At 34.9% G+C, this 89397-nt stretch carries 89 protein-coding genes, 3 tRNA genes and 1 riboswitch; of the genes, 26 read left to right on the plus strand and 66 right to left on the minus strand.

The window, feature by feature from the left end; all coding sequences use genetic code 11:
- Positions 1–240 precede the first annotated feature (240 nt).
- Positions 241–708 carry a hypothetical protein gene (locus DW114_RS14190; RefSeq protein ID WP_117454399.1) on the plus strand — a complete coding sequence of 156 codons (468 nt, stop codon included), beginning with the start codon at positions 241–243 and terminating at the stop codon, positions 706–708.
- 62 nt (positions 709–770) lie between these two features.
- Positions 771–1400: an HAD family hydrolase gene (locus DW114_RS14195; protein WP_117454400.1), complete on the plus strand. Its 630-nt coding sequence runs from the start codon at positions 771–773 to the stop codon at positions 1398–1400.
- 62 nt (positions 1401–1462) lie between these two features.
- On the opposite strand, the gene DW114_RS14200 is transcribed toward DW114_RS14195, so the two are convergent.
- Both DW114_RS14200 and DW114_RS14205 read right to left on the minus strand, forming a co-directional pair.
- Positions 1463–1798 (minus strand): type II toxin-antitoxin system PemK/MazF family toxin, encoded by a 336-nt coding sequence (locus DW114_RS14200; protein ID WP_178695199.1) that lies wholly within the window; start codon positions 1796–1798, stop codon positions 1463–1465.
- Positions 1795–2781 (minus strand): LolA family protein, encoded by a 987-nt coding sequence (locus tag DW114_RS14205; protein WP_117454402.1) that lies wholly within the window; start codon positions 2779–2781, stop codon positions 1795–1797. Before DW114_RS14205 ends, DW114_RS14200 begins: the two co-directional genes overlap by 4 nt.
- Positions 2782–2874: 93 nt before the next feature.
- Between DW114_RS14205 and DW114_RS14210 the strand changes: the two genes are divergently transcribed.
- A complete protein-coding gene (locus DW114_RS14210) occupies positions 2875–3066 on the plus strand; it encodes a hypothetical protein (protein ID WP_117454403.1) in 192 nt (63 codons plus the stop codon).
- Between the two features lie 38 nt (positions 3067–3104).
- On the opposite strand, the gene DW114_RS14215 is transcribed toward DW114_RS14210, so the two are convergent.
- From DW114_RS14215 to ftsX, 7 genes are all read right to left on the minus strand, one after another.
- On the minus strand, positions 3105–3515 hold the full coding sequence (locus DW114_RS14215; protein ID WP_117454404.1) for a GNAT family N-acetyltransferase: 411 nt from the start codon (positions 3513–3515) through the stop codon (positions 3105–3107).
- A 10-nt stretch (positions 3516–3525) separates the two neighbouring features.
- The gene (locus tag DW114_RS14220; RefSeq protein WP_117454405.1) at positions 3526–3717 is read right to left on the minus strand and encodes a hypothetical protein; all 192 of its coding nucleotides are present in this window, start codon (positions 3715–3717) and stop codon (positions 3526–3528) included.
- 66 nt (positions 3718–3783) lie between these two features.
- On the minus strand, positions 3784–4506 hold the full coding sequence (locus DW114_RS14225; protein ID WP_117454406.1) for an aspartate kinase: 723 nt from the start codon (positions 4504–4506) through the stop codon (positions 3784–3786).
- A gap of 88 nt (positions 4507–4594) precedes the next feature.
- Complete coding sequence (locus tag DW114_RS14230; RefSeq protein WP_117454407.1) at positions 4595–5185, minus strand: NUDIX hydrolase; 591 nt, start codon at positions 5183–5185, stop codon at positions 4595–4597.
- A complete protein-coding gene (gene mutY / locus DW114_RS14235) occupies positions 5167–6210 on the minus strand; it encodes an A/G-specific adenine glycosylase (protein ID WP_117454408.1) in 1044 nt (347 codons plus the stop codon). The genes DW114_RS14230 and mutY overlap by 19 nt, the downstream gene beginning before the upstream one ends.
- Positions 6211–6292: 82 nt before the next feature.
- A complete protein-coding gene (locus DW114_RS14240; protein WP_117454409.1) occupies positions 6293–7909 on the minus strand; it encodes a murein hydrolase activator EnvC family protein in 1617 nt (538 codons plus the stop codon).
- Between the two features lie 12 nt (positions 7910–7921).
- The gene (gene ftsX / locus DW114_RS14245) at positions 7922–8830 is read right to left on the minus strand and encodes a permease-like cell division protein FtsX (protein ID WP_117454410.1); all 909 of its coding nucleotides are present in this window, start codon (positions 8828–8830) and stop codon (positions 7922–7924) included.
- A 159-nt stretch (positions 8831–8989) separates the two neighbouring features.
- Here ftsX and DW114_RS14250 point away from each other — a divergent pair, with 159 nt between their 5' ends.
- From DW114_RS14250 to DW114_RS14265, 4 genes are all read left to right on the plus strand, one after another.
- Positions 8990–9364: a DUF4064 domain-containing protein gene (locus DW114_RS14250; RefSeq protein WP_117454411.1), complete on the plus strand. Its 375-nt coding sequence runs from the start codon at positions 8990–8992 to the stop codon at positions 9362–9364.
- A gap of 101 nt (positions 9365–9465) precedes the next feature.
- Positions 9466–10419, plus strand: coding sequence for an L-lactate dehydrogenase (locus tag DW114_RS14255; protein WP_117454412.1), 954 nt, complete (start codon positions 9466–9468; stop codon positions 10417–10419).
- A 67-nt stretch (positions 10420–10486) separates the two neighbouring features.
- The gene (locus DW114_RS14260) at positions 10487–11005 is read left to right on the plus strand and encodes a hypothetical protein (RefSeq protein WP_117454413.1); all 519 of its coding nucleotides are present in this window, start codon (positions 10487–10489) and stop codon (positions 11003–11005) included.
- Positions 10992–11651, plus strand: a complete 660-nt coding sequence (locus DW114_RS14265; protein WP_117454414.1) for a hypothetical protein — start codon at positions 10992–10994, stop codon at positions 11649–11651. Before DW114_RS14260 ends, DW114_RS14265 begins: the two co-directional genes overlap by 14 nt.
- 112 nt (positions 11652–11763) lie before the next feature.
- Here DW114_RS14265 and DW114_RS14270 read toward each other — a convergent pair.
- The 4 genes from DW114_RS14270 to DW114_RS14285 all read right to left on the minus strand — a co-directional run bounded on the left by DW114_RS14270 (position 11764) and on the right by DW114_RS14285 (position 13501).
- A tRNA-Leu gene (locus DW114_RS14270) sits at positions 11764–11849 on the minus strand.
- A gap of 105 nt (positions 11850–11954) precedes the next feature.
- Complete coding sequence (locus tag DW114_RS14275; protein WP_117454415.1) at positions 11955–12497, minus strand: GNAT family N-acetyltransferase; 543 nt, start codon at positions 12495–12497, stop codon at positions 11955–11957.
- Positions 12498–12576: 79 nt separating this feature from the next.
- Positions 12577–13335, minus strand: a complete 759-nt coding sequence (locus DW114_RS14280; RefSeq protein ID WP_117454416.1) for a hypothetical protein — start codon at positions 13333–13335, stop codon at positions 12577–12579.
- A gap of 80 nt (positions 13336–13415) precedes the next feature.
- Positions 13416–13501, minus strand: a tRNA-Leu gene (locus tag DW114_RS14285).
- A 155-nt stretch (positions 13502–13656) separates the two neighbouring features.
- Between DW114_RS14285 and DW114_RS14290 the strand changes: the two genes are divergently transcribed.
- The gene (locus DW114_RS14290) at positions 13657–14040 is read left to right on the plus strand and encodes a hypothetical protein (protein ID WP_117454417.1); all 384 of its coding nucleotides are present in this window, start codon (positions 13657–13659) and stop codon (positions 14038–14040) included.
- Positions 14041–14083: 43 nt separating this feature from the next.
- Here DW114_RS14290 and DW114_RS14295 read toward each other — a convergent pair whose 3' ends face one another.
- Genes DW114_RS14295 through DW114_RS14305 form a run of 3 tightly spaced genes read right to left on the minus strand, consistent with a single transcriptional unit; the run spans position 14084 to position 17605 of the window.
- Complete coding sequence (locus tag DW114_RS14295; RefSeq protein ID WP_117454418.1) at positions 14084–15094, minus strand: aspartate-semialdehyde dehydrogenase; 1011 nt, start codon at positions 15092–15094, stop codon at positions 14084–14086.
- 25 nt (positions 15095–15119) lie between these two features.
- The gene (locus tag DW114_RS14300; RefSeq protein ID WP_117454419.1) at positions 15120–16433 is read right to left on the minus strand and encodes an aspartate kinase; all 1314 of its coding nucleotides are present in this window, start codon (positions 16431–16433) and stop codon (positions 15120–15122) included.
- A complete protein-coding gene (locus DW114_RS14305; RefSeq protein WP_117454420.1) occupies positions 16430–17605 on the minus strand; it encodes a homoserine dehydrogenase in 1176 nt (391 codons plus the stop codon). The genes DW114_RS14300 and DW114_RS14305 overlap by 4 nt, the downstream gene beginning before the upstream one ends.
- A 120-nt stretch (positions 17606–17725) precedes the next feature.
- Between DW114_RS14305 and thrC the strand changes: the two genes are divergently transcribed.
- The 6 genes from thrC to DW114_RS14335 all read left to right on the plus strand — a co-directional run bounded on the left by thrC (position 17726) and on the right by DW114_RS14335 (position 22043).
- Complete coding sequence (thrC, locus tag DW114_RS14310; protein WP_117454421.1) at positions 17726–19219, plus strand: threonine synthase; 1494 nt, start codon at positions 17726–17728, stop codon at positions 19217–19219.
- Positions 19212–20093 (plus strand): homoserine kinase, encoded by an 882-nt coding sequence (gene thrB / locus DW114_RS14315; RefSeq protein WP_117454422.1) that lies wholly within the window; start codon positions 19212–19214, stop codon positions 20091–20093. Before thrC ends, thrB begins: the two co-directional genes overlap by 8 nt.
- A complete protein-coding gene (locus tag DW114_RS14320) occupies positions 20093–20527 on the plus strand; it encodes an ACT domain-containing protein (protein WP_117454423.1) in 435 nt (144 codons plus the stop codon). The genes thrB and DW114_RS14320 overlap by 1 nt, the downstream gene beginning before the upstream one ends.
- An 82-nt stretch (positions 20528–20609) precedes the next feature.
- On the plus strand, positions 20610–21362 hold the full coding sequence (locus DW114_RS14325) for a TIGR01906 family membrane protein (RefSeq protein WP_117454424.1): 753 nt from the start codon (positions 20610–20612) through the stop codon (positions 21360–21362).
- Complete coding sequence (locus tag DW114_RS14330; protein WP_117454483.1) at positions 21331–21903, plus strand: Maf family protein; 573 nt, start codon at positions 21331–21333, stop codon at positions 21901–21903. The genes DW114_RS14325 and DW114_RS14330 overlap by 32 nt, the downstream gene beginning before the upstream one ends.
- 66 nt (positions 21904–21969) lie before the next feature.
- Positions 21970–22043 (plus strand) — tRNA-Thr (locus tag DW114_RS14335).
- A 57-nt stretch (positions 22044–22100) separates the two neighbouring features.
- On the opposite strand, the gene DW114_RS14340 is transcribed toward DW114_RS14335, so the two are convergent.
- From DW114_RS14340 to DW114_RS14395, 13 genes are all read right to left on the minus strand, one after another.
- Positions 22101–24341, minus strand: coding sequence for an EAL domain-containing protein (locus tag DW114_RS14340; protein WP_117454425.1), 2241 nt, complete (start codon positions 24339–24341; stop codon positions 22101–22103).
- Positions 24342–24461: 120 nt separating this feature from the next.
- Entirely contained in the window at positions 24462–25277 is an 816-nt protein-coding gene (amrS, locus tag DW114_RS14345) for an AmmeMemoRadiSam system radical SAM enzyme (RefSeq protein ID WP_117454426.1), read from the minus strand.
- Positions 25267–26571: an AmmeMemoRadiSam system protein A gene (gene amrA, locus DW114_RS14350; protein ID WP_117454427.1), complete on the minus strand. Its 1305-nt coding sequence runs from the start codon at positions 26569–26571 to the stop codon at positions 25267–25269. Before amrA ends, amrS begins: the two co-directional genes overlap by 11 nt.
- Positions 26572–26809: 238 nt before the next feature.
- Entirely contained in the window at positions 26810–27781 is a 972-nt protein-coding gene (locus DW114_RS14355) for a rod shape-determining protein (RefSeq protein ID WP_117454428.1), read from the minus strand.
- 102 nt (positions 27782–27883) lie between these two features.
- Positions 27884–28195 carry a YbjQ family protein gene (locus DW114_RS14360; protein ID WP_117454429.1) on the minus strand — a complete coding sequence of 104 codons (312 nt, stop codon included), beginning with the start codon at positions 28193–28195 and terminating at the stop codon, positions 27884–27886.
- Positions 28176–28394 carry a hypothetical protein gene (locus DW114_RS14365; protein WP_117454430.1) on the minus strand — a complete coding sequence of 73 codons (219 nt, stop codon included), beginning with the start codon at positions 28392–28394 and terminating at the stop codon, positions 28176–28178. Before DW114_RS14365 ends, DW114_RS14360 begins: the two co-directional genes overlap by 20 nt.
- A 198-nt stretch (positions 28395–28592) precedes the next feature.
- Positions 28593–29594 carry a GGGtGRT protein gene (locus DW114_RS14370; protein ID WP_117454431.1) on the minus strand — a complete coding sequence of 334 codons (1002 nt, stop codon included), beginning with the start codon at positions 29592–29594 and terminating at the stop codon, positions 28593–28595.
- Positions 29595–29605: 11 nt separating this feature from the next.
- Entirely contained in the window at positions 29606–30298 is a 693-nt protein-coding gene (locus tag DW114_RS14375; protein ID WP_117454432.1) for an iron-sulfur cluster assembly scaffold protein, read from the minus strand.
- A 256-nt stretch (positions 30299–30554) separates the two neighbouring features.
- Positions 30555–31103 (minus strand): histidine phosphatase family protein, encoded by a 549-nt coding sequence (locus DW114_RS14380; RefSeq protein WP_117454433.1) that lies wholly within the window; start codon positions 31101–31103, stop codon positions 30555–30557.
- A complete protein-coding gene (locus DW114_RS14385; protein ID WP_117454434.1) occupies positions 31103–31873 on the minus strand; it encodes a histidinol-phosphatase HisJ family protein in 771 nt (256 codons plus the stop codon). Before DW114_RS14385 ends, DW114_RS14380 begins: the two co-directional genes overlap by 1 nt.
- A 166-nt stretch (positions 31874–32039) precedes the next feature.
- Positions 32040–32198, minus strand: coding sequence for a hypothetical protein (locus DW114_RS21305; RefSeq protein WP_158552327.1), 159 nt, complete (start codon positions 32196–32198; stop codon positions 32040–32042).
- 275 nt (positions 32199–32473) lie between these two features.
- Positions 32474–32848, minus strand: a complete 375-nt coding sequence (locus tag DW114_RS14390) for a hypothetical protein (protein ID WP_117454435.1) — start codon at positions 32846–32848, stop codon at positions 32474–32476.
- Between the two features lie 250 nt (positions 32849–33098).
- Entirely contained in the window at positions 33099–34157 is a 1059-nt protein-coding gene (locus tag DW114_RS14395; protein ID WP_158552326.1) for an Rpn family recombination-promoting nuclease/putative transposase, read from the minus strand.
- 267 nt (positions 34158–34424) lie between these two features.
- Between DW114_RS14395 and DW114_RS14400 the strand changes: the two genes are divergently transcribed.
- From DW114_RS14400 to DW114_RS14415, 4 genes are read left to right on the plus strand one after another with little or no spacing between them, the layout of a single operon-like run.
- Positions 34425–35588 carry a galactokinase gene (locus tag DW114_RS14400; RefSeq protein WP_117454437.1) on the plus strand — a complete coding sequence of 388 codons (1164 nt, stop codon included), beginning with the start codon at positions 34425–34427 and terminating at the stop codon, positions 35586–35588.
- Positions 35589–35614: 26 nt separating this feature from the next.
- Positions 35615–37108, plus strand: coding sequence for a UDP-glucose--hexose-1-phosphate uridylyltransferase (galT, locus tag DW114_RS14405; RefSeq protein ID WP_117454438.1), 1494 nt, complete (start codon positions 35615–35617; stop codon positions 37106–37108).
- Positions 37108–38115 (plus strand): aldose epimerase, encoded by a 1008-nt coding sequence (locus tag DW114_RS14410; protein ID WP_117454439.1) that lies wholly within the window; start codon positions 37108–37110, stop codon positions 38113–38115. Before galT ends, DW114_RS14410 begins: the two co-directional genes overlap by 1 nt.
- Before the next feature lie 15 nt (positions 38116–38130).
- Positions 38131–39123: a LacI family DNA-binding transcriptional regulator gene (locus DW114_RS14415; RefSeq protein ID WP_117454440.1), complete on the plus strand. Its 993-nt coding sequence runs from the start codon at positions 38131–38133 to the stop codon at positions 39121–39123.
- A gap of 37 nt (positions 39124–39160) precedes the next feature.
- Here DW114_RS14415 and DW114_RS14420 read toward each other — a convergent pair whose 3' ends face one another.
- From DW114_RS14420 to DW114_RS14455, 8 genes are all read right to left on the minus strand, one after another.
- Positions 39161–39622 (minus strand): thioredoxin family protein, encoded by a 462-nt coding sequence (locus DW114_RS14420; protein WP_117454441.1) that lies wholly within the window; start codon positions 39620–39622, stop codon positions 39161–39163.
- 86 nt (positions 39623–39708) lie between these two features.
- Positions 39709–40128 (minus strand): C-GCAxxG-C-C family protein, encoded by a 420-nt coding sequence (locus DW114_RS14425; protein WP_117454442.1) that lies wholly within the window; start codon positions 40126–40128, stop codon positions 39709–39711.
- Between the two features lie 2 nt (positions 40129–40130).
- A complete protein-coding gene (locus tag DW114_RS14430) occupies positions 40131–40553 on the minus strand; it encodes a C-GCAxxG-C-C family protein (RefSeq protein WP_158552325.1) in 423 nt (140 codons plus the stop codon).
- A gap of 164 nt (positions 40554–40717) precedes the next feature.
- On the minus strand, positions 40718–41362 hold the full coding sequence (locus DW114_RS14435) for a DUF2812 domain-containing protein (RefSeq protein ID WP_117454444.1): 645 nt from the start codon (positions 41360–41362) through the stop codon (positions 40718–40720).
- 73 nt (positions 41363–41435) lie between these two features.
- Positions 41436–42593 (minus strand): GHKL domain-containing protein, encoded by a 1158-nt coding sequence (locus DW114_RS14440; RefSeq protein ID WP_117454445.1) that lies wholly within the window; start codon positions 42591–42593, stop codon positions 41436–41438.
- Positions 42590–43249 (minus strand): LytR/AlgR family response regulator transcription factor, encoded by a 660-nt coding sequence (locus DW114_RS14445; RefSeq protein ID WP_158552324.1) that lies wholly within the window; start codon positions 43247–43249, stop codon positions 42590–42592. The genes DW114_RS14440 and DW114_RS14445 overlap by 4 nt, the downstream gene beginning before the upstream one ends.
- A gap of 155 nt (positions 43250–43404) precedes the next feature.
- A complete protein-coding gene (locus DW114_RS14450) occupies positions 43405–44043 on the minus strand; it encodes an SGNH/GDSL hydrolase family protein (RefSeq protein WP_158552323.1) in 639 nt (212 codons plus the stop codon).
- Positions 44044–44150: 107 nt separating this feature from the next.
- The gene (locus DW114_RS14455; RefSeq protein WP_117454448.1) at positions 44151–45581 is read right to left on the minus strand and encodes an aspartate ammonia-lyase; all 1431 of its coding nucleotides are present in this window, start codon (positions 45579–45581) and stop codon (positions 44151–44153) included.
- Positions 45582–46064: 483 nt separating this feature from the next.
- Here DW114_RS14455 and DW114_RS14460 point away from each other — a divergent pair, with 483 nt between their 5' ends.
- Genes DW114_RS14460 through DW114_RS14475 form a run of 4 tightly spaced genes read left to right on the plus strand, consistent with a single transcriptional unit; the run spans position 46065 to position 51660 of the window.
- Positions 46065–46415 carry an Hpt domain-containing protein gene (locus tag DW114_RS14460; RefSeq protein ID WP_117454449.1) on the plus strand — a complete coding sequence of 117 codons (351 nt, stop codon included), beginning with the start codon at positions 46065–46067 and terminating at the stop codon, positions 46413–46415.
- Positions 46416–46419: 4 nt separating this feature from the next.
- The gene (locus tag DW114_RS14465; protein WP_117454450.1) at positions 46420–47508 is read left to right on the plus strand and encodes an HD-GYP domain-containing protein; all 1089 of its coding nucleotides are present in this window, start codon (positions 46420–46422) and stop codon (positions 47506–47508) included.
- Positions 47495–50407 carry a response regulator gene (locus DW114_RS14470; RefSeq protein ID WP_117454451.1) on the plus strand — a complete coding sequence of 971 codons (2913 nt, stop codon included), beginning with the start codon at positions 47495–47497 and terminating at the stop codon, positions 50405–50407. Before DW114_RS14465 ends, DW114_RS14470 begins: the two co-directional genes overlap by 14 nt.
- Entirely contained in the window at positions 50404–51660 is a 1257-nt protein-coding gene (locus DW114_RS14475; protein ID WP_117454452.1) for an ABC transporter substrate-binding protein, read from the plus strand. The genes DW114_RS14470 and DW114_RS14475 overlap by 4 nt, the downstream gene beginning before the upstream one ends.
- A gap of 29 nt (positions 51661–51689) precedes the next feature.
- Here the strand turns inward: DW114_RS14475 and DW114_RS14480 are convergent, their stop codons facing one another.
- A complete protein-coding gene (locus DW114_RS14480) occupies positions 51690–53363 on the minus strand; it encodes a hypothetical protein (RefSeq protein ID WP_117454453.1) in 1674 nt (557 codons plus the stop codon).
- Positions 53364–53543: 180 nt separating this feature from the next.
- Here DW114_RS14480 and DW114_RS14485 point away from each other — a divergent pair, with 180 nt between their 5' ends.
- The gene (locus DW114_RS14485) at positions 53544–54419 is read left to right on the plus strand and encodes a GGDEF domain-containing protein (RefSeq protein WP_158552322.1); all 876 of its coding nucleotides are present in this window, start codon (positions 53544–53546) and stop codon (positions 54417–54419) included.
- Positions 54420–54499: 80 nt separating this feature from the next.
- On the opposite strand, the gene DW114_RS14490 is transcribed toward DW114_RS14485, so the two are convergent.
- The 16 genes from DW114_RS14490 to DW114_RS14565 all read right to left on the minus strand — a co-directional run bounded on the left by DW114_RS14490 (position 54500) and on the right by DW114_RS14565 (position 69985).
- On the minus strand, positions 54500–54775 hold the full coding sequence (locus DW114_RS14490; RefSeq protein WP_147322647.1) for a hypothetical protein: 276 nt from the start codon (positions 54773–54775) through the stop codon (positions 54500–54502).
- Positions 54776–54825: 50 nt separating this feature from the next.
- Positions 54826–56385: an AAA family ATPase gene (locus DW114_RS14495; protein WP_147323138.1), complete on the minus strand. Its 1560-nt coding sequence runs from the start codon at positions 56383–56385 to the stop codon at positions 54826–54828.
- A gap of 251 nt (positions 56386–56636) precedes the next feature.
- The gene (locus DW114_RS14500) at positions 56637–57074 is read right to left on the minus strand and encodes a hypothetical protein (protein ID WP_117454457.1); all 438 of its coding nucleotides are present in this window, start codon (positions 57072–57074) and stop codon (positions 56637–56639) included.
- 4 nt (positions 57075–57078) lie between these two features.
- Positions 57079–58287, minus strand: a complete 1209-nt coding sequence (locus DW114_RS14505; RefSeq protein ID WP_158552351.1) for a BTAD domain-containing putative transcriptional regulator — start codon at positions 58285–58287, stop codon at positions 57079–57081.
- A gap of 387 nt (positions 58288–58674) precedes the next feature.
- Positions 58675–59181 carry a signal peptidase I gene (locus tag DW114_RS14510; protein WP_233509542.1) on the minus strand — a complete coding sequence of 169 codons (507 nt, stop codon included), beginning with the start codon at positions 59179–59181 and terminating at the stop codon, positions 58675–58677.
- Entirely contained in the window at positions 59165–59353 is a 189-nt protein-coding gene (locus DW114_RS14515; RefSeq protein ID WP_117454459.1) for a hypothetical protein, read from the minus strand. The genes DW114_RS14510 and DW114_RS14515 overlap by 17 nt, the downstream gene beginning before the upstream one ends.
- Positions 59354–59550: 197 nt before the next feature.
- Complete coding sequence (locus tag DW114_RS14520; protein ID WP_117454460.1) at positions 59551–60171, minus strand: TasA family protein; 621 nt, start codon at positions 60169–60171, stop codon at positions 59551–59553.
- Between the two features lie 17 nt (positions 60172–60188).
- Complete coding sequence (locus tag DW114_RS14525) at positions 60189–60911, minus strand: SipW-dependent-type signal peptide-containing protein (RefSeq protein ID WP_117454461.1); 723 nt, start codon at positions 60909–60911, stop codon at positions 60189–60191.
- 24 nt (positions 60912–60935) lie between these two features.
- Positions 60936–61724, minus strand: a complete 789-nt coding sequence (locus tag DW114_RS14530; RefSeq protein WP_117454462.1) for a hypothetical protein — start codon at positions 61722–61724, stop codon at positions 60936–60938.
- 27 nt (positions 61725–61751) lie between these two features.
- Entirely contained in the window at positions 61752–62444 is a 693-nt protein-coding gene (locus DW114_RS14535) for a hypothetical protein (protein ID WP_117454463.1), read from the minus strand.
- 190 nt (positions 62445–62634) lie between these two features.
- Positions 62635–63132: a signal peptidase I gene (locus tag DW114_RS14540; protein WP_117454464.1), complete on the minus strand. Its 498-nt coding sequence runs from the start codon at positions 63130–63132 to the stop codon at positions 62635–62637.
- A gap of 115 nt (positions 63133–63247) precedes the next feature.
- The gene (locus DW114_RS14545; RefSeq protein WP_117454465.1) at positions 63248–63886 is read right to left on the minus strand and encodes a hypothetical protein; all 639 of its coding nucleotides are present in this window, start codon (positions 63884–63886) and stop codon (positions 63248–63250) included.
- A gap of 105 nt (positions 63887–63991) precedes the next feature.
- On the minus strand, positions 63992–67582 hold the full coding sequence (locus DW114_RS14550) for a VWA domain-containing protein (RefSeq protein ID WP_117454466.1): 3591 nt from the start codon (positions 67580–67582) through the stop codon (positions 63992–63994).
- 170 nt (positions 67583–67752) lie between these two features.
- Positions 67753–68628 (minus strand): MucBP domain-containing protein, encoded by an 876-nt coding sequence (locus DW114_RS14555; RefSeq protein WP_117454467.1) that lies wholly within the window; start codon positions 68626–68628, stop codon positions 67753–67755.
- A complete protein-coding gene (locus DW114_RS14560) occupies positions 68615–69322 on the minus strand; it encodes a hypothetical protein (protein ID WP_233509543.1) in 708 nt (235 codons plus the stop codon). The genes DW114_RS14555 and DW114_RS14560 overlap by 14 nt, the downstream gene beginning before the upstream one ends.
- A 24-nt stretch (positions 69323–69346) precedes the next feature.
- Complete coding sequence (locus tag DW114_RS14565) at positions 69347–69985, minus strand: hypothetical protein (RefSeq protein WP_117454468.1); 639 nt, start codon at positions 69983–69985, stop codon at positions 69347–69349.
- 141 nt (positions 69986–70126) lie between these two features.
- On the opposite strand from DW114_RS14565, the gene DW114_RS14570 reads away from it, so the two are divergent.
- On the plus strand, positions 70127–70462 hold the full coding sequence (locus DW114_RS14570; protein ID WP_233511384.1) for a PD-(D/E)XK nuclease domain-containing protein: 336 nt from the start codon (positions 70127–70129) through the stop codon (positions 70460–70462).
- Positions 70463–70503: 41 nt separating this feature from the next.
- Here the strand turns inward: DW114_RS14570 and DW114_RS14575 are convergent, their stop codons facing one another.
- The 11 genes from DW114_RS14575 to DW114_RS14625 form a co-directional block, all read right to left on the minus strand.
- Positions 70504–71517, minus strand: a complete 1014-nt coding sequence (locus tag DW114_RS14575) for a LacI family DNA-binding transcriptional regulator (protein ID WP_117454470.1) — start codon at positions 71515–71517, stop codon at positions 70504–70506.
- 116 nt (positions 71518–71633) lie between these two features.
- On the minus strand, positions 71634–72551 hold the full coding sequence (locus DW114_RS14580) for a transketolase family protein (protein WP_117454471.1): 918 nt from the start codon (positions 72549–72551) through the stop codon (positions 71634–71636).
- Positions 72548–73369, minus strand: coding sequence for a transketolase (locus DW114_RS14585; protein WP_117454472.1), 822 nt, complete (start codon positions 73367–73369; stop codon positions 72548–72550). The genes DW114_RS14580 and DW114_RS14585 overlap by 4 nt, the downstream gene beginning before the upstream one ends.
- Positions 73370–73385: 16 nt before the next feature.
- Positions 73386–74801, minus strand: coding sequence for a C4-dicarboxylate transporter DcuC (gene dcuC / locus DW114_RS14590; protein WP_117454473.1), 1416 nt, complete (start codon positions 74799–74801; stop codon positions 73386–73388).
- Between the two features lie 65 nt (positions 74802–74866).
- Positions 74867–76225 carry a C4-dicarboxylate transporter DcuC gene (gene dcuC / locus DW114_RS14595; RefSeq protein WP_117454474.1) on the minus strand — a complete coding sequence of 453 codons (1359 nt, stop codon included), beginning with the start codon at positions 76223–76225 and terminating at the stop codon, positions 74867–74869.
- Between the two features lie 21 nt (positions 76226–76246).
- Positions 76247–77167 carry a ribonucleoside hydrolase RihC gene (gene rihC / locus DW114_RS14600; RefSeq protein ID WP_117454475.1) on the minus strand — a complete coding sequence of 307 codons (921 nt, stop codon included), beginning with the start codon at positions 77165–77167 and terminating at the stop codon, positions 76247–76249.
- Complete coding sequence (rbsK, locus tag DW114_RS14605; RefSeq protein ID WP_117454476.1) at positions 77160–78086, minus strand: ribokinase; 927 nt, start codon at positions 78084–78086, stop codon at positions 77160–77162. The genes rihC and rbsK overlap by 8 nt, the downstream gene beginning before the upstream one ends.
- Positions 78083–78514 (minus strand): GNAT family N-acetyltransferase, encoded by a 432-nt coding sequence (locus DW114_RS14610; RefSeq protein WP_117454477.1) that lies wholly within the window; start codon positions 78512–78514, stop codon positions 78083–78085. The genes rbsK and DW114_RS14610 overlap by 4 nt, the downstream gene beginning before the upstream one ends.
- Before the next feature lie 182 nt (positions 78515–78696).
- Positions 78697–80199 (minus strand): RNA-binding domain-containing protein, encoded by a 1503-nt coding sequence (locus tag DW114_RS14615; RefSeq protein ID WP_117454478.1) that lies wholly within the window; start codon positions 80197–80199, stop codon positions 78697–78699.
- Between the two features lie 348 nt (positions 80200–80547).
- Positions 80548–81858 carry a phosphomethylpyrimidine synthase ThiC gene (thiC, locus tag DW114_RS14620; RefSeq protein WP_117454479.1) on the minus strand — a complete coding sequence of 437 codons (1311 nt, stop codon included), beginning with the start codon at positions 81856–81858 and terminating at the stop codon, positions 80548–80550.
- A 76-nt stretch (positions 81859–81934) separates the two neighbouring features.
- Positions 81935–82042, minus strand: a riboswitch (TPP riboswitch).
- Positions 82043–82095: 53 nt separating this feature from the next.
- Complete coding sequence (locus tag DW114_RS14625) at positions 82096–87057, minus strand: diguanylate cyclase domain-containing protein (protein ID WP_117454480.1); 4962 nt, start codon at positions 87055–87057, stop codon at positions 82096–82098.
- 297 nt (positions 87058–87354) lie between these two features.
- Between DW114_RS14625 and DW114_RS14630 the strand changes: the two genes are divergently transcribed.
- Entirely contained in the window at positions 87355–88725 is a 1371-nt protein-coding gene (locus tag DW114_RS14630) for a BclA C-terminal domain-containing protein (protein ID WP_117454481.1), read from the plus strand.
- Positions 88726–88762: 37 nt separating this feature from the next.
- On the opposite strand, the gene DW114_RS14635 is transcribed toward DW114_RS14630, so the two are convergent.
- Positions 88763–88987: a hypothetical protein gene (locus DW114_RS14635; protein ID WP_117454482.1), complete on the minus strand. Its 225-nt coding sequence runs from the start codon at positions 88985–88987 to the stop codon at positions 88763–88765.
- Between the two features lie 189 nt (positions 88988–89176).
- Between DW114_RS14635 and DW114_RS21310 the strand changes: the two genes are divergently transcribed.
- Positions 89177–89350 (plus strand): hypothetical protein, encoded by a 174-nt coding sequence (locus DW114_RS21310; RefSeq protein WP_158552350.1) that lies wholly within the window; start codon positions 89177–89179, stop codon positions 89348–89350.
- The last annotated feature ends 47 nt before the right edge of the window (positions 89351–89397 follow it).

Below are 89397 nucleotides of genomic sequence, written 5' to 3' on the forward strand. Positions count from 1 at the left end.
AAGTATTTTATTCCTATAACGAAATCTGGTAGTAAAGCATATCTGAAAAAAGGGATGAATGTGATGGTGATCGAAGCATTTGATGGAAAGCTATAATCCGGTACTAATGTTTAATTATTTTTAAGACATTTCCATTTTTGTTTGACAGCTTAATTTTCAATAAATCGCAAAAAAATTGTCCAAAATTTGTTAAAAAAACGAATATTTATGAATTCATGAAAAAGAAAGAAGATGACCACTATGTATTACACTGTACAAATAAAACTAAGGACTGATGAAGAACAACACGAAATTCTTCAACAATATGAATACATATATTTATCTGAATTACAACGTCTAATCACAAAAATGGTGAACCTAAAAAAGAAACAACGCTTCTCCAGTTTCCAATATTCTCCATGCATTGAAAAATCATGTCGCTGGATGCTTTATACAGTTGCCACAAAAATAGCCACTGCCAAAATAGAAAACAGAACTGGTACTTACAACAAAAGCGGCACATGGTCCACCAACGCCTTTAAAATCATACATAACGATTTATTCCTATCCTGTGGCGAAGGCTTCCCATGCAAAGAAATCATTATCCCACTTGCCATGAACAGTAAAATTGAACGCCGCCTAAACAAAGGCAAAAAAATGCGTTTAGATCTGGTACATGACGAAAATCTCTGGTACTGTAATATTTTAATGCAAGCAGAAGATCAATAGAAAATATCCTCAAAATATGATACCATAATAGCGCATAAACAAAAAGAAAACAGGAGAAGGATATGATTTCAAAAAATTTAATATTTGATATTGATGGTACGCTATGGGATGCGACACATCAGATTTGTGAAGCTTACAACGAAATTATCACAAAAGAAAACAAAAACTACCCACTCATTACAGACGATATGATGGCAGGTGTAATGGGACTACTGATTCCTGATATTGCTGATCAGTTTTTTCCATACCTATCAAAAAGTGAACGTCTGACATTTATTCAAAAATGCTGCGACAACGAAAACAATCACTTAAAAACACATGGCGGTATTTTATATCCAAACGTAAAAGAAGTGTTATCACAACTATCTAAAACATACAATCTATTTATCGTCAGCAACTGTCAAGATGGCTATATCGATGCCTTATTTACTGCCCATCCAATTGGCCAGTATTTCAAAGATAGCGAATGCAGTGGCCGCACCAGTCTACCAAAAGGAAAAAACATACGCCTTTTAATGGAACGAAACAATCTAAAAGATGCTATTTATATTGGAGATACTCAAAAAGACAAAGAAGCCTGCGAAGACGCACAAATTCCATTCATATACGCCACTTATGGATTTGGCACTGTTGATTCATATGACGCAAAAATCGATTCCTTTGATGAACTTTTAACCTTATTTTCCAACTAAACGCCCAAAAAGGATGCCTTTTTACATTTTTTTCAAAAAGACATCCTTTTTATATACGCAAATTATATATTCAAGCTCACTCGAATTGCCTGATCTATTTTATCAATTGTTTTATCATCCAGCGTACATATCCATTGTCCCAAACGTTTCTTATCAATTGTTCGTAACTGCTCACATAAAATCATGGATACATAACTCAAAGACGAATCAGAAAAAATCACATGTGTCGGAATTGGCGGTTTACTCATTTTCTTTGAAATTGGCGCTATAATGATCGTTTTACTATATTTATTGCCCTTGTCATTTTGTACCACAACAACAGGACGCACACCTCCCTGCTCACTTCCTACAACCGGAGAAAGATCTGCATAATAAACATCTCCTCGTCTTACCATTATTTCATCACAGCCACCTGCATACTGTTGATCACCTGCATCATTTCCTCAGGACCCAATTCCTCAGAATATACACTGTATTCCACCCCATTATGAATCACACTCATATGATTGCCATCATAAAACCCCACCACATCTAGACTATCTACCATTTCCCCTGGCATCAACACCGTCTGGGTTTCTGGCACTGCCTTGCGCATTGACTCTACAACTGTGAAATTCTTTTCTCCTGCATATTCTAACACATGTTTCATCTGTGCTCCGGTATTCATTTTAGATACTTTCTGTAAATCAGCGTCAAATACCTGCACAGGATATAGTGGTAAATCTTCCTCACTGATTCCATTTGTACTCGTCTTACTATCTAATGCTTCTGGTGTCTTAAAATAATCTTTTTTCATTTTTGAATCATACGTACATTTATTGAATACAATTTTTAACTGTACTGCATGATCTGAATTATAGATTTGTATCCATTTCAAATTGGCATCTTTATCAAACATGATTTCTTCTTGATTAAAATTCTTATTATTTGGATATGTGACCTTACTGCTTACCAAATAACCATCATCTTTCTTCGTGATTTCTGCTTTATCGGATTTCACGATTTCTGCGATACTCTGCAACAGATATGGCTTTGGAGAATTTAATGGCCAGTCACCTTCAAACTTGAAAACCTGATTCAGACTTGGCGTTACCACAAACACCCCGCCATCATTCCTCAATATCACCTGTTCCTGATTTAACTCCTTGTCAACTAAGGATACCTTAAATAAATCTTTTTCATCTTTCTGATATCCCACTTCTAAAGCGTATGTTTTTACGTCCTCACCTTTGGTGATTTCCATATCGCCACTTAAGATGTACGAATCCATATCGTTCATTTTACTTTCAAATTGTTCATCAAACGGCTTTGGCTTCATAGAGAATGCCAATGCAGCGACAAGCACAACGATTCCGATACCCGCTATGATTTTTGCTTTCATTTCTTTTCCTCCCTGACATTCTACTTTATGCCCACCTTTGGAAAATCATTCATAAATCCAATGAACTTTCATAGAATAAAACAGGTGAAAAAAATGAGTAAAATACAAAAAACTGCACTTGTGTGCAGTATTGCTTTTTGTTTACATTATGCTTTATATAAACTATTAAACTTCACATTCTTTATGTCATTCTTTGCGAACCATCTGTGGCTTGATAAATTACTGGCCTTTTTGATAGGAGCTGCTGCTTTTCTTGATATTTTGATATTCAAGAAAGATGAATGATATATTTTTACTTATTTCCAAGTAAAAGTCTTTGTCATTTAAAGAACCTTTTTCATCAATACATGGGGAACATGTTCATCTAAATGTTGTTCTCCACATATTACATATCCTTGTTTTTCATAAAATCCAGCCACCCTGCATTGGGCATCTAGATATACTTCCCGATAATCACTTTTTCTGATTTCACGCTCTGCAAGTTCTAACAGATATGCACCTAGATGTTTTTTTCTCGCCTGTTTTAACACTGCCAGACGACCAATACGCATTTTGTCATTTTCTACATAAAAGCGAACACAGCCAAGTGCTTTTCCATCTTCATATATACAGATATGCGTTGCGAAATCATCGATGTCATCAAATTCATTTTGAAATCCCTGTTCTTTCACAAAGACTTCTTCCCTGATCATATGCCAATCGTTTTGATTTTGATCTTTCTTCCACGTCAACATTTTTCATACCTTAAATAATCATAAATCCATGATCAGAAACAACTTTTCTGGCAATTGCCACCATATCGCTGTTGCCTTCCACAATCACACATTTTTTATCCAAATTGATATCAAAATCAACTCTTGTTTCACTTAATGCTTTTCTTAAAGTTTCTACCTGATCATTGTCATTCAGGTTTTTTACTAAAATGATATTTTTCATAGAATTCACCTCACAAAGCTATTATATCATAAATCCATGTACGTGTTATGTGAAATTATGTCACTTTTATTGAGAAATAATTGTTCCTGCACTGCAGGAAAATGTTCCCTTTAAATGAATGGTGATTTGATGTTCTTTAGCATATGTGACGCAGCGATCATGTAGAACTCTTGATTTCATATTCAACATTTCATCATAACTTAACTGATCATATTTCATCGCATACGTATGCATTTTGGGATCCATCGTATATACACCATCCACATCTGTATAAATTTCCACTTCATTTAGTCCCAGCATATCCGCAAATAACACTGCACTATAATCACTACCGCCTCTGCCAAGGGTTGTGACCTTTCCTTCATCATTGATACCAATAAAGCCGCCACTCACCACTACATCGTAATCTCGTAAACGACGTTTTACCATATGATCATCTAAATCCAACACTCTTGCGTAATCATACGTATCATCTGTGATAATTCCTGCATCGCAAAAGGGAATAGAATAGGAATCAATGCCCATTTCCTGTAATTCTGAACTAATGGTAAGGGCAGACAGCTGCTCTCCAATTGACACAAGTCTTGCGCTCTCTTCTTTACTGATATGATCATTGCCAAGTGATAGCAGTGTATCTGTTGCATAGGCATCCGGATATCTTCCCATTGCGGAAACTACCATCAACACTTTGCTTGTTTTACTGGCTTCTATTACATGCCGGTACACATAGGTTCTTGTCTTTCGATTACGTAAAGATGTACCGCCAAATTTCATCACACGTATTTTCATCATATACCCCCATACTCTCTATACCATATGTGAAAACATACCGGTTTGTGAAAGAAATCGTCCTTCAAATAAAAAAGACATATTCATTTTAGAACATGTCCTCATAGTATTTCGCTTTCTTTAACAGCTTTTCATATACCGGTTTCATATCTTCTTCACTTACATAAGTGTTAATTTTATCTATTGGTATCCACGCCACACCACTATTTTCATCCGGTTTTATGGTGATGGCTTCCCCTTCATCTGCACTGCATAAATATGTGACATTTAAATGCACATGGGCACTGACAAATTTTCCACGCTTTGTATGTGGTGGTACAGGCAATATATCAATTGCCAGAATATCTTTACTGACAAGTTTTAGATGTTGTAATCCTGTTTCTTCTTTTCCCTCTTTTAATGCCACATGAATACTATCATGATCTCCATCACAATGACCACCGCACCATCCCCATGATCGATAAATATTATGATAAATCATCAACACTTTATCTTTTGTATGATTCATGATCCAGGGACTGCTTGTCATATGAGCAAAGACGTTTTCCCGATTATAGATATCAGGGAATTGTTCCATATATGCAAGCATGACACGTTGATCAGCCGCTTCTTGTTCATTCCATGGCTGAAATGTCTTTAATTTCTGATATAATGCATCATTTACATATGTTTCATCCATTCTATCAATCCCTCCTTATACGCTTTGTATGCTGAAGGTATCGCATAATGCTCTTCCAAATCCTGCATACTGACTAAGTTGCCTTTTATCTTTTTCCGTATGAATACAAGTTTTCCACTCATATGCCATTCTTTATGTGTAAAAATATGTTTACTATCTTTTAAAGGTACGATTTTTTCGATATCCAGCGTGGATAAGAACAGTTCTTCCTCCTGGGGATAATCAAAGGTATTAAATTCATATAGTCCCGCCAGCAATCCATCTTTTTCTCTTTGTTGAAGCAATATTTTGTCTTCATATACAACCACATCGATATACTTCTTTTCAATCGTACGTTTTTTCTTTCCCGCTTTCACTGGCAGTTTGTGTGTAACACCTGTTTGATATCCTTTGCAATGAGGGGCAAGTGGACAAATATGGCATTTGGGTGCAGCATTTGGTACACATACCATTGCTCCGATTTCCATTACCGCCTGATTGAATGCATCCGGACGCTCTTTTGGAATTACCTCCATTAACAGCTTCTGGAATTTCTTTTTTGTGCTTTCCTTTAAGATATCATCTTCGATTACCCATACACGACTAAATACACGCAATACATTTCCATCAACTGCTGGTACCGGTTGATGAAACGCAATACTAGCGATTGCACCTGCGCTATATGCGCCAATACCAGATAAGCTTAACAATTCATCATATGTAGATGGTAATTGCCCATTAAATCGTTCCATACATTGAATGGCTGCTTTTTTCATATTGCTTACTCGATGGTAGTAGCCCAATCCTTCCCATAACTTTCTTAATGTATCTTCACTTGCATGTGCCAGCGCTGAAATATCAGGCAATGCATGGATAAAACGCTCAAAATATGGTTTTACTGCTTCCACACGGGTTTGCTGCAGCATAATTTCAGATACCCATACACGATAAGGTGTTGCTTCTTCTCTCCATGGCAATATTCTTGCATTGGCGTCATACCATGCCAATAAATCTTCTACGAGTTGTTTGTTATTTATCTTTTCCATGGGGTTATTTTACCACATTCTGTTTGATTACACACATAAATTGCTTAAAAAAAAACGACCATATTTCATGATCGTTTTCAGCTTATATGCCTAATAAACTTTCCGGACGGACTGCACAAGGTTCTCCTGTCACATCACATCTTGCGGAACTTACATAATATTTTCCATAGAAATAATCTTTGCCATAATTATAGAACATCTGTACGCCTTCTTTCATAGACATTTTGCCTAATCGCATTACCTCAAAATGTAAATGTGGTCCCCAGCTGTTTCCTGCATTGCCACTTCGTGCAATCATAGTACCCTGTGTTACGATATCGCCTTCTTTGACGGTAAATGAACCAGTTGTTAAATGATAAAATGATAAGCCATAACATATGCCATTCACGTTGACAATCATATGCATGCCATTTCCTGCACCATATGGATATCCTGCCATCTGTTCCGCTTCGGATGGGGCTGCATCCCAAGGATGATTTGCCACACCACCATCATTTACTGCCACAACAATACCAGTTGCTGGCGCAATGATTGGCAACCCCGTATTCTGATAGGTTCCAAAATCAATTCCTCTGTGTGGAGAACCATCGGTATATGCCCATGTTCCCTGAGAATAATAGAAATTCCCCTGTATTGGATATACCCAGCCAGAGCTTAAATCCGGTCCTGAACTTCCACCAGAGCTGTTTCCACCACTATGATTTCCATCAGCGTTACCATTGTTAGAGCTACCGCCATTGTTTTGATTAGAACCACTCTGATTACTTGAACCATTATCGCCTTTGCCATCATTCGTATTTGATCCTTGATTGTTGTTATTTCCCTGATTCTTATCACCATTATCTGATGGAGTTTCTTCTTTTCCTGTATCACTACCCCAGTTATCTGGTATGATACTTAAATCAATATTTGGAATACTGGAAGCATATTGCCCACTGGAAACCTGCGCCGCTACCTTTTGTGCAGTGATGCTTTCTTGTTGTTTACGATAAACTGACATCAGCTTTTCATTCGCCTCTTTGATTGCGGATACTTCTTCCTTTTGTGCTTTCGCATCTTTTTTCTGTGCCTCTAATAATTCTTTTTTTAAAGTCACATCATCCTGTTTCAATTTCAGCTCTTTCTTTTCTTTATTTAATAATTCAATCTGTTCCTGTTCATAACTGTTTAATTCGCCAACTATGCTTGTTCTTCTTAAAAGATCCGTAAAGCTTGAGGCGCCCATAAGGAAATCAATAAAGTTATTACTGCCGACATATGGCTGCATTTCTACTAAACGTGCCTTCATTAACTGGTCACGCTCTTTGATACTATCCTCTTTTTCTTTGATCTGTACCTTTAATTTCTCAATGGATGCATTGGTCTGTTGCACAGAGCTTTCAATACTGTCCAATACTTTTTGCGCAGATGCTAATTCTGCATTATTTTGTTCAATCACAGAACCTAATTTTGTGATATCCCCTTCAACTGCCGCAATTTGTTTTGACAGTTCTTTAACACGCTTATCCGCATCACTCTTTTTATTCACCAGATAATCTTTATATGCCGAACATTCGCTTTGGGTTTTTTCATCATAGATTGCAGAACATCGCTTATTCATTTCATCTTCTTTGCCCTCAAAGCTTTCCGCCTGTAATGGGTATGATTGTGATAATATCATCGCCAACGCTACACATGAAATCATGACACTTTTTCTCATACAACAACCCTCCTAACGTTTCCAACGTAGATATTTTGTTGTGGATAAAAAACTTCCCACAAGTCCAACGACCATACCTATGCCTATCAATATCAAAGATATCTGAATTGTCATAGGATATACCGCCTGTAATTGAAACATATCGCTTAAAAATACACCATGGAACACCTGATATAAATATTGATATCCAAATATCGTTAATACGACAGGTATGATAGAACCAAAAAATCCAATCAACATACCTTCCAGCATCATTGGTGCTTTGATAAACCAGTTGCTGGCACCCACATTACGCATCACGGCAATTTCTTCTCTTCTTGTATAAATACTCATTTTGATCTTATTGCCAATTAGTAAAGCCGCAATCAATACCAAAAATACGATAAAAATCATACTACCAGATCGAATAGAAGCAAATACAGAAATCATCTCATCTGTATGATCTCCTCCATAATCCGCTGAAATTACATTCTTCTTTGTGGATATTTCTTTACATGCGGCATCGATTTGATTGGCATTTTCCATATCTACAATAAGTGCATCACGAATAGGACTGCTTTTCCCATCATACATATCAAACAAATGATTGGAATCTTTATATTCTTTCTTATACTCTTCCAATTCTTTTTTTCCACTGCTAAAGGTAACTTTTTTTACACCATCCATCTTTTTGATATCTGCCATTAAGGCCTCTTTTTCTTTTTGGGTCGCAACATTATCAATACTGACACGAATCGTTAATTGCTTTTCAATGTGATAGGTAAATGTTTTTAAATTATCCCCAATCAGCATAAACATCGAAATCAAAATCAGTGTAATAGAAACTGCCATGGCAGCTGATAAAGTCATGCCAATATGACGGCGTATGCTTTTTAAGGATGTTTTGATATAAAATTTTACATGTCGATATATTTTCTTCATAGCATCATCTCTTTATTTCCAGCTATTTTCAGCTTTTGTTGTCTTTTCCCTCTTATTGTAACACGATTTTATCCCATTGAAAATAATGATAAAAAATAACGATTGGCAATTCTTTCAAAATAGCGTATAATTTGTTCATATGGATTGAGGAGTGATGGCATGTTCAACAGAAAAAAAGAAAGGATTTTAGGCCTGATTGGTGCCCTGCTTGCGGCAGCATTGATAGGTTTTACTTTGTATTTATGCATTCAGATCACATTGGAGCCTGGTAAATATGATGAAATCGGTATCCATTTCACAAGCAGCGATATTCAAGCGATGTATATGATGTATATTCCTGCCTTTATCGCATCAATTATTTCAGCTTTCGCAGCACTGAATACAGATAAAAACCCTAAAATCTGCGGCATTATCATGATTGTAACGGCAATTATCATTATATTTTCCAACATCATCAATATCATCAGCTTTATCTTATTGATGTGTGCAGGCGTCATGTGTCTTGTTCGCAAAGAAAAGAAATCATTTATTTAGAAAGTAGGGAAACCTACTTTTTTTCTTTACAGAAAACCATATCTACTGCTATACTTGTAAAGGTTTTAGGCCATACTAGGAAGTATAAGGAGTGTATATTAATGAATATCAAGAAAAGTAAAGTTGTGATCATCGGTGCTGGCAACGTTGGTGTCAGTACTGCATTCTGCCTTGTAAATCAGGGAATCTGTGATGAAATCGCATTAATCGATTTAAATGAAGAAAAAGTTGTAGGAGAAGTATTAGACTTAACACATTGCATGGAATACATGCATCGTAATGTAAGTGTACATGCTGGTACATATGATGATTGTAAAGATGCAAACATTATCGTCATTACAGCCAGTGCACCTATGCCAAAAGATAAAAATGATCGTTTGATTATGTTGGATTCTTCAAAGAAAATCATGAAATCTATTGTAGGAAGTATTATGAAAACCGGATTTGATGGGCATTTGATCGTTGTCAGCAATCCTGTGGATATCATGAGTTATTATGCTTATAAATTAAGTGGGCTGCCAGCTAATCAAGTAATTGGAAGTGGTACTACATTAGATACTGCACGTTTAAAATGTAATATCGCTAAACGTATTGATGTAGATCCTAGAAGTGTGAATGCCCTTGTAATTGGAGAACATGGAGATAGTGAAATGATTCCATGGAGTACGATAACCATTGGCGGTAAGGATATTTATAGTGTTGTGCATGACAATGAAGATCGTATTGGAAAACATCCTTATGATGAAATTAAAGAAGCAACCATCAAAGGTGGGTGGGAAATCTTTAATCGTAAAGGCAATACATGTTATGGCATTGCGGCATCAACGGTTGGTATTATCAAAACCATTTTATATAATGAAAACAAGATTCTGCCTGTATCCACATTATTGAATGGAGAATATGGAGAAACTGATTTATATATCAGCGTTCCTACCATCATGGATCGCAGTGGCGCAAAAGAAATTGTGGAATTACGTTTGAATGAACAGGAAATGACTGAATTTAAGGCATCTTGTGCACATCTTCGCTCTTTCTATAAAGATTTAGATATCTAGGCTGACTTCATTGTCAGCTTTTTTTCTTTTCCAAAACATGCTATCATGTAAAAAAAGGTGTGATAAAATGTATCCAGCATTAGAACTAGATTTATTAGAAGCATTAGATTTATCCATAAGACAACCTGTGTTATATTTTCAATTGCGTATACAACCATGCATATGTATCAACAAATTATCACAGGCTGTTTCACAATGTATTGATTTCATGCCACAATGGGCATGCCGATATGATGAATCATCACATGCATGGCTTCCCTTAACATCTTATACCATCATTGATGAAGTAGACGACTTCGATTTTTCTTCATGGGATATTACCAAACACCCCCAGTTACAGATTCAGATTCAACATGCGCAAGGTTATGATGATTTGCGTATAGGATGCAGTCATGTTTTATGTGATGGAAATGGTGCTATGCAGCTCTTATATCTTTTATGTCACTTTTACAATAAGGATTCTATTACGGTTCAAAATGAGCGAAATCTATCCTCACTTTCTTTCATAAAGACCAAAAAGCCTATACATAAAAAGCCAAAGGCTGTGCCGATAAAACTAAATATCATAGATAATGAATACACATGAGCGTATTCTTACTCAAAAAATTCCAATCGCAGAAATTCAACATATCGTAAACAATCATCAGGTCACAATTAATGATGTCTGCATGTGTGCCTATCTGCTAGCACTTTATGATTTATATCATCAATCATCTATTACGATACCATGCCCTGTCAATCTACGACCTTTTTTATTACATTGTCCTGATACAAGTATCACGAATTTTACTGGTGATTATGCAATTACCATTCATGATATTGCGCATAAAAACTGGATGGAGATCCTTCAGGAAATACACATCCAAATGAAAGAAGAACGTTTGCGAAACAGCAGTTTAAAAGAAATCAAATGGTATCATACCTTTTATCACCTTTTGCCACTATCCTGGATACGACTTCTTGCGTGTAAAGTTTTCCACAATCCCACGATATCCTACACCAATCTTGGTATATTAGATGATACGCAAATGCGCCTTGATGATTGTAAAATCATGGATGCATATGTGATTACTGCGCTGCGTACCTATCCATCTTTTCAATTATCCATTTCAACATATAAAGATATTTGTACTTTCACTGCCCATGTACAAGCAGATCAAAACGCCTTATCCAAAGCACAAATGCTATTATGCAATATCATCAACAAATTAAAAAGCTTTATAGATGCATAAAGACCTTGAAATCAAGGTCTTTGTTTTATATTCATGCAGTGGGAACGCATCTCTTCTTCTGCCCTCTTTCACATAAAAAAAAGCGCTGATATAGAGCGCTCAACACGTAACCTGGTGCAGAAGAAGAGATTTGAACTCTCACGGGATTGCTCCCACTGCCGCCTGAAGACAGCGTGTCTGCCGTTCCACCACTTCTGCAAGTTTTTGTGCTTTATAATAATACAACATTTTTTGATGTTCGTCTAGTCCCTTTTCCAAAAATATAATAAACCTATATTTTTTTGATAAGAAAAGAGCTTAAAATTAAGCTCTTTTCAACCAGTCTTCTTTACGTAAGCACATCACATGCTCAGTTCTTACCTCATGAATCAATGGACAAGAAACATTCTCCACGCTGTGGTGATATGTAAATCCACATTTTTCCATAACCCGTCGTGATTTTTCATTTCCATCATAATAAGCACACCACAGTGTATGCATATGAACTTCTTCAAACGCATATTCCTGCATTTTTCTAACGGCTTCCGGTATCAGCCCCATTCCCCAATAAGGAACACCAATCCAATAACCAATTTCGCCTTCATGATCCTCAATGCTCAAATTACTGTTTTCTTTTCTCATCAAACCGATGCTTCCAACTGCTTTTCCACTTTCTTTCAAGACAACGGCATACGTATCTGGCGCAGATAGTGCCGTTTTTATGATTTCTCTACTGTTTTCCACACTCGTATGCACCGGCCATCCTGCCGCAGGACCAACTTTTGGATCTTTTGCGTATTGATATAAATCCTGTGCGTCACTTTCTTCCCATGGCCGTAATATTAAACGTTTTGTTTCTAATATCATCTATCTCACTCCCTTTCTCATGATATTGTTTACTATGATACCATAATTCATAATCATAAGATAGAAAAAGTATATGATTTTAAGACAATCCAATAATTACAGGTTCCCATGTGTATCCTAACCCAAAACTTTTTCTTACATATACAACAAGATCATTATTATCATTTACATACATTGCAGTATCCGGCATATGTTCATCATTTCTAAAAATTTCAGGTTCATAATAGCATTCTGCCATTTCTGTACCACAGATTTCATAATTATTTTCTTCATAGATAGCTTTTAATTTATTCACAACATCCTCATCACTTAAATGCAATTCCTTCAGCATATCCTCTTGAGATATTAACGTTCCATCATCTTTTTTAAATACATACACCTGATAGGTTGGAGAAACGCCTTCTGACTGCCATATGAAAGGCTGACGTTTTACCAGAATAGAAATATATGAATCACTTACCATTGCGCCTCCACTTAATGAAGTAAAACGAGCTACATAGCCATCATCCCCAATGCTCATTTCCTCCTGTAAAGATTTTGCGCTTTTTTCTAGTTCCTGACTCACCTTTTTAGCATCCTCACTATTGATATTTACCACCAGCGTATCGATTGCTTTATCGCGCTTTTCAAAGTAAGGCTTTTGTTCATCTGATAATTTTGCCTCTACAGATGATGCAACATACACATAGTCCTTGGCTTCATCCAGCTTCAAGGAAGTATTCTCCTTTGGAGCTGTTGTATCCGTAGTTGGCGTTTCTTTTTCCACTTTCTTTTCTTCAGTTTTCTGACAGCCACATACAAGCAGTAATAAACAACACAGCATTATGATTTTTTTCATACCTTTCACCTTTGCTTTCCTAACTTCATTATACTCGTAAAAAAGAAAAAAGTCCCTAAAATGGGACGAAATTTTTCTATTGGTGCAGCCGGCGGGACTTGAACCCGCACGAGATTACTCTCACTACCCCCTCAAAGTAGCGTGTCTGCCATTCCACCACGACTGCATGGCACATTTGCCCTACTATCATACAATATTTTTAAGAAATATTCTAGCTTTCTTTAGCTCTTCTTATAAAATTCTTCAATTTTTCACACACAACACATCTTTATCACACATTTTTATATGATAATTAACCCCGTGCAAAGAAAGGTTGGACTTATGAAGAATAAAACGAAGAAAATCTCAAAGGCTAGTATACTATTTTATGTATTAGCGGTATTATTTCTATTAGCGACATTATTATTTGCGAAGCTGACTCATGATTATATTTCCGCAAGTGCAGAAAACTCTGGCACGATCACACTGGAAACAACAATCAGTATCTATTTATCAAATTGCGGTTCTTATCTTGCTTATTCCTTTATCTTCTATGGCATTGGAATGATTTTAAGCAAATTCTCATTTATGACGCACACCCTTGCGGACTGCATGGTAGAAGAAGTAGAAGAAAAAGAATCTGAAAATGAAACAGATACAGAAGATGATTATTTCTCTATTGACGCAAAGGATAAAACAGAAGAACCTGCAGAAACAAAAGACTAATAAAAAGCTCATTCTCTCCATTATAGAAAGAATGAGTTTTTTTCTACATATTCTGAATCACTAATTCCGCAATCTGTACAGCGTTTGTCGCAGCACCTTTACGAACCTGATCACCACAGCACCAGAAACTCAATGCATTTTCATGACCACTCATATCCTTACGGATACGTCCAACATATACCAAATCTTGATCTGTAGTATCTAATGGCATTGGATATACTTTATTCACAGGATCATCTACCAGTTTTACACCAGCTGCGTCTTTTAATAATACTTTTGCTTTTTCTACATCAATCGGTTTTTCAAATTCTACCATGATAGATTCTGAATGTGAGCGGAATACTGGAACACGTACACATGTACAGTTGACACTTAATTCAGGATTACTCTGAATTTTTCTGCCTTCAAACTGCATTTTCATTTCTTCACTGGAATATCCTTCTTCATTAAATCCACCAATTTGAGGAATCAGGTTATATGCAATCTGATACTGGAAGTTTTTCACTTCTACTGGTTTATTATCATGAATTGCTTCTACCTGTTGCTGCAGCTCACGGATACCGCCAACACCAGCACCACTGACTGCCTGATACGTAGATACGACCATACGTTTCGCATGTGCATATGCATGTAATGGCTGTAAAGCTACAAGTGCAATAATTGTAGCACAGTTAGGATTTGCGATAATACCTTTATGTTTTTTCACATCATTAGGATTTACTTCAGGAATAACCAAAGGTACATTGTCATCTAAACGATATGCACTACTATTATCCACAACTACTGCGCCTTTTTCCACAGCGATGGGCAGGTATTTCTTCGCAATATCATTTTCTGCGGCACCTAATACAATATCGATACCATCAAAGCTGTTTTCTGTTGTTTCTTCTACTGTATATTCTTTTTCATTGACCCACATTTTTTTACCAGCACTTCTTGCGCTTGCAAGCAGATGCAGTTCTTTGATAGGAAAATTACGCTCCATCAGGATTTTAATCATTTCCTGACCAACGGCTCCTGTTGCCCCTAAGATTGCTACGTTATATGTCTTCATTTTCGTTTCCTCCCTGTTTATAGTATTAGTCTTTCACAAAGCTGTGATAAATCGCATCAATTGTCTTTTCAAAGTCTTTATCTTCTACACCGACAACAATGTTGATTTCATCACTACCCTGTGCAATCATACGAATATTAATATCATTTTCTCCAAGTACTGAGAAGATTTTTCCACTCATACCTGGTTTATACATCATCTTACGACCAACTGTCGCAATTAATGCGATATGATCGATTACCTTGATACTGTCTGGATTACATGCACGTTTGATATCCGATACGATATCATAAATTACATCATTTACTTCATCACCACTAACAACGATACTGAAAGAATCAATACCACTTGGAATATGTTCGATATTCACACGATAGTTTTCAAATACTTCAAGCGCACGGCGGATAATACCAACTTCATCTGACATATGGTTCTTGTAAATTGCCACAACGGTAAAGTTTTTCTTACCAGCGATACCGGTAATCATTTCACCACTTTCCCCATCATCTTCTTCTACGATGATGGTTCCACCTTCTTCTGGATGGTTGGTATTTAAGATATTAATAGGAATATTCTTTTCTTTTACAGGAAAGATTGCTTCTTCATGAAGTACACTTGCGCCCATATAAGACAATTCTCTTAATTCACTGTATGTGATTTTATCAATACGTTTTGGATGATGTACGATTCTTGGGTCAGCCATTAAAATACCAGAAACATCTGTCCAGTTTTCATACATATCCGCATTTAAGATACGTGCCAAAATAGAACCAGTAATATCACTGCCACCACGTGACATCGTCTTGATCATACCATCAGGAAGTGCTCCATAGAAGCCTGGCATAACGAAACGATCATGGTTTTTCATAAAGCCATCTAAGCGATATTTTGTCGCATCAAAATCAATTTTTCCATCATAATGGAATGTGATAATATCCTTTGCGTCCACAAATGGAAATCCTAAATATTCTGCCATCAGCTTCGCAGTTAAATATTCTCCACGTGATACTAAATAATCAGTAGACATGGACTTGCTTAACTGTCCTTTTAATTCTTCCAGATCTTTTTCAATTGGATATTGCAGGTTTAAATCCTTCTTAATGGTTAGAAAACGTTCTTCAATCAATTGAAACAAAGATAAATAATCAACACTGTATTTCAAATGTGCTTCAATCAAATATAATAAATCTGTAACTTTATTGTCGTCCTTATGTTCACGACCGCTTGCGGAAACTACAACAAACTTTCTGGCAGGGTCTGCTTCTATAATGTTTTTAACTTTTGTGAATTGTTGTGCATTTGCGACACTAGAGCCGCCAAATTTTGTTATTTTAATCATAAGTCCTCCCTTTCGTAGATACTTGCCATAAAGGCTGTAGGATCTACTTCTAATACTTTTTTCATTAATTCATGCATTTTCATAACTTCGATATCCTTGATCAGCATATACTTATCAAAGGTACTTGTTTCATACTTAATGCCTTTGAAGTACACACGACATGCTTTATCTGCACGCAAGACATAATCACGACGACAAATCGTTGTATCGTATTTCATCTTGTTTTCATATTTACGCTCCATGTGTTCTTTGCCTTCCAGAATATCTAAAATATCCTGAACAACCGCATTGGCTGTCGCAAGTTTTCCTGCACCCTGTCCATAGAATTTTAAATCCCCAATGGTTTTTCCATGCATACTGATCAAATTGTAGTTATCCTGTGTATTTGCTTCCAGATCACTTTCTTTGAAAAGAATAGGTTCTACTACACAGCTATAACGATCGCCGTCACGTTTGGTTTTCGCAATAAAACGAACAGAACGATTCATGCTTTTGAAATACATAACATCTTCTTTGGTAATGTTACGGATACCAAAGACCGGGAAGTTATCAGGTACATGATAGTCATATGCAATACTTGCAGAAATTCTCAGTTTGTTACATACATCATATCCATCGATATCAGCGCTAGGATCAGCTTCTGCATAACCTAAACGTTGTGCTTCTTTTAATACTTCTTCAAAGCTTGTGCCATAACGCTGCATGTGATCTAAGATAAAATTGCTGGTTCCATTGAAAATCCCATGTATTTCATCCACTTCATCAATACGAAGTGCTTTTTCCAGTCCGGCGATACAAGGAATCCCGCCACCAGTACTAGCTTCATAATAAAATTTTACATTGTTTTCTTTGGCACACTCATTAAAATCTTTTAAGTAAGCTGCCACAACTGCTTTGTTGGCAGTCACAACATGTTTGCCATGTTCTAATGCTTTTAATATATACGTGTGGGCTGGCTCAATGCCTCCCATTGTTTCAACGACTAAATCCACTGCAGGATCATTTACAATGTCGTCTATATCATCACACATATAAGGAAGCGTTTTTTCTTTCCCCTTACGAATCAATATACGTGTTACATGTAAGCTCTTGGTCAAAAGTGTAGCTCCTTCTTCAACGATCTGGTGTACACCACTTCCAATCGTTCCATATCCAAGTATCGCAATATTCATGTTTTTCCTCCTTTTCATAAAAAATGTGTCTTTTCAACAAAAACACTTGTTTTTAGATTGCGAACATTGTATCATAGTATACAAAGAATTGCAAGATAGAAAAAAAGGAGAATGAAAAAAATGAAAGAAATATATACAAGCACGAGAAACTCAAGCAAAGCATTTACACCAAAACAAGCAATTTTGAAAGGAATTGCAGACGATGGAGGCCTATATGTATATGATGGCTTAGACAACCTGCGCCTTCCTTTAGAGGATATGATGCAGATGGATTACATGCAGATGGCAGAAACGATATTACATATGCTGCTTCCTGATTTCAGCGATGAAGAAGTGAAACGTTGTGTAAACGATGCCTATGCAGGAAAATTCCGCAATGAAGACATTACCCCATTACACATGGTAGACGATGAAGCAATTCTTGAATTATTCCATGGTCCAACATGTGCATTTAAAGATGTAGGATTGCGTATGCTGCCTCAGTTGATGCGCGTATCTTTAGAAACCCACACAGATGAAAATGTCATGATTTTGACTGCAACAAGTGGGGATACAGGAAAAGCGGCACTGGAAGGATTTAAAGATGTGCCACGTACTGGTATTACTGTATTCTATCCAGATGCTGGGGTATCCAATATCCAAAAGCTTCAAATGGTCACTACAACAGGAAATAACACCTGCGTATGTGCTATTAAAGGAAACTTTGATGATGCACAATCCAATGTGAAAAAGATTTTCAACAATCAGGCACTATCTGATGAATTAGCAAAACAACATGTAACATTGTCCAGTGCCAATTCCATCAATATCGGCCGTTTGATTCCACAGATCGTATATTATATCTTTGCATATAAGGAAATGGTAAAAAACAATAAGATCAAATTCGGTGAGGAAATCAACTATTGTGTTCCTACAGGAAACTATGGCAATGTACTAGCTGGTTATTATGCGAAATGTATGGGGCTGCCTGTTCATAAATTCATTGTTGCAAGCAACGCCAACAACGTCTTATTTGATTTCTTAAAAGATGGTGTATATGATCGTAATCGTCCATTCTATAAGACCATCTCCCCTAGTATGGATATCCTGATTAGTTCAAATCTGGAGCGTTTATTATATTATAAGAGTGGTAAAGATGCTGCTTATATTGCGTCTTTGATGAAAGACTTAGAAACAAAAGGAAGTTATCAGGTCAAGGAAGAAATATTTGAAAGTGTAAAAGCTGATTTTACTGGCGGTTATTGTGATGATGAAGCTTGTGCACAAGCAATCAAAGAAATGTATGAACAGCATGGATATGTAATGGATCCACATACAGCAGTAGCCTATAAAGTAATGAAAGATTATGAAAAAGAAGACAGTGAACATAAATGTGTATTATTATCTACAGCATCTCCTTACAAATTTGCGCCAGCCGTATATGAAGCTATCTTTGGCAAAGGTGATGAAGATGAATTTGCATGTATGAAGCAGCTGGAAGAAAAAACCGGTGCACAGATTCCTGCGCCTTTAAAAGAACTTTCCACAATGGAAATCCGTCACAATGCATTGGTTGATAAAGATGATATGGAAGCCTTCGTTCAAAAAACTGTGGAGGAAATGTTCCATGATTAAGGTACAGGTACCAGCTACCTCTGCCAATTTAGGGCCAGGATATGACTGCCTTGGAATCGCACTGGATGAATACTGTACAGTAAGTTTTGAAGTAATTGAAGAAGGCTTAGAAATCACAGGCTGTGAAGCTGCATATTGTAACGAAGACAATCTGATTTATCAGGCCTTTTTAAAGGGATTAGAATATTTAAACGAGAAAGTCAGTGGTTTACGTATGCATGTGGAAACCAATATTCCTTATGCCCGTGGTATGGGAAGCAGTGCTACGTGTATCGTCGCAGGATTAACAGGTGCCAACGCCCTGTTTCACCATAAAATGAATAAATATGAAATATTTGATTTAGCTACCCAGATGGAAGGACACCCAGATAATGTTGCTCCTGCTATTTTTGGTGGATTGACTGTTTCTTTTATGGATCAGGGAAAACCAAATATGATTCGTTATGGTGTAAAAAAGGATTTAATTTTTGTAACAATGATTCCCGATTTTGAAGTCAGCACAAAAAAAGCCCGTGAAGTGTTGCCAAATCAAATGAGCTATGCCCAGGCTGTTTATCAAATGGGGCGTACCGCAGCCCTTGCCAAAGCAATAGAAATTGGTAACGGACTCATTATTTCAAAGGCTTGTAACGATCAGATGCAAGAGCCATATCGTAAAAAACTGATACCTGCATATGATGAAGTAAAAACATTATCAAAGGATTGTGGTGCCCTGACGATGTTTATATCTGGCAGTGGTTCAACAATGATGGCTTTAACACAGCAGGAAGAAGTCGCTGATGATTTGATAGCACAGCTAAAACAGCGTTATCCTTCATGGGATTATCGTAAATTACATGCCACCTATGATGGCAGCAGTGATGAGGTGATGTAATGGAAAAATATTATATTGTAGATAGCACCATCCTTCCAGATGTTCTGGATAAAGTAATAGAAGCAAGAACACTCTTACAGAATGGTGAAGTTAAACAAGTGAGTGAAGCTGTAAAAAAAGTGGGTATTTCACGAGGTACTTATTATAAATACAAAGATTACGTATTCCTTCCTGCACAGGGCATGAGTGCTAGAAAAGCAGTCATCTCATTGATGTTGCATCATGATAAAGGAATCTTAAGTGAAGTACTAAATACCATGTCTAAAGTAAATGCGAATATTTTAACCATTAACCAGAATATCCCTATTCATGACTGGGCCAGTGTGGTAATTTCCTTTGACTTATGTGAGATGATGGTATCCATAGACCAGCTGCTTGAACAGTTAAACACTTGCCGTGGTGTGAGTAATTTACATTTGATTGCGGTAGAATAAATGTATAACTTTACATGCAACATTTCTTTTTTCGTAAATTTATGATACGATATACAATGCCTTTCAGAAAAGGAGTAATTGTATGAAACAAATATTTGAAAAACTTAATGCAATCGCAGCATATGCAATTGCCATCAGTGCAGTTTTGATTATGCTCATCACCAGTATTGACTATAACTGCTTTGATAAAGGCTTCTATGCGAAAGAATATAAAGATTTAAATACAGCCCAGTCCCTTGGGATGACAGAAAAAGATTTAAACAAAGCCACTTATACTTTGTTAGATTATCTTAAAAATGAACGGGACGATATTCAAGTGGAAATTTCATTAAAAGGCACCAAAACAGAAGCCTTTAATGAAAAAGAAGCTAGTCATATGGTTGATGTAAGAAATCTTTATCATTTTGCATTGATCTTACGTAAGGGATGTATCGTCGCCTTACTTGTATCTTTGGTATATTTAATATTCCAATATCGTGGTGGTATTTATACACATTTAAGTATCGCTTATATGAAAACGGCGATTTTATTCTTTGTCTTTTTTGCTCTGGTAGGATTCTGGGCTTATGCTGATTTTGATGCTTTTTGGACTGCTTTTCATCGTTTAGCATTTAGAAACGATCTCTGGCTGCTGGATCCATCAACGGATTTGATGATCAACTTGTTCCCTAGTGATTTCTTCTTTAAACTGGTATTTAAGATTATTACCTGGTTTGCGGCAGGATTTGCAGGTTTATTCGCTGTTAGCTATGTTTATTTAAGACATCAGCTACATAAAGTACATAAGGAGTTGATGGGGAATGATGAATTACCACAATCTGATACTGGCAAGTAAGTCCCCTCGAAGAAAAGAACTTATGCAGGACTGTGGTTTTGCTTTTCGTTCTATCTCATGTGATTGTGATGAAGTATTTGATAAAGATATACCAGTAGAAAAAGCAATTGAAAAAATAGCATATCAGAAAGCCAAAACGGTATGGGATGCGTTTCCTGATCAATTGGTGTTAGGCTGTGATACGATGGTCATTTTAGATGGTGAACCACTTGGCAAACCAAAAAATCGCGAGGATGCAAGTCGAATGTTAAAACAGCTGTCTGGTAGCACACATCGTGTAATTAGTGGTGTAGCAATTCTTGGTAAGGATGTCCACATTGTATTTCATGATATCACAGAAGTTACATTCTATAATATTGAGGAGGATGATTTACAACAATATCTGGATAGTGATGAGCCTTATGACAAGGCTGGTGCTTATGGCATCCAGGGAAAAGGTAAATTGTTTGTGAAGGAAATTCATGGTGATTATTATAATGTGATGGGTCTTCCAATTGCGAAAGTCTACCGTGAATTGAAAAAGCTCTTAAAAAATCAATAAACTTTGCGAAAGCTGTTGAAAAAATATAGAAATATATTATAATATAATAGCTTTCCAAAGAAAGCTGCCGACATAGTATAGTGGTAATACAGAGCAATGGTAATGCTCAGCGCGCAGTTCAATTCTGCGTGTCGGCACCATCTGAAAATGAAAGTCTTCCAAGTGGAAGGCTTTTTTTATATAGAAAAACAAGGAAACTATTCATTTCCTTGTTCTTTTTCTAATAGCTTATCAAATTCATTTTTTGGCAATGGTTTAGAGAAATAATATCCCTGAGCGATATCACAACCAATGCCCCTTAAAAACTCTAATTGTGCTTTTGTTTCTACGCCTTCCGCAACTGTACGGACATTTAATGATTTATTCAATTCTATAATGTATTGAATAATCTTTTTTTGTTTCTCATGATCTACACCCATATCCTTAACGAAGAAACGATCTAATTTCAGTTCATCAAATGGCAGTGCCTGTAAAACATTCAAAGATGAATAGCCACTTCCAAAATCATCCATCGACACTTCAAAGCCTAATTGATGAACACTTTGAATTGTTTCCTTTAAGATCTCCATATCTTCCAACGCAACACTTTCAGTTACCTCCAGCACGATTGCGGAAGTATCAACATGATGTCGTTTTATGATTTTCTTTATATCTTCCATATAATTACTGCGATACATCAACATTCTTGACTGATTTACATTTATCTGTTTTATACAATATCCTTTAGACTGCCATTCTTCCATGTATGAGAATGCATGATCTAATACATACATATCCAGTTTTGTGATAAATCCATTTTCTTCAAATAAAGGAATGAATTCATCCGGCATAATGATTTTACCATCCATATTCCAACGGACAAGCGCTTCTGCGCCAACAATCTTTTCAGTCACAATATCATGTTTGGGTTGAAGATATACTTCAAATTCATGATTCTGTAGTGCTGTTTCCATTCTTGATTCTATTAAACTTTGATGTTGGGAAGCATTATATAATTTATCATCATAAATATAGATATCACTATTGCTATGCTTTTTACATTCTTTTAATGCCATCATAGCCCGATTGATCACAAGATCAATCGCCTGATTTTGTTCACGTTCATCAAAAATCTTTATTCCACAGGAGCATTGGATATAATAATGCTGTTGCGGATGTAGTTCATAACTGCATATCTTCGCTTTTAGTTTTTCCATGCGTTTTATCAGTGTTTGTTTATCTTGTTCATGCAGCATCAGACCAAAACAATCCGCATGATGACGATAATATAATTCATCTGTCTGGATTTCCTCTTTCAAACATTTTGCGAAATATTTCAAAAAAGCATCTCCAGCCTGATATCCAAATAATTCGTTAATCATCTTAAAGTTTAAAATATCAAGCTCAACGATACTATAATATCGACTTTTCTCTAATAACGCATTTGCCTCCAGTAAAAATTTACTCTTGGTATAAGAATTGGTAAGTTCATCAAAATATGCGATATTTTCTAATATTTTTCGACTACCTAAAATGATTTTATTGATATATTTTAATAAGGCGCTTAATAGAATAATAATTGCGATAATCGCCATGATAGATAATTTGGAAACCATACGTAAATTAGAGGTCAGTACAGAGTTAGGTACCATACTTACAATTAACCAGTCATTAATTCCCAAAGAAGTAAAATGCGCCAGATATGTATTGCCTTGCTGATGATACATGAAAGATCCATCTTCTTTATTTTTCAACGCCTGTTTTGCTTCTTCTAATTCATCCTGACGATCAAAACTTAATTGATATATATTATCATAAGTCTGATTGGGGTCTTCTTTACTTCGTATAACAAGTGCGCCATCACTTTTCACAATTCCCGCAAAACCATTACCTAATGAAGGCAGATCAACAATACTGCGATATATTTCTGAATCATTTACTGCACATAATGCCCCAATAATTTTACCTTTATGATAAATTGGCACTGCATAAATATTAATATATCCATCACCAAAAGAATCTTTAATTGTATCTGTGATGACTTCTTCACCATGTAATGCCTTTTTTACATAATCCATTTGACTTAAATCAACATTTTCTATTCTCTGTCCGCTAATATCCACCATTGTGGTCATACCATCGGTTCTAATAAACCCCATACGCATAAAACGATTCGCATTATTTATTTCTTCAAGAATTCGATACAGATGTTCTGTTTCCACAGCTTCTTCTTCCCCTAAAATTGTGGCCATCCCATCTAAAGTTTCTATATCTCCATGTATTTGACGAAGGATAGAAGCTTTATATTGTGTGGTCATCTGAGCTAAAAATTCATTTGTTTTTGCATTTTGCTGGTCATTGATAAACCACAAACCACTTAAACATAAAGAAATAAGTACAAACGTAATCGTTGCCACCACAAGAATGGAATGTCTGATTTGATTGTCTACCCGTTTCATTTTCTTCCTCCATGTACCTCCCTATTATACCATTTAATTTATCTGAAATGTAGAAAAAAAATATCCTTTTCTATGAATAAAACACATAGAAAAAGGAAAAAGTGAAAATATTCCATATCCTCAACAATTTCCTTTATACACGTAATTTAAATTCATTCTCGCAATATGACATAAATGTTCTATTTGATCAACATCAGTAGGTGGAATATGACAATGATATCGTGGAAAATATCGACTGATATGTAATGGTATATCTTTACTGATTGACGCAATCCATTTTGTCATTTGTTGCATTTCTTCTTCTCCATCATTTCTTCCGGGAATGATCAGCGTTGTTAGTTCTACATGTGTATACGCACTACAAAGTATGATATTTTCTTTGACCAGTTCAAGATTTCCACCTATTTTCTCATAGAATCCAGAAGTAAATGCTTTTAGATCAATATTCATCGCATCAATGTATGGCAATAAATCCATTAGATATTTTGATGTAATCGCACCATTTGTTACCAATACATTTTTAAGACCATGCGCATGTGCAAGTTTTGCACAGTCATAGATAAATTCATAGCCAATAAGTGGTTCATTATATGTATAGGCAATCCCAATATTTCCTTGTTCATCTGCTAAACGCAAAGCTAGATTTACGACTTCTTCTGGTGTCAGTTTTTCATATTCTACATGATTTTCTTGTGAAATGATTGCATTTTGACAAAAATCACAATGAAAGTTACAACCAAAACTACCAATGGATAAAATACTAGAGCCTGAATGAAATTGTGCAAGTGGCTTCTTCTCAATAGGATCTAATGCAAGTGATGTCATACAACCATAATTTAAAGATACAATTTTCCCATCTCTCATACCTCTGGCTTTACAAAATCCTGTTTTTCCTTCTGTTAATTCACATTGATGAAAACACAAATCACATTTCATGATGGCGAATCACCTCAAATCTTTGAATCCTGAAATCATCAGCTTCATCGATACCTGCTTTTGACAAAGCAATGCGTAATTGCTGATCAAATGTATCTACACCTTCTAAATCAGGCAACAATACTCCTCGACGTAATCCATCATCCACAATCACACCATATCGTTTCACATCTAAATCATCATCACAACTTGCTGGTTCAGGATCACCAAGTATGTCCACACTATATTCTATCAAATGCAGTTCTTCTTTTCTGACCGCATGAAAACGCGGATCTCTTGTTCCTGCAGAGATTGCATTTGCGATAATCTCTTCTCCAACATTCTTTTTCATTGGTGCCAAAGTTCCAATACAGCCTCTAAGACGATTATTTATATGTAGAGATACAAATACTGCCTTCGGCATATTCATCTTTTCTGGAATAAAAGCAGATGATAATACCGTATGATAACGAACATAGTGTTCTAAAGACATTTTCGCAAGCGCCACAAAGGGGTCTTTTTCTATATCGATTGCGCAAATACCATATCCCACACCAAAGGTTCCCTCATATGATAAAAACCTTGTACGATAAGCATATTGAGATAAAATACCCGTTAGCATCAGAAAAGAAGGAAGCCCACATTGTGCACATTCTTTTAATACGGATTGATTGATTGTCTGTAATGCATCAAAATCATTTTCTTTCATAATTCGAACGATTTCTTTATCAAACACTGGACCTTCTTCACAATATCCATAAGGACCATCTGCTTTTAATCGATGAGATAAATCCCCACTTGCGATTACAACGATTTTTTGATTCATTTCTTTTATCGCTTTTGCGATGCATTTCCCAAAAGTGACTTGTATATCGATATCCAAATCGCTGACTCCAATTCGTACGATTTCAAAATCATGATATTCTTTTTCAATGAAATACAGAGGTACCATCGTACCATGATCCAGCAGCTGTGCATCATCACCCAATGTTCCCGCTGGTATCTTTGCTATTTGTGCCTCTTTTTCTATTTTCTCAATCAATTTTTTATCATATCTTTCATGAAAACTTACTTGTGATGCATGAAACTGTGAGAAATCTCCTTTTGCTTCATCACCAGATGATATCGCGATATAATTACGGTAACTTGGCGCATGTGGAGAAAATATCAATATAGTATCTGGTCGCAGTTTTGCGATTTCTTTTGCGATTTGTTCATATGCTTGTTTTGTTTTATTAATCTTTTGTTCCTCGCCTTTTCCTATTTCATTTAAAAGAATTGGTGGATGGGGAACCATATATGCAGCTAGTAGCATTGTGATCACCTCTACGCTCATTATAACACTTTCACACAAGTGAAACAGACAAGTTGAAGTTTTATGTCATAAGTTAAGGAGAAATTTTAAGAAAGTAGATATGAAGCACTTGCCTGTTTCATTGCAAAGGATAACATATTTTTTCCCATATGTCATAAAAGTGAAAAATAATTGTTTTTTTTGCGAAAATATTAAAAAAAACTTTAAGAATCTATTAAAAAAAGGTACAAATCGTACCTTATAAATTCTCTAACATAATCTGGCAGCCATCAACTACACAACTCAGTGCATTTTCAGCTACATACACTGGAATTTTTAATTCATCACGCATCAACTGATCCAGGTTCTTTAATAAAGCGCCTCCTCCAGTCAATACCAAACCATGCTGTACAATATCAGAAGCAAGTTCTGGAGGTGTTACTTCCAAAATCGTTTTTGTCGCATGTACGATTTCTCTTAAACTCTGGTGAATATAAGATTCAACCTCATTAGAGTTGATTTCAATTGCATGTGGTAATCCTGTTTCCACATCACGTCCACTGATACTAATTGTTTCCACATTATCACCAGGAATAGCTGTCGCAATCTGTTTTTTGATTTCTTCTGCTGTCTGTTCACCAATATACATTTTCTTCTGTACACGAACATTTTCAATAATATCATGTGTTAAATGATTTCCAGCTGTTTTAATTGATGTAGAACATACAATATCACCTAAAGACAATACTGCGATATCACTGGTACCACCACCAATATCTAAGACCATATGTCCACTGGCTTTGCCAATATCAAGTCCGGCTCCTAATGCCGCAACCTTTGGTTCTTCTTCCATGAACACTTTTTTTGCGCCTGCTCGATATGCACAATCACGAATTGCGTTCTTTTCCACAGATGTAATTTTGGTTGGATGACAAATTAATATCACGTTCTTTTGAAACATTCCTTTTAAATCACATTTCTTAAGGAAATAATTCAACATCATATCTGTTGCTTCAAAATCTGCAACAACCCCGTCCTTCAATGGACGTAAACAAATCATGTTTTTTGGTGTACGTCCTAGCATATCTTTCGCATCAAGTCCTGCGGCAATACATTTCTTTGATTGCGCATCTACTGTAATAATTGATGGTTCATTCACAACAACACCTTTGTTATCTACACAGATCAACAGGTTCGTCGTACCTAAGTCGATTCCGATTTTTCTTGCCATTACTCATCCTTCTTTCTGCTGTTTCCTAAAATTTGCCAATATAAATATACCACAGAAAAAGGGATAAAACTATTACTATTTACTTTTTTGGCATATTCATCCTTATATAAACTTCACAGCTGTACCATATGCAATGACTTCTGCGGCACCACCCATAATAGCACTGGAAGCATAACGGATATTCACAACAGCATCCGCACCCATCGCTTCTGCCTCTTCTACCATACGTTTCGTCGCAAGTGCTCTTGCCTCATTCATCATTTCATTATAAGCTTTTAATTCTCCACCCACTAAAGTCTTAAACCCCTGTGAAATATCTTTTCCGATATTCTTTGTTTGAATGGTACTTCCTTTCACCAAACCTAACATTTCCAACTCTTTTCCTGTAATGTAATCAGTATTTACTAAGATCATCTTCTTCTCCACTCCTTATCTCGTCAATACGTTCTCTCACGATATATACCCAAAGAAACAATAACGCAATCAAAGGCAACCCAATGATAGACGCTACAAATAAGTTGACTTCAATACAAAACACCATGGCGATCCACATCAAAAAGTACCCCGATACAATCACCCCTATCACAATTGGTGCTATCATTTTCTTATTCATAATCGTTTCTCCTCGTCTATATCTTTATGCTTTTATTATGACATGAGTTATTAGAGGAACACAAGCATTATTTGAAAAAGATAGTTACTTTCATCCCTGTTTGTTTATCACCTGTTACTATGGTAGCATATTCTATCAAAAATGCAAAAAAAAGATGACTCCCAAAGGAATCATCTATCTTTATAATTATAAATATAATTATTTGTTCATTGCTTCAGCGATAGCTACAGCAACTGCAACAGAAGCACCAACCATAGGGTTGTTACCCATACCGATTAGACCCATCATTTCTACGTGAGCAGGAACTGATGAAGAACCAGCGAACTGAGCATCTGAGTGCATACGTCCCATAGTATCAGTCATACCATAAGAAGCAGGACCAGCAGCCATGTTATCTGGGTGTAATGTACGTCCAGTACCACCACCAGAAGCTACTGAGAAGTATTTCTTACCTTGTTCGATACATTCTTTCTTGTATGTACCTGCAACTGGGTGCTGGAAACGAGTTGGGTTAGTAGAGTTACCAGTAATAGAAACGTCTACACCTTCGTGATGCATGATTGCAACACCTTCACGTACGTCATCTGCACCATAGCAGTTAACTGCTGCTCTTTCTCCCTGAGAATAAGCAGTTCTTGAAACTTCTTTTAATTCACCTGTGAAATAATCAAACTGAGTTTCTACATAAGTAAATCCGTTGATACGAGAAATAATTTTCGCAGCATCTTTACCTAAACCGTTTAAGATTACACGTAATGGTTCTTTACGAGCTTTGTTAGCGTTACGAGCGATACCGATTGCACCTTCAGCAGCAGCGAAAGATTCGTGTCCTGCTAAGAATGCGAAACATTTTGTATCATTGTCAAGTAACATAGCAGCTAAATTACCATGACCTAAACCAACTTTACGATCATCAGCAACAGATCCAGGAATACAGAATGCCTGTAAACCTTCACCTAAAGATTTAGCTACTTCATATGCAGTTTTTTCACCTTTTTTGATTGCGATAGCTGCACCAGCAATATATGCCCAGCATGCGTTTTCAAAACAGATTGGCTGAATGCCTTTTACGATGTTGTAAACATCAACACCTTTTTCATCACATAGTTTTTTTGCTTCTTCGATGGAAGAAATACCATATGAATTTAATACTTCATTGATTTTATCAATACGTCTTTCGTATCCTTCAAATAATGCCATGATTTTTCCTCCTATTCGTGTCTTGGGTCGATATATTTAACAGCATCTGCATAACGACCGTAAGTTTTCTTAGCGTTGTTTAATGCTTCTTCAGGGTTAGTACCTTTCTTAACAGCATCCATGAAAACACCCATGTTTACATATTCGTAACCAATGATTTCGTTGTTTTCATCTAATCCCATCTGAGTGATATAACCTTCAGCAAGTTCAAGGTAACGAGGACCTTTTAATTTTGTTGAATAAACTGTACCAACCTGAGAACGAGTACCTTTACCTAAGTCTTCAAGACCAGCACCTACAGGTAAACCGTTTTCAGAGAATGCAGACTGTGTACGACCATAAACGATCTGTAAGAACAATTCACGCATTGCAGTGTTGATAGCATCACAAACCAAGTCTGTGTTTACAGCTTCTAATAAAGTCTTACCAACGATAGCTTCACTAGCCATTGCAGCTGAGTGAGTCATACCTGAACAACCTAATGTTTCGATTAATGCTTCCTCGATAATACCTTCTTTAACGTTTAATGTCAGTTTGCAGGCACCCTGCTGTGGAGCACACCATCCGATACCGTGTGTCAAACCAGAGATGTCTTTGATTTCTCTTGAGTAAACCCATTTTCCTTCTTCAGGAATAGGAGCACATCCGTGACTAGCGCCACATTTTACTGTGCACATGTTTTCAACTTCTTTTGAATAAATCATGTCATTTCTCCTTTCTCGTGTCATCCATGATTTTACCAATGTATGCTACTTTCTAAGAAAAAGTTGTAGCCTTGGTCATGCGTATATCTCTACCCTCTATAAATAGAAATATCAGTTTGGGAACTTTTTCACAAGTATTGTAAAATAAGAGTTTTCCCACTTCTTAATTTTAAATCTTTTCCTAGTTCCTGTCAATGCTAAAGGTGTCTTTTATTCCTACAAAAAGCCCAAATGAAAAGGGATTTTCATCCCTTTCCTACTTTACTTTTACCTTACTTTCCCTTTGAGCGACCTCACAATTTTTCAGAATCAGGGAAATCAAGTCTTTCTTTCGGTTTTCTTCATCAAAATAACATTGAAATGGAATGCTCACACCACCATGTGCTACCACTAATATATTTTGATGCATTGCTTCCTCCATAATATCATCGAGAAAGTCATAAACTCTGTGAAAAACCTCATCAATACTTTCCATACCATACTGTACCGGCTTTTCCCATTTCCAGAAATCTTCAAACACAATATCTTTTCGTTTGGCACCTTCAACTTCTCCAAAATAACGTTCTATAATACGTTTATCTTCATGTATTTCCAATCCATAATTTTCATTTATAATACTTGCTGTATGTCTTGTACGCTGTAATGGGGAACATATAATCTTATCGATATGCACTTGTTTCATCGCATCACGTACCTGTTTCGCCTGTTTGATGCCTTCTTCATTTAATGCGATATCACTTTGTCCTTGTAAATAACCAAGCTTATTCCAATCTGTCTGTCCATGTCTTACATAATAAATACTCATTATGAAATCTCCTTGATCAGTTTGCCAACATCTTCTGGCTTATGTGCATCGCTGGCAGTCATAATTTTTACCCCATTGCTTTTTAAAATATCCAGGAAAACTGGGTTTGTGCCCATATCTTCATGACCATAACGATAATGAATACCTGTATTATTTTCCATATATACATCATGTTCTTTCGCAAGCTTTGCCAGACGTTGATACGTTGGTATTAAATCATACGTTGGTTCATAATGAAATAATTTCAATTGATCTGGATGACCAATCTGAGTAAATAAATCACTACAGATCATATCTTCCATAATCTCATAATAACGCTGATATATTGTATTAGTATCATATTTATCCCATAATATTTCGCGTGAAAAACTATTCATATCATATAGTAATGCATCAATGGAATGGATACTTCCTATCACAAAATCATAAGGATACTTCGATAATACTTCTTTAATCAGTGCTTTATCCTTAGGTGCATAACATACTTCCAAACCAAAGCGTACTTCAATTGGCAGATTCATTGCTTTTACTTGACTGATTAGTTCGTGATATGTGCTTAATGGCTCCAGCTTTTTCTTTTCAAACCATTCTTTCTGTTCATTTGAAGCTTCTTTTAATGCGTCATACATAGGCGCAAATTCTATAAACCGATGCGTATGATCAAGGATTTGGATGGTATCCATTCCTGCCTTTACTCCCGCATTCACAAATTCCATAACATAATCTACCGTTAAAGGTCCATTTTCTAAATGCATATGTCCATCAATCATTTGCTTATCCTCCCTTTTTTGCATTTATTATACCATTATATTAACAGTTTATGTTCAATTTGATATAAATTAAAATATCGTTCATATTTCACCAAGCATATTTAAATGTTTTCTTTTCTACATACAAAAAAAAGCTATAGAAAAAAATCTATAGCTTTATGCGATTCTACATCTTATCTTCATGTTTTCCCTTATTTAACAAAAACATTCCATCTGTATCATCCATAGAATCATGGTGTTTTTTATTAAATCTAAAAAACCGGTAGATAAGTAATAATATAATGATGATAACAATCAAAAGTGCTACTGTAATCCATAAATCCATATTATTCGCCTCATTCCAATATATTGAAAACAAGTGCTCACAAACTTACCTAGTGACTACATTCCCTTTTTTATCAGACAATTTTCCAATTGGTTTATATCCGCAATCATTCACCTCCTATATCAGCATCCAACCCCTGGATCTGATTTTTGATATTATCATTTTACTCTTTGATAACTTCAATGTAAATAACATTATCCTTACATTTTTATAACATTTATTTCACAATGTAATATCATAAAATAAAAAGCACAGGTTTATTTTCCTGTACTTCTTTACAAGCCCATGAAACCGCTAGGCTTTTTTGGCATACCAATCAAAGGATTTTCCATCAGATCAATATCATCATTTTCTGTTAATTCTTCTTTTTCTAAAGGAATTGCAATTCCTTCACTAATCAAACCAGCATCAATCATAGAACCGATCATATCTGTATATTCCATAATATCTTTATAACTTGTACGGATAACACCATCTTTATCCTGTAGTAAAGAAACACGAATTTTATTTTCAAATTGGCCATTCGCAATGGTAACAATCATGTTTCCTATGGTTTTATTATAACGAATAAATCCTGTATCTGTACGTTCATAACAGCGAAATCCAAAACTGCGTAAAAAAGACAAAGCATCATCATTTTTGATTTTCATTCAAATTTCCTCCATTATCTTATGCTTTATGTTACGATATGCATTTAAAAAAATATGGTGATTCATCATCATCCAAAAATAGAATTTACCTTCTATATGTTTATTATACATAAAGTATTGACGTTTTTAAAGGATTTTGACAAAATCTCTTAAAAAGGATGAAAAAATATCATTTTATACATATATTCCCCAAAGAAAAGGCTGATTATTCAGATATTTTCTAAAGATAACCAGTCTTTTTCTTTATTTATTATTTATTTTCCAACTGTTGTTGTAAGTCTTTGAATGTATCACAAGTTAAGATAAGTTCAATGATTTTATCCAATTGTGAAGGTGTTATAGATGATAACCATGCAGAGGCATCGTGATTATATTTTTTTATGATCAGTTGTTTTACAATCTTTAATTGACCTTCCAGAAGTCCTTCTTTCTTACCTTCTTCTCGCCCTTCTTCTAGAGCTTTTTTTCTATCTTCTTCATTTTTGATTCTTGCCGTTTTTTCAAGATACTTCTCACGTAATTCTGCTTCTTCAATTCGTTGTGCCATTGTCCATACTTCTTCATTTTGTTTCATATCATCATATTTTTTCATAATCGCATCCACCAACTTTCCTGTGTTTATTGTATCACAAGGTTCGTTGTGTTTAAATAGGTAACATAACTTTTCGAAATCATTTAAGTTTTCTACACCTTTTTCCTCTACAATGCGGTCAATCACATTCAAATTGACATATGTACGATTGATCAATGCATTCTCCTGTTCTACTTCACCTTTCTCATTGCGCATCACATAATGATTGATTAACTCGTTATTCCTTTCTGCCGCTTCACCTGTAAAGAATGTTAAGATAATCTGATATTCAGGTTGAATGACATCATAGTAATTTCCTGATTTCAACTGCATACTTAAATTTCGTGCGCCATAAAATTCCCAGCGATTAAAATCTACATCTTTGTATTGATTTTGAATTTCAATATTATGGCGTCTGCCTTGATCATCCGTTGCCACAACATCCATAACGATACGCTTTAAGCCAAATTGTTCAGGAAGGATTTCTGAATTTACTACTTCAGTATGCACGATATTAAATCTGTAATGTGTTGCGACAGTACAGAAAAAATTACGCAGAAGATTAGAAGTAGCATCTTCACCCGTTAAACTAAATTTTATAAATACATCATTGGTAAATGAAACAGGTGAATTTTTATTCACATCCACATCTTTCTTTTCAGCTAAAACATTTAACATTTCTTTCTTTTCCAAATTTGTTATAGTAGCTTTTGTTTTCTTTAATTTTTCTTTTCCCATAGAGGTCCTCATCTTTCCTAGGCATAAGTGCCTACATGTATACATACGTATTTTTCATATGAAAATCCTAAATTATTTTCGAAAAAGTAAAAATAACCTATTTATAGTATATAGCAGTATAATATTCATTCATATTATATATAACTAGTAAACTTTTTTGATCAAGTTTTACTAAAATATTCGTTTTATTTTACTAAATTCATTGACATTTACTAAACTGACGATTATATTAATGGTAGAGCTTACATCAAAAAGGAGAGATTAACTATGATCGATAAACTAACAAAACAGTTTCAAGAATTATTCCACACGGATGGAGAAGCTTTCTTTTCTCCAGGACGTGTCAATCTGATTGGCGAACACACAGATTACAACGGCGGCATGGTATTCCCATGTGCCATCACTTATGGTACTTATGCGATTGCCTCAATGCGTGATGATGAAGAAGTCCATTTCTTCTCCAACAATTTTAAAGATTTAGGTGAAATCGTATGTAATATCAACGATTTACATTATGATCAACAGGATGATTGGACAAATTATGCGAAAGGCGTCATCTTTTATATCCAGGATAAAGGCCATACCTTCACAAAAGGATGCAATATCTTAGTCGAAGGAAACATACCAAATGGTGCTGGATTAAGCAGTTCAGCTTCTTTGGAAGTTTTGACAGGTACGATTATTAATGAACTATATCATCTGAATATTCCTATGCTCGATATTGTGAAAATTGGTCAGGAAGCAGAGAATAAGTTTGTTGGCATGAATTGTGGCATTATGGATCAATTCATTATTGGTATGGGGAAAAAAGATCATGCGATTGCCCTGGATACTGCGACTTTAAACTATACGTATGCCCCTGTTCGTTTAAACGATGCCAGCATTGTAATTATGAATACATGCAAACGCCGTGGACTTGCGGATTCTAAATATAACGAAAGAAGAAGTGAATGTGAAACAGCTTTAAAAGAATTACAGAGCAGAGTCGATATTAAAAATCTATGCGATTTAAATGTTGAACAATTTGATAAAGTAAAAGATGCAATCCAAAGTGAAGTTAGAATGCGTCGTGCTAAACATGCTATTAGTGAAAATCAGCGTGTAAAAGAAGCCATTACTGCACTTGAAAAAGATGATATCACAACCTTTGGTAAATTAATGAATGCCTCTCATATATCCCTACGTGATGATTATGAAGTAACTGGTATAGAGCTTGATACTTTAGTCGAAGCCTCATGGAAACAGGATGGCTGTATTGGTGCCCGTATGACAGGTGCTGGTTTTGGCGGATGTGCTATCGCTATTGTAAAAAATGATGCCATTGATGCCTTCCAAAACAATGTCAAAGCGGAATATTTGGAAAAAGTCGGATATCCTTGTGAATTCTATATCGCATCTATTGGAGATGGCGCAGGAAAAATGGTAAAATAAAGCTATAAAGAAAGCAGGTAAAAAATATGAACAAAGCTATTAAACGTTTAGTAAACTTCGGCCTGGCACACCAGCTGTTAAAAGAAGAGGATGTCATCTATGTTACCAATCAACTGTTAGACATTTTACAGTTACATGATTATGAGGATGTTGATGTTGAAAGTGAACAATTAACAACACCACAGCCAATTCTAGATGATATGCTTGCGTATGCTATCGAAAAAGGTATCATTGAGGATACAATCGTATCCAAGGACTTATTTGACACACGTATCATGAATGCATTAATGCCACGCCCAAGCGAAGTTATCGCAAAATTTAGAACACTTTATAAAGAGAGTCCAAAGAAAGCCACAGATTATTATTATGACTTATCTCGTGCCAGCAATTATATGCGTACGGATCGTATCGCAAAAGATCTTCACTGGGTCACGGAAACCAAATATGGCCCTATTGATATTACAATCAATCTAAGCAAGCCAGAAAAAGATCCAAAGGATATCGCAAAAGCAAAATTGCTGCCACCAAGCAAATATCCAAAATGTTTGTTATGTAAAGAGAATGAAGGCTATGCAGGTACCCTTTCCCACCCTGCCAGAAATAATCACCGTATCATTCCTGTGATGTTGAATGGTAAACGTTACTTCTTACAATATTCTCCATATTCTTACTATAATGAGCACTGTATCGTATTTAATGAAGATCATATTCCTATGGTGATCAATGAAAATACTTTCCGTTGTCTGCTTGATTTTGTAAGACAATTCCCACATTACTTTATCGGTTCTAATGCCGATCTTCCAATTGTTGGCGGCAGTATTTTAACACATGATCATTTCCAGGGTGGTAATTATACCTTTGCGATGGAGCGTGCTTCAATGCTGGAAGAAATCAAAAGTGAAAAATATCCAGGTGTCAGCTATGGTCGTGTCATGTGGCCATTAAGTGTTCTTCGTTTACGCAGCAGGGAAATAGAACCATTAATACATTGTGCAACGGATGTATTATCTAACTGGAAAAACTATAGTGATGAGTGTGTAGGTATCTTATCTCATAGTGAAGATACACCACACAATACCATTACACCAATTGCCCGTAAAAAAGGTGAATTCTATGAACTGGATCTGACATTAAGAAACAATCGTACAACAGAAGAATATCCAATGGGTATCTTCCATCCTCACGCTAATCTTCACCATATCAAAAAAGAAAACATTGGTCTGATTGAAGTTATGGGACTTGCGGTATTACCTGCAAGATTAAAAGGTGAACTTGCACAGATTGAAGAATGTCTACAAAATCAGAAAGCATTACCAGAAGCTTTACAAATTCATCAAGACTGGTACAATCACCTTTCAGCCACCTATCAAGATACGCCAAAGGAAGAACTTCATACAATCATTCAGAATGAAGTTGGTCATATCTTTGAACAGGTATTAGAAGATGCCGGCGTCTTTAAACAGGATGAACAGGGACAACAGGCATTTGAAAGATTTATGCATACAATTGAGGAAGCATAATGAAACAAGTCGCAAGTTATCACGAAGCACCGGTTTATGAATATACAATTGAAAATAAGGTACTAAAAATCCATGTATTAAACTTTGGAGGAACCATCTCTGGCATTTATTTTAAGGAAGATCATACCAATATGGTTGCCTCTTTCCTAAACAAACAGGACTATATCGATCAGGGCGGGCCATATTTAAATGCTCTGGTTGGTCCTGTGGCAGGAAGAATCGCTTATGGAAAATATGAAATCAATGGTGTAACACATCAGTTAAGTATCAATAATGGTGTCCATCATTTACATGGTGGTGAAAGTGGAGTCAGTAAAAAATTATTTGATATTATACAGCTTAATGATACCAGCTTACATCTTCATTTAGAAACCAGTCATGAAGAGGATGGTTATCCTTTTGGCACCTATATATATGATATTGATTATATATTAAACGATCATGATTTTACTATCAAATATCACTGTACTCCACCAGATGTATCTTTACTAAATATGACCAATCATCTATATTTTAATTTAGGTGGGATGAAGGAAGATATTACCCATCATCTATTGAAATTACCTTCCACAAAAAAATGCCGTATTGAAAAGGAATGCCACCCTAGTTGTATTGAGCCAATCATCAAGGGCAGTGCATTTGATTTTTCTTCGCTTTCAGAAATCGAACAGAATCTAATCATAAATGATCCTGAATTTGAAAACACAAAATATTATGATACTCCCTTCTTGCTTGATGAAGGTCATATCATCTTAAAAGATCCTCACATCGCGCATCGTTTAGATATCCTAACAGATCAAAGCAGCGTAGTTGTATATACTGCCAACTGGTTTGATGAAAATCAAATATTTGAGAGTGGGATGAAGGGGCATGCTTTATGCAGCATCGCTTTAGAAACGCAGGATATTCCTAATGGTATCAACATTGAAGGATGTCATCCTCATCAAATCTATGATCCACAACATCCTTATACACAAACAACGACATATCGTTTCACAAAAGAATAGACAGGGGTGAAGTAAATGGCAACAATCAAAGATATTGCACAAAAAGCAAATGTGTCCAGTGCTACGGTTTCCAGAATATTGAATGAAGATGATACATTAAACGTTCCAGAATCAACACGTAATCGCGTCTTTCAGATTGCCAGTGAACTTCATTATGTAAAAAAAGGCAAAAGCAAACGAACGGAGAAAGCATTGACCTTTGCCATTGTACAATGGTATTCATTAAAACAAGAATTAGAAGATAGTTATTATTTTACCATTCGTATGGGTGTGGAACAGTATTGCAGTCGTCATGGCATCGCATTAAAACGAATCTTTAAGGATGATTTGAATATTGAAGAAAACCTGAAGGATGTGGATGGTATCGTATGTATTGGAAAGTTTTCCACAGCACAAATCAAAAAGCTATCTCATTATCAAGAAAATATCATCTTTGTGGATATGGAAGTACAGCCACTAAAAGAAAATTGTATTGTCTTAGATTTTTCCACAGCGATTTATGATGTCTTATCCCATCTTCATGATTTAAAACATCAGCATATCGCCTATCTTAGTGGCAAGGAATATACACAGGATGGCAGTCTATTTGAAGATCCAAGAAAAAAAGCCTTCCTACAATATGCAGAAAGCTTTCATTTCAAAACAACCATCCTCGAAGAACAGTTTTCTATCGAAAGCGGTTATCAAATGGCTAATCAATTATGCGAGCATTTAGATGATATCACAGCAATTGTATGTGCAAGTGATCCAATCGCATTGGGTGTTCTTCGCTCATTAGAAGAACATAGCATCAAAGTTCCCCAGGATATGAGTGTTACCGGATTTAACGATATTAGTGCTTCTGCCTACAGCAATCCTCCACTTACCAGTGTTCATGCGCCAAGTGAAACCATGGGAGAATATGCAGGAGAATATTTACATCATCAAGCTGGTAAATTAAAACGCCTTCCTGTGAAAATCGTATTACCATGTACCCTAATCAAACGAGCAAGTACAACGCATCGTTAAACAAATGCACAGCCCATTCAGACTGTGCATTTCTTATTTATTTTGTTTCTTTTGAATAATCAATATCTTTATTTAATTCATATTTATCTACCCAGGCATTAAAATCTTCTTCCTTAGATAAATCGTTCTTATCAATATCGAAATGATCTACAATTTTTCCATCTTTTACATAATATAGATCTGGTGTCGCTGTCATATCTGGGAAATAAACCCGAATATCTGCTAGTAGTTTTTTTAATTCTTCATCCGTCAAGATTTCTTTATCAATAGATAAATCATATATTGTCACATCATGATCTGGAAGATATGTATCTAACATCGTTTTAAATGCTTTACAATATCCACATTCTGGCTGCGTAAATACTAATACAAATGTTTCTTTATTTTTCATTTTTTCCTGCATCTGTTGCAGATTTATATCAATTAATCTTTCCTTTGGTGAACACCCTGTCATAAGCAGTGTCAACACACACATTGCGATACACAAATATTTCTTCATATCGTTACCTCCAATAATACGTTAAGTATACGACATTTCTTCTCAAATTACAATTTCAAATCCGTTGAGAATCCTTGTAAAGGATATTAATTTTCTATCCATGGATGATCCAGCAGATCACATGCCATCATAACACATGAGCGACAACATTTTTTCTTGCCATTGATCAACGTTTGATCACCCTTCTCTAAAATATCTTTACAATTCACAGCTTTAATTTCCTTTTGAAATGCCTGAATAATCGGCTGAATATGAGCATATGTTTCTAGCTTGCCATTTGGCATATGCTTCATATCTCTGCATTTTCGATAACTTTCCACTATCGTTAATCCACTTAATGTTCCACACATATACCCCATATGTGCAAAACCTCCACCAAAGCCTTCCGTTAAACGAAATAACAATTCTTCATCAATGCCTAAATCATCCGCATATGCACAAGCAACTGCCTGCGCACAATTATACCCCTTTTCAAAATTTGTTATTGCCTGTATTTTGTGATTCATCCCTATTTTCCTTTCATCCTCAATGATTCAATATTATCCACAGCATGTTCCACACAATGGATACAACATAAACGTTTTCCATCTTCTGTACCTGGTTCTCCATGTTTTAAAATATCAAAACAGTCAATATATCCGTTTTCTTCTTTAAACGCTTCAATCATTGGTTTAATCACCGGATACGTATCATTTTTTACCGCATTGATTGTTTTCATATCTGGTGTACACAAATAGCTTGATACAAGTACCATTGCACTACAAGCACCACATGTATGACCATAAAAACTCATGCCTTTACCGAAGCCTTCCATCAAACGAAATGCCTGTTCCTCACTCATATTTAATTCTTCCGCATACGCACAAGCAATTGCCTGCGCACAATTATAACCACTTTTATATTTGTTTACTGCCAATTCTTTTTTATCCATAGTCATCCTTCTTTCTTATATTTTTACCTTTCTTATCATATCACATATCCACCACATAGAAATTGTAAAATTTTGTGATATTTAAAACTACAATGAAACATTGAAAAAGATCCTATACTAAAGGACCTTTTCTTCTTATATAAATGTGTAATTTTTCTTTGGATCTAATATCTCATTAATTTAAAAAGACGCATGCATTGATAACATAGAAATGGAATATATAAAGGTAAGATACACGTGACAATATTTACAGTTACACTGATATATGTCCAAAAATAATCACCTTGCGCAAATGTATTTTCTATCTCATTCCATGGTGTATAAAGCCCTGCAAGTAATGGTATATTTTTCGTCACTGAACAATATATTGAAAATAAAACAGTAATGAAAAACAAAATCAAAATATACAATCTCAGTTTAAACAACTGCTTATACATCTCATGTTTTCTTTTGATATCACTTTCAATACAATAATCAAAGTTATAGGGAATAAAATAGTAACACCATTTCCCTTTTAGCTGATCTGTGCGATAAAAAGAATTTTTTAATTGTTTCACCATACGACAGACACTATGAAAATCTTCATTCTTTATTTCTGTGATTTCATCAGCCATTTCATCCAGCTCTTGTTTTTGTTTCTCATCCGTAATATAAGCAATATAATACTGACCTTTCAAAGATGTTTCTTCAAATTCATATGCATGGATGCTTGTACTTGTTAGAAGATAGCCTTGATTTAGTTGTTCATTTAGAAATTGCATTTCTTTTTCCACATCAAAATAATTTTTATTTTTTCGTTTGATCATCATATATACCACCTGCCTTCATCTATAATTTATATCTTTTTTTCATAGATTGCATAAATTTGGCGTAACTGGTAAATTATTCGCCTATCGGGAAGAAAAATTCTATTTGGAATCGATTTGAAGTTTTATGAATTTGATATTTCCCATGATTACGCTGTGTGATATCTTCTATAATAGATAATCCCCAACCATCATGTCCCTGTTTTTTATAACCAGGTTGATAGTCATTTTCACAACTGATATATAATTTTTGATATCGTTGTTTCATCATAAGATGTATTTTGGGATGATCAATTGGAAAGGAAGCCTCTACTGCATTTTTTAAGATATTAATACAAAGCGTGGATATATCATAATCAGAAATAGAAAGTTTTAAAAAATGATCACAATCATAGGTGATGTCTATTTGTGGATAATTATAATGATAATAAGATAGTACACTGTCAATCGCAATTATGGTAGTATATTCTTCTAAACGTATAGATGATATTTGATTACTCATATCCATAAGCTGTTGGTGTAATGCTTCATATTCCTGATTTTTTTCTAATAGATATAATATTTCCAGCCTTGCTAGTAAATCATGTTTCTGCTTATGGAAATTATTCATTTCCTGTTTTTGTTTATCCATATATTGTTGCTGGATTGAAATTGTTTGTTCAATTGTTTGAAGCTTTAAAGAATCTAGGTGTAACTGGTTCAGATATTTTATAAGATACAAAATCGACGCGTATAAACAACTTAATAAAACAGTTAATACAATGGATGGATAATCAAAAATCATATAGGAACTAAGTGCGTATATTGTCGTTAATATGATGATAATGATTTTTGAAATGTGTAATGTCGTAAGATATGAAATCTCCCATAAAATAAGTAACAGATAAATACCTTCTATTATTAGAATCTGAAAATATATGGATACTGGAATACAGGTAATACAAAGGTATACAAGATTCCTTGAAACAGATAGTATTAAGGTATAATATAAGGCTTCTTTCCATGATATTCTATAGAAAAACAAGAATAGTATCAAATATAATAATCCAATGAAAAGAGTTGTGTCAAACCATATATATTTTCTTAATATCACAAAGGCAAAGCTTGCAATCAGACAATATCCCAGTTGCGTATCTGGTATTTTACGTCTTGTTTCATAATAAGAAGAGATTGCATGTCCAATGACCACCATATCAATAAATAGTATGATAATCATAAATACAGATCGATTCATCGATATATCTCCTTAAGAAAATTATTCTTTTCATTTCTTGAAATAAATAAGGTTTCCTCTATACATTCTAATCGAACGGTGGAATTATTCACTTCTTTTACATATGCTTTATGTATGGCTTGGGATTGATTGATTTTGATAAATTGATCACTTAGAGAAATAAATTTAGATAGTGTCATATTCATAATCCGCATGGTTCTTTTATTTCTTAAATGAATGAGAAACGTTTTGTTGTTAACTTCTCCATAAAGGATATGTGACAACAAAATATCCATATATCCGTCTTCTGTATGTAAGTGTAAACTAATGTGATGCTGCTTGATTTGATACATATATTCCACAAGGTGTTCTTCTAATTCTTGATTTTTTAAGACAAAACCAATCGCCATAGGACAATATCCTAACATAGCTGTTTCTTCATGAGAGGTTACATAGCAGACATAACAATTTTTTGACGTGATGTTCTTTGCTATTTCATAACCTTTTTCATCTATAAGGTCCATATCAAGGAATACACCTTCAAATTCTTCTTGTTTTTCCAAAAAAGCTTTTCCTGTGGAAAACATTATAAAATGATCATGAGGGAAATGCTTTTTCAAGGTGATACTAATCCAATTACGTATTTTTTCTTCATCATCCACAATTGCAAAATTCATAAGTACTCCCACCTTTATTAAAAATATCATAACATATTCATTTGAAATAGTAAATTTGAAAAAGTTTTATACTTGTAAATCTTATTTTCACCTCATACTTAAGTTTTATGTCAGTATGAGGTGAAAATCAATCATTTTATACAAAAAAAGAGATCTTATCGATCCCGTATTTCATTTATCTTATCCACAATTGCCTGTGCTAGCTTTGCATGATCTTCTTTTTCCATATGCATACCATCTATAGAACTTGCTTTCGCAAACTTTGAAGCATCCATAAAATCACAATCATATGCATCTGCGATATCCTTCAAATACTTCGCAAGCTGCGTACTTTTTTCATATTCTTCTTTTCCATAATCAAACCATGAACCTTCTAACTCTCCGATTTCTTCATGTAAATGAATGGGTGATACCAGCAAGATTTTAGGTACTGGATATTTCTCATTCAGATATGGATTTTTAATCATACGAATCAGAACTTTCGCACCTCTAGAAATTGCTTCTGCTGATAATTGGAACTGATGTTTTAAATCATTGGTACCAAGCATGATCACAATCAAATCCAAAGGCATATGTGATTTCAATAAATATGGCAATGCTGCCTCTCCACTTGCATAATCACAATAAGGATCATGCAATACAAAGGTACGGCCATTTAAACCCTCTTCTATAATTTCATCATCTGGTAGTTTTTGTTTTAAGATACCAGTAAATCGTTCATCAGAATCATAACGCAAGCCGTTATCCGGGCGATATCCCCATGTATTGGAATCCCCAAAACACATAATTCTCATAAGTTTCACATCCTTGTTGTTCATATATATTATGCATCACTTTATATATTATAACACAGTCATTCTCCAACAGAAAAAAGAACCACATTTCTGTGATTCTTCAAGTGTTATTTCTTAGCACTTTTCTTATGCATACCTGGAATACCTGCTTTGGTCATTTCATTGATATCCAATACTTCTTCCAGTTTTTCTTTTGTCATTAAGTTATGTTCCAAAATCAATTCTTTTAATTTACGATTTTCTTTTAATGCCTGTTTTGCAATCTTGCTGGCATTTGCATAACCGATATGTGGCGCAAGTGCTGTTGCTGTTCCTAAAGAGTTTTCCATGACTTCACGGCAGTGTTCTTTATTTGCCACGATTCCTACAATACAGTTATCTCTTAAGGTATAACATGCATGTGTTAATAAATCGATAGACTGGAACAGGTTAAAGAATAATACTGGCTCAAATACGTTTAATTCCATCTGTCCTGCTTCTGCGGCTTTGGTGATGGTAATGTCGTTTCCAAATACCTGGAAACATACCTGGTTACATACTTCAGGAATAACCGGGTTGACTTTACCTGGCATGATAGAACTGCCCGGCTGACGTGGTGGAAGCATGATTTCTGAAAGTCCTGTCTTTGGTCCTGATGCCATTAAACGAAGGTCATTACACATTTTAGACAAGTTGACACAGAATGTTTTTAATGCTCCATGAGCAAATACGAATGGATCGACATTTCTTGTTCCATCGATCAAATCTTTAGCACTAGTCAATTCAATCTGTGAGATTTCTGATAGATAACGTACGGCAATTTTCTTGTAACGTTCATCCGTATTAATACCTGTACCTACTGCAGTCGCACCGATATTAATACTCTTTAAGTTCATAAATGCTGTACGGATTCTTCTGATATCACGGACTAATGCAGTCGCAAATGCATGGAATTCCTGTCCCATACGGATAGGTACGGCATCTTGTAAGTGAGTTCTTCCAAGTTTGATAACATCATTGAATTCCAAGCTTTTATCTAGTAAAGACTCTTCTAATAAAGTAATTTCTTCAATCAGACCATCTACCAGAAATAAACATGTTAATTTACCGGCAGTTGGAAATACGTCATTTGTGGATTGTCCAAAGTTTACATTGTCATTTGGATGGATATAGTCATATGTGCCAAGTGGTTTGCCCGCAAGCTGCGCTGCACGATTTGCGATTACCTCATTGGCATTCATATTGGTACTTGTTCCTGCACCACCTTGGATAACATCTGTCACAAACCATTGATTCAGTTTCCCCTCAATTACCTCATCACAGGCCTGTACGATATATTTACATTTTTCATCATCCAGATGTCCACACTCATTGTTGGCAAGCGCACATGCTTTTTTTACCATACCCAATGATTTTACCATCATAGGATGTGTTTTTTGATATGTAATTGGAAAGTTTCTTGTTGCACGTACTGTCTGCACACCATATAAGGCATCAATCGGTACTTCAACTTCTCCCAATGAATCTCTTTCAATACGATATAGTTGTTTTTCTTCCATATGTGATTCCTCCTCGATACTATCTTACACCTAATCGTCAGAGAAACACAGAAATCTTTTTCCTAAGAGAGTGTAAGTTTTTACTGTTTTTTTCCTAAGTGTTAGGAACTTTGAATTTTGTAATAATTTTAGTCCATGCAGGTAAATTCTTTCATTTAGATCCCTTGTTTTCAATACATTTCACAAGGTATCGATAATAAATATTTAAAAAATCCTGATTTTTGGCGGTTTTTTACATTTTTCGTTTTGATTCGTTTATAATTAATACAAGAAGTGTTATCTTATTGTGACTTTCTCATATATATGTTTGTTTATATGACGAATGACTGATCATAAGATATATTTATTCTTTATGTCACTTCGAAAATACCAACTGGTATTTTTTCATGTAGTATCTACCTCCACATTCACTATTATGATTTTTATAACGTTTATGTGTACGTATAAGCAACTACCTGTATCAAACGGGAGAATGGAGGATTTATGAAACCTGAATTTAATGAAATTGGAATTGAATATGAAGAATTAATGGGGCGCTTTGCGAATAATGCGTCCATGGCAAATCGTTTCTTAAAAGCTTTTTTGAATGATCAAACATTTATACAGTTACAACAGCATTACACTAATCATGATCAGGAAGAATTAATGAAAGATATACATACGTTAAAGGGGTTATCTGGTAATTTAAGTATGATGCAGCTTTATCATATCACGAATACATGGTTATGCGATTTACGCAGCAATAATCTTCAAACAAGTGAACAATATTATCAACAGTGCCTGAAAGAATATACAAACATTACGCAGGGATTAAAAGAAATATTCAGTGAATAGCACCATGAAGAAGAATATAATTTTAATTGTTGATGATATTGCTATCAATCGTGACATACTGCGTATGGCCTTTGAAGAGAAATATGAAATCATGGAAGCAGAGAATGGATTAGAAGCATTAGAAATTATTAAACATTATAAAGATCGTTTATTAGCGGTTCTTTTAGATATCATCATGCCAAAAATGGATGGTTTTGAAGTAATGCATGAATTAAATCGTTTAAAGCTGATGGATACTATTCCTGTTTTTTTGATTACCTCTGAAAGTGATCCTACTTTTCTTCAAAAGGGATTTGACTTAGGTGCTGTGGATGTTATCACAAAACCTTTTGCGATTTTATTTATTAAACGAAGAATTGAAAACATCATTGAATTATATCGCCATCGTTATTCTCTACAGAAGATTGTGAACCAGCAGATTCATCGTATCCAGCGACAAGAGCGTGAATTATATGAAGCAACCAGATCCATTATCAACACGTTATCCACAGCAATTGAATTTCGTGATTGTGAATCTGGAGATCATGTATATCGTATCCGTGATATCACCTGTGCTTTACTGGAAGAACTCGTAAAAAATAATGAATATCATTTTTCCAGCCAGCAAATCGAATTGATTGGAGATGCATCGGTTATGCATGATGTTGGAAAGATTTCCACACCTGACTATATATTGAATAAACCTGGCAAATTGACACAGGAAGAATTTGAAATTATGAAGCAGCATACCATTCAGGGATGTGAATTGTTGAAAAGTATAAATCAGTTAAGAAACAGTGATCTATATGAGTATTGTTACGACATCTGCCGACATCATCATGAACGCTATGATGGAAAAGGATATCCGGATGGCTTAAAGGGTGATGAGATATCTTTATGGGCACAGATTGTTTCCATTGCGGATGTATTTGATGCGCTGATCTCTAAGCGTGTATATAAACCGGCTTATTGTTTTGAGGAAACAATGAAGCTGATCAATGAGGGAGAATGTGGTATGTTTAACCCTTTGTTACTGAAATATTTCAACAATATCGCCTATGATATTTATCAAAAGTATTATGCAAAGGCAGGTATGACGCATGAAGAAAAATAGACGTATCGTTTTCATTGCGATAATTTCCTTTACCATAGTGATTATACTCATGGGATTTACCATTATCAATATCAAGGATAAAATGGATAATAACGCCATTGATCTTACTCAGAATCTATTAGACAACATGTCAGATAAAATTGCCACTTATCATGAAAAAGATGAAGATTTTATCAAGCAAAACAGTACAAAATTTAAGAATTTAAACCATGCGGAGATCGTGCATGAATTAAACACGATTGTAGAACACCATGATTATTTAAATGCGATATATTTAAAAGATGGAGTAGGTGTTGACGCAAATGGTAAATCCATTACTTATGAACAACTTCCTTATCATGATTTTAAAACTGATGAACAGGCTATTTCTCCTGCTATCAACGGACCTTATGGCGTATGGGAAATGGTATATCAAATGCCTTGTGATGATCAGGCAATGCTGTATGTAGAAATCCCGTTCTCTCATTATTCACAGGGCAATGATTTGACCTTCTATAATAAATATGGCTTTGCGGCACTTATCGACGCAAGCTCTAAGAAAATCGTATTGACTTCTAAAACGCCAAATGTCATCTGGAATTATATGCAGGATGCCAATGAACTGTTATCTGAAGTAGGTTTTGATGAAGATACCCAGAAAAAGATTTATGAAAACATAAACAATGATGAATCTATTATTATCAAAGGCAATGTACAGGGAGAAGAGGTTTACTTATCTTTACGTGCTGTAGAAGCCAATGCACAATGGTATCTGTGTGGTATCATACCAGTCGATGTTATTCAACAGGAATCTGGCCTTGTATTAAAGATGCTTGTCTATGTCTTTATCTGGATGATTGTTAGCTTGATGATTGTATTGTTCTTAATTGGACATGAAATTTATCATAATATCAAAAAAGAAAAGAAACGTTATGAAAAATCTCAACTAGAGAATGCGATTTATACCGCAATTGCGGAAGCCAGTGATCAATTTATCTGTCTATATGATAAAACAGAGGGAACACTGGAAAAATCCTTCTACAATCATGCTGTATTATTAGGCCTTGAACAAGATATTCTAATGAAGCAGCCGATGGTTTTCCATGAACTGTTAGACAGTTTTTCTCCTGATTTATCCAAACGTATCAAACGCAAAGAGATTATTGAAACTTGTAGCTATGAAACAAATCGTATCAACCCGATGACACATGAAAAGCAATATCTTAGATTGATTGTGAAAAACATCAGTATTGTTGGAAAGGATAAATATATTTTCTTCATCGCAGATATCAGTCATGATATCATGGTGCAGGAATCTTTGAAGATGGCAGCATTGGATGCCAAACAGGCAAATCAGGCGAAGTCTGATTTCTTATCAAAAATGAGTCATGAAATCCGTACACCGATGAATGCGATCATGGGAATGAGTGAACTTGCTTTGCATAATCTTGATCACCCGGATAAACTAAAAGATTATCTAAGAAAAATCACACAGTCCTCCACTCATTTATTAGGTTTGATCAATGATATACTGGATCTGTCAAAAATCGAAAGTGGAAAAATGGCTCTGTATGAAGAAAAATTCATATTATCCGATTGTATCAGTGAAGTATACAATATCATCAGCTTACAGGCTGAAAATAAGCATCAAAGCTTTCATATATCATCACAAAATGTTATTCATGATGCCTTATATGGAGATATGTTAAAGCTGAAACAAATATTGATCAATTTGTTGAATAATGCTGTAAAATATACTCCAGAGCAAGGACATATTGATTTAATTATCACAGAAAAGCAACATACCAATGAGCATCTATTACAATACGAATTTCAAATCATAGATGATGGCATCGGTATGAGTAAAGAATTTTTAAACCGTATCGGTCAACCATTTGAACAGGAGAAAAACCAGTTCTATGGAAAAGAAAGTGGAACCGGACTGGGCTTATCCATCGTTAAAAATATCGTTTCTATTATGGGTGGTGTGATAGACATTAAAAGTGAGCTGCAGCAAGGCACAACCATTTGTGTACAGCTTGCGTTTAAAGAATCAGAAAATGATTTCTATAAAGAAAAAGACCAGCTGGCTGGCATGCGTGTGTTCCTGGTAGATGATGATCCATTCATACTAAATGATGTCAGTGTCATTTTAAATGAATTTGGCATAGAAGTAGATACCTCCCTGTTAGGTATTGAAGCCTTCCATCAGATTGAAGATGCACATCACAGTGAACATCCTTATGATATCATCATCATTGACTGGAAACTGCCGGATATCGACGGTGTACAGCTTGCCCAATTGATACGTGAACGTATCGGCTCTAAGATTCCGATTGTATTTATCACGGCTTATGATTATAGCGAAATAGAAGAAAAAGCATATGCTGTCGGTGTCAATGATTTTATTGAAAAGCCTTTATTTAAATCTCGCTTATATTATGCCTTGATTGCGAATAAAGCACAGGATATGAAGAAGGATTATGATGATGCACTGTTAAAAGATAAACATATTTTGCTTGTGGAAGATAATGAATTGAATCTTGAAATTGCCAAAGAATTGTTGGAAATGAAACAAGTACGTGTTGATGTTGCCCATAATGGACAAGAGGCTGTAGATATATTTAACAGCCAGCCACCATTCACTTATGATGTAATTTTAATGGATATTCAGATGCCTGTGATGAATGGATATGAAGCAACGTCCATGATTCGTCAATCCAAACGTGAGGATGCCATTTGTGTACCAATCATTGCGATGAGTGCCAATACCTATGCGGATGATATACAGACATGCTTAAATAAAGGCATGAATGCACATATCGCAAAACCTATCAGTTTAGATGGAATATCTAAAACCATTATCTCATTATGGAATCAAACAAAGGACACTTCTAATGAGGAAGGGAGAAAATCATGAAAATGAAAAGAGTCTGTACGATCCTGCTATGTTTTCTTCTAATCGCCGGATGTACTTCTAATAAGCCTACAATCATTCAAAAAGAAAAAGCCAATAATACTGTCACAATTAATTTCTTGACAGGCAGTCTTAACAAAAATGTACTAAAATATATGAATGAAATCATGACCGATTTCCATAAAAAATATCCTGATATTGATGTTGCTTATGAAGGTTATCAACAAAATCAGAATACAGATAAAAAACTGGTGGATGTCATAGAAGAACGTCTGAAAAATGATGAAGCCACAGATGTAGCCTGTATGGATGTAAAAAATATCTTTGATTTTGTGGATGAAGGAAAACTGGTGGATCTAAGTGATATGCCATTTGCGAATCAAATGGTTGATATCGCCAAGAAAGATTCTACTGTAAATGGAAAAGTGTATTCTGTGCCAGCTGCTCTAGTAAGCTATTGTATGGTAATAAACATGGATATGTTAAATGATTGCGGCTTATCAAAGCCAACCAACTGGGATGAATTTTTACACTGTTGTGAAGTATTAAAACAAAAAGGATACCGCCCAATTGTTGGTACAAGGAAGTTCATGAAGCTGATCATCTATGCTGGCGGACTTTCACAGATATATTTAAGTGAACAAAGTGAGGAATACATAAAGAAACTGAATAATGGTGAAATACCGATTTCTGATTTCACAAGACCCGGCTTTGAAATGCTTCAGACATTAATAGATAAAGGCTATTTAGATCCAGAAGAAGCATTAAAATATGATCCAAGCGAGCTTTCAGATATCTACACAAAGGATGCTGGATGCTTTGCCTTCACCTATTCTTCTTATCTGAATACAGATCAATTAGACTTTAATTTCGCATTAACTGGTCTGCCTATGAAGGATGGCAATATCGCTTTAATTGCTTCTGATCGCAGAATGTCAGTTTTCTCAAAAAGCAAACATATTGAAGAATGTAAGAAATTTGTGGATTATTTTTCTGATAAGAATGTTCAGAAAAAAACCATGGAAACCTTTGGAAAGTTTCCTGCTTATACCAATGCGAATATTCCATTAGATGAACGTTTAAATGACTTACAGGAAATCATTACCCATGGCAATACCATGCTGATACAGGATTACAACCTGAAATTTGAACAATGGGCCAATCTTGATACTTTATGTGATGACTTACTTGCAGGTAAAACAGTAGATGAACAGCTGGCAGCCTTTGATGCCATCCAGCAAAAGGCTATAAAATAGCTAAAAAAAAGCCCGATTTGGGCTTTTTTTTACTTGATATCTTTGATATTTTTTATACCTTCACTATCCACATAACGGATGGTCAGCTTATCCTTTGGTTTTAAGAATACCAGCTGATTTTCATATTTTGTGCTAAAGGTAATTTTAAATACTTCATCTGTATCACTTTGGATATAATAAATCGTATTACCATCCACATTCACTGTTTGTACATTCTTAACATTTATTGTGGCATCCTTTAAAGATTCATCACTAATATCACCACTATTTCCCAGCATACTTAAAGTTTTCTTCAACAGATCATTTAAAGACTCATCACTGGAAACCGTTGTGACCTTTTGATAATCAATGGCAGATACCATCGCATACATCTTAATCAGACCATTATCCTTTAATGCCATCATATAAATTGGATTGCCTTTGACATTGATCAATAATGGGAACGTGGCTTCATATCCATAATTCTTTACTTCTGATTGTGCACTCTTCATGGCACTTATTTCATTGGCACCTGCTGTCGCAATCTTCATTGCTTCATGTGTTCGCATATTCACTAACACAAAGCCTAAATTCGACTCATCCGCATTGGCACTTGTAATACCACTGTATAGCCAGATATCTCCATTCTTTTCCAAATAGTTATATCCCTGACTTGTGACAGTTACACCATTTTGTCCAAACTTACTATTCCAATATCCACCAGTCAAAGAACCATTATCATCCAGCTCTTCAATCAATAAACTCTCTGGATAAATACGATCTGCCCAGGAAGGAATATCCTTTACTGCATATTTCGTCGTATCTCCACTGATTGGATCAAGGAATACAGCGCCTGTCACCTTTTTCTTTGTGCCTACACCTGCATACGTATAGGTTGTACAAATATACCATGGATGCCCTTTTTCATCAATCTCAAAGCTTGGAGAGCCAAAGATTTCAAATGGATAAGAGAAACGCAAATGACGCATCAGATTTTTATTCAAATACGCACTAGGCACATACTTCATACCATCTAAACCTAAGTCTTTTAATTTCACTAGTTCTGTTTTACCAGTTGTACTATCAACGGTAATATATGCAGGAATTCCTTCCTTCATATTCTTTATATATTTGATGACACCATTATACGTCAATGGTGTGACACGATATACACTGTCTTTATAAGATATCTGTGTATATTCTTCACTCACATCAAACTGTGAAACCCACTCTGTAGCATTTCCCATGACTTTATCACCTAAACGAAGACTGCTGTCACGATCAATGATCGGTGTTTTGGTAAAATCAACTTCAGGAATTTCTGTGAATGAAACATCCTGTACCTTAATACGCTGTGCATATGCTTTTGCGTGGAACACACGACTAGTCACAAAACCTGTCACACTTGGGAAAACGATCATAATCACAAGCAGAAGGATACATCCTTTACATATTTTTGACCACTTTTTCTGTTTCGTTGTATAAACACCTTGATCATATACATTCGGATTCTTTGAAAACCTCTGCCAGCCTTTAAACAACTGTACTTTCGTCTTGCTGGAAAATGCATAAACGATACAAAGGATTAAAATCGGTCCTACAGTTATCACCAAAAACTCCCAAAACTCTGGCGCATGCCAGTTTAATGCTGGAAGCATAATATAATACACAACAAATACATAAATCAGATATGGTATTGCCAGAAACGGTATACTTTTTTTCATTTTTATCACCTCAAATGGAAACTGGTTTTACTATACCATACTTTTCTATAGAATGCACCTTATATTCTTATTTAAAATATAGAATTCCTACATTTTATCATATACATTTTCATGAAATTACGATACAATTAAAGAGAACGATATGACATAAACATGATATATAGAAAGGAGCTGGTGATTATGTATCCCATTCATTCCATTGATGATGAAATAAAAAATATGATACCAAGTACACTTCATCAGTTTTATAGAATTGTTGATTTACAAACACATGATGTATACGATTACCATAATCATGAACTAATCCCTTTAGATAAAAAATGCTTCAGTATCTGGGAACAGGAGGATCCTTGTACAAACTGTACTTCTTGTCGTGCACTACTCAATGGTAAACGTATTGTGAAACTGGGATATCAGGAAAACATCATTTATCTGATTGATTCCCTGCCCATCAATATCAAGGGGAAGCCTTATGCCTTAGAACTGATACAGGATGTCAGTGACAGCTTTATGTTAAATACAGACATTACCTCAGATACCAATGATATCTGTTCCGTTGTATCTGCCTTTAATGATTTGGTCATGAAAGATACCTTTACCCTTTTATATAATAAACAATATCTGAATGAACGTCTGCCGGTATTTATCCAAAAAGCACAGGAATCACACTATCCTTTATCCTTAGCACTAATGGATATCGATCTTTTTAAGAATGTAAATGATACCTTTGGACATTTATTTGGAGATAAAGTCATCCTTGCGTTTGCACAACAGTTAAAACAGTTAATGAATCATGATACTTTCTGTGCAAGAATTGGCGGTGATGAATTTATGATCATCTTTGAAAATCGCAGTGAACAGGAAAGTGAACAGATATGTGAACAGTTAATGTGTAGTCTTTCTGATATCAGATTTGAAGAACATCCTGATTATCATTTAGCAATCAGCTATGGTATTTCTACTTTACAGGAAAATGATAGTATTGACAATTTTATCAATCGTGCAGATGAATGCATGTATGAAATGAAGAAAAATCATCATATTTTATCTCGTTAATCGAACAGATATCCACAAAGGGTATCTGTTTTTTTCATAAAGAAAAGCCCTGTGTCAACACACAGAGCCTTCATGCTTATTTATCTTACACTTGATTTCTTTTTCAACACAAATATAGCCGCAGCCAATAATACGATACCTCCAGCAATAAAGAACAATGGATGCATACTGCTTTCCATATCATTTGCGGTATCTTTGATCACTCCTGATGGCTTTGTGCCATTGCCATAATTCTTCACATGATCAATAGATGCCACCTTATCTTTTGGTACATAAACAACCGCTACCGGAGATAAATCAGGGAATGTTACTGTAATTGATTTTGTTGTCGGATCAACAGCATCCGGTATCAACAATTCCCAAATCGATCAATTCTAGTATTATTATCAGATAATGCTTTCTCTTTTTATTTATATTTTTCAATAATACAATCATGATGTTTATGCTCATCTGCATCTATTGAATAATTAATACCAACATACAGTATCTCTTTAAAATTTCTTACTCGATCTACATAGTTTTTCCTTTTAATCTGATCGATTGCTTCTTGGGCTGTCTTATTATACTTAAGTTCTAATATGATTGCTGGATATCCTTTTTTCTTTGGTGTAAACAAATAATCTACAAAACCTTTACCTGACTTATCTTCCCTTGTGACTTCATAATAATTTCTCGCATAAAGATAACATAAAGTGATTACACATGATAGACTGTTTTCATTATTATATTGTAAGAATGGTATTTCTCGATCATGCGCTTCTTCTATATATTGCGCTACTCTTTTGGCATCCAATTCGATTGTCGCATCTAATACATTTTTTGAATTATTGACGATATCTGCGACGCCTCCCATACTACTTCTTTTCAATACTGTTTGAAACTTTTCCATTAATTCATGATTTGGTATTCTCAAGAAACCATCATGATAGGACAAGAACCCAAAGACCACCATGGCGGATAATATCTCATCCCGACTGTCTAAGCGTAACTGTTCTGCACCATATCCTTCCAATTCTACTTCTATAGGAATACCTGCCACCATTTTCACAATGTCTTCTCTTACTGCATCTACATTATGTTCTATATATTCAGCTATTTCATTCATTGGCCCTGTTTCGGTCCAATAGTTAAGACAAACGCCATCTATTAATGCTGATGAAACAGATCGTGGATTAAATAAACTTGAACCATCTGATTTGTAATATCCATCATACCATTTTCTTAATGTTTCAAATGATGGCTTCGTGTATTTCTTAGTTAATTCAATAATTTCCTCTTCATTAAATCCAAAATAATCTTCATAAGTCCTATCATTCATAAAATTATATTCTTTAAACATATTCAACTCAGATCCGCCAGAGTATTTTGCGATTGGTAATACTCCTGTCATATATGCCAATTCTACGTAAGGTTGATCTTTTAATAATCCTTTTAAAAATTCTAGATAAGCTTTTTTATCCTTTTCTTGCATAAAATCTTTATAAAAGATACTGTCCCACTCATCCATAATAAAAATAAAAGAATCACTTGAGTCTAAAAACATTTGATATAAATAATCATAGCTTTTTTCTGAAAGTTTTGGATATATGTTCATCAAATCCTCTTTTATTGTTTTCATAATACTGTCAATATAAGTACGATATGAATCACAATAATCTGGCATTCTGCTAAAATCAATATAAAACACATGGTGTTTATTGATATGTTTCTCATAAGATGTTGTTTGTGCTATTTTTAAATTTTTGAACAAATCATGTGCATCATATCCTTGCGTATAATATGCGCCTAGCATTGTTGCATTCATGGTTTTACCAAATCTTCTAGGTCGTGTGATGCAGATAAAACGATTCCTTGTTCTTATAAATGAATTTAATTTATCAATCAGCAAACTTTTATCCACATATGGCTCACTTGCGATATCCATTTTAAATTGTTTCAAAGGAATATTTGTATCCAAATAATACATATATATCACCTCATCTCTTTTTATATTATAGACTATTTCATCTTCTTTTACTATGAAAAAAATACTATCTAATATTCTTTTCTTGATACCATAAACAATCCTACAATTTAAGATAATCTTATCAATGATCACACTGTCTTTTATCTTTCTTATTTGCTTCCTGCTTCTCTTGTTCTTCTATAAACTTGAATGAAAAAACATGTACATTAGGCAAAGATTTTTTAAATAAAAAAAGCCAGAACACTTTCGTTCTAGCTTTCCTTCTTCTGCATAATATTTAAAAGCTGTTTCATTAGTTCTATTACATCATGAAACTCGTATAACATCTCAAATTGTTCATTCATCACACAGCCCTGCCAATTGGAATACTGTCTTGTATCTACCATAATAATACCAGTAAACAACTTTCCATGATGCTGAATGATTTCATCATGTTTTCGTTTTTCATTTGTATGTATTTGTGCATTATAAATTTGATGTTCCTCTTCCACAAAAGAACGTTTATTTTGAAAAGCCTGTGGAAAAGCAATCTTATCCATAAATGCATCTGCCTTCAAAACCATCTGGTTAAAGTCATGAAAGACGATATCTTCTTCATCAGCGGTAGAATATAACGTACCATGCATACTGTCATTATCCATATCGTCAATACATGTCCAAAACATATTTGCGCTTAACTTTCTTATCATATCACTACCTCAGATCCATTTCTTTCAAATCACAACGAAGTCGAGCATGATACCTTGTCGCAATACGATAAAAGTTTTCTTCTATTCTTTCTAACGCAACCAATCCACCTTCATAGTCACAGGTTGGAAGCAGCATGATAAACTGTGTTGCACTATAACGAGCAATGACATCACCAGAACATAAGGATGAAACAATCGTTGCCTTTAATGTTTCCATTGTACCATCACGAAACTTACGATAAGCATTACTATCAAGTGGTAAATCCAGATTAGATTCAATCGTAATCAATCCACAATATACTGCGATTCCTAAACGCTTTGCCTGTCGCTGCTGTAAGGCATAAATTTCTTTAAATACACCATAATCACAGAAATACGCTCCATTCGTATTCTCTTTCGCATTTGCTATTTCATCCTGAATCATCGCAAGATTCATTTCTTCATTCTTGATTTCACGCATGATTTCTTTGTAAAGATTCTGCATTTCTTTTGAAGGAGTTGTGCCTAATTGTGAATATAACAGTTCACTTGTCTGTTTATAATGCTCTTTCGCCTGAGAATTCTTTCTTTGTTTAATATAAGCTTTCATTAATAAACAATGAATCGTTTCATCCAGATTCTCGTATTTCAAAGCATTAATGCACAAAATCTCCATCTTCTCATAATTCTGAACTTCTTCATATGTCTGTGCCAGTAGTTTTACGATAGATATGTACAGGCTGTGATAATAGGTCGTCTGTCGAAATATCCAGTGTTCACTAGTAAACTTTGGTAGAAAATCGCCTGTATATAACGTCAGTGCTTCTTCCAACACATCAATTTTTTTATTTACATCATCTAATAGTTTTGCTTCATTATATTTACTTTCAAATTCTTCTGCATCAATGATAACTTTTACATCATTATTCCAGGCATAGGCCCCTCTTAATGTTTTGATAAAATCATTATAGCCGAATGTCTTTTTTAATATGGTACGTAAACGGTACAACAGATTTTTTAATGCGCCAATCGGATTATCACTTTCATCTTCTCTCCACAATACATCACACAGATCATTTGCACTGATAATCGCCTTTCTGTTACACAGTATATACACAATAAGTTTCACAAGCATATTAGAATGTAAAGTTTCGTCACTTAATGTTTTGCCATCGATTTCCATCTCAAAATAGGAAAACATTTTTACATGTATAATTTTATCTTCCTCATTCATATACCTGTCACCTGTATCCTTTCTTTCCAACTTCATTTTACCATATATTTTAATTCTTGTTTTTTTGCTTTTTCAGAAATCCACATAATAATATAGCAGAATCTAACAGTTTTGAGGAGTTTTTTCCAAAAAAATTGTAAATTTCTAAGATTTCCCTCTTTTTTTTATCCAATATTTTTAAAATATCTAATTTTTACTTTTTCATTTGGTTTTATCGCATTAATAATGCATATTAAGATTAATTTATGCCTTTATTATAGCACAAACCACAATATTAATATAGTATATCTTAATCGTTTTCTATTTCAATTTTTACAAATCACAAAAACTATATTTTCATCCAATAGAAAAGGAATGTTTAATTCTCACCAAACATTCCTTTAAAATCTATTTTTTTATACCAAGTTCTTTTTTCCACTTTGCGACATGAAGCCACAATGTAATCACCATAATCAATGTAAATGTACACGTTGCTACACCAAACATTGATACTAGCCATAAGTATATATTACCCAGCATTGGTACACATAAAACAACCTTTCCAAGTAATCGTTCATATGCGACTGCAGTTGCATCCACATCATCATTATGATCTCCTTTGGTCACAAAAGATCTTTTCTTTGCATCATTGATCATTACTCTGTGTGTTGCGACACTATCATTTACCACACTCGTTTTAAATGTAATAACATCACCTTTCATGATGGATTCCGGTGATTGTGATTTCACATAGACTACACTGCCTACTGGATAATCTGGTTCCATACTATTACTTAAAATACCATAAGGTTCATAACCAAAAAGCTTCGGTACTACAAAAGGTGATACAACAAGAATCAAGGCAATCAGCATAACATAAGCAAGGATATTACAATACTTAATCTTCTTCATCATTCGATACCGCAGAATCCATGATTTTCATCAATTCCAAAGCACTACGAAAACTCGTTGTCTGATTTTTTTCAACCCATGTTAATCTACCTTGCCAGCTTTGATTTTTACAACTTTTTATCTCTACTAGAAAAGTAGGTGTATTTGTTAGATTTTCCTTTTCTATATTCTTCATTTTTTATCACCATTCCAAGTATACTTTATGATAGTAACATATTGGTAACGCCAAATATTCTGTCAAACAAATATAAGACATTTTTACTATATACTGGCTTTCAAGCTTAGTATAACACAACACTTTTCTTGAAAATCAAAAGTTTTCTTAATTCCAAAAATGAGTGATCTGATTGACCACTCATTTCTTGTAATTCTTTATTTGTTATAAGTTTCAGCAGTTACGTCATTCCATCCAATGATGTTAGTTCCATCCATTTGTGGAGTGAAATTATCTGCCTGAATACCTTCAGCAACGATATCAATTGTTAATACTGTATCAGCATATGCATTTCCCCAACTCATAGGAATTTCTACTGTATACTTATTTTCACCTTCACCTTTTACTTTAAACAAACTTACTGTTGTAGGTGCAGATACTTTCGTATTGTAATAGTAATATCCATCAGCATCTGGTGTTGGATTCCAACCATCATTGATATCAACAACTTCACTTAATGCAGGTAACAACTGTTCACCATCAACCATGACATCATTTCCATTTTTGTCTTTCAATGTAACAGTTACTTTTGCTCTTAAATAAGCATCCTCTGATCCATCAACAACACTGATCTGTGGATCTTTCAGATATTTATTACCAGGTTGTACGTTATTAGGATTTTCCCATCCTGGTTCTTCTAAATCAACATCAACATGTCCCATAGTGATCACATTGGTTTTGTTATCACTATCTGTGAAATATGCCAGTGTGCCACCAGCAATAGCTCCAATTCCCAGTACACCTGCAATAGCTAATGCAATAAGTTTTTTATTTTTCATAAGTTATCTCCTCACTATTATTTTGCATTCATTAGGTTTGTTAATTCTTCAGCAGCGTTAATTCCTTCTGTACTCTGAACTAAATAACCTTGAACATGAATTTCAAAAGGCATCATATCTTTAATATCAATATCTTTTACAATCTTCACTTCTTTAAAAATTGGTTCAGTTAACATTCCATGTTCAACAGCTAATGCTTTACCATTATCTCCTACATACATATATGAATTTGGAACAGTGACATCTCCATTTTTTAATGGTACCCAATAACCTTCAACTTCTTTTCCGTTTTTTGTAGTTGCTGCAGTAAATTTATCAAGAGTTAAATTAAATTCTGTTTCAGCAGTTAAAGCTTTAATATATTCTTCTTCATTATTATATCCTAAATCTTTTAATACTTCTGCATTACTTTTATACTGCTTATCATTGTTATTACTATAAGTCACATATGCATCTTTAGGTAAAGAATATCTCAGCTGAATACCAATATAAGCACTTTCAGCATCACTGTTATTTTTAATCTGTGGATCTTTTGAAATAGTGCTATCTGGTCTGTATTCTACACCCTTTTCTTCTGTACCTTCCCAATTTGGTTCAAAGATTTCTCCATCAATTCCTGTACCAATTGTAAAGATATTATTCCTTTCAACTGTTTTATCTGAGAAAATTGCATAAGTTCCTGCACCAATTGCCAATACTCCTGCCATTGCAAGGCATGCTAATAATTTACTTTTTTTCATTTTATTTCACCTTTCCAAATTTATTTATCTTTTAATTGAAGTAGCTTCGGCCAATTTAACTAATTCATCAATTGCCTCTTCCTGACTTACTTCATCATTTCCTTGTACAGCATAACCTGTTACTTTAATTTCAAATTTTGGTAATGTATAAGCATCGCCTTCGATTGGAACATATTTATCTCCAATTTTTTCATATAAAACTCTTGAGCTATTTGTTGAATCTGTTTTATCAATAATTTCTGGTTCTTTATCGTTTCCATTTTCGTCTTTATCAATGCGATATAATGTTTTACTAGAATATTCAGTTTTGATAACTTCTTTAATACCAGTTATAACTTTAATATCAGTAAAGATAGGATCGCTGCTAGCTCCTGGTTGAACGACGTTCTTAAAAACATAAAATTCTGAACCATCATTATAAGTACCAAATTCTTTCCACAAATTATTAAATCCTTCTTCGCCATTATTCATGATTTCAGCATAATTTTCGATAAATTCTTCTCTTGAAATATGCTTACCATTATTATCAATATACTCTAATTTAACACCAACATAAATTGGAAGTCCTTCATTTTTTTCTGCATCATTTTTCATAACAGGATCTTTTGCAATTACCTGTCCTGGAATGTAATTTTCTGCAATTTCTTCATCAAAGTTTTCTTCTACTAATTCAGTACTGATATCCTTAGATGATGTAAACGTATTTGTCTTCGTTTCTGTAACTTTGTTCAAAAATGCCCATGTTCCTGTTACTGCGATAGCTCCTGTTAATACCATTGCGCCTAATGTTGTAAATAATCTTTTCTTTTCCATTTCTCTCACCTTTCAATTTTACCTTTCTTAATTTTTTTTCGCTAAATTTAATAAAGACTCTTTTGCTTTATCTATTGTTACATTTGTTTCCTGCACTGCATATGCTTTTACTTTAATATTGAAGCTCGGTAATTTATTTCCATCTGGTTCTATATCAAGTTTGATAACAAATCTATCAAACAATGCAGGAGTAGTAGTATTTGAATTTAATACTTTTTTATAAATATAAAGGTCAAATTCTTCATCTGTATCAACTAATTCAAATTCATTATTCATACCATTCTGATATGAACTATTCAAATGCTGAAACTTGCCATATAAATTTTCAAATTCAGTTTTTGAAATAGGAACACCCTGACTATTCTCATAAACTACTTTAATGGCAACATATTCATTTTCATCACTAGTGTTCATCACAATTGGATTCTTAGGAATCGCATCTCCTGGATGATAATTCTTCGCAATATTAAATCCTAATATTTCTTTATTGGTTTCCTTATCATCAATTACTGTTCCAGGTATTGCTCCATCTGGATAGCTTTCATTAAAATCAAAGCCATCCCATTTATCTTCACGAAGCTTTAATGAAATACTTCTATCAGAGCTAAATGTATTCGTTGCTGTCTCTGTTACTTTTGACAGAAGTGCATATGTTACACCAGCTGTTATCAAACAACAAATAGAAGCGACTACCAGCAGTGACTTCTTTACTGGTTTCATAATTTGCCTCCCTTCTTCTCTTTCTTTTTACACATATATTATCTAACTGAATAGTCACATGGCGGTAACAAAAAAATAAAATGCCATAATCAGTACATATTTATTTGTGACCTTATTTTTCTTATAATTTCAAGCAAAAAAAAAGTGTAGTAACAGAAATTTATGTTTCTTATTACTACACCTTATTATTTTATTTCTTTTCTTTATCATCCTTTGAAAGCTGATCTACGATGAATGATAACAACATCATGATTAATATAAAAGCTACTAAAATGATGATACCACTTGTTGAATTTAAATAAACAGCAAGGAAACCTAAATAAGGAATGGTGAATCCTAACGCTCTTCCCTTAACATTATTAAATGCAACGCTTCCGCCATCTTCATTATCGTTAGCATCCCCCTTGGTTTTAAAAGATTGTTCTTCTTTATTTACCTCTATTACTCTATGTGTTACTACAGTATCATTTCCAATAGTGAACGTGATAGAATCTCCTACTTCTACATCAGATGGGTCTACTTTTTGTACAAAGACTAATCCACCTACATGATATGTTGGCTCCATACTACCACTTAATACCGCCATTGGGGTTATACCAAACAATCGTGGCACAAAAAATATACAAGCTAACAAAATAACCAAAATTACAACAATTGTTGTAATAATATTCCAAACTTTCTTAATCATATTGTTCTCCTTTTTATTTATGCTTATATTTTACTACTATTCTTTAACAAAGGACAATATTATTCCTAATTTAAATAGAAAAAAGCAGCGAATATCCACTGCTTTATCTATTACTTCAATTTACTGGGTTAAAACCTGTAAAATAATTACCATCACTATTTGCTGTTAATTTCCAAGCATCAGTAAGGTTTGTAACTGGATGTGCGCTAATTGCGTCAGCCATTACCTGTAATTCTAAATGTGTATTTTTTGGTAAATCTTGATTTAATGTTATAGATTCAAGCAATACATCTGTTTCATTATTCGGTGCAACAGCTTCAGTATAATAATAAGTATCAGAATTTTGATCATAAACCCATTTATTTGAATTTCCATTAAAGTTATACTTCAAATCTACAGATTGACCAATGGAATCACCATCCTGGTTTTTAATCATAGGTACAAATTTTACACGGATATAACAATCTGTAGTAGGATAATTTGAATCATAAATATTCTTTATTTTAACCACCTTAGATATAGTATCATTTTTGTTGATTTTGCTATATTCTTCTTCATCATTTGTACTATCTTCATGGTTTTTATTATTCTCAATTACTGAAATATTTACTTTAGCTGCAGCTCCCTCAAACTTATTTAAATTCTCTTGAGAAGATGATGAGAGCAACGCATATGTAATGCCAACTGCAGATAATGCTACAATTAAAGCCCCGACGATCATAGCTTTCTTTTTAATTTTTGTAAAATTCATCATGCTAATTTACCTCCCATCATTTCGATTTTTTTGTTGGAGTTAAGCAAGAATTTAAGTTCTTGCTTAACTCTTAATTTACTTCTATCTTTCATATAATTCACCAAATCACTTGTTAATAAATTGATTAATTGCAGAAGCTACATCACCAAATAAATTAGATAAAGCTTGTATAAACTCATTTTCAAAATTTGTGTTTGCTGGATTGCTATACTCTACACTCAATTTTGTAGTATCTTCTTCTACTCCATAATAAGGTTTATTTCTTGTATACGCAGTAGTATCGTCTCCAATGTAAATATTAGATGTTGTATTCTCAGCATTTCCACTATAGTCATCTGCTTGAGATTTTAATTCATACTTCCAAGACCAATCTGTTATTTCAGTAACTGTATAATATCCTTTTTTCAAACCTTTAATTTTCACTGTCTTTTCTTTTGTATTCTGATTAGCTGAGAAATCAATGGTTTGATAGAATGTATCTAAAACATTACCATCTTTGTCTTTTCTCTCAATTTTGTATAGAAAACTCTGATTTGCTTTAATAAATTCATCGTCTCCACCTACATATTGCTGATTTATTTTTTTGGTAATATTTAATTGACCTTTCACAACATAGATTGTAAAATCATGAGAATCATCTTTATCAGAATTAGGTGTTTTATTTGTTATACCTGTGTTAGCAGTAATATCTTTATTGGTATCAGTACGCTTAACATTTAATTTAAATTGAGTATCTTCTGACAATTCAACATCTATATTGTTATCAATAGTTTCTTCACGATTGACAACTTGAGCATTTAAATTTAAACTTGGTTGATTTGTTAAAGGTTTTGGAGCTTCAGAATTAGCTTTGCATTTCCATTCAACTTCATCTGAATTATATCTTTCTTTAACTTTTGTTAAATCCCCATAGAATATAACTTTATCAGTTACATTTAAATCAGGAGTAAACACATATAAATGAGACATTTTATCAGTTATATCTTTAGATCCGTAACTTCCATTTTGGGTTGGTTTCACAACAGCGCTAATACTAAAGTTATGAGTTGTACTATAGTCTGTAGTATCAAAGTTATCATTCACTTCCAATGATCCCTTATTTTCTCCAGCATTTACTGTGAATGTTCCAATTACAGTATCACCATCTTTAATGGTATATTCTATTCCGGCGAAATCATTTCTGTTTCCACCCCATTCAAAATTTTTACCATTAATCAGATAACCATTTTGTAAGAATTCATCTACACTCTTCCAGTTATCTCCAATATAAATACTTGCATCTTTAACTTGGAAATCATACTTCAATGGGACATCAACATCAGGTGTATCAAAATTTTCAACTACTTTATTATTTTTATCATAAATACCGGAATCATCCTTATTTGTAGGAACCTCGTTTCCTCCAACAAATCCATCAATAGGTTCTACGTCTTTGATAACTACAACTAATTTATAGCCAACAGGTGTTCCATCTTCCAAATAAACAAAATTTTTAGAATAATCATAGCCAGTAACTGTAATAGTATCTCCTTCAGTTTTTATTGTTACTTCATTTGTAATGTTTATTTTTTCACCCCAGCTATTAGAATCGCCTAATTCTCCACCATTGTAAGGCTGTTTATAGACAGTTATATTTTCTTTTGGGATATCACCTTTAAAATATTTTGAAATTTTATCGATCAGCATTGTATCTGAATCTAACTCTATTTTTGGTACAACTTGAGAGAATATATTTTCAAAAATTTCCTTTAAACTATCAGCATCGTTAGCTGCTAAATAATATCCTAAATTATTAGGTTTCCCATACCCAGGCCAAAGATTGGCAACTATTGCATCCATATTTAAATATTGATTGCCAACATAATTATTTGAAATTAAATGCAAGAACTTATTTATAATATTTTTATCACTAGTAGGCGTATTATAAATGTCAGCAGATGGATCAGCTTCAGTAACTACACCTATACTATAACATGTTGCGTGATTTTCAATCTTAATATCGTTTGCTGTTTTTATTGCATCATTAGCTATATTTTCACTATAACCACTATATTTTGTCGGCAACCCATCAGTAAAAGTGATTACGACTTTATCTCTGTTTTCCGTTTTATTATAATCTAAGATTTTTTTTGCCATTTCCATTCCTAAATCTATATTTGTTGCTCCAGAGGCAGAAATAGAATTTACAGCTTGATTAAGAATGTTTCTGCCATCTGCTTCAAGTGTATTTTGTAATGCATTACCATATACATTTTTTTCGTTATATTGATTAATATTTTTATAATTCATTGGATTATTTAAACTTAACACCTCTGTATTCTTATATGCAGGGTAGCTATTAGAATTCTCTGTATATTCTCCCATTGCAAATCCCACCATAGCAATTCTATGATTGAAATTAGAGTCTTTTGCGTTTTTCTCAACTAAATCAATAAAATTGCTAACACTTTTCTTTAATGCTACTTTTTTTGTATATATCGCATAAAATTGCGTATGTTCAGAATCATTTTCATTCACTTTAGGTGTGCAATAAACTTTCCTATTATTTCTACTATAATACCATCTATTACTATTACTTTCATATGTTAATTTAGTGTAATAATTGTTTACATAAACATAATATTTTGTTCCGTCTAAAGACAATTCATCTCCATAAACTTTGTAATAGCTATTTTTTTCAAATGGATCATCCATACTTCCGGATTGATCTAATACCAATACAAAATCTATTGGATTTCCTGACATTGACACTTCTCCTGTCAAATAGGTTTCCAAAGTAATATTGGCAGTATTACTATTAGGATCAAATTCTGCTATTTTAGATGTTTCAATATTAGAATTTTTTGTAGGAGTAAAATTAGTTGGTACACCACTTAAACGAGCGCTTCTATACATCACACTATTTTTTGAATAATCATAGAGTGGTGCTGCATCTAATAATGGAACAATTGTTGATGGATCAAATGTAGCTGGGGCTTCTTTTACACCGCTTTCTCTAGAATCTTCTTCATTTTCTGCTTTAGGTTGTTCTAAAGTTTTTGCTTCTAATTCAATCCAGCCAGTTGTCTTGAAAGTTTGTTTTACAATACCGTTTTCCAAATTCTTATCAGCTTTTGCAGTCACTACTTTTTCTGTAGTTTCTGTAGCAGATGTTACATCATAGTAGAAAGGATTATCTTCACTAGGAGTAAACTGTGCTTCAGCTTTTCCGTTTGTATAATATGTTCCGCTTTCTTTTGCAGAATATTTTACTTTGAAAGATACTGTTTTAATTACTGGTCCATTTGCATCAGCTGTTAACTGATCTGATTTTAATGTCCAAGTTGCTGTACCATTTGCAAGGGTCATATCTGCTGGCAAAGTACCTTCAACTTCAAAACCATTACCAATTACATCTGTAAATGTCAAAGATGTCTCTTCTTTTAAAGGAGCCTTTATAGTCTCACCATCTTGATAGTTATTTGCCATTGCACTTAATGTAATTGTAAATGTACCATCACCATGGTCTACTACGTCTTTATTAGTCCAGACTTGTCCTGCATCTAATGTAGCTGGTTTCTCTACAGCATTATTCACACCATGATTTTTGATAGTGATATCTGTATCCTCCGCTTTTATATACTTAGTATCAACATTTAGACAAATCATCACAAAGCTTAAAACTAAAGCCATTGTCTTCATTAATTTTTTTCTCATAGGAAGTCCTCCTCATTTCATATAGTTTAAATATTAGAATCTTTTCTTTATCGTCTATATCTTACCAATGTCAAGTCACATAGTGGTAACAAAAAAGTTTTTCGTGTGACCATTGATTGGAAAGAAAACATAGCCACACTGCATCAGGATGGCTATGTTCTGTTATTTATTTATGAATTGGCTTCATTGTTTTGTCTTTTTTTATTCCAATACATGAAGATAATTGCGATACCTGCGACAACCAGAATACCCAAACCGCCAGCTAACATTGCATAATCATTGCCTTTACCATCGCCTTCTGGTGTTTCCTGATCATTGATATCTGTCTGGTCTTTATCTTTATCTGTGTCCTTATCGTTATTACCATCACCATTTGGCTGATTATCATCAGGGATAACAACATCAGGATTAGGTGCTGGAGTAGGATTTGGATTAGGAGTAGGTGTTACATTGTTCTGGTTGCCATTTTCCTGTGGAACAACCTGATTAACTACTTCTTCCTGTGTTATCGTTTCATAACGAATAACTTCGTTAGGATTTGTTAATGTATAAACAAATTGAATTTCCATTCCATCTTTTAATGTAAATGTCTGTTCAGCTTGCTGATAGGTATAACCTGGAACTGTTTTTGCACGTTCCACAATCTGTGTACCACGTTCCCCTAACATTGTTTTAGGTGTAGCGATATCCGTTTTATTTTCATCAACATAGCGTACAGTGTATGATACACCATCGATCAATACGCCATATTTTGCGACATATACTTGTTTACCTGTTACCTTTGAACCAACAGAAGGAAGCTGTTTGCTCCATCCTTTAAAGACATAACCTTCTTCTGCTGATACTGTAGGTTCATTAGGGAATACATCATTTGTACTTAAATGATAAGATACTTCTTTTTGACCATCTACACTGCCGTGTGAACCAGCCTTAAATACGATTTCATATTCTGCTGCTTTAATATCTGTAGTGGAAATAGGTAAAAGGAATAAGCATGCCATCACAATGCCTGATAAAGCTGTTAAAAATCTATTACGCTTTTTCATTTCTTTCACCCTTTCTGTTTCTAACCCTCATTACAATAATCACGATAATCAATGCTAAACTTGCCACAAACATTCCAAGAATTGTTCCAATAACCGTTGTATCACCAGTCTGTACGCCAGGAATCTTATTGATCACTGGGACTTTTTTAATGACTGTCACAACTTTTTCCACTGGTGTGTTATCTTCATGTTCTACTGAGAATATCAGATTTAAGTATCCTTCTGTATTCTGGTATGTGTTATCCATGGAATCTCCATCTACTTTGATTTTCATCAATACAGTTGTAGATTCACCTTTTTTCAATGTTTTTAATAAATAATTCTGATCTAATGAATCCATATTGCTTTGTGTCATACCACCAATTTTACCAGTATAGAATGTTTCTCCATTATTAGAGAATTCAATATCATAGGCAATCTGGTTATTTGCGACACCTTCACCTAATGGATTGGTATATTCACTTCTAACATAGAACTTTAATTCACGATAATCATCATTAGATAATGTAATTTGTTGAATTCTTTCTTCACCAGGTGCCATATTTTCATAAGCACTGCTTTGTTCATATGTTATAAATTTTTCACTGTCACCTTCAAATGTCAATCCCATATCGCCATCAGCGGCATGAATGGATGCACTCCCCATCATCATTGCTAACAAAGCGGAACATAGGAATATTTTTTTTATTTTCATAAAGGTTTCCTCCTTCTTTATACGCTAATCTTCAACAGAGATGATGTTTCCATTTTCATCAAATTCAATTTCTGCGCCCCATTCTGACAATACAGCATCTTTCCCTGAAATACTCTGTACAGCTTCGGCATCAAAAGATAAATGTACTTGATATGTAGAATAGTTTGTATCCTTTAATTCAGGACTGATCTGAATTGCATCCATCAGATTCGTAGATACTTCATCAGATTTCATTGGTTTTCTATAATAGAAATAAACGTTTTCTGAATTAGAATTTGCTGCATCATCCATAATGATCCAGTTTGCAGGATCTTTGGTAACCAGCTTAATCAAAGATGCATCAGCATCTGGCAGTTTATTTCCATTTCCATCTTCCCAATATTTGGTTGCTGTTACACGAACATATAAAGTATGTTCTTTTACATTTTCCACATGTACGCTGCTTTTGATTTCTGCGCCTGGCAGAACTGACATAAATTTATATCCATTTTCTGTTTTTTCAGCATTTGTTTCATTAGTGCTTTCAATCAAGTCTATACCCAGGCTTCCAGCACTGATTTTAGCACCAACCTGTGTTTCCGCATGAAAGAATGCCATTGATCCTTGATATACTAAGAAGCCAAGTAAAACAGCTGCTGTTAATACCATCACTATTTTTTTCATACGATCATTCCTCTCATCATAAAGATTCTAATTTCATCCTACTCAAAGTATATAGAAGTGAAGTAACAAAATAGTCACACGGTTACAATTTGAATTTCCATGGATGTGACCATTTTCTCTTTGATAATTAAATATCCATATATGATAGAGTTATATATTTGCCTATGCGTTGTTATAAAAGAATATGTTTATACGATTTATCTAGCATATATCATGGCAAGAAATGATTATACAATGGTAAGAGAATTTCCAAGTGGAAAAGAGTTTGCGGATGTCGTTTTTATTCCACGATATGATAAGCCAGCGATGATTATTGAACTGAAATATGATAAAGATGCTGATACTGCGATTAAACAGATTAAAGAAAAGAAATATTTCTTTGGCTTAGAAAAGTATTTAGATAATTTGTTGTTGGTAGGTATCAACTATGATAAGGAAACAAAGAAACATACCTGTGTGATAGAAAAATATAAATAAATTAATGAAAAAAGTATATGGGTTGTTCTCATATACTTTTTTTACTTTTTAAATTGTACACTGTCTTTGATAATCAAGTGTGGCTCTAAACGAACATCTTCACATGGTAAATCTTCATTTTCTATGTGGGATAACAAGACCTTACAAGATTCAATCGCAAGTTTTTTTACATTCTGATCAACAGAGGTGATTTCTGAACCCTGCATATAAGGGTATAACAAGTTGTCATAACTGATAATAGAATAATCTTCTGGAATACGCAATTGATGTTCACTCAGGCATTTGATCAAGCCTAAGGTCATCATATCATTACTGACAAAGATAGCTTCTGCATCTGTCTGAATCAGCTTCTGTCCTGCTTCATAGCCACTATGGTAACGATAATCTCCGATTTCTATATATTCTGGTTTGATTGGCAAATGGAAGTACTGCATAGCTTTTTTATAACCGATAGTTCTAGAAGAGCCGTTTTTACTGCTTTCCGGACCACCAATACAGGCAATTTTGGTATGCCCACGTTCTACAAAGTGCTGTATGGCAAGAAAAACACCTTTTTCATTATCGAAATATACCCGATTACTATTTATTTCTGGATAGAAACGATCTATCATCACATAAGGTATCGTTAAATTTTTTAATGCCTCCTGCATCTGTTTTGCATCTTCAAAGGATTCATTACTGACGGTGATAAATAAGCCATCTACACCACGTGATACGAGCAAGTCTAACAACATTAGATCATCAGAAGCTTTATCATTAGTATTCATGATCATTAAGGCATAACCTTTTTTACGGCAGTATTCTTCAATGTTTTTTGATAAGGAAGAAAAGAATATGTTTTCAATATCAGGAATAATTAGACCTAGCAGCTTGGATTCTTTAGTGACCAGACTTCTAGCGGACTGATTAACACGATAATGATGTTTTTTCGCTATCGCCATGATATTATCTCTTGTTTCCTGTGCTACACGACATGGTTTATGGTTTAAGACAAGGGATACCGTGGTAACACTGACATTTGCCTCTTTGGCAATATCTTTGATTGTGATTTTCATACGTTACATCCCCTTTATTGATTTCTTTATATAGCATATTGTAACATGAATGAATTATTTCTTACAATGAATTTTTCAATTTCTAAAAGTAAGTACAAAAAACAGTCCTTCGACTGTTATTTTGTTTGTTTAATTTTTTCCACAATACTTTCTGCATCTAATCCATAAGCTTTTAATAATTCTTGTGGGGTTCCACTTTCCCCAAATTGGTCTTGCATACCAATCATGATTTGTCTACAGGATAATCCAAGTGGTGCCAATACTTCCGCCACAGCACTACCAAGACCTGCCATGACATTGTGTTCTTCTATGGTATATATCACATTATGATTTTTTGCAGTTTCCACAATCAGCTCCTGATCGATTGGTTTGATACAATCGATATCAATCACTGTGACTTCTTCCTCCAGCATATCCGCTGCTTTTAATGCTTCCTGCACCATCAGTCCACTTGCAATCAATGCGATATGTTTTCCCTTGCGAAGAACATGTCCTTTGCCAAGTGTAAAGGTGTAATCCTGATATATCGATTCTACTGCACAACGTCCCAGTCTTACATAACATGGTCCATCGATATCCGCAATCGCCGCAATAATAGCTTTGGTACTTGCTTCATCACATGGCTGAAATACTTTCATTCCTGGTATGACACGCATTAATGCGATATCTTCAATACATTGATGAGATGCGCCATCTTCGCCTACACTGATTCCTGCATGTGTCGCACATATTTTTACATTGCGTTTTGGATATGCAATACTGTTTCGTATCTGTTCATAAGCCCTTCCTGCCGCAAACATCGCAAAACTTGATGCATATACAACTTTTCCACTTGAGGCTAGTCCTGCGGCTACACCCATCATATTGCCTTCCGCAATACCGATATTATAATGTTGGTTTGGTGCTGCTTTTTTGGCATCTGCTGTTTTTGTGGATTTACTGAGGTCTGCGTCTAATACAATGACATCTTTTCGTTTCTCTACTAACTGTGCTAAAGCCTTCCCATAGGCTTCTCTTGTGGCCATCTTACTCATACGCTTTCCTCCTTTAATTCATTCATTGCCTGTATGTATTGTTCATCATTTGGTACACTGCCATGCCATGCATAGTTGTTTTCCATAAAGGAAACCCCTTTTCCTTTGATGGTATGGGCAAGTATCATTGTTGGTTTGCCTTTGTTTTCTCTGGCTTTTGTGAAAGCTTTTGATAATTCATCAAAATCATGTCCATTGACATGCTCCACATACCAGCCAAATGCTTCAAATTTTTGATCGATCGGTGTAGGATCAATGACATCACGTACATCTCCATCAATCTGAAGACCATTAAAATCTACGATTGCACACAGATTATCTAAATGATAATGTGCCGCAAACATAGCAGCTTCCCAAACTTCCCCTTCTTCACATTCTCCATCACCTAATAGTGTATATATACGATAGGGTGTTTCATCTATCTTTCCTGCAAGTGCCATACCAGCAGCTGCGGAAATCCCCTGTCCTAAAGATCCTGTGGACATATCCACACCATCTATATAATTCATATTCGGATGTCCCTGCAGACGGGAATGGATTTTACGAAAACCTGATAATTCTTCTTCCTGCAACAATCCTTTTTCTGATAATACAGCATATAATAAAGGACTGGCATGCCCTTTGGATAACACAAAACGATCACGCTTTATTCCACTTACATTTTTTTCATTGATATCCATTTCTTCAAAATATAGATATGTTAAGATATCTGTCGCTGATAAAGAACCGCCAGGATGTCCTGATTTGGCTTCATATACCATACGAACAATATTTTGACGAATATGATTGGCTCTTTTTTCTAACATTTCTTTATTCATATACGTTTGTTCTCCTTTACAACAGAATCATCATAGAAAAGATAAACATAAAGATGATTCCAGATAACATTGGGACACTCGTTCTTTTGACTAGGTCCAATGGATTTACTTTGATAAAACCTGCGACGATGACTGTTACAGCAGCTACTGGCGATACAGCTCTCATCAGGTTGCCAGCTAATGCCATCGGTACAGATATTGCGGTCGCATTAATTCCTGCTGCAATTGCAAGTGGCATCATCAATGGTACCATAGCATAAAACAGCGCTGTCCCACTTCCACTTAAGAATACGATCAATAAGGATAATCCTACTAAGATGAGTGGCAGAATAAATCCTAGACCATTACCTTTGATGCTTGTCATCATATTTTGAAGGGTTGAAATAAGTCCAATAGAATTTAAACCTAATACAAATACAGATGCACTGACTAATAATGCCACAATAGACATAGAATTCCCCATTCCTTTAAAGAATTCTTCTGTTTGTGCCAGTACGCTGGATGTTCCTTTTTTACGAATCAATTCACAGAAAATAGCGATAATGAGTGAGAAGATAGAAGCAACTTCTACACTGATATTGATTTGCATGTGCAGCATTGTCTGCATGATATAGATCGCAATCAACAATAAAATCGGAAATACTGGTAAAATGGCATATACGATTTTAAACAGTTTACTGCCTTCAATCGCCTGTACTTCGGCATTTGCCACAGGCAGCCCTTCTTCTTTTGGCATATGTTTATCCATATGCTTTTGCCAGAAGAAATGAGCGATTGCCATTACCAGCAGGGTAGGCACAGAAATAATCGCATGGTATTGAATGACATAATCTGTGACAGTTAATCCAGCATATTGTGGATAATTTGCTAATTCATTGGCAATGGCAACATTATCTCCGCCTAGTGGTGTTGGCATAACAGTTGCGGCAGTTGCGATAATTGCGGCAGCTGTCATAGAGGACATACCAGCACTTCTTAATACCGGATATAAAGTTGCAAGAAGGATAATCGCAAGATTAGAAGCACTTGGTATAACAAGGGATAATACATTGACCAATACAAAGACAAATGGTACCAGAATATAAACGGATTTAATCTTCATAACCGGTTTGGTTAATACATGAACCGTAACATCGTTGGCTCCAATGCTAGACATGTAGGAAGAATAACCACCTAATACCAAAATAATCAATCCTGCACCTGATATGGTTGTTTTGAATTGTGAAATTACGGCAGCCAGAGGATCTAACCATTTGACTCCGGTAGATGTAAAGTCTTTGATTGCAATATCATTCCCCATAAATATCGCAACATACATTAAAACAATTCCCATTGCAAACAGTGTTGTCTTAATATCCATTTTTTTAATCAGCATATAGATCACAATACCAAACACCAAAACGGTTGTGATCAGCATAACAACTGTATTCATACATTCACCTCAAATTTTATAACAGAAAGAATCTGAGCCTCCAGATTCTTTTCTGTTTCTTTTCATTATAATAATACGACAGCAAGTACCATACAGGCAACGCATCCAACTAATACTGGAACACTTGTTCGTTTAATCAGCTGCATTGGTGTAACACCCATTGTAGAACATACAATCATGATACACGCCGCTACTGGAGAAATAGAACGTACCAGGTTGGCAATCATCTGCATAGGAAGTGCAATCATAGGTCCGGTTACTGATGCTGCATGTGCAATACCAGGAAGCATATCTACGGTAGCATAGAATACGCTTAAACCACCACCAGAAATCAAACCAATCAAGAATGTAACACCAGAGAATGCAAGCATCATCAGGGTACCAGCACCTTCAATACCAGTAACTGAGTTTGTTAACATATCTACAACACCTAATACTTTTAAACCTTCAATTAACAGGTTGGCAGCAACCAATAAGGATACAACCATAGCAAGACCATTTCCCATACCCTTGAAGAATTCCTGGATATCGTGTGTAATCTGTGTAAATTCATGTTTACGAATTAATTCTACAATAATAGATGCAATCAAAGAAATAAAGGTAATCGTTACAAGTCCGATGTTCAAGTTTAAACCTTTTAATGCTAAATTGAATACCAGTACCAGAATCAATGGTAAGATTGGAAGAATAGCGTAATAAGCAGGTGGCAGATTTGTATTCAGTTCTGCGATCTTACTCTTATCAATTTCAGCATTTGTGCCATCTTTTTTATCCAGATATTTCTGCCAGAAATAGTGTGCAACTGCCATTAACAACAATGCAGGAATAGAAATCTTCGCATGTGCAATAACATAATCCATGATATTCATACCAAATGTATTGGCAGCAATAACGTTATCAGCACCAAGTGGTGTTGGCATAATTGTCGCAGTCGTTGCGATAACAGCACCAGCCGCAAGTGGTGATACATCAATTCTTGTAAGAATTGGGAATAAGGTAGCCATCAATAATACAGCTAGAGAGCTTGCACTAGGTACAACCAAAGATAACAAGTTACCTAATAAGAAGATAATAGGAATCAGGATATATTTACTTTTGATTCTACCAAGTGGTTTTGTCATGATATTGACAGTCACTTCATTTGCGCCAATCAAATTCATATAGCTGGAATAACCGAATAATACCATGATGGTTAAACCAATGTTGCCTAAATTACTTAAGAATGATAATTCAATTTTTTTGAATGGATCCAACCAGATAATACCAGTTGTTTCCTCTGGTGATAAGATTGGATGACCAAGTGCTGCAGCTGCAAATAACAGTGCGATACCACCTAACGCCAAAGCGATAGTTGCATTGTACTTTTTGGTAATCAAATATACAACCGCAAGTACAACGACTAATGAAATAATAACTTCTAACATTTTAATTTCCTCCTCTTTTGATTAAATACACTTCTGTATAGAGTCCACAAACCATTGACGGAATGCATCCTGGTTAATATCCAGACATACGGTTGCATTCGCATCTTGGTGTAAGTACCCTTTCAAATCTACTACTGTACATCCAGCTGTCATACTGCCCGCAAGCTCAACATCCAGATATGTTTCTTCAGCGGTAAACATTTCCGGTGCCAACAGATAAGCAATCGCACTGCTGTCATACATTTTTAATCCCGTATTGAAACTTCCCCCACGATATTTCTTAAACAGACAATATGCCATCGCACCTGTCTTATTCATATCTTTAATACGTTCACTATCCTGTGGCAATACCAATGCCTTTAATCCAACATCCAAACCTACCATGGTAAGTTTTACTCCACTGTGGAAAACCATATGTGCAGCTTCAGGATCCAGTGCTACATTAAATTCAGACATAACCCCTTTATTTCCTCTGCTGGCACTTCCACCCATCATAACGATTTCACGAATGTTTTTCTTTACTTCTGGGTATGTTTTCAACAATAATGCAATATTGGTAAGTGGGGCAATCGGTACTAGTGTCACTGGTTCAGCACTTTCCATAATGACTTTACGCATTGCATCTACCGCATTTTCTTTGATAGCGCTTATCGTTGGTTCTTCAAAATCAAAGCCTTCCATACCGCTCTTTCCATGTACGTTGCTGGCATCCTCATAAGGACGAATCAATGGACTATCCGCACCCATTGCGACAGGAATATCTTCTCTTTCAAAATATTTCAATAAACGTAATGCATTATAGGTTACTTTATCCAGGCCTACATTACCTGCCACGGTCGTGATCAGTTTCACATCCAGTTCATCAGAGAATAATGCAATTGCGATTGCTAAAGCATCATCAATACCTGGGTCTGTGTCAATAATTATCGGTCTTTTATTCATGTGTTTTCTCCTCCTTGAAATATGACTCAACTTCTTCTGTATACGGAATGGATACCTGCGCGCCACGTCTTGTGACTGTGATGGCAGCTACCTTTGTCGAAAATTCCAGTGCTTCTTTTACTGGCATATCCTTCGCAAGACATGCACACAAAGCACCGATATAAGAATCGCCTGCGCCTGTGGTGTCCACTGTTTCAACTTTACGGCTATCCACAAATACTGGCGTATCTTCCATTTGGGTGATACTTCCATGAGCACCTAATGTGATAATTGCTTTAGCACCTCTGTTTTCAAATGCTTGTAAACCTTTGATGCAGGACTCATCATCATTAGGATAAATACCAGTTAATAACTGACATTCACTTTGATTTACCACGATCAGATCTAAGTAGTTATATAAATCTTCTTCCAATACTCTTGCCGGTGCTGGATTTAAAATCGTATATAAACCTTTTTTCTTCGCATAGCGAATAGAAGCATCTACTACCTGAAAATCATTTTCCAACTGTGTTAAGAAGATATCTCCTTCTTCTGCGATTGCATCTAAACGTTCCTTTACCATAGAAAAGGTTAAAGTATGATTCGCACCATTTCCTAAGATGATACGATTATCATGATCACAACAGATAATCACCGCAACGCCTGTAGAATCAAATTTAGAAATACTGATATCGTCTGTACACACACCATATTCCTTTAATTTATTTAAAATCTCCTGACCAAAGATATCATTTCCAACATTCGCAATCATTCTTGTATCTGCGCCAAGTTTTGCGGCTGCGACTGCCTGGTTGCCACCTTTTCCACCTGGATTGATCAAGAAATCATATCCGTTGATGGTTTCCCCTTTCTTTGGCATATAATCACTGTTGATACTTAAATCCATATTTAAACTTCCAAGTACGATTACCTTTTTCATGCGATCACCTCATTCTTATCAAAATATTTTAACATGCCTGGTCCTAAGCCTTCACTTGGTCTTTTCACAAATCCATATTTTTCATAAAATTCCACACAGCATGGCGTAGACATCAGACCAATGTATGCCCCCTGACATGCCTTCTTTGCGATGTACTGAAACATGCTTTTCATCAAAAGCTTTCCAATCTTCATCTTCTGATAGTCTGGATCAACAACCACATCTTTAATGAAGAAAACGATACGATCATCCCCAACAATTCTTGAAATTGCGATTGGTTTGTCATCATCATAAATGACAACTGTATAGATAGAGTTATGAAGTGCTACAACAACATCATCATACGCATATTCTTTAAAGTCTACTTTTTTTCTTAAGCTGATATAGATATCTGGTGTTAAAGCGTTATCTCTTATTTCTAAATTCATGTTCTCACCTCAGTTTGATAAAACGTTTTATCTATCTTGCACAATTATCCTAACACGTGATGAAAGCGTTGTCAATACTTTTTGACAAAACGTTTTATCATTTCTTTGTAAGCTTTTACAAAAACTGTTGGCACTCCAACAGTTTTACAATTTTTCAATCAAAAAAAAGCAATGAGGATGATTCATTGCTTTTTTCGTTCTAAAAATATTGTTCTTGAAATAGTAGTTTTTGATATCTTTTTTTTCGTAATTAAATCATTAATACATTCTTTAAATGTTTTTGATGGATTTCCTGTATATCCTAAACTCTTATAAAGTTCTTTTAAAGACATAATATCCGTACCTAATTCTTTTAATATTGCTTTTTCTAATTCTTCTCTGGTTCTTTTCGTTTTTGCAATTTGCACACCATTATCTAAAGCATCCGATTTTCTTTCTTTAAAAGTTTCATGTATTGGTAAAATCACGGAAAAAAATGATCGTTCTTTATCGGTTAGGAAAATCGGCAATGGCGATTTATTCGCTTTTATCGCCTTTAATGCTGTAGGAATACCAGTATTTCTTCCCTCAATCAAATGCAATTCCTTTAAAAAATCTCCTATTCGCCTATTTCGATATCTACGTGTTCGCATATGAAATGTTTTTATGTCTTTATCACTAATTGACCTATCGGGACCAGGAGCATTTGTTATTTCAATCGATTCTTTTTCAATCCTCACAGTAACCGGTTCATTTATTTGATATGATTTATGATATACTGCATTTGAAAGAAATTCTTCAATCGCTGAGTAGCTATAATTGGTATATCGTTCTGCTTCAGCTTTATCTTCAACCTTAAACACCTTTTCAGCAATAACATTATTTTTTATGTATGCCAAAGCACTTTTTAATTGTTGATGTATTGGTCCTTTAAAAATCCTTTCCTCCATACCTTGTCCTGTTGGATCAGGTATGTTTACTACCTCGATTTGTGTATAGGGAAAAAATCTCTCTGGTGCATCATTAAAAAATAACAAGCCAACATTTAAGGGTCTATAATACTCTTTAGGCCCGTTTGCAATTCTCAAATCATTTGCTAACTTCTCTAATTCCATAGTATCAACCGTTTCTATTAAAGAACTTTCTACTTCTCTTAAATAGTCTTTAATAATTTCACGTTTTAAATCGCTTATCTCAGCATTCATATTCATACGATCATCAAAGGGAACGTTATGGGATAATGATATTAATTCTTTTACATCAGCATTAGAAGCAACAATTGTACTAGATAATTTTCTAATATAATATAATTTTTCACTGTTTTTTGATGTAGGAACTTTGGGACATTGGTATGGTCTTTCATAACCACCAGGTACCCAAATAAGTAAAAGCAAAGCATTTTCATAATAGACTGGTTGCGTGACAGGAATATAAACAGGTCTTATATATTTACAAAATTGTAAAATACTTTTTTGAATTGAATCAATAGAATCTGGATTCAATCCTTTAATTGGTCTTTTAATTACACCATTTTTTTCTTCAATTCCTATAATAATATAGCCTCCACCCCAATTATCTATATCATTAGCAAATGCACTTATAGTTTTTAAGGTTGTGTCTGGATTCCAGCCTTCCTTAAATTCAATCCTGGCCCATTCAACAATATTTCTCTCCATTAAAGAATCAATTGTAATTGGTATTGACATAATTTCCTCCCATCCGTTTTTAATTTCTTTAAACGATTTATCGACGACTTATCGACGACTTATCGACGACTTATCGACGACTTATCGACGACTTATCGACGACTTATCAACGACTATTTTTTATCAAAATACGCTATTTTAAAGGCTTTTTGACCGATAACCATATTTTTTAATCGACGACTTATCGACGACTTATCGACGACTTATCGACGACTTATCGACGACTTTCATTATATTCAATAGTATAACACGTTTAATCATAAAAAAAATGATTAATTCAAATATTTTAATTCACTTCTCTATAACATCCTATAGAAAAACATCGCCGAAATCGACGATGTTTTCTCATTATTCTTCTTCCATGATATCCACGTTTTCCCCATTTAGTATCTTATTCATATTACGAATTGCACACATTTTTCCACACATTGTACATGTATCTTCTCTTTCTGGTGTGCTGTCTTTACGATATCGTCTTGCTTTTTCAGGATCAATCGCTGTTTCAAACATGGTTTCCCAATCCAGATTTCTTCTTGCCATTGCCATCTTGTGATCCCAGTCAATCGCACCTTTAACACCTTTGGCAACATCTGCCGCATGTGCTGCGATTTTACTTGCGATAATACCTTCTTTTACATCATTCACATCTGGTAGACGCAGGTGTTCAGCCGGTGTTACATAACATAGGAAACTTGCACCATAAGTAGCCGCAATGGCACCACCAATCGCTGCCGTGATATGATCATAACCTGGTGCAACATCTGTAACAATAGGTCCTAATACGTAGAATGGTGCGCCTTTACAAATGGTATTCTGAATTTCCATATTTGCCTGAATCTGATTTAAAGGCATATGACCTGGTCCTTCAATCATGACCTGAACATCTTTTTCCCATGCCCGTTTTGTTAGTTCCCCTAATGTCACAAGTTCTTCGATCTGAGAAATATCAGAACCATCTTCAATACAGCCAGGGCGACATGCATCGCCTAAACTTAAAGTAACATCATATTTCTGGCAGATATCCAGCACTTCATCAAATCGTTCATAGAATGGATTTTCATTTCCTGTAATTTCCATCCATGCGAAAATGATAGAGCCGCCTCTGGATACAATGTTTGTGATACGTTTATTGTCTTTAAAGCGTTGTGCTGTACGTTTGTTTATTCCACAATGGATAGTCATAAAATCTACACCATCTTCTGCATGCATACGAAATACATCCATCCATTCCTGTGTTGTGATATCTTTTAATGCCTTATTGTAGTAAACGACTGCATCATAAATTGGCACAGTTCCTAATATTGCTGGACATTCTTTTGTCAGCTTTCTTCTAAATGTTTGTGTATCCCCAAAAGAGCTTAAATCCATGATAGCTTCTGCGCCCATGTTTACGGCACTTTTGACTTTTTCCATTTCCATATCCAAATCTAAACAGTCTTTACTTGTGCCCAGATTAACATTAATTTTTGTTTTTAGCATTCTGCCAATCCCATAAGGTTTTAAACAGGTATGGTTTTTATTTGCCGGAATGACAATTTGTCCTTTCGCAACATAATCGCGTACCTCTTCTACATCCATCTGTTCATAGGCTGCGACAGCTTTCATTTCTTTTGTGATCACGTTGTTTCTAGCAGCGTTCATTTGTGTTGTGTATTCCATTTTCTTCCTCCTAAAAAAAGCTGAACGCCTGCTACGGTGTCAGCTTTTGCTTAGTAAATTTATATCGTGGATTACACTTTCGTCACAATAAAATCCCTTCGCCGGCATTACCCGTATCAGGTTCAGTGGGTCAGGATCTTTATTGATCCAATCTCAGCCATCATTGGCACCCCATTTTTTGTACGTATTTATTAGACCATACATAAACCAATAAGTCAATGTAAATTTTACAATATACTATTCTGCGTAAATATAATATTGATTCTTTCCATTTAATTTTGCACGATATAAAGCTTTATCTGCTTTCTCATATAAGACTTGCAGATTCATTCCATGCATTGGTGCTGTGGCAACGCCAATGGATATATAAACATTTTCATTTCCCTGAAGGGTACAGCATTTCGCAAGACTGTTTTGAATAGCATTGATTTTTTGTTTGATGGCATCTAATTGTTGATATTTCATCAGAACTAAGAATTCATCTCCACCATAACGGCAGAAGATATCTCCATTACCCATATGCGTCATAATCACGGAGGCGATTTCACGTAATACACGATCTCCCTGTAAATGTCCATATTGGTCGTTGATTTGTTTGAAATCATCAAGATCAATCATCATCAATGCATATTTCTGCTTACTGCTGCATAACGCAAGTGCATTACGCATCATTAATTCACCCATACGACGATTATAAATACCTGTCAAAGAATCAAACTGTGCATATTTCTTTTCTTCTTTTGCCAGTGTTTCCTTTTCTACCTGTTTACTGATATTTTGAAGATATCCTATTACTTTGATCAATTCACCATTTTCATCAAAGATAGGCTCACAGGTTAATTTTACCCAGCGATGAAGATTGCTAAATAACATGACTTCAATAATTTCTTCGTTGAATTTATGTTTTAAGATTTTATTTTTCAACAATTCCAGGCTTTTACATCCAGAATATCGATTATAATCACGTTTTAAGAAATCACTCAGTATATAGTTATTATAGTTCTTTACTGCGTTATTGGGATTCATTGTACAGATTTGTTTTAATCCATCTTCATTGATTGTCAGAATATCTCGTTTTGCTTCATATTCCCAAACACTTAGATTTGCCTGATGGATAATGCTTTCATACATCTGCTGGGTAATATTTAATTCTTGTTCCTTATTGATAAGTGCTGTCGCATCCATCATAATTCCATAATACAAAAGATCTCCTTCATATAATCCTCTGTTCATCGCAATCATATGAATATAGCGGGTTTCTTTGTTTTTCGTGATACTGCGAAACATCAGATCAATATCCTGTTTGGTTTTTCTTGCGTTGAAAATGGCTTCATGAACCATCTTTTTATCTCTTGGATCTGTAAAGCAGGTACCTTTGGTTTCTATGATCTGCTGTTTATACTCTTCATGGGAATAACCCATTGTTTTTGAAAGGTTAAAACTATAGAAATATATTTCGTTATTCTCTATACAGAAAACATCTCCCGGTGTATTTGCGACAATGGTTTCCAGTTTCTGTTTCATATTGATAATGTCTGTGATATCTTCAATGATACCTGCAAAGAAACATTCGTTATCTTCTATGATGATCCGTGTTTGATCACGCACCCAGATAATTCCATTGGCTGTATATAATCGGTATTCTCCCGTAAATAATCCTTGATTGCCACGAGAGTAACGTACTGTTTCACGCATGAGCTCTCGATCGGCAGGATATATCAGGTTGATGTATTTATTATCAAAGTTTAGCTCCAGTTCTTCTTTGGTGTATCCAATCATATCAAGGAATCGATCAGATACATGTTTAATTGGAAAATCTGGTTTATCGTAACATTGATGATAGCCTCCTGGTACCAGAGAATTTAAAAGGTTGATATCCTCCTGGGCTTTTCTTAATTCCATCTGTGTATTCATTTTTTCACTGATATCGATACAATAAGAAATTACCGCAAGCTGATCATTTTCAGCCTTAATCACCCTTCCTCTGTTAATGACCCATAATAAGGAATTGTTTTTACGTACCATACGATAGTTTACTGTATATTCGTAGCCCTCATAAAAGTTATCCCCAATATCTCTTTTTACTCGGTTGCGATCTTCTATATAGATTGTGTTCATTAATTTACCATTGATCCCATCATAAAAATCCTGATAAGAATCAAATCCCAGTAAACTGATGATTTCATCATTTGCGAAATACAGGGTAAAGCCTTCATCACAATAACCAGCGATAATACCACCACTCATAGAATTTGCGAACAGATAAGCTGCATATTCTTTATTTTTCATTGCTAAGGATACTTTAGAGCCTTTTGCATTGGAAATACCCAGAATACTTTGAAGTACATTTTGTGAATCCAACAGTTCTTTTTCCTGCTTCTTAATGGCTGTCACATCTGTACACAGGGTATCATAGATATCCACACCTTCTTCAGAGCCAGCATAGTGTACACTGATTTCCAGCCATAGAATACTTCCATCTTTTGCGACATCTCTAAATTCTATGCCTTCATGTTCCGCCCATTTCATAGGGTTTGTCATGATATCCATTACCCGTTTACGATCTTCTTCATAAATCAGGGTATGACTGCCATCTACCGCAATCAGTTCTCGATACTCTGCTTTGTCATAGCCATGTTGCGCTGCTAAGCCCGCACATACCACATGACGGGAAACAATCTTATTGTCTTTGACTTTGAATTCAAGCACATCGCCTGGAATCGTATCTAAAAGACGCAGCATTCCATTTTTCAGATTTACCATTTCACTGTAATCAGAGATTGCACCATAAAATAACTTACTGTTGCCCTGGGTACGCAGGAAGAATAAGCGCATATGCATCCACATGAGTTCACCATTTAAGCGATAACGGCGGAATACGCCGCTTGCGCCCAGCATTGGTGATTTTTCCGCATTATGGAATATTTCCATCACCATTGGCACATCATCAGGATGAATCTGTTTTAAGATATTTTCTTTCCGTTCATTTAAATCAACGGAATTACAACCGGTAATATGATAATACGTATTATTGACCATACGAATTTCCAGCTTATCTCCATCAATCAGTTCATATAAAGCAATACCACCCAGTAAATTATTTAACATCGCTTCGCTGGTAATATCCTTATGAAACAGATCATCCAGCTGTATCGTAGGCAGCTTCTTTGCTAATATGCCACGTGTATCTATTTTATCTTTTTGATTTAATAAGCTGATAAAATCTTTGGTAGACATAGGTTTATAGTAATAATAGCCTTGTACATATTCACAATCCAAACTTAATAGATTCTCAATTTGTTTTTGTGTTTCCACACCCTCTGCAATTAAACGTAGACCAAGCCATTTTCCCATTTGAACGATAGATTCCAATATGCCAGAACCTTTCATTTCACTAATTTCATTCATCTCCAAAAATTTCATATCAATTTTTAAGACATCTACTTCCATATCCTTCAACATATTCAAGGAAGAATAACCACTGCCAAAATCATCCATTAATACAATGAAGCCTGCTTTTCTTAATTCTGTCACTGATTCAATCAGAGAATCATAATTCTCTGTATATGCACTTTCTGTTATTTCTATTTCTAAAATATTGGCTGGCAATTCATATTTTTTTATTAATTCTAAAAATACTTCCGTAATATGATATTGATAAATATCCATACGGGAAACATTGACAGATATTGGCACTACTTCCAGATTAGCCTTGATACGCTCATGCAGCAGCTTACAGACATGTTCCCACACATAATAGTCCAGCTTGGATATAAAGCCGCTGGATTCTAATATTGGAATAAATGATAATGGCGCAAGCATTCCTTTTTGAGGATGATTCCATCTGACTAAGGCTTCCGCACCAATGATTTTATTGGTTCTTGCATTACATTGCGGCTGATAATAGACTTCAAATTCTTCATTTTCTAAGCCATGTTTTACCCCAAACAAAATCTCTTGTTCATTTTCTAGTTTCTGTTTCATCGTTCCATTATAAAAAGCTACACGTGTTGCATAATTGCCTTTAACACTGTTCAATGCCAAAGTAGCCCGATCACACATTAATGTGACAGATATATCATGATCTTCGATGATATAGATGCCACCTGTAGGAAGGAATTTTACATCACTTGCATATCCCTGCATCCATGCAAAGATTTCTTTTTCTATCACTTTCACATTACAATATTTTTCAGGCAGTAACATCATAAAATCATCGCCGCCAAAGCGTGCCCCAATTCCACGACAGGTTCCTGTTTTACTTTTAATTTTTTCTGCGATATAAATCAACAGCTTATCGCCTTCTTCTGTACCATACCAATCGTTGAATAATTTGAAATGTTCAATATCGATATTCACGATACCATAGGATTGATCTTTTTCTTCTTTTAAACGTTCTCTTACCATTTTGTGAAATGTAGATGCATTATAAAGACCTGTTAATGGATCTAGCATCTGATATAAAGCATTTTCTGCAGTTGTTTGTTCAACGACATATTGCCTTTCCGCATCAATCACAAATAATAAGCACATCTGTTGTTCTAACAGCTTTGTCACCGGTGTGATATAAAAAGACATCCAGCGATATTCATCTTTATTGTATAAAACACGGAATTCTTTATTGATAAAGCCCATATGTTCTAAGCGCTGGTTCATTGTGGCAAGATAAAAAAAGTCCATAAACTCCTTTTGGTCATGTGGATGTATAGATTTATAGCATATCGTCTGAATAAAGTTATCCAGATTTCCTTCCGTAGCGATTTTATTATCTTCTTCTAAATATAAAGACGTATATGTATGCTTCTTTAAATTTAATTCAAAAGCTTCCTCGTAATTGGCTTCTTTATTCATTTTCAGATTTACGATATGCTGTGCATTTAATACGGATTTTAACGAGATTAAAACACAGTTCCCCTCTTTTGGCCATTGTACATGAATCATATTATAGATCAGCCAGCGTTTTAATTCAGGATAGTACAACATAAAATTACTGGTTGTCTGTGTACGAATGAGATGATTTAGATGAATTGGACAATCCCGACAAGGCGTATGCTGCATACGTAAAGAGCTAAAGCATTGTTCCCCCATTCTACAAAGAGGAAAATTATATTTTATCCCCTCATCCATATACACGATATGGTAATCTTCATTGATTACAAAAACACCCTCTTGAAAATCCTTGTACTGCTGCTTACCCATAATATAGGCCTCCGTTCTGGTCTTTAATTCTAGATTATGATTTGCTTACAACTCCCTATGTCACATTTACATCACTGTTTCTTATTATAATAATTTTACCACTATTTTGAGTGGTGTGTATAAATTTAAAAAAGTTTTTTGAAGATTTTACTATAAACTTTTTTATTCTATATGTTTTCGTTCAAATGAGGAGAAATGTAACAATGAAAATTTATTTTTTATTTACTTTCTGGGTGTTTGCCCGCTCACTTAGGAAATCTGGTTCATATCATAGATTGAAATAAATGAGGTGAAAATATGAATTTTGATGATGCATATTATGATGAAAATGCTTCGCAATGTTGTGAACCATGTGCAGTACGTAATGATGATTATTGCGGCTGTTGTCGAGGACCAAGAGGATTTCGAGGAGCAACAGGTGCCACAGGAGCAACCGGTGCGACTGGCGCAACGGGACCTGGTGTAGGTGCTACGGGGCCTACAGGAAACACTGGTGCCACTGGAGCGACTGGGCCTACGGGAGCTGATGGAGCAACGGGACCAACAGGGCCTAGAGGAAGCACGGGTGCAACTGGTGCCACTGGAGCTTCTGGTATCACTGGGGCAACAGGGGCAACGGGCGCAAATGGTGCGACTGGGCCTACGGGTGTTCAAGGAATTCAGGGTAACATTGGACCAACGGGTGCCACAGGTAATACTGGGGCGACTGGTATCCAAGGTGCCACGGGTCCAACGGGGGCTAGAGGAAATACCGGCGCAGATGGTTTGCCAGGAATCACGGGTGCAACAGGGGCAACCGGAGTAACGGGAGCAACTGGTGCCACAGGACCAACAGGTGCCACAGGTAGTACAGGGGCAGATGGCAATACTGGGGCAACAGGACCAGCTGGCTTAATTGGGCCTACAGGTGCCACAGGGCTTGCGGGTGAAATCGGGCCTACCGGAAACACGGGCGCAACGGGGCCTACTGGACTTACAGGTAGTACAGGGGCAACCGGTGCCACTGGTTTAACAGGTGCCACAGGGCCTACAGGTAATACTGGATCTACCGGATTAACTGGTGATACAGGACCAACAGGTGCCACTGGTTTAACGGGAGCGACAGGCCCTACTGGAAATACTGGGGCGACTGGTTTAGATGGGGCAACAGGGCCTACAGGCATCACAGGTGCTACAGGAATTACGGGTGCAACAGGTGCCACAGGTGCTACTGGGCCGGCAGGAGCAGGTGGTGGTTTATTGGCATATGGTGGAAAATACAATGCTACACCACAGACCTTAAGTCTGATTGTTGGTTCTGCTACAACCCTTCCATTACCTGTGACGATGCCAGCAAACAATGTAACAACATCAACTGTGAATGCCTTAACCATCAACGAAACCGGAGTTTATGAAATCAACTACATGTTTAATGCATCTGCTTCTTTAGGGGCGGCAGTTACTTTAGCTGTAAGAAGAAATGGTGCTGCCATTGCCAGTACACAGGAAACACATTTACTTGCTGTGGGTATAGAATCCATTTACTCTGGCAGTGTTATTGAAAGCTTGAATGCAGGAGATGTCATTACGATGACTGTTTCTGCCTTATTAGCATTAACATTAACGCTGGGAACAGGTGTAAGTGTCACCTTAACAGTAAAGCGATTAGATGATGCAGGCATAGAATAAAAACAGGCTGAATATTCAGTCTGTTTTCTTACATATATTATTTTGATTTCAAGGTAACATCTCCATTATGTGAAGGATCAAAGTCATAAAAAACATGTTCCAACAAGCTGCATACAAGTACCGTTACAATGGCTTCTATGATATACATGTATTCAAAATTTGGTATGACAAGCCATTTTTTTACTATATAATCCATCGCACAATATATAACAAAGCAACCAATACAAAATATCAAAGTCCGTACATATTTGTTTATTTTCATTTGAATCCCTCCCTGTATTAGGCTTTTTCTAACTCTATAGTAACATATAGTTCATTGAAATAACTACATTAATCAAAAAAAATTCTGATAGATTTCACTTTTCCACCATTTATATCTGGATTATTTTACAAATTTCATCCAAATTACGATATAATATAATATATATGTCACAGGATAGGGGGGATTGTCATGCAGAAACTGTTTACACGTTATATCAGTATTGTAATTATGATTTCCAGTGTGATCATCTCGATCATCGCATGGCAGTCTTTAGAAAGTATCGAAATCGTTACAGCTGAAAATACCATGAAACAGCGTTTAACTCAGTTATGTGAAAAATTTGACAGCAACAAGAATGAATGATACGATTCTCAAAAGTAGACAGTACAAATAATTAAAACGTACTGAAT

The organism is Absiella sp. AM09-50 (assembly GCF_003433845.1).
In the GTDB taxonomy this organism is placed as follows: Bacteria; Bacillota_I; Bacilli_A; order Erysipelotrichales; family Erysipelotrichaceae; genus Hoskinsella; species Hoskinsella hominis.

What these genes read in the sequence shown, in the direction of transcription:
- DW114_RS14190 (WP_117454399.1), top strand. Translation starts at nt 241, where the DNA reads ATGTATTACACTGTACAAATAAAACTAAGGACTGATGAAGAACAACAC.
- DW114_RS14195 (WP_117454400.1), top strand. Translation starts at nt 771, where the DNA reads ATGATTTCAAAAAATTTAATATTTGATATTGATGGTACGCTATGGGAT.
- DW114_RS14205 (WP_117454402.1), bottom strand. Translation starts at nt 2,781, where the DNA reads ATGAAAGCAAAAATCATAGCGGGTATCGGAATCGTTGTGCTTGTCGCT.
- DW114_RS14210 (WP_117454403.1), top strand. Translation starts at nt 2,875, where the DNA reads ATGAGTAAAATACAAAAAACTGCACTTGTGTGCAGTATTGCTTTTTGT.
- DW114_RS14215 (WP_117454404.1), bottom strand. Translation starts at nt 3,515, where the DNA reads ATGTTGACGTGGAAGAAAGATCAAAATCAAAACGATTGGCATATGATC.
- DW114_RS14220 (WP_117454405.1), bottom strand. Translation starts at nt 3,717, where the DNA reads ATGAAAAATATCATTTTAGTAAAAAACCTGAATGACAATGATCAGGTA.
- DW114_RS14225 (WP_117454406.1), bottom strand. Translation starts at nt 4,506, where the DNA reads ATGAAAATACGTGTGATGAAATTTGGCGGTACATCTTTACGTAATCGA.
- DW114_RS14230 (WP_117454407.1), bottom strand. Translation starts at nt 5,185, where the DNA reads ATGGATGAAACATATGTAAATGATGCATTATATCAGAAATTAAAGACA.
- mutY (WP_117454408.1), bottom strand. Translation starts at nt 6,210, where the DNA reads ATGGAAAAGATAAATAACAAACAACTCGTAGAAGATTTATTGGCATGG.
- DW114_RS14240 (WP_117454409.1), bottom strand. Translation starts at nt 7,909, where the DNA reads ATGAGAAAAAGTGTCATGATTTCATGTGTAGCGTTGGCGATGATATTA.
- ftsX (WP_117454410.1), bottom strand. Translation starts at nt 8,830, where the DNA reads ATGAAGAAAATATATCGACATGTAAAATTTTATATCAAAACATCCTTA.
- DW114_RS14250 (WP_117454411.1), top strand. Translation starts at nt 8,990, where the DNA reads ATGTTCAACAGAAAAAAAGAAAGGATTTTAGGCCTGATTGGTGCCCTG.
- DW114_RS14255 (WP_117454412.1), top strand. Translation starts at nt 9,466, where the DNA reads ATGAATATCAAGAAAAGTAAAGTTGTGATCATCGGTGCTGGCAACGTT.
- DW114_RS14260 (WP_117454413.1), top strand. Translation starts at nt 10,487, where the DNA reads ATGTATCCAGCATTAGAACTAGATTTATTAGAAGCATTAGATTTATCC.
- DW114_RS14265 (WP_117454414.1), top strand. Translation starts at nt 10,992, where the DNA reads ATGAATACACATGAGCGTATTCTTACTCAAAAAATTCCAATCGCAGAA.
- DW114_RS14275 (WP_117454415.1), bottom strand. Translation starts at nt 12,497, where the DNA reads ATGATATTAGAAACAAAACGTTTAATATTACGGCCATGGGAAGAAAGT.
- DW114_RS14280 (WP_117454416.1), bottom strand. Translation starts at nt 13,335, where the DNA reads ATGAAAAAAATCATAATGCTGTGTTGTTTATTACTGCTTGTATGTGGC.
- DW114_RS14290 (WP_117454417.1), top strand. Translation starts at nt 13,657, where the DNA reads ATGAAGAATAAAACGAAGAAAATCTCAAAGGCTAGTATACTATTTTAT.
- DW114_RS14295 (WP_117454418.1), bottom strand. Translation starts at nt 15,094, where the DNA reads ATGAAGACATATAACGTAGCAATCTTAGGGGCAACAGGAGCCGTTGGT.
- DW114_RS14300 (WP_117454419.1), bottom strand. Translation starts at nt 16,433, where the DNA reads ATGATTAAAATAACAAAATTTGGCGGCTCTAGTGTCGCAAATGCACAA.
- DW114_RS14305 (WP_117454420.1), bottom strand. Translation starts at nt 17,605, where the DNA reads ATGAATATTGCGATACTTGGATATGGAACGATTGGAAGTGGTGTACAC.
- thrC (WP_117454421.1), top strand. Translation starts at nt 17,726, where the DNA reads ATGAAAGAAATATATACAAGCACGAGAAACTCAAGCAAAGCATTTACA.
- thrB (WP_117454422.1), top strand. Translation starts at nt 19,212, where the DNA reads ATGATTAAGGTACAGGTACCAGCTACCTCTGCCAATTTAGGGCCAGGA.
- DW114_RS14320 (WP_117454423.1), top strand. Translation starts at nt 20,093, where the DNA reads ATGGAAAAATATTATATTGTAGATAGCACCATCCTTCCAGATGTTCTG.
- DW114_RS14325 (WP_117454424.1), top strand. Translation starts at nt 20,610, where the DNA reads ATGAAACAAATATTTGAAAAACTTAATGCAATCGCAGCATATGCAATT.
- DW114_RS14330 (WP_117454483.1), top strand. Translation starts at nt 21,331, where the DNA reads ATGAATTACCACAATCTGATACTGGCAAGTAAGTCCCCTCGAAGAAAA.
- DW114_RS14340 (WP_117454425.1), bottom strand. Translation starts at nt 24,341, where the DNA reads ATGAAACGGGTAGACAATCAAATCAGACATTCCATTCTTGTGGTGGCA.
- amrS (WP_117454426.1), bottom strand. Translation starts at nt 25,277, where the DNA reads ATGAAATGTGATTTGTGTTTTCATCAATGTGAATTAACAGAAGGAAAA.
- amrA (WP_117454427.1), bottom strand. Translation starts at nt 26,571, where the DNA reads ATGCTACTAGCTGCATATATGGTTCCCCATCCACCAATTCTTTTAAAT.
- DW114_RS14355 (WP_117454428.1), bottom strand. Translation starts at nt 27,781, where the DNA reads ATGGCAAGAAAAATCGGAATCGACTTAGGTACGACGAACCTGTTGATC.
- DW114_RS14360 (WP_117454429.1), bottom strand. Translation starts at nt 28,195, where the DNA reads ATGATCTTAGTAAATACTGATTACATTACAGGAAAAGAGTTGGAAATG.
- DW114_RS14365 (WP_117454430.1), bottom strand. Translation starts at nt 28,394, where the DNA reads ATGAATAAGAAAATGATAGCACCAATTGTGATAGGGGTGATTGTATCG.
- DW114_RS14370 (WP_117454431.1), bottom strand. Translation starts at nt 29,594, where the DNA reads ATGGCATTATTTGAAGGATACGAAAGACGTATTGATAAAATCAATGAA.
- DW114_RS14375 (WP_117454432.1), bottom strand. Translation starts at nt 30,298, where the DNA reads ATGATTTATTCAAAAGAAGTTGAAAACATGTGCACAGTAAAATGTGGC.
- DW114_RS14380 (WP_117454433.1), bottom strand. Translation starts at nt 31,103, where the DNA reads ATGAGTATTTATTATGTAAGACATGGACAGACAGATTGGAATAAGCTT.
- DW114_RS14385 (WP_117454434.1), bottom strand. Translation starts at nt 31,873, where the DNA reads ATGATTGATGGACATATGCATTTAGAAAATGGACCTTTAACGGTAGAT.
- DW114_RS21305 (WP_158552327.1), bottom strand. Translation starts at nt 32,198, where the DNA reads ATGGATTTATGGATTACAGTAGCACTTTTGATTGTTATCATCATTATA.
- DW114_RS14390 (WP_117454435.1), bottom strand. Translation starts at nt 32,848, where the DNA reads ATGAAAATCAAAAATGATGATGCTTTGTCTTTTTTACGCAGTTTTGGA.
- DW114_RS14395 (WP_158552326.1), bottom strand. Translation starts at nt 34,157, where the DNA reads ATGGGAAAAGAAAAATTAAAGAAAACAAAAGCTACTATAACAAATTTG.
- DW114_RS14400 (WP_117454437.1), top strand. Translation starts at nt 34,425, where the DNA reads ATGATCGATAAACTAACAAAACAGTTTCAAGAATTATTCCACACGGAT.
- galT (WP_117454438.1), top strand. Translation starts at nt 35,615, where the DNA reads ATGAACAAAGCTATTAAACGTTTAGTAAACTTCGGCCTGGCACACCAG.
- DW114_RS14410 (WP_117454439.1), top strand. Translation starts at nt 37,108, where the DNA reads ATGAAACAAGTCGCAAGTTATCACGAAGCACCGGTTTATGAATATACA.
- DW114_RS14415 (WP_117454440.1), top strand. Translation starts at nt 38,131, where the DNA reads ATGGCAACAATCAAAGATATTGCACAAAAAGCAAATGTGTCCAGTGCT.
- DW114_RS14420 (WP_117454441.1), bottom strand. Translation starts at nt 39,622, where the DNA reads ATGAAGAAATATTTGTGTATCGCAATGTGTGTGTTGACACTGCTTATG.
- DW114_RS14425 (WP_117454442.1), bottom strand. Translation starts at nt 40,128, where the DNA reads ATGAATCACAAAATACAGGCAATAACAAATTTTGAAAAGGGGTATAAT.
- DW114_RS14430 (WP_158552325.1), bottom strand. Translation starts at nt 40,553, where the DNA reads ATGGATAAAAAAGAATTGGCAGTAAACAAATATAAAAGTGGTTATAAT.
- DW114_RS14435 (WP_117454444.1), bottom strand. Translation starts at nt 41,362, where the DNA reads ATGATGATCAAACGAAAAAATAAAAATTATTTTGATGTGGAAAAAGAA.
- DW114_RS14440 (WP_117454445.1), bottom strand. Translation starts at nt 42,593, where the DNA reads ATGAATCGATCTGTATTTATGATTATCATACTATTTATTGATATGGTG.
- DW114_RS14445 (WP_158552324.1), bottom strand. Translation starts at nt 43,249, where the DNA reads ATGAATTTTGCAATTGTGGATGATGAAGAAAAAATACGTAATTGGATT.
- DW114_RS14450 (WP_158552323.1), bottom strand. Translation starts at nt 44,043, where the DNA reads ATGAGAATTATGTGTTTTGGGGATTCCAATACATGGGGATATCGCCCG.
- DW114_RS14455 (WP_117454448.1), bottom strand. Translation starts at nt 45,581, where the DNA reads ATGGAAGAAAAACAACTATATCGTATTGAAAGAGATTCATTGGGAGAA.
- DW114_RS14460 (WP_117454449.1), top strand. Translation starts at nt 46,065, where the DNA reads ATGAAACCTGAATTTAATGAAATTGGAATTGAATATGAAGAATTAATG.
- DW114_RS14465 (WP_117454450.1), top strand. Translation starts at nt 46,420, where the DNA reads ATGAAGAAGAATATAATTTTAATTGTTGATGATATTGCTATCAATCGT.
- DW114_RS14470 (WP_117454451.1), top strand. Translation starts at nt 47,495, where the DNA reads ATGAAGAAAAATAGACGTATCGTTTTCATTGCGATAATTTCCTTTACC.
- DW114_RS14475 (WP_117454452.1), top strand. Translation starts at nt 50,404, where the DNA reads ATGAAAATGAAAAGAGTCTGTACGATCCTGCTATGTTTTCTTCTAATC.
- DW114_RS14480 (WP_117454453.1), bottom strand. Translation starts at nt 53,363, where the DNA reads ATGAAAAAAAGTATACCGTTTCTGGCAATACCATATCTGATTTATGTA.
- DW114_RS14485 (WP_158552322.1), top strand. Translation starts at nt 53,544, where the DNA reads ATGTATCCCATTCATTCCATTGATGATGAAATAAAAAATATGATACCA.
- DW114_RS14495 (WP_147323138.1), bottom strand. Translation starts at nt 56,385, where the DNA reads ATGTATTATTTGGATACAAATATTCCTTTGAAACAATTTAAAATGGAT.
- DW114_RS14500 (WP_117454457.1), bottom strand. Translation starts at nt 57,074, where the DNA reads ATGATAAGAAAGTTAAGCGCAAATATGTTTTGGACATGTATTGACGAT.
- DW114_RS14505 (WP_158552351.1), bottom strand. Translation starts at nt 58,287, where the DNA reads ATGAATGAGGAAGATAAAATTATACATGTAAAAATGTTTTCCTATTTT.
- DW114_RS14510 (WP_233509542.1), bottom strand. Translation starts at nt 59,181, where the DNA reads ATGATGAAGAAGATTAAGTATTGTAATATCCTTGCTTATGTTATGCTG.
- DW114_RS14515 (WP_117454459.1), bottom strand. Translation starts at nt 59,353, where the DNA reads ATGAAGAATATAGAAAAGGAAAATCTAACAAATACACCTACTTTTCTA.
- DW114_RS14520 (WP_117454460.1), bottom strand. Translation starts at nt 60,171, where the DNA reads ATGAAAAATAAAAAACTTATTGCATTAGCTATTGCAGGTGTACTGGGA.
- DW114_RS14525 (WP_117454461.1), bottom strand. Translation starts at nt 60,911, where the DNA reads ATGAAAAAAAGTAAATTATTAGCATGCCTTGCAATGGCAGGAGTATTG.
- DW114_RS14530 (WP_117454462.1), bottom strand. Translation starts at nt 61,724, where the DNA reads ATGGAAAAGAAAAGATTATTTACAACATTAGGCGCAATGGTATTAACA.
- DW114_RS14535 (WP_117454463.1), bottom strand. Translation starts at nt 62,444, where the DNA reads ATGAAACCAGTAAAGAAGTCACTGCTGGTAGTCGCTTCTATTTGTTGT.
- DW114_RS14540 (WP_117454464.1), bottom strand. Translation starts at nt 63,132, where the DNA reads ATGATTAAGAAAGTTTGGAATATTATTACAACAATTGTTGTAATTTTG.
- DW114_RS14545 (WP_117454465.1), bottom strand. Translation starts at nt 63,886, where the DNA reads ATGATGAATTTTACAAAAATTAAAAAGAAAGCTATGATCGTCGGGGCT.
- DW114_RS14550 (WP_117454466.1), bottom strand. Translation starts at nt 67,582, where the DNA reads ATGAGAAAAAAATTAATGAAGACAATGGCTTTAGTTTTAAGCTTTGTG.
- DW114_RS14555 (WP_117454467.1), bottom strand. Translation starts at nt 68,628, where the DNA reads ATGAAAAAGCGTAATAGATTTTTAACAGCTTTATCAGGCATTGTGATG.
- DW114_RS14560 (WP_233509543.1), bottom strand. Translation starts at nt 69,322, where the DNA reads ATGAAAATAAAAAAAATATTCCTATGTTCCGCTTTGTTAGCAATGATG.
- DW114_RS14565 (WP_117454468.1), bottom strand. Translation starts at nt 69,985, where the DNA reads ATGAAAAAAATAGTGATGGTATTAACAGCAGCTGTTTTACTTGGCTTC.
- DW114_RS14570 (WP_233511384.1), top strand. Translation starts at nt 70,127, where the DNA reads ATGATAGAGTTATATATTTGCCTATGCGTTGTTATAAAAGAATATGTT.
- DW114_RS14575 (WP_117454470.1), bottom strand. Translation starts at nt 71,517, where the DNA reads ATGAAAATCACAATCAAAGATATTGCCAAAGAGGCAAATGTCAGTGTT.
- DW114_RS14580 (WP_117454471.1), bottom strand. Translation starts at nt 72,551, where the DNA reads ATGAGTAAGATGGCCACAAGAGAAGCCTATGGGAAGGCTTTAGCACAG.
- DW114_RS14585 (WP_117454472.1), bottom strand. Translation starts at nt 73,369, where the DNA reads ATGAATAAAGAAATGTTAGAAAAAAGAGCCAATCATATTCGTCAAAAT.
- dcuC (WP_117454473.1), bottom strand. Translation starts at nt 74,801, where the DNA reads ATGAATACAGTTGTTATGCTGATCACAACCGTTTTGGTGTTTGGTATT.
- dcuC (WP_117454474.1), bottom strand. Translation starts at nt 76,225, where the DNA reads ATGTTAGAAGTTATTATTTCATTAGTCGTTGTACTTGCGGTTGTATAT.
- rihC (WP_117454475.1), bottom strand. Translation starts at nt 77,167, where the DNA reads ATGAATAAAAGACCGATAATTATTGACACAGACCCAGGTATTGATGAT.
- rbsK (WP_117454476.1), bottom strand. Translation starts at nt 78,086, where the DNA reads ATGAAAAAGGTAATCGTACTTGGAAGTTTAAATATGGATTTAAGTATC.
- DW114_RS14610 (WP_117454477.1), bottom strand. Translation starts at nt 78,514, where the DNA reads ATGAATTTAGAAATAAGAGATAACGCTTTAACACCAGATATCTATATC.
- DW114_RS14615 (WP_117454478.1), bottom strand. Translation starts at nt 80,199, where the DNA reads ATGTCAATACCAATTACAATTGATTCTTTAATGGAGAGAAATATTGTT.
- thiC (WP_117454479.1), bottom strand. Translation starts at nt 81,858, where the DNA reads ATGGAATACACAACACAAATGAACGCTGCTAGAAACAACGTGATCACA.
- DW114_RS14625 (WP_117454480.1), bottom strand. Translation starts at nt 87,057, where the DNA reads ATGGGTAAGCAGCAGTACAAGGATTTTCAAGAGGGTGTTTTTGTAATC.
- DW114_RS14630 (WP_117454481.1), top strand. Translation starts at nt 87,355, where the DNA reads ATGAATTTTGATGATGCATATTATGATGAAAATGCTTCGCAATGTTGT.
- DW114_RS14635 (WP_117454482.1), bottom strand. Translation starts at nt 88,987, where the DNA reads ATGAAAATAAACAAATATGTACGGACTTTGATATTTTGTATTGGTTGC.
- DW114_RS21310 (WP_158552350.1), top strand. Translation starts at nt 89,177, where the DNA reads ATGCAGAAACTGTTTACACGTTATATCAGTATTGTAATTATGATTTCC.